Genomic DNA, 112,007 nt, shown 5'->3' on the forward strand with positions numbered 1-112,007 from the left:
CGACCCGCTGCATATCTCCCCCCGCGCCCGCTGGCCGCTGGACCCCGCGCCCGCCCCGGTGCGTGCCTGATCCCCATGGCGGCTTTCTCTTGTATCGGCGTGATCGGCGCCGGCTCCTGGGGCACGGCGCTGGCCAATGTGGCGGCGCGTGCCGGACGCGACGTGGTGCTATGGGCGCGCGATCCCGCCCAGGTGGCGGACATGACGGCGCGGCGCGAGAATGTGCGCGGCCTGCCGGGCATTGCTTTGGAAGCCGCCGTGCGCCCCACCGCCGATCTGGCCGATGCGGCGGCGGCGGATGCGCTGCTGCTGGTGGTGCCGGCGCAGGTGTGCCGGGCGGTGGTGGGCGATCTGGCGCCGCTGCTGGCGACGGGCATGCCGCTGATTTCCTGCGCCAAGGGCATTGAGCGCGGCACGGCGGCCTTCGTCACCGAGATCATCACCGCCGCCGCGCCCGGTGCGCGGGCCATGGTGCTGTCCGGTCCCAGTTTTGCCACCGACGTGGCGCGCGGCTTGCCCACCGCTGTGACACTGGCGGCGGCGGACGGGGATCTGGCCAAGGCGGTGGCGGAAGCGCTCGGCTCCTCGTCGTTCCGGCTCTATCACTCCACCGACGTGCGCGGGGTGGAGATCGGCGGCGCGGCCAAGAATGTGCTGGCCATTGCCGCCGGCATCGTCGCCGGGCGGCGGCTGGGAGCGAGCGCCGGGGCGGCACTGACCGCGCGCGGCTTTGCCGAACTGCTGCGGTTCGGCCGCGCGTTCGGCGCCTCGCCGGAGACGCTCACCGGCCTGTCCGGCCTGGGCGACCTGATCCTCACCGCCTCCGGCCCGCAATCGCGCAATTTCGCCTTCGGGCTGGCCCTGGGCGAAACCGGCACGCCGCCGGCGGGCGGCAAGCTGGCGGAAGGCGCCTTCACCGCCAGTGCTTTGGTGGCCATGGCGGGGGCGCGCGGCATCGAGATGCCCATCTGCGCTGCGGTGGATGCGGTGCTGGCCGGCCGCCTGTCGGTGGAAGGGGCGATTGAGGCGCTGATGGCCCGGCCGCAGCGGGCGGAAGTCTAGGGTTTTATCGGTTTTTGGGCTGTGACGGCGCGCCCGGTCGCAGCCGTTTCACCCCCCTCCCTGCCCTCCCCCGCAAGGGGGGAGGGTTTCCCGGCCCGAGGGCGGCGACCTCTCTCTCCACACCACCTGAACAAGAGCACCGCGCCCCCTCCCCCCTTGCGGGGGAGGGTTGGGGAGGGGGGTGAAATGGTTGGGGCCGCAGAGGCCGGAAAGATGGACGCTCCCCCGTCTCCTCCATCAACGCATCAACCACCCACCACCCCAGCCCCCCGGTTGTAGCCGCACGCCGGACGTGCATAGCTTGCTCAGAGGTATGCACGGGGGGATGCCGGCGTGATCGCGCGATTGATGACCAATTGGGTGTACGGCGGCTTTCTCGCCAGCTTTGTCATCCTGGCGCTGCTGCCGCTGATGGGCGCCAGCCTGCCGCTGCTGCTGGTGATGCTGCAATTGCCGGTCTACATGCTCCACCAGCTGGAAGAGCATGACGACGACCGCTTCCGCCGGTTCGTGAACACCAATATTGGCGGCGGGCGCAACGTGCTGCCGATCCCGGCGGTATTCGTGATCAATATCGGCGGGGTGTGGCTGTTCAACCTGGTGTCCATCTGGCTGGCGGCCACGGTGGATCTGGGGTTCGGCCTGATCGGCATCTATGGCGTGCTGGTGAACGGCGTGGTGCATGTGGTGGCCGCGGCGGTGAGCCGGCGCTACAATCCCGGCCTCGTCACGGCCATCGTGCTGCTGCTGCCCGCCGGCATGGTCGGGGTGTGGCTGATGGTGGCCAGCGGCCATGGCGGCGCGGCATTCCAGGCCATCGGCCTTGGGGCCGCCATCGCCTTGCACATCGCCATCATCGGCTATGTGCTCACCAACAAGCGTCGCCTGGGCGCCTGAAGCGGGCGCATGATGGAAGGCCGGCTCCGGGGACCGGAGCCGGGGAAAGCTCAGAAGCCGACGAACACGGTTTCCAGATGCTGGACTTCCGGCGGCGAGGCGAAGAATGGCCCCACCAGGGCGCGCCAGGCCTGGAAATCCTCCGACTCGCGGAAGTCCACGGTGTGGTTCTCCAGCGTCGCCCACTGCACGGTCAGGCGATATTGCGAGGGATGTTCCACCGAGCGGGTGAATGCCATGCCCGAGCAGCCCTTGGCGCGCTGGAACAGCGGCACCGCCTGGCGCGCGGCGGCTTCGAACGCGGCTTCCTCGCCGGGCTTCACATGGATCAGGGCGACTTCATAAACCATTTGGATGGCCTCCTTTTGGGCGGCGCGGACCCTATCATGTCCACCCGGGCGGGCAATGCGCCGCGCGGCGGGCCGCTTGCCAAATCCGGCGCGCCGCGGCTACAGCGGAGCTGTCGCGATCCGGCATTCCCCGCAACCTCGCCGCAGGAGATCCCCATGGCCCATTGGCTCTACAAGTCCGAGCCGTTCAAATGGTCGTGGGACCAGCAGGTGAAGGCCGGCGCCAAGGGCACCCATTGGGACGGGGTGCGCAACCATCTGGCCAAGCAGAAATTGCTGGCGATGAAGATCGGAGACCAGGGCTTCTTCTACCATTCCAACGAGGGCAAGGAGATCGTCGGCATCGTGGAAGTGATCCGCGAAGCCTATCCCGACCCCTCCGACCCCTCGGGCAAGTTCGTCATGGTGGACATCAAGGCGGTGAAGCCGCTGAAAAAGCCGGTGACCTTGGCCCAGGTGAAGGATGATCCGCGCCTGCAGGAGATGGCGCTGATCAAATTCTCCCGGCTCTCGGTGCAGCCGGTGACCGACGACGAATGGGATTTGCTCTGCGCTCTCGGCGGGCTCTGACCGTATCGAAGGACATGTTCCCCCCGTGCCGGATCACCGGCGCGGGGCGCACTTGCCGTTTTGCCCCGCCTATTTCGGCGCGGTGGGCTGCTGGGTGACGGGCGGAGCCGGCGAGCGGGTGAACAGGCTTTCCGCCCGGTTCTTGCCCACCGACTGCCAGAACATCAGCGCCAGAGCGACGATGGTGACCCCCAGCGCCATGTAGCGGATCCAGCGGGGAGCCGCGCCGCCCGGCGTGGTCTTGTGCTCCTCCACGTCGCGCTTGTGGGTGAGGGCGAGGGCATAGAACACCATGGTCGCCACCACGAAGATCAAGGACCAGCGGGTCTGGTTGCCGTCGGAGCCGACGATGGCCCACAGGCTGTAGACGGCGGCGATCAGGATGATGACCGTATAGAGCGCATATTCCTTATGCGGCATCTTCTTGTAGCCGATCACCTTCAGCGAGATCGCCGAATAGATGTAGGGCAGCAGGGTCATGATCACCGCGATGGAGGCGATCTTGCCGAACTGCTCGCTGGCGGTGGGCGACATGGTGGCGATGATCTGCACCGTCATGATGCCCGCCACCAGCACCAGCCCCATGGACGGCACCCCGGCCGCATTCACCCGCGCGAACAGATTGGGGAACAGGCCGTCATCGGCGGCGGCCTTGGCGGTCTGGCCCACCAGCAATGTCCAGCCGGCCAGCGAGCCCAGGCAGCCGATGGCGGCGCAGGCGGCGACCACATTCGCCGCCGTGTCGCCCAAGGCGAGGCGCGCCGCATCGGCGAACGGGGCGGAGGAGGCGATCAATTCCTTGTTGGGGATCATGCCCATGATCACCGAGGAGGAGAGCACGTAGCAGATGCCCGCCAGCACCACGCCGGTCAGCGTGGCGATGGGCACGTTGCGGCGCGGGTTCTCCACCACGCCGGCGGACACCGAGGCGGTTTCCACCCCGATGAAGGCCCACAAGGTGAAGTTGAGCGTGGCGCCCACGGCGCCGAAGGAATCCTTGCCGGAGACGTTCCAGCCGTCCGCATAGGTCTGCGGGCTGAACCAGTACCAGCCCAGCACCGCCATGCCGATGATCGGCACCAAGGCGAACAAGGTGGTGAAGGACTGCACCCGGCCGACGAACTTCGGCCCGAGGATGTTGGCATAAGTGAAGAACCAGACCACGGCGATCTGGGCCAGCACCATGATGAACGGGTCTTTGAGGGCCGGGAAGAAGTGGGAGAGATAGCCCAGGCCGGCCACCGCCAGCCCCACATTGCCCACCACATTGGCCAGCCAGTAGATCAGGTTGGTCTGGTAGCCCATATAGTCGCCGAACGCCTCGCGGGCATAGGCATAGGGCCCGCCGGCCAGGGGATCGATGGCCGCCAGCTTGGCGAACACCAAAGCCAGCGACAGCGCGCCCACCAAGGTGATCAACCAGCCATAGAGCGCGATGCCGCCGATGGCGGCGAGATTGGCCGGCAGCATGAACACGCCGGAGCCCATCATGTTGCCCGCCACCATCAAGGTGGCGGGGATCAGGCCGATCTTGCCGGCGGTGGAGACCACGTCGGCGGTGGACGGGCCGGTGCCCGATGCGGAAGTGTCGGAGGCGCTCATGCCTGCACCATCGTGTCGACGGTGGTGGGGGCGGGATATGCCGCGCCGTGGTGGGCGGCGGCCTCGGTCACGCACAGGATGCGATAGCGCCCGTCCTCCGCCTCCACCCCGTGGATGTCATGGGTGAAGCCGGGAAAGTCCCCATCGAAGGCTTCCAGCGATTTCAGATAGCCGATCACCGCGCCATCCGCCGCGCCGGCCAGTTCGCCCGGCATCAGCAAGGGAATGCCCGGCGGATAGGGCACGACGCCGGTGGCCACCATGCGGCCGGCGAGGCCATCGAGCGTCACATGCTCCACATGGCCCAGCACCAGTTGCTCATAGGCTTCCACCGGGCTCATTTCCGGCACCGGCAGGTCGGAGAAGGCCTGCGACAGCCATTGGGTGGTCTTCAGCCGACCCATGGCGGCGAACATCTCATCCGCCAGATCCTTCAGCCCCAGCGTGCCGTAGCGGGCGGGCTGCGCCGTCACCAGGGCCGGGATGGCCTGGGTGAGCGGCAGATTGGCGTCATAGTCCTTCTTGAAGTCCAGCAGGGCGTTGATCAGCGTGCCCCACTTGCCCTTGGTGATGCCCAGCGAGAACAGGAACAGGATGGTGAAGTCGGTGGTCTTCTCCACCACGATGCCGCGGCCATCCAGATAGGCGGTGAGGATGGTGGCGGGAATGCCGGTCTCCCCCAGCACGCCCTGCGCCGACATGCCCGGCGTCATCACCGAGACCTTGATCGGGTCCAGCATGCAGTAATCGTCTTCCAGATCCTCGAAGCCGTGCCAGGCATCGCCCGGATGCAGCACCCAATGGGTGGGCTCGGTGGCCAGGGTTTCCGGGTTGGCCGCATGGAAGGCGACCGGCGCGCCGCCCGCCACCGGGGTCACGGTGTCCGGCTGCCAGACGTTGAAGAACCAGTCATTACGCTCGGCGAAAGTGGCGCGGATGCGGGCCACGCTCTGGCGGAAGGCGATGGCCTCGCGGATGGATTCCCCCGTCAGCGCGGTGCCGCTGGGGCCGTCCATCATGGCGGCGGAGACGTCGTTGGAGGCGATGATGGCATATTGCGGCGAGGTGGAGGCGTGCATCATGAACGCCTCGTTGAACCGATTGTGCGGGATCGGCCGGCGCCCGTCGCGCACATGGATGAAGGAGGCCTGCGACAGCGCCGCCAGCAATTTGTGGGTGGACTGGGTGGCGAACACGGTGGGCCGGGAGGCATCGTGGGCGCCGGGGTCGCCATGCATGGCGAAGCGGTCGCGATAGAGCGGATTGAAGCGGGCGTAGCCGTACCAGGCTTCGTCGAAATGCAGCCGGTCGACGCTTTGGCCCAGCAATTCCTCCACGCGGGTGACGTTGTAGCACAGGCCATCGTATGTTGAGTTGGTGATCACCGCATGCACGGGGGTCCGATCGGCGATGCGCGCCGCCAGCGGGTTCTCCGCAATGGCCTGCGCCACCCCCTGGGCGGTGAGCCGGTCGGGATGGATCGGCCCGATCAATCCCAGGCCATTGCGCGAGGGCACCAGATAGGTCGGGATCGCCCCCGACAGGGTCATGGCGTGCTCCACCGACTTGTGGCAGTTGCGGTCGCACAGCGCGATCTGGTTGCGCGTCACGCTGGCCATGAGGATGACGCGGTTGGAGGTCGATGACCCGTTGGTCACGGTGTAGGAGCGATGCGCCCCGAACACCCGCGCCGCATAGCGCTCGCCCTCGCCGATGGGGCCGGAATGATCCAGCAGCGAGCCCAGCTCGCCCACCGAGATCGACAGGTCCGAGCGGAACAATTCCTCGCCGAAGAATTCAAAGAAGGCCCGCCCGGCCGGATGCTTCAGGAAGGCCGTGCCCCCCGTGTGCCCCGGCGTGTGCCAGCTATATTCATAGACCTGGGCAAACCGGGCCAGCGCCTTGAACATGGGCGGCAGCACCGCGCTGCGATAGCGCTGGATGGCGGCGACGATCCGCCCGGAGATGAATTCGGGCGTGTCTTCCAACAGCCAGATGTAATCGTCCGCTTCCTCCATCACCTCCAGCGGCAGGTCCGAGGCGGCGGAGCGCTCCGCCAGCAGGAACACCGGCACGGTGGCGTTGCGGGCGCGCAGGGCCTTCAACAGCGTCTTGGCGCCCGCATGATCCACATCTGAGTCCAGATCCCAATCCAGCATCACGCATTGGATGGCGGTGTCCGACACCAGCACGGCGCGGCCATCGGCGGCGGAGAGGGCCTCCACCACGTCTACCCCGCGCTGGACGAGATCGGCGATCAGCGCCCGTGCGGCGGCGCCGGCGGCGGACTTTTCCGCCAGGCTGTCGCTCACCAGGACGGCACGCATGCCGAGGCGCTCTTCGACGGTTGGGATCATGGGCAGGACTCCGGGCCTTAAAGGCAAGGCCGATGGCAGGGCGCCGGAGCGTGCGCGGTCGGGTTGAGGGCGTGAGGAAACAGCGCAAATCCCGGACGCGCGAACGTTAGGCCCCCGCGCCGGTGCAACCCTTGATTCAGCGCAACTCAGGCGCGCGGGCTGGCCCCGTGAGGCGCGGGGCCGGCTGTGCTAGCCTTTGGCCGCGTTGTTTCCCTCCCGCCATGAGCCCGCCCGTGCGATCCGCCTGCCGTCTTGTTGTTTTCGCCCTCCTTGCTGTGCTGGCGATCCAAGCCCCCGCCCGCGCCGCCGATGCCGCGTTCACCGCCTTCATCGCCTCGCTGTGGCCGGAGGCGCAGGCGGCCGGCGTCTCCCGCGCCACCTTCGAGCGCGAGACCCGCGGCCTGGAGCCGGACTACAAGCTCCCCGACCTCGCCTTGCCCGGTCGCCCCGCCACCGGCGCGCGCGGGCAGGCGGAATTCGTCCAGGTGCCGGCGGACTATGTGAAGGAGGCCCGCATCATCCAATTGGCCGCCGAGGGCCGGCGGCTGTGGCAGAAATACCGTCCGGCCCTGGACCAGATCGAACGGCAGTTCGGGGTGCCGGCGCCGGTGGTGCTGGCGCTGTGGGGCCGCGAGACCGATTTCGGCCGCTACACCTCGCCCTATGACACCCTGCGGGTGGTGGCGACCCAGGCCTATGTGGGCCGGCGCAAGGACCAGTATCGCGACGAATTCATCTATGCCCTGAAGATCCTCGACAGCGGCGTGGTGGCGCGAAAAGACTTCCGCGCCTCCTGGGCCGGCGCCACCGGCCTGACCCAGTTCCTGCCCTCGGACTATGTCCTGCACGGCGTCTCCCTCGACGGCACCAAGCCGGTGGACATCTGGCATTCGGTGCCCGATGCGCTCGCCTCCGCCGCCAAGCAACTGGCGGACAAGGGCTGGCAGAGCGGCCTGCGCTGGGCCTATGAGGTGCGCGCCCCGGCGGATTTCGATTGCACCAAGGCGGTGCCGGCGGTGCAGCAGCCCATCAGCGCCTGGCTGCGGGCGGATTTCACGCTGCTGTCCGGTCCGGCACCCACGGCGGGGGAACTGGCGCAGCCGGCCTCGCTGCTGCAGCCGGAGGGCATCTATGGCCCCGCCTTCCTCACCACCGCCAATTACTTCGTGCTGAAGCAATATAATATGTCGGACCTGTACGTGCTGTTCGTGGGCCATCTGGCCGACCGGATGGTGACGCCGCAGCCCTTCGCCACCCCCTGGTCCGCCTCCAGCCAGCTGCGCACGTCCTCCGTGGAGGCGATGCAGGCCTATCTCACCCGCGCCGGCCTCTACACCGACAAGATCGACGGCAAGGCCGGCATGCAGACCCGCGCGGCTTTGGGCGCCTACCAGAAATCCGCCGGCCTGAAGCTGGATTGCTGGCCGAGCGAAGCGGTGTTGCAGGCGATGCGGGGGCGGTGAGGGGGGAGCGCTTCGATGACGGCTCGCTGCTGATTCGGAGCGGCCCCCTCTCCGACTGTCGGCTTTCTGGCAGGTTGATCTCGGTCGCCTCTCCTCGACTTGTGGATTTTCTACAGCGGTGCTGTTCCACCCTTTTTCAATAGACGAGCAGCTACACGATAAAGATCAGGCATATCTACCCGCTCATCCTTTCGGACGAACATTACACCAATTTGTCGAAGGGCCGTGAGGAGCCCTTCTTCTTCATTATGAGTACTGTCAGGAATAGGAAATAGATAGCCGAGTTTTTTCGCGTCTTGTTTCAAAGAGGCGACCGTCTTTGCCGCCTTCCAGACCTTGAAAACAGCTTTGGGTTCTTGAGGTAAAAGAAGCCCATCGAGTGGTGCAAGGACGCCTTTGATCCATGGAAATTCTTGATGGAGTTGGTCAACGCGGTTTTGAGAGGCCGTGCGAAGGCCGTGGCGGATTCCTTCGGGAGTGATTACCCGATCATCTCCGATCCCAGCAGCCTTGGCTGCTCCAATAAGAAGTCCGAGGAAGCTTCGCGGTGTCACTTCGTCATGAGCGTCGGCAAGGTGCGAGAGTGGCCAATCGTATGTGCGGCCCTTCTTGTAGCCATATGTTCCTGAGCCCATAAACGGGCCAGCCAACTGCTCCATCAAATGGCGTTGGGTGAATTCATCCCATGCAGGTGCCCACGAGCCCTGGAGAACATCTTCTCTCGTAGGCATCGCAAGATTGACCTCACGCAATAATTTGGTCACTTCAGCGTTTGCCGCCGGATCCTTTGCAAGCCCAATGCGAGAGAAGAACAATCCGTATAAATCCGTTCCTGACCACAAGAGACGGATCGCGCCCGCCCGGAGCTTTGGCAATTCTACGAACCGCAGGCTGCTGTCGTCTATCTGATCCGGACGAACGAAAAGTTTCGGAGCGATTTCAGGATATCCCCGTAGCGCCCAAACGATTTCGAGGAGTGCTTCAGTTAGCAATCGCCGCCCCGACCACGATGTGGATATCGTATCTAGAGCATCATATACTATAAGAAGTTTTTTATCAGAATTCGCAAGCTCATTGTTGATCTTATCAAGAAATTCACCGCGCTCCTCCCAGTCATTGGCCATCGAAATGAGTTTAGAAAACTTCGGTGGTGGGGCTTCATTTTTATAAAAAAAGGCGGCTCGTAAAATTGTAGCCCACCAAAATGCACGCGCGCTTTCTTCTGTCTCGTCAGCTTTCAAATTATCGATGACGTCACGTGCGAGACCTTTGCCTCCAGGAACGCCAGTATATCCGAACTCGACCAGAACCTTTTCTAAGCCAAGTCGCGGATACGCCAAAGCTGCGGCCTCCTTGGTCGCCTCATTTCCCAGAACGCCAGACCAAAAGCTCTTCCCTGCACCTCGTGCGCCCACAACAATTGGATTGTCTGGATCAAGGGCTGCCGAATGTGCCTCGGGTGCGAACATGTCATCGATTTTTGGAGCTCGAGCGCCGATAGCATCGTTCGATACATCGCTCGGGATCGCGCCAATCAGCCTTCTCAAAGCTTGATTTCGGGTGACCGTCATGGGCGCTGAGTTCCCTCCTTGATCGCAAGTGCCGCATCGACATAGGCAATCAATTTACCAAATGCATTCTGATATGCCGATTCGGACAGTTGATCTCGTTTTCGCAGTGGATCGAAATTCGCGAAGATGGCGTCATATGCGACGGATAGAATTTCGGTCGTGCTGGCCCCTTCGGTAAGCCCAAGATCTGCGTCACTGACGCTATCGTCCCAGGACACGTCGCTGAAGCCATCGGGTAAGGGTACCGTACCCTGTGTTTCCTCAAGTGCGTGCCCTTGTAACATGCGCTCACACTTGCGGCGAAATTCCGCACGAAGCTCCGCATCAGGTGGCGCCTTCGCCTGAACCAGATTCACCCGACTGAACCACTCGCTCTCAATACTCTCGGTGCGCGAATAACGATCGACATGGCTAAATAGTGCGCGGTATCCTTGGAATGTCTGAGGTTCGTCAGCACCGAAACAAAGTATCTCAGCGCCAAGCCCGAAAAGAGCCGCGGCGGCAATCTCGTGAAGACCCGCGCGAGCATCGATTAAAATCAGATCGTATCTGCTATTCTCCTCCAAGTCATCGATGATTGCGGCCACCTGATCGAGTAAAGTCTCGACTGCGCCGTCCTCACGAACGACTTCTCCATAAGCTCGACCGATCTTGGCAAGCACATCCGCTGGGTTCGCTAGCGACCTCGCTCCGAAAGCAGGCACGACATCGACCCGACCGCGGCCTGAAAGCGTCGATGCCCCGACAAGGTCCCGGAGTAGTTCAGCGCTGAGCGGTGATAGCGCGCGTTCGACTAGGGCGTCGATCATTCCGAACTTGGGCGTCGTCGTTTCGTTCAACAGCATCGCCCCGAGTCCAGGCGCTTCCATGTCCAGGTCGACCGCAAGCACGCGCCGGCCGCGGGATGCCGCATGTGCGGCCACAACTGCGAGGGCCGTAGAACGCCCAACACCTCCTTTGAGGCTGGCAAAGACCAACCGAGGAGCGCGGTTGGCTTTGCGGCTGGTCGGGTTGCGGAGCCAGTCGGCTCCAACCAAGCGGCGGTCGATCAGTCGCACTCGCCTACCTGCTACGGACACGGGGACTATATCCCCACTATGCAAAAGGTCGGTAATGCCAAAATCGTTGGAGCCAGCGATAACCCGGTCGGTGCGTGCGTAGTATCCCAGCGCCTCAATTAAAGTCTTCGTCAATAATGCACGTTGCTCGTCATCAATCGAGGATGCGAGATAAAACGAAAGACGTCCCTTTGTATCCCGAAGCGCAACGCCCTGTTCTAGAGCATGCTCCCCACATGATTTTATGACGGCCTCCACCAATGCGGGCAGGCTGTCGTCAAAATAAATCGTCATTTTAAGTTCCTATGGAGGCGACGGCTTGCTTGGCTTGCCCCCTCCACCGCTCGACCTCTGTAGGTGTCACCGCACCCGTGGCAGCATAACGGATATCGGTACTCCAACCGCCCATGAAGCCCGATTGGTCAAGGAGCCGGCTCAGGGTGCCGCTGCGTCGACCCGCAGCGGCGTCTCGGGAGGCACTGAGCAGAACGGGAAAATGCAGATAATAGGGATCTGAGCGGCGATCCGCTGCCGCCGGTCGAATACCTAACTCCTCCATCATTGCCTTCACTGCGCACTCGGCTGCGAGGCCATAAAGATAGCCGGCAACATGATAGCCGGTCTCCGGAAGTGCGTCAGCGGCAGTGAGGTTTCTCCTTGCAGCGACGGGCATATTCGGCGCACGCGGCATCTAGCCCCCTCGGGAATCATAGCTTCTAAACACATCGTCGTTAGGATGCCAACGGATCTGATAATGACAATAGCTTCACGCTCTGGACAGCTAATTCCGCCGGATAAATTAGCCGATTGCGCTATTTGAGGCCGAAGCTGAGCGTCAGCCTCAAAGCTGTGAGCGAATGTCGGCTCATGCACCTACCCACTCTTTAACCGCTTGCAAAAGGCTTGAGCCCCCACGCCCCCGTGACTGGCGCCCCCGCCGTCCGCGCGCTAGCGTCCGGCCAACTCCCACATCCTCCCGAGCGTCCCCTTGAAACACATCGGCTTTCTCTCCTTCGGCCATTGGACCCCCTCGTCGCAGTCGCAGACCCGCTCGGCGGGGGATGCGCTGCTGCAATCCATCGAGCTGGCGGTGGCCGCCGAGGAATTGGGGGCCGATGGCGCCTATTTCCGGGTGCATCATTTCGCCCGGCAATTGGCCTCGCCCTTTCCGCTGCTGGCGGCGGTGGGCGCCCGCACACGCAAGATCGAGATCGGCACCGCCGTCATCGACATGCGCTATGAGAACCCGCTCTATATGGCCGAGGATGCAGGCTCGGCCGATCTCATCGCCGGCGGGCGGCTGCAACTGGGCCTCAGCCGCGGCTCGCCGGAGCAGGTGATCGACGGCTGGCGGCACTTCGGCTACCAGCCCGCCGAGGGCGAAACCGCCGCCGACATGGCCCGCCGCCACACCGAAGTGCTGCTGGAGACCTTGCGCGGCGAAGGCTTCGCCCAGCCCAATCCCCGGCCCATGTTCCCCAATCCCCCCGGCCTGCTGCGGCTGGAGCCGCACTCGGACGGCCTGCGCGAGCGCATCTGGTGGGGCGCCTCCTCCAATGCCACGGCGGTGTGGGCGGCGGAGCGCGGCATGCATCTGCAAAGCTCGACCCTGAAGGATGACGAGACCGGCGAGCCGTTCCACATCCAGCAGGCCGCCCAGATCCGCGCCTATCGCGCCGCCTGGGCGGCGGCGGGGCATCAGCGTGAGGCCCGCGTCTCGGTGAGCCGCAGCATCTTCCCCTTGGTGGATGAGCGCGACCGGGCCTATTTCGGCCGCGGCAATGAGAGCGAGGACCAGATCGGCTATATCGACGCCCGCACCCGCGCCATCTTCGGCCGCTCCTATGCCGCCGAGCCGGATGTACTGATCGAACAGCTGAAAGCCGACGAGGCCATCGCCGAGGCCGACACCTTGCTGCTCACGGTGCCGAACCAATTGGGCGTCGCCTATAATGCCCATGTGATCGAGGTGCTGCTCACCCACGTCGCCCCGGCGCTGGGCTGGCGCTGAGGCGGGCCTCGGGCGGGGCGCTCCGCGGGGCGGGACGGCGGGCCGCTTGCCCTGTACAGGGCACCCGGCCCGCGTCACTGTCCGGCCCCATGAGCGTTGTTCCCACCCCCGTCCTCGATCCCATCGCCTTCGTGAAGGCCGAGACGCGCCTGCGCCCGGTGCCGCTGGTGCCGGAGCTCTCTTTGTATGTGGCCGACGAGGCGGTGCCCATCTGGTACCGCACCGAGGAGGAACTGGGCGAGATGGGCCTGCCGCCGCCGTTCTGGGCTTTCGCCTGGGCCGGCGGGCAGGCGCTCGCCCGCCATGTGCTGGACCACCCGGAGGTTGTGGCCGGCAAGAGCGTCTTGGATTTCGCCTCCGGTTCCGGCCTCGTGGGGCTGGCCGCGCTGCGTGCGGGCGCGAGAAATGTCGTATGCGCGGATATTGACGTGTTTTCACACGCGGCCATCGCGGTGAATTGTGGGGCGAACGGGGTCGAGTTACACGGAAATTTACAGATCGCCACCGCCGATCTGATCGGACGCGACGACGGCTGGGACACCGTTCTGGCCGGCGACATCTGCTATGAGCGCGATCTGGCGGAACGGGTCATTTCCTGGCTGCTGGGGCTCTCGGCACGGGGCGCCTTGGTGCTGATCGGCGATCCGGGGCGGGCCTATCTGCCCAAGGAACGGCTTGAAAAGCTTGGCGAATATCAGGTTCCGGTGACCCGCGAGCTGGAAGACACCGAGCTCAAGCGCACCAGCGTCTGGCGCCCGCGCCCGCCGGCGTGAGGGAACTCTGGGCCGGATGGATCGTTCCCCTCGGGTAACGCCCTTCAGCCCCGAGGAAATCCATGGATATCAACGACATCTGGCAGGAAATGCGCGATCGCCGCTCCTGCATGCTGATCGACCGCGACGGCCCCCGCCTGCGCGCCCGGCCCATGGCGCCGGTGGCGCGGCAGGAGGATGGCGCGGTGTGGTTCGTCACCGACGCCCATGCGGCCAAGGACGACGAGATCCGCGCCAACCCTCAGGTCTGCCTGACCTTTTCGGATCCGGGCGACCATTTCTATCTCTCGGTCTCCGGCCATGCGGAGGTCATCCGCGATGCCGCCAAGCTGCATGAGATCTGGTCGCCGCCCATGGAAGCCTTCTTCCCCGGCGGCCCGGATGATCCCAATGCGGTGTTGCTGTGCGTGCGCCCCGAGCAGGCGGAATGCTGGAAGGGCGAGGGCACCTTGGTGACCGGCTTCAAGATCGCCGCCGCCATCCTGGGCGAGCGCCGCCCGCAGCTGGGCGAAACCGCCAAGGTCCGCATGTAAGCGCTGGAAAGAGCAGGGAAAAACGGCGGGTCGCCTTGGGCGGCCCCCGTCTCAGATGCGGCGGGGCGCCCGCGCCAGCAGGGCCGAGATGGCCACCACCAGCCAGCCGGCGATCATCATCGTGCCGCCGAACGGCGCGCTGCCGCCCAGAAGTTTGATTTCCATCAACGCCCGCAACCCCAGGTCGCCGGAAAAGAGAAGGGTGCCGAGGCCGATGGCCGAGGTGCCCACGAGAAGCGGGATCCGGCCTCGATCCAGCGTGGCTGCCAGGGTTGCCAGCGCAACCAAGGCGGCCGCGTGGATCATCAGGAAATCCGCCGCGATGGAGAGGGACGTGCCGCCGGCCAGATGCGCGGCAACCGCCGCAGCGGCGACGCCGCAGGCTCCGAACAGTCCGGCGCAGGCGATCAGCAGGCGAGGCCACAGGGTCATGGTTGGGTTCCTTCCACGCCTTTCTATAGCCGAGCCGGGCGGCGGCGGCACCGCCGCGCGGATGCGTCAAACCCGCCGGGCGGCGCCACTTGCCGCGATATGCGTCCAAAGTCTGGGGTGAGCTTGGCTTGTGGCGGCTAGGGCGCCTCACCATAATCCTGACAAAGCGCAGGCGGCGGATGGGCCGCAGCACAAGCGATAGCAAGCGGGCACCAGCCCGCGCAATGGGGAGGCACGAACCATGTCCGAGAGCGACTATTTCCACGTCCCGGCCGCCTGGGCGGAGCACGCCTTCGTGGATCAGGCCAAGTATGAGGCCATGTACAAGGCCTCGGTTGCCGATCCCGACGCCTTCTGGGGCGAGCACGGCCAGCGCATCCACTGGTTCCATCCCTATAGCAAGGTGAAGAACGCCTCGTTCCAGCCCGGTGAAGTCTCGATCAAATGGTTCGAGGACGGCATCACCAATGTCGCCTACAATTGCGTCGACCGGCATCTGGAGACCCGCGGCGACCAGGTGGCGATCATCTGGGAAGGGGACAACCCCGCCGAGAGCCGCCACATCACCTATCGCGAGCTGGCGTCGCAGGTGAACATCTTCGCCAATGTGCTGCGCAACCGCGGCGTGGAGAAGGGCGACCGGGTCACCATCTATTTGCCCATGATTCCTGAGGCCGCCTACGCCATGCTGGCCTGCGCGCGGCTCGGTGCGGTGCATTCTATCGTATTCGCGGGCTTTTCGCCGGACAGCCTGGCGGGGCGCATTTCCGATTGCGGCTCCAAGATCGTCATCACCGCCGACGAGGGCCTGCGCGGCGGCCGCAAGGTGCCGCTGAAGGCCAATGTGGACGCGGCCATCGCCCGTCTCGACGGCCATCTGGACCACGTGGTGGTGGTGCGCCGTACTGGCGGCACCGTGGACATGCTGCCGGGCCGGGACGTCTGGTATCACGAGGCGGCCGAGATGGTCACCGACGAGTGCCCGGTCGAACATGTGAATGCGGAAGACCCGCTGTTCATCCTCTATACCTCCGGCTCCACCGGCAAGCCCAAGGGTGTGCTGCACACCACCGGCGGCTATCTGGTCTATGCGGCCATGACGCACCAGTATGTCTTCGATTATCACGAAGGCGACGTCTATTGGTGCACGGCGGATGTGGGCTGGGTGACCGGCCACTCCTATATCGTCTATGGCCCGCTGGCGAACGGCGCCACCACCTTGATGTTCGAGGGCGTGCCCAACTATCCCACCGTCTCCCGCTTCTGGGAGGTGATCGACAAGCACAAGGTCAACATCTTCTACACCGCCCCCACCGCCATCCGCGCCCTGATGCAGGCGGGCGAGGAGCCGGTGAAGAAGACCAGCCGCGCCTCGCTGCGCCTGCTGGGCTCGGTGGGCGAGCCGATCAATCCGGAGGCCTGGCACTGGTATCATCGCGTGGTAGGCGAGGGCCGCTGCCCCATCGTCGATACCTGGTGGCAGACCGAGACCGGCGGCATCCTCATCACCCCGCTGCCCGGCGCCACGGCGCTGAAGCCCGGCTCCGCCACCCGCCCGTTCTTCGGCGTGGTGCCGGAACTGGTGGATGCGGAAGGCCGGGTGCTGGAGGGCGCGGCGGAAGGCAATCTGGTGATCGCCGAGAGCTGGCCGGGGCAGATGCGCACGGTCTATGGCGATCATGAGCGCTTCGAGCAGACCTATTTCTCCGCTTATCCCGGCAAGTATTTCACCGGCGACGGCTGCCGCCGCGATGCGGACGGCTATTACTGGATCACCGGCCGGGTGGACGATGTGATCAACGTCTCCGGCCACCGCATGGGCACCGCCGAAGTGGAAAGCGCGTTGGTGGCGCATCCCAAGGTGTCGGAAGCCGCCGTGGTGGGCTTCCCGCACGACATCAAGGGCCAGGGCATCTATGCCTATGTCACCTTGATGGACGGCGAAGTCCCTTCCGAGGAACTGCGCAAGGAACTGGTGAACTGGGTGCGCAAGGAGATCGGCCCGATCGCCTCGCCGGATCTGGTGCAGTTCGCGCCGGGCCTGCCCAAGACCCGCTCCGGCAAGATCATGCGCCGCATCCTGCGCAAGATCGCCGAGGATCAGTTCGAAAACCTCGGCGATACCTCCACTCTGGCCGATCCCGGCGTGGTGGATGATCTAGTGAGCAACCGCCAGAACAAGCGCGACGCTGCCTGATCTGTTCTGATCGACACGAACGCCCCTCCGCCCGCCGGCGGAGGGGCGTTTGCGTTTTGAGCGCCTGCGCCGGCGGCCGATCAGGCGTGCGTGAGATGGGGATCTCCCGAGTTCCCAATGGGAAATCTCTGTGCTACGTATTTATCAAGCGTGAATTATTATTTCACGGATTTAGAATGATAAATGCCCGGAGCGTTCCCATGTTGACCCGCCGTTCCCTGTTTCCGCTGGCGTTTGGCGCCCTGGCCACCGGCGTGAGCCTTGCCAGCATGGGTGCCGCTCTGGCGCAGCAGCCGGGGCCGAACACGCTGCTCAATGTCTCCTATGACATCTCCCGCGAGCTGTTCACGGCGGAGAATGTGGAGTTCGTGCCGTTCTGGAAGCAGAAGACCGGGCAGGAAATCACCGTCAACCAGAGCCACGCCGGCTCCTCCCGCCAGGCCCGCTCCATCATCGAGGGGCTGGAGGCGGACGTGGTGACCTTCAACCAGGTGCTGGATGTGCAGGCGCTGGTGAAGGCGGGCTTCGTGGCCAAGGACTGGCAGGCCAAATTCCCCAACAATGCTTCGCCTTATTATTCCTTCCCGGCCTTCCTGGTGCGCGCGGGAAACCCGAAGAACATCAAGGACTGGAACGATCTGGTCCGCGACGATGTGAAGGTGATCTTCCCCAATCCGAAGACCTCCGGCAACGCCCGCTACACCTATCTGGCGGCCTATGCCTATGCGCTGGAGCAGAACAAGGGCGACACCGCCAAGGCCGATGCCTTCGTGAAGAAATTGCTGGCCAATGTGCCGGTGTTCGACACCGGCGGGCGCGGCGCCACCACCACCTTCGTGGAGCGCGACACCGGCGACGTCCTGGTATCGTTCGAGGCCGAAACCCGCGGCATCGAGGAGGTCTATAAGGACAAGAAGCTCCAGACCATCGTGCCGTCCATGAGCTTGCTGGCGGAATTCCCGGTGGCGGTGGTGGACAAGGTGGTGGACAAGCGCGGCTCCCGCCCGGCGGCCACCGCCTATCTCGAGTTCCTGTATTCGCCCGCCGGCCAGACGGTTGCCGCCAAGGCGTTCCATCGCGTGGTGGACAAGGCGGTGGAAGAGAAGTTCAAGGCCCAGTTCCCGCCCATCCGACTGGTGAAGGTCGAGGACGTGTTCGGCGGCTGGGACAAGGCCAATGCCGACCATTTCGCCTCCGGTGCCAAGCTGGATCAGGTATTCGGCGCGCGCTGAGGCGAGCGGGTGTTCGATTGCATCGGGGCGCCTTCGGGCGCCCCGATGTGTATGCGGCAGGGGGAACGCCCCGTGTCGGCTTTCGGCCACACGGGCGGGATGAACCGCCGCCTTCGGACGAAAATCCTGTCCTTATAAGGCGTTGCGCCTTCTGATCCCCGCGGCACGATCTTTGAATGGGTGTCGGGCGTCGTCGCAATTGCGCAGAGCCTGTCCATGACCTCCCCAGCCAGCATCGATTTCAGCGAGATTCCGCAGGTCTATAAACGGCATGTGTTCGCCTGCTTCCAGCAGCGCCCGCCTACCCATCCGCGGGGCAGTTGCGGGGCGGCGGGGGCGCAGCCGCTGTGGGACCATCTGGGCAAGCAGATCGAAGCCACCGGACAGCGCGACATCGCCATGACGGCCACCGGCTGCATGGGCTTCTGCCAGGCCGGGCCGCTGATGGTGGTCTATCCCGAGGGCGTCTGGTACCAGCCGCGCACGCCGGGCGACATTGACGAAATCGTCGCCACCCATCTGGTGGCCGGCGCGCTGGTGGAGCGACTCGCGGTGGTGCCGCGGATCTGAGCGGGTAGGTCTCTCCAGGGCGGATGCGTTTGCCGCATCCGCCCTGCGGTGGCGATCAGTAGCCGTAGCCGGGCATCTTGGAGGCCGGCAGGAAGCCGACCTTGCCGGGATATGGCCCGCAATGGCAGTCCATCCCGCCGGTTCCGCGATACCAGGGGCAGGGCGGCGGCCCCTTCGCGCCCCAGGCGGGCGGGAACGGCACGCACACCTTCACCATGCCCCGCGGCGGAGGCGGGGGCGGCGGCGGGTAATAGGGGGCCGGTGCAGGCGGATAATAAGGCGGCGGGGGCGGTGGATAATAGGGCGGCGGTCCGCCGCGCCCCGGCACCATGACCATGGTCACCCGGCCATTGAAGCCGCCGCAATGGCAGTTCTGGCCGGGATTGCCCTTGTTCCACGGGCAGGGCGGGGGCACGTTCACGCCGGGCAGCGGCACCGGCGCGCACATCTTGATGGCCGTCTGCGCCTGTGCCGCCATCGGCAAAGCCAGAAACAGGCCGAGCACAAGCGCGCCCAGCAAACGTATCGCGAAAATACGCATCCCCAGCACGCGCACGACGGTTCTCCTCGCCGTTGAATCGATTCTGCGATTGGTATCACGGGACCGTGAGGGGAGGGCACAAAAAAGGCCGCCCAGAGGCGGCCTTTCGTGACGTGCGCGCAGCGCTGGGATCACACCTTGCCGAGCTGCTCGATGATCGCGGATCCCATGTCCGCAGTGCCGATGATGGCGCCGCCGGGCGCGCGGATGTCCGCGGTGCGCAGGCCCGCGGCCAGCACGCCGGCGATGGCCGCATCGATACGATCCGCCACCTCGCCGAGGCCGAAGGAATAGCGCAGCGCCATGCCCAGCGAGCCGATCATGGCGATGGGATTGGCAATGCCGCGACCGGCGATGTCCGGGGCCGAGCCGTGCACCGGCTCATACATGGCGGCGCGCTTGCCGGTGGCGGCATCCACCGCGCCCAGCGAGGCGGAGGGCAGCATGCCCAGCGAGCCGGTGAGCATGGAGGCGATGTCGGAGAGGATGTCGCCGAACAGATTGTCGGTGACGATCACGTCGAACTGCTTGGGCCAGCGCACCAATTGCATGGCCAGCGAATCCGCCAGCTGGTGCTCCAGCTCCACGTCCGCATAATCCTTGGCGTGGACGGCGGTGATGACTTCCTTCCACAGCACGCCCGAGCGCATCACATTGTGCTTCTCGCAGGACGTGACCTTGTTGCGGCGGGTGCGGGCCAGCTCGAATGCCACGCGGCCGATGCGGTCGATCTCGTAGGTCTCATAGACCTGGGTATCGATGGCGCGCTTCTGGCCGTTGCCGAGATCGGTGATGGTCTTGGGCTCGCCGAAATAGACCCCGCCGGTCAATTCGCGCACGATCAGGATGTCGAGGCCTTCCACCACTTCGCGCTTCAGCGACGAGGCATCCGCCAGCGCCGGATAGCACAGGGCCGGGCGCAGATTGGCGAACAGCTCCAGATCCTTGCGCAGGCGCAGCAGGCCGGCTTCCGGGCGGGCTTCGTAAGGCACGTTGGCCCACTTGGGGCCGCCCACGGCGCCCAGCAGGATGGCGTCGGCGGCCTTGGCCTTGGCCATGGCGGCATCGGAAATGGCAACGCCGTGCGCGTCATAGGCGCAGCCGCCCACCAGATCCTCTTCCACCGCGAAGGAGGCGATGCCCTCGGCTTCGAGCCAGCCGATGACCCGCTTCACTTCGGTCATGACTTCGGGGCCGATGCCGTCGCCGGCGAGGAGCAGGAGCTTGTGGGTTGCCATGGGGAAGGGATCCTTGGGTGGTTCGATCTTATTTGGCGCGGAGTGCTAAAGGCTCGGGCGGGGAATGACAAGCGCCGGGCGGCGTGCCGGGGTTTCGTGCCTCAGGTTTTCGCCCGCCCGGCGCGGGCCGCCAGGGCCGCGCCGCCGACGATGAGGGCGCAGGCCAGCGCCAGGGCCCAGGTGGCGGCGGCAAAGCCGGTGATCACCAGCAGCAGGGTGGACAGCACCGGGGCGGCATAGGAGGCCACCCCCAGCAGGCGCACGTCGCCGCGCTTCATGCCGATGTCCCAGGCGTAGAAGGCAATGCCCACCGGGCCGATGCCAAGCGCCAGGACGGCGCCCCACTGCATCGCGCCCACCGGCCAGATCGAGGGCTCGGTGAGGAGATGGCACAGGCCCGCCAGCAGCGCCGTCACCAGACAGAAGCCGCCCACCGCCTCCGTGGGCACATCGCCGAACCGGCGTGCCGTTACGGAATAGACCGACCAGATGACGGCGCAGGCCAGCGCTGCCAGATAGCCCGGCAGGAAGCGCATCTCAAAGCCCGAGAAGCCGCCCTTGCCCAGCAGCAGCACCACGGTGCCCGCAAGGCCCATGAGCGCGCCGACCACATGGGCCGGCCGCAGCCGGGCGCCGGGCAGGCGGGCGGATAGCAGCACGATCAGCAGCGGCCAGAGATAGGCGATCAGCCCGGCATCGGCGGGCGGGGCCAGCTTCAAGGCGGTGAAATAGACGAAATGATAGCCGAACAGCCCGCCGACCCCATGGATCCAGGCCGCCGGCCGCTGGCGGAAGACGCGCAGGCCCGGCCCGCGCACAGCCGCCACCAGCCCCACCAGTCCACCGACGAAAAAGGTCAGCGCAGTCAGCAGAAACGGCGGCACGGCGCCGGTGGCGGCGGTGGCGAGGGCCAGCGTCGCCCAGAGCAGGATGGCGATGAGGCCGATGCGGGTGGCGTTGGCGGAAGGGGCGCCGGAAGCGGCCGGGGAGGCGTCTGCCATGGTCTGTTCGAAGGTCCGCGTCCGCTTAACAGGTGAAGGCGAGCAATGCGGGCTGGGGCGGGATGGGTCAAGGCAGTTGGACGCCAAGATCGGCGCGCGGATGAAAAAGGCCGCCCCCGGCGATACCGAGGGCGGCCCTGTCGCGATCCGCAGCTGCGCCGAAGCTCAGGTGATGTACTGGCCGCCATTGGCGGTGAGGGTGGAGCCGGTGATGAAGCCGGCGTCATCCGCCACCAGGAAAGCCACGCAGCGGGCAATGTCTTCCGGCTCGCCGAGCCGGCCCACGGGAATATTGCCGATGATCTTCTTCAGCACGTCCTCGGGCACGGCGCGCACCATTTCGGTGGCCACATAGCCCGGCGCGATGGCGTTGACGGTGATGCCCAGCGCGGCGCTTTCCTGAGCCAGCGCCTTCACGAAGCCGATCTCGCCGGCCTTGGCGGCGGAGTAGTTGGTCTGGCCAAACTGGCCCTTCTGGCCGTTGATGGACGAGATGCAGACGATGCGCCCGAACTTGCGCGCCCGCATGCCCTCGATCACGTTTCGGCACATGTTGAAGGCCGAGTTCAGATTGGTGTTGATGACCGCAGTCCACTGCTCCAGCGTCATGCGATGCAGCGTGGTGTCGCGGGTGATACCGGCATTGTTGACCAGGATTTCCACCGGCCCCAGCTCGGCTTCCACCTTGGCAATGCCTTCCTTGCAGGCCTCGAAGTCGGACACGTCCCACTTGTAGGAGGCGATGCCGGTCTTCTCGGTGAAGGTCTGCGCGGCGGCATCATTGCCGGCATAGCTGGCGGCCACCTTGTAGCCCTTGTCCTTCAGCGCGATCGAAATGGCTTCGCCGATCCCCCGGGTTCCGCCCGTAACCAATGCAACACGCGACATATGTCCCTCCCTCTCCCCTGACAGGCCCCGGTGCGGCGGCAGCCGCCTGCTTTCGGGGCGAGGTTGATCCCCGCCCCCGGAGGCCTGTTAGCAAGCCGATGATGTCATGCGAGAAAACAAGGCCCGCGGCGGGATGAGACGCCGCGGGTGATGATCCGGATCAGTCGCGGGCGACGCACATGGCGATGCCCATGCCGCCGCCGATGCACAAGGTGGCGAGGCCCTTCTTGGCGTCGCGCTTCTGCATCTCGTGCAGCAGGGTCACCAGGATGCGGGTGCCGGAGGCGCCGATGGGGTGGCCGATGGCGATGGCGCCGCCGTTCACATTCACCTTGTCGATGTCCCAGCCCAGTTCCTTGTTCACCGCCAGTGCCTGGGCGGCGAAGGCTTCGTTGGCCTCGATGAGGTCGAGATCGTCCACGGTCCAGCCGGCCTTCTTCAGGGCCTCGCGGGAGGCGGGGATCGGGCCGGTGCCCATCACCGCCGGGTCCACGCCGGCCTGCGCCCAGGAGACGATGCGGGCCAGCGGGGTCTTGCCTTCCGCCTTGGCGCGGGCAGCGCTCATCAGCACCACGGCGGCGGCGCCGTCATTGATGCCGGATGCGTTGGCGGCGGTGACGGTGCCGTCCTTCTCGAAGGCGGGCTTCAGCTTGCCCATGGCTTCGATGGTGGCGCCGTGGCGGGGATATTCGTCCGTATCCACGATCACGTCGCCCTTGCGCGACGAGATGGTGACGGGGACGATCTCGTCCTTGAAGCGCCCGGCCTTCTGGGCGGCTTCCGCCTTGTTCTGGGAGGCCACCGCGAAGGCGTCCTGGTCGGCGCGGGTGATCTGGTACTGGCGCGCCACGTTCTCGGCGGTGTTGCCCATGTGGTAGCCGTTGAAGGCATCCCACAGGCCGTCCTTGATCATGGTGTCGGTGAGGTCGAGATTGCCCATGCGGGTGCCGTTGCGCATGTGCGCGGCATGGGTGGACTGGCTCATGGATTCCTGGCCGCCGGCCACCACCAGCGTGCTGTCGCCGGTCTTGATGGCCTGGAAGCCCAGCGCCACGGAGCGCAGGCCCGAGCCGCAGACCTGGTTGACTTCCCAGGCCGGGCTCTCGATGGGGACGCCGGCGGCGATGGAGGCCTGGCGGGCGGGGTTCTGGCCCTGGGCGGCGGTGAGCACCTGCCCGAGGATGACTTCGCTGACGTCCGCGGGGGCAACGCCCGCACGCTCAAGGGCGGCCTTGATGACGATGGCGCCCAGTTGATGCGCGGGGAGGGAGGACAGGGCACCGTTGAAGGACCCTACGGCGGTCCGGGCGGCGCTGACGATGACGACGTCGTCGGTCATGGGCTTCTCTCCTGGGGCGGCCTTAATGCGCCGCACTCGAATGCGGCGCATGGTGGTTGGGTGCCGGACCCGCTGTCAATGATCCAAATCATGGGGTGCACGGACGAGCGCGGCGCATCATGGAACGCGCGCGCCGCACACAAATTGGTAGCCGTGCTGCGGGAAAGGTTCTACCGTGACTACGCCCAAGGGAAGAACGGATGACCGGACAATGGCCAAGACGCAAGAGCCAGTCACCATCAAGAAGTACGCAAATAGACGCCTCTATAACACCGGCACGAGCACCTATGTGACGCTCGAAGACCTCGCCAATATGGTGAAAGAGGGTGAAGATTTCGTCGTCTATGATGCGAAGAATGGTGACGACATTACCCATTCCGTGCTGACGCAGATCATTTTTGAACAGGAAAATAAGGGGCAGAACCTTCTGCCCATCGCCTTCCTGCGGCAGATCATTCGCTTTTACGGCGATAGCATGCAGATGATGGTTCCGCGCTACCTGGAAATGTCCATCGAAAGCTTCACCAAGGAGCAGGGCAAGATGCGCGACCATGTGGCGAAAACCATCACGGGAACGCCATTCAGCGGCTTCGAGGAGCAGGTGCGGCGGAACATGGAAGTGTTCGGCAGCGCCTTCAACATCTTTCTCCCGTTCAAGGGGGAAGGTGAAGTCGCCGGCACCGAGACCCCAGCTCCCGCCGCGCCGGCTCCCACCGGCGCCGATGAGCTGGACGCTCTGAAGCGGCAGATGGCCGACATGCAGCAGAAGCTGGAAAAACTGGTGACCAAGCCCGAGGGCGGCAGCCAGTAGACCCAGCCACCACACCCAGCAGCGGGAGCGATCCTCGCGGTCGCTCCCGCGCTCCCGCGCTCCCGCGAGGCCTGCGTGGTCCTGGAGGCCTGCGGGGACGTCGGGTCCGGTGTGATGGATGACGTCTTGGGCGGTCAGTACCCGCCGGTATGCGGGGGAGCTTCCCGCAAGGGCTGCGCCAAGCCGCTGAGCGCGCCTTGAAAATAATCGCAGCCCCAGTCGAGCAGCATGGCCGCCGAGGTCTCATTCTGCACCCATTCGGCCACGGTCTGGATGCCCAGCTGGTGGGCCAGGGCAAGCAGGGCCTGCACGAACGCGCGGTCGTCCGCGGACTTGATCATGTGCAGCACAAAGCTGCCGTCGATCTTGACGATGTCCACGTCCAACTTGCGCAGATTGCGGAACGAGGTGGCGCCGGCGCCGAAGTCGTCGATGGCGATGCGCACACCGCGTTTGCGTACCATGCTGATGAATTGGCGTGCCGCCGGCAGGTCATCCACGGTAACCGATTCGGTCAGTTCGATGATCAGGCGCCTGCCGATGGTCTCGTCCACGTCGCGGTGGAACAGGCGCATCCAGGCCTCATCGGCAATGGATGACACCGACACATTGACCGACAGGGTCAAGGTGGGATCGCTCCGCATGGCGGCGGCCACTTTTTGCAGGACCGCGCGGTCAAGCCCGCCCATGAGGCCGAGCCGCTCCGCCGCGGCCACCAGGCGCTGGCCGCCGTAGGGATGATGTCCCGGTTCTGCCGGGATTCGCGCCAGGGCCTCGCTGAAGGCCAGGGCGCGGCTCGCCGCATGCACCACCGGCTGTAACGCCACGTGGACGCGGTTTTCATCCAGCGCGTGCACGATCTCGTCGGCCATGCGCAGATTGATGCGTCGCCGGCCCTCGTCATGGCTCGAGCGGTCGTCGAGAAAGAAGCGGCCCCGTCCGCGCTGCTTGGCCCGCTCGTGGGCCTCTTGGAGGCGCGAAACGATCTGATCCGGTTCGAGGCTCGCCTGGGGGGCGCAGATGGCACCGATGGTGACGCTGATCGGGATGGTCCCGGCGCCGGTGGACAGGGGCGTGCCCCGGATCTCCTCGATCAGCGCCTCGCCGAAGCTGGAGACCATGGCCGGCTCGACCGCAGTGACCAGGATGGCGAATTTGTTGCCGGAGAAGCGGACCAGCAGATCTGGCGCCTTCAGCCGCGACCGCAAATGGCCGGCCAGAGAGACGATCAACTGGTCCGCCGCTTCAAATCCAAACCGCTCATTGATGCGGCCCAGATCGTCGAGGCCCACCAGAAACAGCGCCCAGGAGGGATCGTCGGTGCGGCGGATAGCGGTGACTGCGTCCAGCAGGTGGCGGCGGGTGGCGATGCCGGTGAGGGCATCGACGCTCAGGCCTGAGTCCGGCCCAAGGGCGGCGGGCATCAGATGGACGGTGCCGATGGCCCGCGCCGGCTGGCCGTCCGCGCCGGCAAACCAGCGCCCCTGATCTATCGCCCGCATCTCGGCGGCGGAGTCCGTCAGCCGCAGGCGGCAGAGCGCCTCATAGGGAATGCCCGCCGCCTGCGCCGGCCCGGCAAGGGGCTGGAAGGCATGATAAGCCGCCGCGCGGGTCTCGATGCCGCAGGCCTTGAGAAAGTCGCGCCCTTTGGCCAGACGGTGCGCGGCGTCGGCACCGAACACGGCATCAATGTTGGGGCTCCACGTCATCTCATCGCTGGTGAGATCCCAGGCATAGGCCACGCAGCGGCCGGCGCTCAGCGCATCCCATGGGGCGCTCAGGGCCTCGCCGGGGCCTGCGGGAGTCCGTGGGGCCGCCAGCGCCGCCAGGGGCTTTGCATTGCGTCCGCTCACGGTCTCACCTCTGCCTGCCCCCGTGGGGGCGTGTCAGCACTGTCCATCCTACCGAACTTATGGCGCGCTCAAAGGGTTTCATCGGGCAGAGGTACAAGGTGCGGCTACTGGCCCGGGGGCACCACGGAAACATCGCGCTGGGCGACCCGGATCGAGACCGAGAAGCCGGTCAGCACATCCAGCAGCATCACGCAGATGAGCAGCATGAACACCGAGCTGCCCGCCTGCCGCACCATGAGAAATTCAACGATGGCGGCGATCAGCAGCAGCAGCGAGAGCATGTGGTCGATGATTGAGCGGGCCGAGATGCGGGTGGCCTTCATCAGCTCGAAGAACAGCACCAGCAGGCAGAAGGCGGTGAAGGCATCGCTGAGGCTTACCGCCCAGGTGGCGCCGGAGGGCAGCGCGAAGCTGGCCAGCGGGCTGGTCCATTCCAGGCCAGGGGTGATGAAGACGAGAATGTTGTAGATCGCGAGCGGGACGATCAACAGCGGAATCGGGGTCAGCATGGCGCGCTCCTCGGCCGGACGGGTGCAGCCCGCCATGGGGTGGCCCGTGCATATCAGAGCGCGATGGGTCGCACATGCCGGTTAAAAAGTCATGGCAGGCCGTGCCCGCAGAGGTGCGGCGTGAAGACGTCAGACCAGCGGACATGATGAAGGGGTCCGGACAAACGAAAAAAGCGACCGCGAGGGTCGCTTCGTCGTCCTGGAGTCATGTCGTCCTGGAGCCAGATGGCTCCGGCAGATCGGCGCGGACGGCTCAGCCGTCCGCGAACAGATCAGGCCTCGACCTTGGGCTTCAGGATCTGGCGACCGCGATACATGCCGGTCTTCAGGTCCAGGTGATGCGGACGACGCAGCTCACCGGAATCCTTGTCTTCCACATACGTGGGCTGCTTCAGCGCATCCGCCGAGCGGCGCATACCGCGACGCGACGGCGAGGTTTTTCTCTTCGGGACAGCCATTGTCCAAACTCCAGCAAACGTCCGAGTGCCAATGCCTGCCGCGGCGGTTCGCGCAGGCATGCGAAACCAGTTCTCAATTGAGAGGGGCGCCTTATACAGCGTCGCGCGTCGAAGCGGAAGGCCCCTGCCCAGGGAAATACGATATGAGGGCGGATGCGCTGAGCCTGGAACCGGTCTTCAAGGTTGCCAAGATTTTAGAATGCGTCCGCCTTAGATTGAAATCGCGGGGAAAACCGCGATTTCCGATGGGATCGGGCGCGCGAACCCGGTCTCTTCCGCCTCAAGAAAGCCCCCTTGTCAGCGGAGTCAAGCTGCGCGAGGGTGCCGGCCGCCAAGGCGACCCGTTCAACGCGAGGACATTGGATCCCATGATGCGTACCGCTCACACCGCCGCTTTGGCGGTCGCTCTCACCGCTTTTGCCTTCAGCGGCCAGGCGTCCGCCCAGACTCCGGCGCCGAGCGCCACGCCGCCCGCCGCCAGCGCGCCCGCCGCGGCCCCCGCATCCGGCGCCGCCGCCGATCCCGTGCTGGAGACGGTGAACGGCACGCCGATCAAGGCCAGCGAGCTGGCTCTGGCCGAGGAAGACATCGGCGCCGGGCTGCCGCAGGTGCAGGGCGAGGCCCGCAAGGAATATATCCTCTCCTTCCTCACCGACATGACCCTGCTCGCCCAGGCGGCGACCGCGCAGAAGCTCGACCAGACCCCGGAATTCACCAGCAAGATGAACTATCTGCGCACCAAGGCGCTGATGGAGACGCTGATGAGCGCCGAGGCCAAGAAGGCGGTCACCGACGCGGCCAAGCGCAAGACCTATGAAGAGTTCGTGGCCCAGTCCAAGCCCGAGACCGAAGTGCACGCCCGCCATATCCTGGTGGACAGCGAGGCCAAGGCCAAGGAAATCGCCGCCAAGGCCAAGGCCGGCGCCGATTTCGCCAAGCTGGCCAAGGAAAACTCCAAGGACAGCGCCGAGGACGGTGGCGATCTGGGTTACTTCACCAAGGACCAGATGGTGCCGGAATTCGCCGATGCGGCGTTCAAGCTGGACAAGGGCCAGGTGTCCGATCCGGTCAAGACCCAGTTCGGCTGGCACGTCATCAAGGTCGAGGACAAGCGCCAGAAGCCGGTTCCGAGCTTTGAGCAGGTCTCCGACCAGATCGACCAGTTCCTGATCCGCAAGTCGCAGTCGGATCTGGTGACCAAGCTGCGGGCCGACGCCAAGGTGGAAAAGGTGGCGGCTCCCGCTGCCGCGCCCGCCGCCGCCGCCCCCGCTGCTCCGGCGACCCCCGCCGCGCCGAAGTGAGCGTGCGGAACCCGGCGCGATCGCACTGATCCCGCCAATCAGGCCGATCTGGACGGCGCGGCAGCTAAGGCTGTCGCGCCGTCTTTCTGTTCAGAGCCTTCGCTGTGCCCGGCGCCGTAGAGGACGTGATGCACCAGGGCCGGCAGGTCCGCGTCGCGGTCGATCTGCCCGGTGAGCAGGCGCATCCAGCAGAAGCCGAAGATCAGTTCCACCACCGTCGCACAGTCGGCCTGTGACGGCAGCTCCCCGCGGGCGATGCCCCGCGTGATCAGCGCGTGCACATGCTGCTTGCGCTCGGCGAGGAAAGTGGTGAGCAGGGCCAGGGACTGCGGGTCCGACTGCGCCTCGGCGATGATGGAGCGAAAGGCGGGGCCGGCGGGCGTGTCCCGCCAGAAGGCGAACAGCCGCCGCATCACCGCCAGCAGATCACCCTCCAGCGACGCGGTGTCCACCTGAAGCACGGTTTCCTTCTGGCGGGCGTAGACCTCGATCAGGAGAGCTGTCCGGGTGGGCCACCAGCGGTAGACGGTGGGCTTGCCCGCGCCGGCGCGCCGGGCCACCGCCTCGATGGAAAAGCCCGCCAGCCCGCTCTCCGCCAGAATGTCGGCGGCGGCGTCCAGAATGGCGGTGGCGCTCTGCGGATTGCGGCGCCCGCCGATGGAGGTGCGCCGCTTTACGGGGGCTGGTGTGTCCGTGCTCATGGCGATCTCCCCCGGTCGTTGGATTGACATAACGAAACGGGCCGGATAGTTCAAATCCATAATTAGAACGATCCGTTTCGTTTCTTATGACGCGAGAGGTCTCCCATGTCCGGTCATGCTCCTGCCCCGCCGTCCGGTCCGCACGCGCAGCCCCCGGCCGATGGCCCTGCGAGCGGTCATCCGCATCACCGCCTGTCCGCGCCTTGCCGGTTCCGCATCACCCTGGCGGCCTCCCTGGGGGCCTATCCCGTCATCACCCTCATTCTCTATCTCCTCGGCCCGGCCACCGAGGGATGGGCGGTCTGGCAGAAGACCTTGGCCATCGTGCCGGTCATGGTGCCGGCTATGGTTTTCGGCATCATCCCCGCCGTCCACCGGTTCGCCGGTCCCTGGCTGCGGCCGCGGGTGCGGGCGTGACCATGGATGCCCTTGCCTAAGGCGGCGAGGTGCGGCACACCGCTCTCGCCATCACCTCTGGGGGCTATCATGTCCGCGTCCATCTCGCCGCTCGCGCCCAAGTTCATCCCTGAGGTTCCGCCCGTTCCGGGCGTGACGTTCGCCACGGCGGAAGCCGGCGTGCGCTACAAGAATCGCACCGACGTGCTGCTGGTCTCCCTGGCCAAGGGCACGACGGTCGCCGGCGTCACCACTCGCTCCCTATGCCCCTCCGCCCCGGTGGAATGGTGCCGCGAAGCCCTCAAGAAGGGCAAGGCGCGGGGCCTGGTGGTGAATTCCGGCAATGCCAATGCCTTCACCGGACAGAAGGGACGCGAGTCCACAGCGCTCACCGCGGACATTGCCGCGCAGGCCCTGGGCTGCAAGCCCTCCGAGATCTTCCTCGCCTCCACCGGCGTGATCGGCGAGCCGCTGGACGCCACCAAGTTCGTGGGCGTGCTGGATGAGGTGGCCGGCCGTCTGGCGCCGGGGCCGTGGGAAGGCCCGGCGCGGGCGATCATGACCACCGACACCTTTCCCAAGCTGGCCACCGCCCAGGTGCCGTTCGGCAACACCACCGTGACGCTCGCCGGCATCGCCAAGGGCGCCGGCATGATCGCCCCGGACATGGCGACCATGCTGTCGTTCGTATTCACCGATGCCCCGATCGCGGCGCCGGTGCTGCAGAAGCTGCTCTCCAAGCTGGTGGTCAACAGCTTCAACGCCGTCACCGTGGACGGCGACACCTCCACCTCCGATACCTTGCTGTTGTTCGCCACCGGTGCCGCCAGGGCCGCCGGCGCGCCGCTGGTGAAGGATGCTGCCGATCCGGTGCTGCGCGGCTTCCGCAAGGCCCTGAAGACGCTGCTGGGCGATCTGGCGGAGCAAGTGGCCCGCGACGGCGAGGGCGCGCGCAAGCTGGTGCGGGTCAATGTCACCGGCGCGGTGTCCAAGCGCTCGGCGCGGCGCATCGCCTTCTCCATCGCCAATTCGCCGCTGGTGAAGACCGCTGCGGCGGGCGAGGACGCCAATTGGGGTCGCGTGGTCATGGCGGTGGGCAAGGCCGGCGAGCCGGCGGACCGCGATCGCCTGGCCATCTCCTTCGGCCCCTACCGGGTGGCGGCCGATGGCGCCCGCGATCCCGATTATGACGAGGACACGGTGTCCGCCTACATGAAGGGCGACGTCATCGACATCACCGTGGATATCGGCCTCGGCAAGGGCAGCGATCGGGTGCTGACCTGCGATCTCACCAAGGAATATGTGGCCATCAACGGCGACTACCGTTCGTGAAGATCACCCTCGTCGCCGCCTGCGCCTTGGTGGATGCGGATGGCCGGGTGCTGGTTGCCCAGCGCCCGGAGGGCAAGGCGCTGGCCGGATTGTGGGAGTTTCCCGGCGGCAAGGTGGAAGCCGGCGAGCGCCCGGAACAGACCCTGATCCGAGAACTGCACGAGGAACTCGGCATCACCGTGAAGGAGGAGTGCCTGGCACCCCTGACCTTCGCCAGCTACGGCTATGCGGACTTCCACCTGTTGATGCCGCTGTGGATCTGCCGCCGCTGGGACGGGCCGGTCAGCGCGCTGGAGCACAGCGCGCTGAAATGGCTGCGTCCGTCAAAGCTGCGCGACATCCCCATGCCTCCCGCCGACGAGCCGCTGATTCCGGCGCTGATCGACCTACTCGGCCCCTGAGGCGGCGCGCCGTTCGGAACCGGGGGCTGCCGGGGGCCGTTGTGCTGAGGCATATCGGCACTCTGGAGGCTCACGCCATGTCCGTTCGGCTCCAAATCTCGGCGATGCTCTATTTGATGATCCAGGCGGTTCTGTTCGGCGTCGGCGTCATCGTCATTCTCTCCACGCCCCTGGCCTCGCACGCCTTCGCGCTCATTCCGCAGATGACCGTGCTCACAGCCCTGATTTCGCTGCCGCTGGCTTGGTTTCTGGCGCCCCGCGTCCGGTCCATCAGGCAAAACCAGCAGCCCGTCGCCGCCCGACTGTGATCTCGGGCTAAACCACCAGCGGTGCCAGTGCCGTCTTCAGGTGCTCCGGCAGCGGCACCGGGCGGCGCGTGTCGCGGTCCACATAGACGTGGACGAAATAGCCCTGCGCCGAGGCGGTCGCCTCGCCGGCCTTGAAGATCCCGATTTCATAGCGCACCGACGTGCCCCCCAGCCGCGTCACCCGCAGGCCGGCTTCCACCTGCTCGGGGAAGGTGAGGCTGGCGAAGTAGGAGCAGCGGGTTTCCACCACCAGGCCGATGGCGCGGCTCTCATGCGGATTGACACCGTTCGTGCGCATGAGGAACTCCGCGACCACCGTGTCGAAATACGCGTAATAGACCACGTTATTCACGTGTCCATACACGTCCATGTCCGACCAACGGGTGGTGATGGGCAGGAAATGGGGGAAGGACGCGCGGGTGGCGGGGGCCTCGCGCTCGGCCTTCGGCTGGCTCTCGGTGGTGGACATCTGGGGCCTTTGGGGTCGCGCTTCGGTGGGACCGCCCATGCTCACCATTGGCACGATCCGGTCAAGGGTGCTGCCCTATCCCGGCGTCTCGCCCGTGGGCAGCTCCGCGGTGCCCAGCGCATCCGCGAGCCGCATCCGGGCAGAGCCGGGGCGCAAAGGCTTCTGCTGGCTCTCGTGGGGCGCCCAGCCCGACAGCCAGACGATCTCGAACGTGGCCCGCACCCGCCCATCCGGGTCCGAGAAGCGCTCGGCATAGACTTCGGCGGCCCGCAGCAAGGTGGCGCGGCGCAGCGGGGTGCGGCGGCGCTCCACCAGGGCGTTGCTTGCTCCCATGCGCCGCAGGTCCGCCATCAAGGCGAAGGGCGAGCCATAGCGCACCACCACCCGGTCCACATCGGTGACCGGCAGGGCAAAGCCGGCCCGCTGCAACAGACCACCCATGTCCCGCACATCCGCGAACGGTGCCACCCGGGGCGAGACGCCACCGGTGGTCTCGCTCTCGGCGATGGCGAAGGCCTCCCGCAGCTCCGCCAGACTGCCGCCGCCGATGAGGGCGGCGAGGAATAGCCCGTCCGGTTTCAACGCCCGCCGGATCTGGGCGAAGCTGCCCGGCAGATCGTTGACCAGTTGCAGCGAAAGGGCCGAGACCACCAGATCCAGAGCGCCCTCGCCGAACGGCAAGGCTTCCTCGTCCACCACCACTGCCGGCCGGCGCTGATCGAGGCCGGCGAGGAGCGGGGCTGCGGCGACCAGGCTCGCGACGCCGGGATGGCCGGTGAGCGCGCGGGCGACCGCATCGGTGGCGGTGCCCAGATCCACCCCATGGATGAAGCGGCGCTTGATGGTTGAGAGGCGCTCGGCCATGTCCTCGGCGGCGCGTTCCAGCAGGAAATCCACTGGCCCCAGGCGATGGGCGCGGGCAAGGCGGCGGCGCAGCAAGGCGCGATCAAAGACGATCGGGTGACTCATGTCCCGCATATAAGCGGTCCTCCGGCCAAACGCATCCGGATTAGGGGCAGACCGACAGTTCCACCGGATCGGCACCGGGGGGCAGCAGGTCGCTCATGGGGCGGCAGGTGCCGTCCTGGCACACCTGCCAGTCCGCCGTGGCGCCGGAGCGGCGCAGCACCGCCCGCGGCAGCGGCGCCATCACCGGGTGGGAGACATAATGATCGCCCACCCGCATCGCGTCCGCCGGTGGCTCCATGCCGGCGCCCGAGCCCTGGATGCGCATTTCGGCGATGGTCAGCCCCTGCGGCGTGGCATGCCAGTCCTCGGCCCAGGAGGTTTTCTGGACCGAGTGGGTCCACATCAGGGTGATGGCCGCCGCCAGCTTGATGGTGACGCCCGCCCCCGACAGACAGATGAGGCTCACGGCGCAGAAGCCGGCGCCCGGCGCACCTGCATCAGATGCCAAGTGAGGAAGGCGGCGAGCAGCGCGAAGGCCGCCAGATCCGAACTCGGTAAAGCGGCCACGAACAGGAAGGCCGCCACCGCCGCCACCATGCGCTCCAGAATGCTCAGCGGCCCGAACAGCCAGCCGATGGCGATGGCGCCCAACAGGCCGATGACGATGCAGGCCTTGGTGGTCACGTAGGCCACTTCGACCCAGTAGCCATATTGCGCGGCGATCTCGCCGCCCTGCTGCAGCATCAAGGTGGGCTCGTACACGGCCATGACCGGAATGAGGAAGCCGGCCAAGGCGATGCGGCATGCCTGCCAGCCGATGGCATCGGGCGAGGCCTTGGCAATGGGGGCCGCCGCCAGGGCGGCGAGGGCCACTGGCGGTGTCAGATCGGCGATGATGCCGTAATAGAACACGAACATGTGGCTGACGATGAGCGGCACCCCCAGCGTCAGCAGGGCCGGCGCGGCCAGCGAAGCGGTGATAATGTAGGTGGGGATGGTGGGAATGCCGGTGCCCAGGATGATGCTGGTGACGATGGTCAGCAGCAGCGAGAGCGCCAGCGACTCCTTGCCGATGGATACCACCCAATTGCCGAAGATGGTGGCGGTGCCGGTAAGCGTCAGTACGCCGATGACCGTGCCGACGATGGCGCAGGCCATGCCCACTGGCAGGGCCTGACGGGCGCCTTCCGCGAGGCCGTCGCGGCATAGCGCCAGGGTGGCACGGCCGCCACGGCTGACGAGATTGCCGAGAATCAAGGCCAGCACCAGGGCGACCACCACCAGGACGCCCAGCTGAAAGAAGGTGGCGCAGACCAGCCCCACCACCACCCAGAAGCCGAGCCGCACCATGGGATGGCCCATGGCGGCCGCAAGGCTCTGGCCGAGGATCAGAACGACGGTGAGGGCGAGGCCCACGGCGCCAGCGAACAGCGGCGTGTAGCCGGCGAACAAGAGATAGACCAGCACCGCCAGCGGCAGCAGCAGGTACCAGCCGCGCCGCAGGGCCGGCAGCACCTTGGGCACCGCGTCCTTGGGGATGCCGGTGAGGCCGCGCTTGCCCGCCTCCAGATGCACCATCCAGAAGGCGGAGGCGAAATAGAGGATGGCGGGAATGATCGCCGCCTTGACGATGGCGGCATAGGGCACGCCGATGGTCTCGGCCATGATGAAGGCCACCGCCCCCATCACCGGCGGCATCAGCTGGCCGCCCATGGAGGCCGTTGCCTCCACCCCGCCGGCGAAGGAGGAGCTGTAGCCGAACCGTTTCATCAGCGGGATGGTGAACTGGCCCACGGTGACCACATTGGCGACGCCGGAGCCGGAAATGGTGCCCATGAGCGCGGACGAAAACACCGCCACCTTGGCCGGTCCGCCACGGGCGCGGCCAAACAGGCCGAGGGCAATGTCATTGAACAATTGGATCATGCCGGCCCGTTCCAGGAAGGTGCCGAACAGGACGAACAGGAAGATGTAGGTGGCGGAGACCGCGATTGGCACGCCGTAGATGCCTTCGGTGCCGAAGGACATCTGCTCGATGATCTGCTCCAGCGAGTAGCCGCGATGGTCGAACGGGGCGGGCAGATATTGGCCGAACAAGCCATAGGCCAGGAAGCCGCCGCAGATCAGCGGCAGGGCGGGGCCCATCATCTGCCAGGAGATTGCGAACACCACCACGATCAAAGCGATGCCGACCACGAAGTCCATCTGCGAGATGTCGCCGGCCCGCAGGATGAGGTCGTTATAGAAGATCCACTGGTAAAGGCCGGTGCCAAACCCAACCAGCCCCAGTGTCCAACCCACGGTCAGCGTCAGGGGATTGGTGGCGCGATGATTGGCGATCAAGGCTGAAGCGATCAGGCACAGGAAGCCCACATGCAGGGCGCGGATCACCTGGCTCGGCAGGATGGCGTAGGTGGAGACGAACAATTGATAGACCGAGAAGGCGATAGCGATCGCGAACAGGATCGTGCCCTTCATCCCGCTGCCGAAACCGGGCGGCAGGCCGTGCTCCATGTCGTCGATGGGCGCGAAGGCCTGGGGCGGGGCGATGACCTCACTGGCGGTTCCACTTGGCACGCTCATCGTTCGCTCGCTCCAGGCGATGAGGGGGGCGGACCCGCGTCCTGCGTCATCCCTCGCAATGCGATCCGGCACCGGGCCGGTTCAGGCGAATGCAAAAGGGGCCGGCGCGCGCCGGCCCCTGGCGACCCTCAGGGGGTCACGCCCTTTTCCTTGAAATAGCGCTCGGCGCCGGGGTGGAACGGCACCGGCGAGCCCTTCATGGCATCCTTGAGGCTGATGGACTTGGCGGCCACATGGGCGGCCTGGAGGTCGGACAGATTGTCGAAGATGGCCTTGGTCAAAGCGTAGACCTCCACCTCCTTCATATCCTCCCGCACCACCAGGAAGTTTGGCACCGCCGCGGTGGGGATTGCCGTGTCCTGGCCGGTATAGGTGCCGGCGGGGATCACGGCTTTCAGATAAGGTGTGCCCACCTTGTCCACGAGGGCATTGGGGATCTCCACCACGGTGATCTCCACGGCGGTGGCCAGGTCCTTGATGGACGACACGCCAAGGCCGGCGGACTGCAGCGTCGCATCCAGCTGGCGGTTCTTCATCAGCTCGACGGATTCGGCGAAGGGCAGATATTCCACCTTGCCGAGATCCTCATATTTGAGGCCGGCGGCATTGAGGATGGCCCGCGCGTTCAGCTCGGTGCCGGACTTGGGGGCGCCGACGGAAAGGCGCTTGCCCTTCAGATCGGCGATGGTCTTGATGCCGCTGTCCTTGGCGGCGACGATCTGAATGTAGTTGGGGTAGATGGCGGCCATGGCCCGCAGCTTCTTGAGCGGCGCCTTGAAGCCGGCGTCTTCCTTGCCGGCCCAGCCGTCCGCGAGGCTGTCCGCGAGCGTGAAGCCAATCTCGCCCTTGCCCTGTTGGATCAGGATCAGATTTTCCACCGACGCCTTTGTCGCCTGCACCGAGGGGCGGGCATCGGGCACCTTGTCGGAGATGATTTTGGCGATGGCGACGCCCAGCGGGTAATAAACGCCGGAGGTTCCTCCGGTCAGCACATTGACGAATTCCGCCTTGGCGGCGATTGGCGCAAACGCCAGGGTTGCTGCGAACGTGGCAAGGGCGAGCTTCTTCATGGGCGATCTCCCAGTGTCATTTTTCAGTTTTTTATTAGGACTGAGGCTATCGCCTGCGCGGCCAAAGGCTAGCGGGTTTTGTCGGCGCTTCGACTATTTTCCAATGGGGTTATCTTCCGCTGGGGGAGGTCTGAGGCGCATTGGGGCGTGCCGGACGAGAGGCACGCCCGCCGTTGCCCCCCACGCATGGGCGCGCTAGTGATGGCATAAAGTATACAAGAGGAAACGCCATGCCGTCCGATCGGGATCTCCTGCTTGCCCTGTTCGATGTCGCGTTGAACGCGGCGCTGCCTGAGGGCAAGTTCGAGGGCCGTTTGCCGCCGCCGCCGAAGGGGCGGACCATCGTGCTGGGTGCCGGCAAGGCCTCCGCGCGGATGGCGCGCGCGTTCGAGGCGGCCTGGGGCCGCCCGTGCGAGGGGCTGATCGTGACCCGCTACGGTCATGGCTGCGAAACTCAATATGTGGAGATCGTCGAGGCCGCCCATCCGGTGCCCGATCAGGCCGGCTTCGATGCCGCTGGGCGCATCCTGGAGCTGGCCCGCTCTGCCGGGCCAGACGATCTGGTGATCTGCCTGATGTCCGGGGGCGCCTCGGCCCTGCTCACCCAGCCCGCCGAGGGGCTCACGCTGGCGGACAAGCAGGCGCTGAACACCCAGTTGCTGAAGTCCGGCGCGCCCATCGGGGTGATGAACCGGGTGCGCAAGTCCATGTCGGCCATCAAGGGCGGACGGCTGGCGGCGGCCATCGCCCCGGCCCGGTGCGTGACCTATCTGATCTCCGATGTGCCGGGCGATGATCCCGGCGCGATCGGCTCCGGCCCCACCATTCCCGAGGCGTCGGATCCCGAGGAGGTGCTGCGCCTGATGGCCGCCTATGGCATCGCCGTGACCCCGCATCTGGAGCAGGTGATCCGCGGCAATCTTGTCTCCGGCGATCCCCTGCCGGGGCAGGAGGTGCATATGATCGCCACCCCACTGATGGCGCTGACGGCGGCGGAAACCCTTGCCCGCAGCCATGGCCTGACCCCGCTCATCCTTGGCGATGCCATCGAGGGCGAAGCGCGGGAGGCGGCCACCGTGTTCGCCGGCATCGCCCGTTCCGCGGCGGTGCACGGCCTGCCGGCGGGTGCGCCCTGCGTGCTGCTGTCCGGCGGCGAAACCACGGTGACGGTGCGCGGCAAGGGCCGGGGCGGCCGGAATGTGGAGTTTCTTCTGGCCCTGGCCATCGCGCTGAAGGGCGAGGCCGGCGTCAGTGCCATCGCCTGCGATACAGACGGGGTGGACGGCACCGAGGACAATGCCGGTGCCTGGTTCGACGCCAGCGTGCTGGAGACGGCGCGGGCGCAGGGCGTCTCGCCGGAGGCCTTCCTGGCCAATAATGACGGCTACAGTTTCTTCCAGGCGCTGGATCGGCTGGTGATCACCGGGCCCACCCTCACCAACGTCAACGATTTCCGCGCCATCCTCATCCGGCGTTAAGCCTGCGACGAATATGGACATGATGCTGCGGCGCAGCAGGGGCGCGAAAAGCGCATGGCAGTTGGTTTCAATTGCTGCATCAATGGCTTGCTATGTGGAAAGCAAATCTTTGCACGGCAAAGGGTCGTGGAGGTAAGGTCAGCACGCTTGACCTTTGCTGCATTGCAACTAGATAAGAGGAGAGATGCGAGGGGGATCTGGCGACGAATATACAGGAGTACCATCATGAATGAAGAGCGCGCCCCGGGCATCATCCGCAAGCTGTGGCCCGGCGAAGTTCAGATCTTTCGTGACCATCTCCTGCGTCTGGATGTGGAAACCCGTCGCAGCCGGTTCGGATCGGCCGTTGGCCCCGAATTCATCGAGCATTATGCCGGTCGCGTGTTCCGCTCCGGCGCCGTGATCCACGGGTGCTTCGTGGACGGCATTCTGCGCGCCGCCGCCGAACTGTATCCCTTCTCCGAAATCCTGCCCAGCGAGGCCGAGGCGGCCTTCAGCGTCGAGGCCGGTTTTCAGAATCTCGGTCTTGGCACTTTGCTGATGCGCCGCACGGTTCTGGCCGCCCGCAACCGCGGCATCCGCACCCTCTATATGAGCTGCCTGGCCCGCAATCGCCGCATGCAGCAGATCGCCCGCAAGTTCGACGCCGACCTCACCTTCCACACCGATGAAGTGGTGGCGGAACTGAAGGCGCCGTTCCCGTCCGCCTCGTCTTTGGCACGGGAAGCCATGGCCGACGCCCAGGGGGTGGCCGGGGCGCTGTTCCAGGCGCAATGGAGCGCCGGGCAACGCGTGCTGAACATGGTTCTGAGCCCCGCCAACGCCGCCTGATCAGCGCCGTTCGGACGGTCGATCCGTGCGCGCCGGTCTGCGCGCACGGCGCCGTTCAATGCACCGGCGTCTTCGACAGCAGATTGACGATGAGCACGCCGGCGATGATGAGGCCCATGCCGATCACGCCCGCCAGATCCAATACCTGTCCGTACATGGCCCAGGCGATGGCTGCTACCAGAACGATCCCGACACCCGACCAGGTGGCATAAGCGATGCCCACCGGAATGGTCTTCAGGGTGTAGGACAGGCACACGAAGGCGATCGCATAGCCCAGGATCACCAGCAGTGACGGCCAGAGCCGGGTGAAGTTTTCCGCCGACTTCAGCATGGTGGTGGCGAGCACTTCGGCGACGATGGCGATGCCAAGCAGGATATAGGTCATCGCGCACCTGACGCGTGCACGGGGCGCCACGTCAATCCCAATCCAGCAACAAGCGGTCCGGGAAATACCGGGGTTGCGCCACGGGCGTCGGTGGCGCCATACGCGGCGCCATGACGCTGGATCTGGCCTTCGTTCTTTCGGTCGCGGCGCTGCTGAGTGTTCCGGGACCGACCAATACGCTGCTCGCCGCTGCCGGGGCCGCGGGCGGGCCGCGGCATGCGGTGCGGCTGGTGCCGGCGGAATTGGCCGGCTATCTCGTTACCATCGGGCTGCTTTGCACCTTGGTCGGCCCGCTTGTGGCGGGCCACGCCACGGTCCTGATGGCGTTCCGGCTGGCGGCGGCGGTCTATATCGCGGTGTCTGCGGTCGGCCTCTGGCAACCGGCCGCGGGCGTTGCTGGGACTGCGCCCGCCGCCATCGGGCCGCACAAGGTATTCGTGGCCACGCTGCTCAATCCCAAGGGACTGATCTTCGCCTTCGTGATCTTCCCCAAGGGTGGGCTGGCGACGTTGCCGCCGGCTCTCGCGGTGTTCAGCGCGGTGCTGCTCGTCATCGGTACCGGCTGGGTATTGCTGGGCCATCTTATCGCCCGTTCCGCCGGGCGGTTCGCGACGCCGCGGGGCATTTCCCGCAGCGCCGCCGTGGCGCTGGGGGTTTTTGCGCTCATTCTGCTCGGCTCGGCGCTGGCGCCGGTGGCCGGCCCGCTGTTCAGCCCAGCGCCCTGAGGTGGCGCATGGGCCGCCCCGGTGCCACCGCCTGCGCGGCGGCGACCATGGCAGCGGTATCGATGCCGTGGTGGCGGTAGAGATCCTGCAGCGTTCCGGTCTGGCCGAAATGCTCCACGCCCAGCGCCCGCACCCGGTGGCCGTGCACCGAGCCCAGCCATCCCAGGGTGGCCGGGTGGCCGTCGATCACCGTCACCAGTCCGCAATGACGGGGCAGGGGCGCCAGTAGCCGTTCCACATGGCTCTGGGCATTGAGGACGCCATGCTCACGGGCGCGGGCGGCGGCGGTCCAGCCGGCATTGAGACGGTCGGCGGAGGTCACCGCCAACAGGCCCACATCACGGCGGTCCTCGGCAATCAGGCCCACCGCCTCGATGGCCTCCGGCGTCACCGCACCTTGGACCGCGATCACCACCTCGGCATTGGGGCCGGGCTCCCGCAGCCAATAGGCGCCATCCACCATGTGCCGCTTCTGGGTGTCGGTGAGCGTGCGCTGCGGCTGGGCCAGGGGGCGAGTGGACAGGCGGAAATAGACTGAGCCGCCGGTGGCATCCCGCAGCCAGTTGTGGTCCTCGTCCGGTCCCGCGCCTTCACGCTGCACATAGTCGAAGGCAAATCCCATCAGTACCGCCAGTTCATCGACGAACGCCGGCTCGAACGAGGCAAGCCCGTCCTGCGCCATGCCGATGAGCGGGGTGGAGATGGATTGATGCGCGCCGCCTTCGGGCGCCAGCGTGATGCCCGAGGGGGTCGCCACGACGATGAAGCGGGCGTCCTGGTAGCAGGCATAGTTCAGGGCATCGAGGCCGCGGCAGATGAACGGGTCGTAGAGCGTGCCGATGGGAATGAGACGCGCGCCGAACAAGGAATGCGAGAGGCCCAGCGCCGAGAGCATGAGGAACAGGTTCATCTCGGCGATGCCCAGTTCCAGATGCTGCCCCTTGGGGGAGAATTCCCAGTTGAAGGTGGAGGGAATGCGCTCGCGCTTGAACACGTCGATCAGCTCGCGCTGGGCGAACAAGCCGCGCCGGTTCACCCATGGGCCGAGATTGGTGGAGACCGTCACATCCGGCGAGGTGGTGACGATGCGTCCGGCCAAGGCGCTGTCGCCGCGGGCCATCTCCTGCAGGATCAGGCCGAAGCCCGCCTGGGTGGAGAGGCTGGGATTGGGCGGCGTCACCAGGGCCGGCACCGGCAGGGCCGGATCGGACAGGCGCCGGGTGCCCTCGCGCCGGAACGGCACCTTCGCCAGGAAATCGCGGAGCGTGGCCTGCGGCAGCGCCAACCCTTCGAACGGCTCCCATTCGTGGCCGGGGCGCACGTTCATGGCGGCGCGCAGGGTTTCCACCTGGGCCGGGGTCATGAGGCCGGCGTGGTTGTCCTTGTGTCCCGCCAGCGGCAGGCCGAAGCCTTTCACCGTGTAGCAGAGGAAGCAGACCGGGCGGTCGTGATCGATGGCGTCGAACGCTTCCATCACCGTGGGCAGGTCATGGCCGCCCAGATTGGTCATCAGCGCCGAGAGTTCCGCATCGGAGCGCCGCTCAATGAGCGCAGTCACATCGCCCTGGTCGCCGAGATCATCCAACAGGCGCTTGCGCCAGGCGGCGCCGCCCTGGAAGGTCAAAGCGGAATATTCGCCATTGGGGCAGGTGTCGATCCAGGCCTTCAGCCGGGCGCCGCCCTGCTCGCGGAAGGCCGCCTGCTGCAGCGAGCCGTATTTCAGCACCACCACCTGCCAGCCCATGGCTTCGAAAATGCCGACGAAGCGCTCGTACAGGCCCTCGCGCACCACCGCGTCGAGGCTCTGGCGGTTGTAGTCCACGATCCACCAAGTGTTGCGCACATCGTGCTTCCAGCCCTCCAGCAGGGCTTCGAACACATTGCCTTCGTCCAGTTCCGCATCGCCCACCAAGGCGATCATGCGGCCCTCGGGGCGCCCCTGCGGGCCGAGGCCATGGGCGCGCACATAGTCCTGCGCCAGGCTGGCGAACAGCGTCTGGGCCACGCCCAGTCCCACCGAGCCGGTGGAGAAATCCACGTCGTCGGTATCCTTGGTCCGGGAGGGGTAGGACTGCGCGCCCTTATAAGCGCGGAACGCCTCCAGCTTCTCGCGCGTTTGGGCGCCGAGGAGATATTGGATGGCGTGGAAGATCGGGCTGGCGTGGGGCTTGACCGCCACCCGGTCCTGCGGCCGCAGGGTGTGGAAATACAGCGCCGTCATGATGGTGGCGAGCGAGGCGGACGAGGCTTGGTGCCCGCCCACCTTCAGGCCGTCGGACGACGGACGCAGATGGTTCGCATTGTGGATGGTCCAACTGGCCAGCCACAGGACTTTGCGCTCCAATGCGCTGAGGATTTCCAGGTCCGACGATGCACGCAAGTCTGCCTCCCGAGGGTCGATCTCTTGGGTCGCTCGACCGGTGATGATCTTACCTGCGTTGGGGCGGGCATTTTTGCCGAATTGACCTTCAGTGCGCATGAATTTTAGGAAACGGTTCGAATTAATAGGTCTGAAGCAGATAAAAAATCCATTTCGCGGCAGGTGCTGTCATCCATCCCAAGCCCTGGACCAGCGCCGCCGCGCAAACCGGGTGGTCTTGGAAGCGCCCTCCGGCCTACGCTTGCCCCGCACAGGAGACCCATCCATGACCATTCGCGTCGGCATTGGCGGCTGGACCTTCGAGCCTTGGCGGGGGAGCTTTTTTCCCGCCGGCCTGCCCCATGCGCGCGAGCTGGATTATGCAAGCCGCCACGTCACCACCATCGAGGTCAACGGCACCTTCTACCGGACCCAGACGCCCAAGACCTTCGCGAGCTGGGCGGCGCAGGTGCCGGATGATTTTGTCTTCGCCCTCAAGGCCCCGCGCTATGCCACCAACCGCCGGGTGCTGGCGGAGGCGGGGGAGAGTATTACGCGCTTCGTGGACAGTGGGCTGGCGGAACTCGGCGACAAGCTGGGGCCGATCAACTGGCAGTTCGCGCCGACCAAGACGTTTGATCCCGATGACTTTGCCGCCTTCCTGGCCCTGCTCCCAGGCGGCGTGGCCGGGGTAAAGCTGCGCCATGCGGTGGAGGTCCGGCACGCCAGCTTCTGCACTGCGGAATTTGTGGCCCTGGCCCGCGCCCACGCCGTGGCCATTGTCTATGCCGATGATGACGACCACCCCGCGATCGCCGATGCCACGGCCGATTTTGCCTACGCCCGCTTGCAGCGCGCCCGGGAGGACGAGCCCAACGGCTATGACGACGCCACGTTGAAGGCGTGGCAGGGGCGGGCGCAGGTCTGGGCCGAGGGCCGGATTCCCGACGATCTGGCGGTCTATGGCGACCCGGGCCCCGGCACGCCCGCCAAGCGGAAAGGCGGCACGGGGCGGCGGGACGTGTTCCTCTACATGATCAATGGCGCCAAGGTGCGTGCGCCTGCGGCCGCACAGGCCCTACTTGCGCTTCTCGCCGACAGCGTGGATGCCCAGCGTGTCCGATAGGCGCGCCATGATGGCGAACATCAGGGCAGTGGACCAGCCGAACAGCAGCATGCCGTTCGCGGCTGTTATCGGCCCCAGCAGCCGCCAGCGGTGCGTGGGCAGCAGATCGCCATACCCCAGCGTGGTGAAATTCACGAAGGCCAGATAGTAGGAATCCAGATCATTGGTCACGCCGCCCACCAGCACGTAGGCGCTGGCCCAGACGGCCACTTCCAGCAGATGAGCAAAGGTCAGGATCGCCCCGGTCAGCATCATGCCGAGCAGCAGGCTGCGCATGGGGTGGCGTACCCGCACCCGCCGCGACAGCGCGAGCATGGCGCGCACCAGGAACACGCTGGCCAAGGCGTGCATCGCCACGGTGAGGAGGCTCACCATGATCCCGTATAGCAGCTCTCCCGACATGGTCTGGGCTCCGATCACGCTGCGCTGTCCCTGTCCTGTGGCGTCGGGCCGGTCATGGAACCCGATCAGGGGAACCGCAAGGCAGGAATGCGGCGGCATCGGTGCATTTTTTTCATTTGGTGCGGGAACCAACGGCGGGGGCCCGCGTTAAACCCCAATATTGCCGCGTCGACACCGCTCAACGGTTCCACGCAGGGGCGGTGGGCGCGACCTCGAAGGAGGATGCCATGCCCGAGCCGATGTCTCATCCGATCAAGCCGGTCAAACTGCAATACTGGTCCAGATCCCATGCGGTGGGCGCGCCGGAGGGGTGGCCCGAGCCCTATGGGTTCGATACGGTCGAAGATGCGGTTGCCTTCGCCATGACCCAATCGCCCGCTAATCGTGAGCTGGCTTGGCTCCGTACCGAGCGCGGCGAGGTGCTCAAGCCGGACCAGATCTATCGCCGCTGGGCGCTGCGACAGGGCTGAAATCCGATGGTGCGGCCCGTCCGCGGGGTGCCATTGGGGCGTATCGGCGGTCAAAACTGCGTGCGGCGTTGATCTTCCTGCGTCATCGTGTATTTTGCGCCGCAAAATTCCGGCAAGCGGGTCCGAGACATCGGGCCCGCGTTTTGGTGTTTAGGACCTCATGGAACTCCGCAATATCGCGATCATCGCCCACGTCGACCACGGCAAGACCACGCTGGTGGACAAGCTCCTCCAGCAATCGGGCTCGTTCCGTGACAACCAGCGCGTTGCCGAGCGCGTGATGGACTCCAACGACCTCGAAAAAGAACGGGGCATCACCATTCTCGCCAAGGCGACGTCGGTGGTTTGGAACGACATCCGCATCAATATCGTCGACACCCCGGGCCATGCCGACTTCGGCGGCGAGGTGGAGCGCATCCTGTCCATGGTGGACGGCGCCATCGTGCTGGTGGACGCCGCGGAAGGCCCCATGCCGCAGACCAAGTTCGTGGTCGGCAAGGCGCTGAAGATCGGCCTCAAGCCCATCGTCGCCATCAACAAGGTGGATCGTCCAGACGGTCGCCCGCAGGAAGTCATCAACGAGGTGTTCGACCTGTTCGCGGCGCTGGACGCCAATGACGAGCAGCTCGACTTTCCGATCCTGTACGGTTCCGGCCGCGACGGCTGGATGGCGCTGACCCCGGAAGGTCCGAAGGACCAGGGCCTGCGCCCGCTGTTCGAGACGGTGGTGAAGCATGTGCCCCCGGCCCATGTGGACGACGCGCCGTTCCGCATGCTCGGCACCCTCTTGGAAGCCAACCCCTTCCTCGGCCGCATCATCACCGGCCGCATCTCGTCCGGCTCGGTGCGTCCGAACCAATCCATCAAGGTCATCGACCGCGAGGGCAATCTGGTGGAGACCGGTCGTGTCTCCAAGATCCTGGCCTTCCGCGGCATCGAGCGTTCGCCCATCGACATCGGCGAGGCGGGCGACATCGTCTCCATCGCCGGTCTGGTGAAGGGCTCCGTGGCCGATACCTTCTGCGATACGTCGGTGGATACGCCGATCCAGGCGCAGCCCATCGATCCCCCCACCGTGACCATGTCGTTCCTGGTGAATGACAGCCCGCTGGCCGGCACCGAAGGCGACAAGGTGACCAGCCGCATGATCCGCGACCGCCTGTTCAAGGAGGCCGAGGGTAACGTCACGCTGAAGATCGAAGAGTCTGCTGACAAGGATTCGTTCTTCGTCTCCGGCCGCGGCGAACTGCAGCTGGCGATCCTGATCGAGACCATGCGCCGGGAAGGCTTCGAACTGGCCGTGTCGCGTCCTCGCGTGGTGTTCTCGCAGGGCGAAAACGGCGAGATGCTCGAGCCCATCGAAGAAGTCGTCATCGACGTGGACGAGGAATATTCCGGCACCGTGGTGCAGAAGATGTCCGAGCGCCGCGCCGAGATGGTGGAGATGCGGCCCTCCGGCGGCAATCGCCAGCGCCTCCTGTTCCACGCCCCCACCCGCGGGCTCATCGGCTATCAGTCGGAACTGCTGACCGACACCCGCGGCACCGCGATCATGAACCGCCTGTTCCATTCCTATCAGGCGTTCAAGGGCGAGATCCCGGGCCGGGTCAACGGCGTGCTGATCTCCAACGAATCCGGCGAAGCGGTGGCTTATGCCCTGTGGAACCTGGAAGATCGTGGTCCGATGATCATCGAGCCCGGCTGGAAGGTCTACCAGGGCATGCTGATCGGCATCCACAACCGGGATAACGACCTGGAAGTGAACGTGCTGAAGGGCAAGAAGCTCACCAACATCCGCACCACCTCCAAGGACGAGGCGGTGCGCCTGACCCCGCCGATCCGCATGACGCTGGAGCGGTCGCTGGCCTGGATTCAGGACGACGAGCTGGTGGAAGTCACCCCCAAGTCCATCCGCCTGCGCAAGCGCTGGCTGGACCCGAACGAGCGCAAGCGCAATGAGCGCAAGCGCGAGAGCGAAGTGGCCTGATCGGCCAGCGCTTTCCCTCCCGTCCATAGAAAAGCCCCGGCGCCTTGCGCCGGGGCTTTTTCATTTGGGCCGGATGGTGGATCGGGCGCGGACCCTCGCGGCGTCTCAGGGGGCCAGGGAGGCCCGCTGGGCCACCGCAGCCTGACCGTGCAGGGCGAGCCGCTCCTGGGTCATGCGCGCGCGCAGCATTGCCCGCTTGTCCCGCGCCATGCCCGGAATGAGGAAAGCGTCCACCAGCAGCCAGATCAGCCCGATGGCGATGAAATAGCTGAGGATTTGCAGGATCGCGCTGACCGGGCGCCCCAGATAGAAGCGGTGGGCGGAGACAATGCCCAGGAAGAACCAGAACAGATAGGCCAGCACCAGGCTCGGCCCCTCATTGGTCACCCGCGTCTCGATCAGGATCTGCTCGTTGATGTCGAGCGCACTGGGGTCGTTGGTCATACATCTGTTCTCCCGCCGCGACCCCCGCCGGGATCCATCTGCCGCTTCTCGCGTGCGGCGGCCATGTTGGCAAGGGTGCGGCGCGGGGAAGGTCCGCGGCTCCGGCCACAACGGATGCGAATCACGGCGGCTGCCCCTAGGTGAGAAACGCACTGCGGTCTGTCGCCGGCGGAGGCTGCCATTTTGGAACGACTTGGCACCGCATCCGTTTCGTGCACAGGGGCCGTCTGCGCGCGCGCCCTCTTGCCGCCACAGGGCTTCTCTCCTGTGGCCCCCTTGCGCTTGTGCTGAGCCGCCTCATCAACCTCTGTCAGTTCGGAACGAGGGTCCGTTGACAGTGACCCAAAGCCCTCCTACCACTGATAGGCCGGCCGGTTTGCAAGAACAGAGGCGCGGGTGGAGGCACTCCCTTCGCCCCGCCCAACGAGGATCAAATCGCATGGCTCTTCGTGTCTCGGGTAAGAACATCGATGTCGGTGACGCCCTTCGGCAGCGACTGTCGGACCGTGTTTCCGAGATGGTCGGCAAATATTTCGATGGCGGATGGTCAGGCCACGCCACCGTTTGCCGCGAAGGCTCCGGATATCGCTCGGAGCTGCTTCTCCATCTGGATTCCGGCGCCAATCTCCAAGCTCAGGGCAATGCACAGGACCCCAGTGCCTGCGCCGACGCGGCCATGGACAAGGTCGAAAAGCGCCTGCGCCGCTACAAGCAGCGGCTGAAGGATCGCCACGGCCACGGCAACAACGGCCACAGTGCCGAGAGCTATGCGGCGCAAAGCTACGTGCTGGACGCGGCGCCGCTGGTTGAAACCGAAGACGAACTGGAAGGCTGGAGCCCCACCGTGGTGGCCGAGCAGGTCACCCGGCTGAACTCGCTTTCGGTGCGCGACGCGGTGGTGGAGCTGGAGGTCACCGGCGCCTCGGTGGTGGTGTTCCGCCACGCTGGCCATGGTCGCGTCAGCGTGGTCTATCGCCGGGCCGACGGTCATGTGGGCTGGATCGACCCATCCGCTCCCGCCGTGGAAAGCCATTGACCGAAGATAGGGCTTGGGACTAGAGCATGGTGCCGAATAGGGGATACTGCCTTTCGGGCGACACCATGCTCTCGTTTCCAGAGTAGAGACGGTCTAAGAGTTTAGGTTGAATGAACCTGAAATCATCCGGCTCTCGCGTCCGCCGCCATCCTTTGTCCGTCTTGGCCAGCTTTCGCCAGGGATTTTACTGAATGCCCCTTGCCGATCTCGTGGCCCGCGATGCGGTCTTCCCCTCTTTGAGGGCAAGCAGCAAGAAGCAGGCGCTCCAGGAACTGGCGCAGCACGCCGCAGCGCTTATCGGTCGCGACCAGCGCGAAATCTTCGAGACGCTCCTTCAGCGGGAGCGCCTCGGCTCGACCGGCGTGGGGAATGGCATTGCCATCCCCCACGGCAAGCTGCCGCGCCTCGACAAGCTGTTCGGCGCCTTCGCCCGGCTGGAAAAGCCGATCGATTTCGAGGCCTTGGACGGCGAGCCGGTGGATCTGGTGTTCCTGCTGCTGGCGCCCGAAGCGGCCGGAGCCGATCATCTCAAGGCGTTGGCGCGGGTGGCCCGCATGTTGCGGGATCCCACCATTGCGGACAAATTGCGCGGCACCCGGGATGCGGGCGCCATCCATGCGCTGCTGACCACCACGCCGGCTTCCGACGCCGCCTGAGCCTGCAAGGGCCTTTCTGGCCGCGGGAGTGTGCGCGTCGATCTCGGCGCGTCGCCTGTTCCCTTCACCTGCGAGGCGGCAGGGATGGGCCTCAAGGCGTCCATTGCTCAAGGCATCCGCGATCAGACAGAGACAGCTGTGATGCCTTCGCAGGCGGCCTCTGACGTCGCGCGAGGTATTTAAATACCTCACGCTCGACGCGAACAGAATCGATCCGGTCCATCGCCCTGGCGTACACGCATCAGGCGCCGCGCCCGCCCTCCGAAGAGGTCGCGCGCCGCCTGTGCGGGAGATCAGTGAAGGCTGACGGTAATCAGTTCATGCTCGGATGCATTGGCCAACGCCGCTTCTCGGCTGTCGGTGAGCATAATGGGCGTGCCATCGGCCGCGTGGAGCGTGAACAGCGTCAGCCCCGGCGCGATCTCAGGGGCCTGGGGAAACAGCCGCTGCACGTCCTCGGAGCGGATGGTCCGCACATAGGCCAGCTCGCCGCCGCCAAGTGCCGCCAATCCCTCGGGGCTGATGTTCTGAATGGTCTCGTTGAACTTTTCCGTATTCATGTGGGCAACCCTCTCTTCCCGCTTCGTCGCTCTGCTCGCCTGTCAGGATCGGGAAATGATATCGATCCGTTTCGCCAGCCTGGTGGGTTCAGGTCTCACGAGGTCGATGGACAGGAGGCCATTGCGCAATTCGGCGCCGAGCACATTCATGCCCTCGGCCAACACGAACGTGCGCTGGAACTGTCGGGCCGCGATCCCCCTGTGGAGGAAGATCCGGGGCTCCGCATCCTCGGACTGACGGCCGCGGATGGTCAGTTCCTTCTCTTCGAGCGCCACCTCCAGCTCATCCGAAGCAAAACCCGCTACGGCCAGCGTGATGCGCAGGCGCAGGGGAGCGTCCGGAGCGGCGTCGATCCTCTCCACATTATAGGGAGGATATCCGTCCGCGCTTTTGGCGACCCGGTCGAGCGTGCGCTCGACTTCGTCGAACCCCAACAGAAACGGGCTCGACAGCGAAGAGATTCGCGACATGTGCCAAAGTCCTCATCAAGCGACTTTGCGGTTACACGGCGCGATCCGATCCGGATCCCGCCCATCGGGGCCCTGCAAGGCACCCCGACGTTTGCGATATGGGGAGCATTCCCCCACCGTGCAAGACTGCCACGGGAGGGTTGCGCGAGGATGGGGCCGCGCGGGATGGGGTGTTCGACCTTAGGTGGAGCCTCAGGCGGCGCGGCGCGGGCCCACGTCCATGCGCGGCGTAAAGCTGTCGGCGGACGCCGCAAGCCACTCCATGGCATAGGGTGTCTCGTCGGGGGCTTCCACCAAAGAGAACGGCGCCACAAAGGGATAGAGCCGATCCAGCGGCCGCACCTCGATGGGGCTGACCCGGTGCCACACATGGTGCGGCAGCAGGTCCGAGGGGTGGACGAGGCCGGCGGCGGCCACCAGTTCGGACAGCGCCTCCACCGTCTGGCGCTGGAAATGGGCCACGCGATGGGCCTTGTCCGGCACCACCAGCCCGCGCTGGAGGTGAGGATCGTTGGTGGTCACGCCGGTGGGGCAATGGCCGGTGTGGCAGCGCAGGGATTGCACGCAGCCCAGCGAGAACATGAAGGCGCGCGCCGCGTTGCACCAGTCGGCGCCGATGGCCATGTTGGCGGCCATGGAGAAGCCGGAGGTGACCTTGCCGCTGGCGGCGAGGCGCACTTCCCCGCGCAAACCCGCGCCCACCAAGGCGTTGCGCATCAGCACCAGGCCCTCGCGCAGCGGCATGCCCACATGGTCGGCCAACTCGCGGGGGGCGGCGCCGGTGCCGCCTTCGGAGCCGTCCACCACCACGAAGTCCGGGCGGATGCCGGTGGCCAGCATGGCCTTGACGATGGCGAAGGTCTCGCTGGGATGGCCCACGCACAGCTTGAGCCCCACCGGCTTGCCGCCGGAGAGTTCGCGCAGGCGGCCGACGAATTCCATCATCTCCACCGGGGTGTTGAAGGCCGGGTGGCGGGAGGGGGAAATGCAGTCCTCGCCCATGGCGATGCCGCGGGTCTCGGCGATCTCCGGGGTGACCTTGGCGGCGGGCAGCACGCCGCCGTGACCGGGCTTGGCGCCTTGACTCAGCTTGATTTCGATCATCTTCACCTGGTCGTCCGCGGCGCGCTCGGCGAAGCGTTCGGGGGAGAAGGAGCCGTCGCGGTTGCGGCAGCCGAAATAGCCCGAGCCCAGTTCCCACACGATGTCGCCGCCATGGATGCGGTGATAGGGCGAGAGGCCGCCCTCGCCGGTGTCGTGATAGAAGCCGCCCTGCTTGGCGCCGAGATTGAGCGCCTCGATGGCGTTGCGGCCGAGGGAGCCGAAGCTCATGGCGGAGATGTTGAGCACCGCCGCGGAATAGGGCTTGGCGCACTGCGGGCCGCCCACCGTGACCCGGAACGGTTCCTTGGCCACCGGCATCGGCGCCAAGGAATGGGTCATCCATTCGTATTCGCTGGAATAGGTGTTCAGTTCGGTGCCGAACGGCTGGCGATCTTCCTCACCCTTGGACCGGGCATAGATCAGGCTGCGATCGCTGCGGGGATAAGGCCGGCCTTCCTGGTCGCCCTCGACGATATACTGGCGCAGATAGGGGCGCAGGGCCTCGAATAGCCAGCGCACCGAGCCGATCAACGGATAGTTGCGCAGCAAGGAGTGGTGCGACTGCACCATGTCGAACACGCCGATCACCACCAGAGGCACCATGGCGCAGAACAGCCAGAGCCAGGCCTGGTGGCTGGTGAAGGACAGGATGAGGCCGAGCAGGGCCAAGGCCGCCACGGCGAAGAAGGCGCTGTAGCGCCGCAGCCACAGCACCGTGCCGGGTTCGAGTGCACCGGACATTGTTGTTTCCCCCGCAGGATTTAACTGCGCCGGAGGTTAGGCGGGCGCGTTCTGGGGCACAAGGGCGCCCCGGCGTCGTTGATGCGACACGCTGTGTGTCTGAGAGAGAAGTTCCCCGCTATTCCGGGGGCTGTTCCCCGTTGTTCCGGCCCATGGACACGGATGCAACAGTCACACGACCTGTCGCAGTACATGGCACACGCTTGTGTCGTGTGACATGTCCTCATGGTGCTCGGATACTCGGGTGCTCGGATACTCGGGTGCTCGGATACGCGGGCGCTGTCGCGTGGAGGCCGGCCTCAGGCCACCGTCGCCGCGGCGTGGGCGGTGAAACCGTCCGCGAGGCGGCGCAGCACCGGGATCTGCTCCGGCAGTTCGCTCCAATAGCGGCGGTGCAATTCCAGATTGACCACCGCCCCCGGCGCCAGGGTGCACTGGCGGGTGACCTCGCTCCAGGGGATGTCGCCCCAGCCCAGCGGCAGATGCAGATCGCCTTCGCCCAGGCCCAGGCGCTCGGCATCGTCGATGGCCCAGCTCTCCAGCGCCCGGCCGAAGCTGTCATGCACATGCACATGCTTGGCGAACGGGGCCAGCGCCATCAGTTCCGGCAGCAGCGGCACCCGGGCGTCGGTGCAGCGCAGATAAGCGTGGCTCACATCCAGGGTGGCGCGCACATGCGGATGGTCGAGGGAATCCAGTTCGGCGGCGAGGCGCGAGGGCAGCGGGGTCTCGCGCATGCGCTCGAAGCGGAACACGTTTTCCACGCACAAGGTGACGTCGTTGCGGGCGGCCACATCGCCCGCATGGCTCAGGGCGTCGCGCTGGCGTTTGTAGGCGACCGCGATGTCGTCGTCCTGCTCGCGCACGCAGCCGGCGTGCATCACCATGTTCACCGCGCCCAGGGCGCCGGCGATCTCCAGCGCGGCGTCCAGCAGCGCCACATGGCGCGGCAGGCGCGCCGGCTGGTCCATGAGGTTGATGGCCAGCGGCCCATGCACGGTGTAGCGGAGCGGGCGGTCGCGGGTGGCGGCGACCAGTTTCTGCAAGCGGTCGCTGAGGATGCGGCCGTTGGCCACCAGGGTCCAGGCGAACACCGGCAGCTCGACGAACTCCACGCCGAGGCGCTCGGCTTCATCCAGCTTGGGGCCGAGATCGTCGAAGTCGGGGGAGGTGGCCCGAATGGAGTAGCCGACGCCGAGAACGGCGGGCGAGGGCGCGAGCGCGTCCATCTTCTGTTCCTTAACGCTGAGAGGAGACCCGAACGCTGAGCGGAAACCAGGCCTGGGCGGCACACGAGATGTTTACCATAAAGCTTGAGTGTGACGGTTGCACGTATCTTTTGCGGCGCAGCATCGGGTGACGCCGGGACGGCCGGAGGCGGGTCTGTGGCCCCCACACCCGCCGTCCGGTTTCGGCCCGAGGGCAAGGCGGACCGGTGGTTGTGCCCCCCGGCCCGACTGATGCCGCAATCTGCCTGTTGATGTCGCGGACGACGCGCCGTGAGGCCTCAAACCGCACAGCTCGAGCTTGAAACGCGCACCGCCTGACGGCAATGTGCGCGGAACCAGACGCTCAGCGGGTGGATGCCGAGGCATATCTCGCCGGGCAACAGGACACGGGACACGGCCACATCATGATCATCGACGCGCGCAATGCCACGGTTGGCGAAAGTGACGAGGCCGCTCTGCGGGGGCTTCGGTCGGGAGCACTCTCCCGCCGGTCGTTTCTGGTCGGCTCGGCCGTGAGTGTCGGCGCGCTGGGTCTTGCCGGCTGCGCGTCACCGGACGGCATGAGCCTGGCCGAGGCGCAGAAGGTCTACGGGCCGGTGCCGGACAAGAAAGTCGAGATTCCGGCGGTGGACGTCACCAAGGTGCCGCCGAAGTTCTTCCGCAAGACCGTGCCCTACGAGACCAAGGAAGCGGTCGGCACCATCATCGTCGATCCCAGCGCGTATTACGTCTACCGCGTCGAGGACGACGGCAAGGCCACCCGCTATGGCGCCAATGTGGGCCGCGACGGCTTCCGCTGGAGCGGTGACGCTTATGTGGGCCGCAAGAGCGAGTGGCCCACCTGGACTCCGCCCCGGGAGATGATCAAGCGCCAGCCCGAGGTGGCCAAATGGGCCGGCGGCATGCCCGGTGGCCTCGAGAACCCGCTCGGCGCCCGCACGCTGCATCTCTACCAGAACGGCAGCTACACGCTCTACACCATCTATGCCACCATCGACCCGGAGACCATCGGCTCCGGCATCACCAGCGGCTGCGTCGGCCTGCTGACCCAGGACATGATCGACCTCTACGACCGCACCCCGGTCAAGACCAAGGTGGTCGTGCTGCCGGCGTAGTCCTGCCGGCCTAGCACCGATCGACATTCAGCGGCTGCCCTCACCGCTCGTCATGCCCGGGCTTGTCCCGGGCATCCACGCCGGGCCGTCAGTGCGCGGTTTGAAACGCAAGGACAGGCCTCGCCGCGTGGATGGCCGGGACAAGCCCGGCCATGACGAACCACCAGGCAAAGGCGAGCGACGCTTCCTTCAAAAAGAACGACACGCCAACCGTTTGCGCTCGACAGCCCCTATCGACGTCTTTCCTCTCTCAATGTCGATCCGTTCGAGCACCGCCCGTTCCAGGCGGGGCCGGTGCGGGCAGCATCGGGCCGTCAGACGCCGTTGCACCCTTGGGCGCAACTCGCCATGGTGCCCGGCTGTTACCGGAGAGAGCCAATGACCATCGAGAGCGAGGATCAGCTCGACAAGCTGCGGACCGTCGGCCGGCTGGTGGCGCGCACCCTGGCCGCCATGGGCAAGGCGCTGGAGCCGGGCATGACGACCAAGGAGCTGGATGACCTTGGCCGCGCGCTCCTGGAGCAGGACGGTGCCCGCTCTGCCCCCCATCTGACCTATGATTTTCCTGGCGCGACCTGCATTTCCGTCGGCCCCGACTGCGCCCATGGCATCCCGGACGGCACGGTGGTGCAGGCGGGCGACCTGATCAATATCGACGTTTCGGCAGAACTGGACGGCTATTTCGGCGATACCGGCGCCAGCTTCGCCGTGCCGCCCACACGCCCGCGCATCGACCGCCTCTGTCGCGATGGGCGTCGGGCCATGTGGGCGGGTATCCGGGCGGTGAAGCCCGGCCGTCCGTTGAACGACGTCGGCCGCTCCATCGAGACCTTTGCCCGAACCCACGGATACAGCCTCGTGCGCAATCTTTCGAGCCACGGGGTCGGGCGGTCCCTGCATGACGAGCCGACCGAAATCCCCACCTGGTTCGAGCCGCAGGACCGGCGCACCATCTCCGAAGGCCTGGTCTTCACCATCGAGCCGTTCTTGTCGCTGGGGGCGGATTGGGTGGAGGAAGGGGCGGACGGCTGGTCGCTGCGCCCCGCCGGTCAGGAGCCGACGGTGCAGTACGAGCACACCCTCGTCGCCACCCGGCAGGGACCGTTGATCCTGACGCTCGCCTGATCGCGAGCCCTGAACGGGCCGCACGGAGGGCGACATCCGCCCTCCGCCGCCATGGCGTGACGCCCACGCGTCAAGTCTCACGCGCCAAGGCCCCCGCGTCGAGGACCCGGCGCGAGGCTAAACCGGCGCATCGGCGGCAAAATCCATCCGCTGGAGATCGGCGATCAGCCCGGGCTGGGTCGGGTGCCATCCAAGGCGCGCGCGGGTCCAGGCGCTGGACGCCGGCATGTGGAGGCGGACGAACATGGCCATCCAGCCGAAGTGCGCCGCAGCCTCCTCGGGCGACAGCGCGACCACCGGCACCTGGAGGCCCGCCCCGATCACCGTGGCGATGTCGCGGGCGCTGACACCCGCTTCATCCACCGCATGGAAGCGCTCGCCCGCCTGGCCCTGCTCGACCGCCAGTTTGTAAAGCCGCGCCACGTCCAGAACGTGGCCCGCCGGCCAGCAATTGCCGCCGTCGCCCACATAGGCCGATACCCCCGTGCGGCGGGCGATGTCGATGATGGGGGTGACGAGGCCCTGCTTGCGGGTGTCGTGCACCTGCGGCAGGCGCACCACCACCACCTTGACGCCCGCCGCCGCCATCTCCTGGCCCGCCAGTTCGGACGCCACGCGCGGGTTGGGATGATGGAGGTCGAACACCGCCTCGGTGGCCGGCTGCCCCGGCGTGCCCCCGCCCATGCCGGTGCCCGAGGTGATCACCAGCGGCCGGTCCGAGCCGGCCAGGGCTTCGCCCAGCGCCCGGATCACCCGCTGGTCCTTGGCGCAGTTGGCGACGAAGTGGGAGAAGTCGTGGTCGAAGGCGGTGTGGATCACCGCGTCGGCCTGCGCCGCGCCGGCCTTGAGGCTCTCCAGGTCCTCCAGCGTGCCGCGATGGGGCGTAACCCCCGCTTGCACCAGCGCCGCCGCGCCGGCGTCCGAGCGCGTCATGCCCAGCACCTGATGCCCGGCGCCCAGCAGTTCGGGGATGATGTGCGCGCCGATGAAGCCGGTGGCGCCGGTGAGAAAGATGCGCATGGGAGACCTCCTGTGATCGTCAGGAGGCCCATGTAGTCCCATCGATCCTCATGTTATAGTAGTGACCTTATCAGGGTATAATCATTACCTGGACCGCTATGCCCGGGACCGCCATGCCCGTCGAGACCACCACCAGCCTTGGGGCGTTTCTCAAGGACCGCCGCACCCGGATGGATCCGGTCGCCCTGGGCTTTCCCGCCGGGCGCCGGCGCACGCCGGGGCTGCGCCGGGAGGAGGTGGCGCAGCGCGCCAACATCAGCCCCACCTGGTACACCTGGCTGGAGCAGGGCCGCGGCGGGGCGCCCTCCGCCGATGTGCTCGACCGCATCGCCGCCGGCCTGATGCTGACCGAGCCGGAGCGGGAGCATCTCTATATGCTGGGGCTGGGGCGGCCGCCCGAGATCCGGTATCAGGCCGTGCATGGGGTTTCGCCCCGGCTGCAGCGGGTGCTGGACGCGTTCGAGGTCAGCCCGGTGATCATCAAGAACGCCACCTGGGACGTCATCGCCTGGAACCGCGCCGCCGCGACGGTCCTGACCGACTATGCCCAGCTGCCGCCGGACGGGCGCAACATCCTGCGCCTGATCTTTGCCGATGGGCGCGTCCGGGCCGCCCAGGAGGATTGGGCCCGCGTGGCCCGCTATGTGGTGGGCACGTTCCGGGCGGATGCGGTGCGCGCGGGGGCGTCGAAGGAGATGGAGCGGCTGGTGGCCGAGCTGCGCCAGCTCAGTCCCGAGTTCGAGGCCATGTGGCTGGACAATGACGTGCGCGCCACGATGGACGGGGTCAAGCGTCTGCACCATCCGCATCTGGGCGTGCTGGAGCTGGAGTTTTCCACCTTCGCCGTGGAGGGGCGTCCGGAACTGGCGATGGTGGTCTACAACCCCGCCACGCCGGCCGATGCCGACCGCATCCGCGCATTCATCGCCGCCCAATCCCCCTGACCGCGCCGGCGGCGCGGCCGCGGGAAGGGGCGATGCGAGAGGCCGGGCCGATCAGGGACTGAGCTGAGGCCCACCCGGAGGATCTGCGCCATCGCCAGCGACAGGGCGGGCCTCAGGCCCCCGCCAGCGCGTGCAGGGCCCGCACGTCCTGGGCCAGGGTCATGGGGTCGAACGGCTTGGCCACCACCCCAACCGCGCCCAGGGTGCGGAAATGCTCCACCTCATGGGCCTGGGTGCGGGCGGTGACGAAGGCCACCGGAATGGCGTGGGTGGCGGGGTCCGCCCGCAGCCGCGCCAGGGTGGTGGGGCCGTCCATGTCCGGCATCATCACATCCAGCAGGATCAGGTCGAGGCCTCCCGCCGCCGCCCGCTCCAGCGCCTTGGCGCCGGAGGCGGCGGTCTCGGCCGCAAGGTCGGGGTCGAGGGAGAGCGACAGGGCGACGATCTCGCGGATGTCCGGCTCGTCGTCCACATAGAGCACGCGCAGCGTCACCTTGGGCCTCCTTGGGCAGTGGGGGCGGGAACGGGGTCTCGCGCGGGGGCGATGATCCCTCACATGCGCCGGGGCGGTTCAGCCCTCGGTCTTCGGCGCCACCAGCCGCAGCACCGTCGCCGCCAGCAGGTCGAGCGAGACATGGGATGTGCTCAGCAGGGCCTTCACCTGCCGCGCCAACTCCGGATCGCCGTCACGGGGAGAGATGATCACCAGGGGCATCTTCTCCCCGTCGTGGCGGCGCAGATGCGGCAGCAGCGCCAGCCCGGCGCCGGAGGGCGGCGCCAGATCCAGGATGACGGCATCGAAATCCCGCTCCGACAAAGCGGCGCGGGCCTGTGCCAGGTCGGCGGCGGAGCAGAGGTCCACCGTGGGCGCCAGCATCTGCAGCACCTGCTCGCGCACGGTGGCATCTTGCTCCAGATGCAGCACGGCGGGGCGGCCGGCGCGACCATCCCGCCATATGACCGGGTCCAAGGCGTTGAGCAGGTGGGCGGGCGCCACGGGCTTTTCGAGCCAGTCCAGGATTTGCAGCGCCTCGGCTTCCCCCGGCGCCAGGGCGCCGCCGCGCGCCCGGGCGGATACCACCATCAGCGGCACCGTCTCGGTCGCGTGCGCCTGCCGCAAGGTGCGGATCAGGCTGATGCCGTCGCCATCGGGCAGCACCAGATCCACCAGGATCGCCTTGTAGGCGGTGCCGCGGGCGTGCGCCGCCGCCGCCGCCGCGCTGCCGGCCACATGGAGCGACAGGCCGGCCTGGGACAGCAGGGCGGACAGCACCGCGGCACTGTCCAGATCGTCCTCCACCAGCAGCACGTCGGCAGCTGCCCGCGCCGGCACCGATGCCGATGCCGGCGCGGGCGGGGGGCTCGCCGGCGGCGGGTCGGCCGGGCGCACGGGGGCGGCCGGCGGGCTGGCCGGGGCCATGGTCGGGAGCGGGTGGGAACCGTCGCCCGCCGGCAAGTCCAGGTGGAAGACCGTGCCCACGTCCAGCTCGGTCTCGAACGCCAGGGTGCCCCCGTGCCGGTCGACGATCTCCTTGGCGATGGCGAGGCCAAGGCCGGTGCCGCCGCGCTGGCGGGTGTCGGAATTGTCCGCCTGGGCGAAGCGGGTGAACATGGCCGGGCGGAAGCTCTCCGGAATGCCGGTGCCGTGGTCGCGCACGGACACCCGCACCGTGCGCTCCCGGCGGGCCACGCTCACCTCCACCGCACTGCCGGCGGGCGAGAATTTCACCGCATTGGAAATCAGATTGGTCAGCACCTGGATCAGGCGGTCGCCGTCGCCGATCACCCCGGTGTCGCCCGGCCCCACGTCGAGGGAGAGGGTGACCCCGTGTTCCAGCGCAAAGCCGCTGGTCTGGTCCAAAGCGCGCTGGGCCACCTCCGCCAGCACCAGCGGCTCGCGGGCGAAGGTCACGGAGGAGGACTGCATCTTCTCGATGTCGAGAATGTCGTTGATCAGCCGCACCAGCCGGCGGCTGTTCTGCGAGGCGATGGTGACGAGGCGCTGGGCGGCCTCCGGCAGCGGGCCGGTGGCGCCCCCCGCCAGCAGGCCCAGCGAGCCGGCGATGGAGGTCAAAGGCGTGCGCAGTTCGTGGCTGACGGTGGAGACGAACTCGTTCTTCATCACCTCGGCGCGCTTGCGCTCGGTGATGTCGTGCAGCACCGCCACCAAAGCGTGGCCGTCGCTGGAGCGCATCTCGCCGATGGCCACGTCCACCGGCACGGTGGTGCCGTCCTTGCGCAGCCCCACCAGTTCGCGCACCTCGCCGCCGTCGCGGGCGGCGGCGTCCAGGGTGGCCAGGAACTCCGGCTCGCTGGTGCCCTCGGGAATCTGGAACAACAGGCCCAGGTGCCGGTCCACCAATTCCTCCGGCGTCCATCCCAGCAAGCGGGAGGTGGCGGGATTGGCGGTCTCGATGCAGCCGGCGGCATTGACGGTGATGATGGAATCCATGGCGCTGGCCAGGATGGCGCGGTGGCGCGACAGGGTATCGCCCAGCGCCTGCTCGGCGCGGCGGCGGCCGATGAGATGGGCGATCACGATCAGGGTGGAGGCGGCCACCACGGCGATGGCGGCGGCGAGCAGGGTGATCAGGGTCTGCTTGGTGCGCTGGCCGACGATGCGCACCTCGCGGGTGCGGGCGGCGATGGCGGCGATCTCTGCGTCCGAGACGCTCTGCACCGTGGCGGCGATCTGGTCCATGATCTCCTTGCCGCGGCGGACCTGCAGCACGGTGGCCGCATAGGCGCCCAGCTTGGTGCGGGCCTCCACCATGGCCTGGAGCAGGCGCATTTCCTCGTCGGTGAGCCGGGCGAGGGCGGCCAGAAGGGCGGTGTGCTCGGGCCGTTCCACGGCGAAGGCGGCCACCTGCTGAATCTTCTGGAGAATGCTGGCGCGGGTTTCCTGCAGCGGCGGCAGGAATTCCGGCTCGCCGGTGATGACGAAGCCGCGGGCGGCGCTCTCGGCGGTCAGGATCTCTTCATAGATGAATTGCAGGTCCGCCCGGATGGTGGACGAATAGATCAGATCCTCGCGGGCATGCTGGCTGGCGGCGAACTCGCGGAAGCTGGCAAATCCCACCGCGAACACGATCAGGATGGAGGCCAAAGCGGCGAGCACCGCGATGATGGAGACCCCGCGAATGCCGCGCCGGTGGCGTCGGCGTTCCTGGCGTGCGATGGCCCGCGCGTTCATGGGCGAGGCCCCAGGGCGCTGGCGGCCCCGTGGGTGCGCGCCTGCCGCCCGACGCAAGGGAAGCCGGCCAGCGGGCGGACGAGGGGAACGGACATCGGAACTCCGCGCGCGGATGGCCCAGGGCATCCGGCAGCCCGGCACCTGGGATCCATACTGGCGGCCAAACGGTAAAAGGCGAGGAAATTTTCCAATGCCCCCCTGGTGCAGGCGACCGGCCGCAGCCGGATCGCGGCGCTCAGAGCGTGGTGTCTTCCACCGTCAGGTCCAGCCAGGCATCCAGGAACCGCTCCAGCCAGTGGCAGACGGCGGGGTCATGGCGATACCAGCCGTCGAAATGCGCATCGCTGGGCTGGGCGCCGGGCTGGGAGAGCTTGGCGGCGCCCTTGGAGGTCCAGCGGCACATCATCTCGTGGGTGACTTCGGGATGGAACTGCACCGCAAATCCGTGCCGCCCGTGGCGGAAGGCCTGGTTGGGGAACACCTCGCCGGTGGCCAGCAGCTCGGTGCCCCGGGGCAGATCGAAGCCCTCGGAATGCCAGTGATAGACATGGCTGGGCCAGGGCAGCAGCTCGGCGCCGGCGGGGGTGGGGGTCAGGGGGTAATAGCCGATCTCGCTGAGGCCATCCGCATGGCGCCCGACGGTGGCGCCCAAGTGCTTGGCCATGAGCTGTGCCCCCAGGCACACCCCCAGCAGCGGCGTATCGGCGGCCATGGCCTTGCCGACGAACTCCATCTCGGTGCGCAGCCAGGGCAGGGGATCGTTGACGCTCATGGGGCCGCCGAACACCATCACGCCCACATGGTCGTCGAGATGGTCCGGCAGGTCTTCGCCCAGGGCCGGGCGGCGCACGTCGAGCGTATAGCCGCGCAGCTCGATCAGCCGGCCGATCCGCCCCGGCGTGGAATGCGCCTGGTGCAGGATGGTGAGGATGCGTCCATGCGGCTCCTGCGCGCCCGCGTCGCGGGCGTGGCCCGGAGGCCGTGCGTCAACTCTTGTGTCCACCGTCCGCTTCTGCCTCCTTGCGCACCTCGCGCCGAATGCGCACCCGGTCACGCGAGCCGATGTTCAGCAGTTCGGCCGCGCGCCACACCAGATTGTCCTCGAACTCGGTCAGGCCGCCGTCCGCATAGGCGACCTCGAACATCATCTCCACCACCCGCAGCCGGCCCTCGTCGTCGAGGGCGCGGTTGAGGATGCTGGTGAAGGCGTAAAGATCCACCGCTTCCGCATCGCGGGCGATGGCCAGTTCCACCAGGGCCTCCGTTTCGGCGGCGCTCAGGTCGAAGCGGGCCGAGAGGATGGCGGAGAGCACGCTGCGCTCTTCCTCCGTGACGGCGCCGTCGATGGCCATGACGTGAACCAGCAGCACCGCGGCGGCGAGACGATAGTCATTCTCTTCAAACGCGCTGGTATCGCGCCGTCCGCCGGAGATGTCGGAGATGAACTCGGAGAGCGCGCGGAACATGAAGCCCCTCTGAACATGGCCTGTCAAAGAGGAGACATGAAAGCGCGGGCCGGAGCAAGGTGTCGCGGCCCCCGCCGCCTTTCGGGAAAAGGGCTTGCGATGCATTTTTGCCCACTGTGGCCGCATTCACACGCCCAGGGCACAATTCCCGTTGTCATTGCCCCTGCTGGGGCGACGGCAGCGGCATGCGACGGGTGCTGCCGCCCTGGATACGGGTGGAGGAATCCCCCTCGGACGGCCGCGTGGTGGGGGGCGGCGGCGGCGTGAGATTCTGCCGCGGCGCCGGCGGCGACAGGTTCTGCCCGGGGACCGGGGCGATATAGGCCGGATTGGTATAGGGCTGAAGCTGCGCCGCATGGGCGGCGCTGGTCCCGGTCCCGGTCACGGCCAGCGCGCCCAGCAGCGCCATCACGGCCACGCGCCGACGGCTGGGTCGCGGCTGGTGGGTGAAACTCTGGCGCATGCGGGCCTCCCGGTGTCCGTTTCCTTGCAGATGGGGTCAAGCGCGCCGCGCCGCAAGCGGTTCACCCGCGCCCCAGGCCGGGCCGCGGCTGCTTCGCAGCCCGCGACACGCGGTCAGTAGGGCGTGGGCGCGGAGGTTTCCGGCCGCGGCCGCGGCATCAGGCGCACCGTGGCGGCGGGAGCGGAGATATGGGTGCCGCCGTCCTCGGCGTGGATCACCACCAGTCCCTCCGCCCATTGCGGGCTGGTGTCCACGAGGCGGCTGATCCCCAGGCCGACGGTCATCGCCACCACCGCGGTCAACAGGGCCAGCGATCCTTCCTTCAACATGAACATCGGCATCCTCGGATCTCGGCCGTGTCCCGGCGGGACAGGGGCCGTTCTGGGCGATGGCGTGGCAAAATCGTGTCCACCAGTAACGCCAACGGGGCGGCCGGGGTTCCCGGCCGGTACGTTGCTGTGCCGCGTGCGGAAAAACATCTTCGCGAAAGACGTTTTACGCCCGTCCACAGCACAGCTTGCGGGCGAACATGACCCCAGCATGATTTCAAAACGTTAAGATCCCCGGCGCGGGCGCGGGATTGTGAACAGCGGGGATAGAAGGGCAAAGGAAGGTGTGCCTCACCGGCGCCGTTGCTTCGGCGTGGGCCGGAACAGCTGTCATCCAGGCCGCGACATGGCGGCCATGGCGGCAAGAGGGGGACATGCGGAGGGGAAGCCTGCGGGCGGTCACGATGGGACGGCATGAGCGCAGGGCGGCGCGGGCTGGGGGATGTCCGGTCACAGCGACCGCATCCTCTCCGGGGCCTCGCGGGAGGAGGCGAGCGGCCACCCCGCCGGATATCGAGAGGGGGGAGGGGGATCCGGCGCGGCGGCCGCTCAGTCCTATAAGCGTGCGGAAGGCGTGATGTTCCGGCGCCGGATCACACTCTTTCGGATGATCCGCGCACCGCGATCAGCGGCGGCTTGCGCTCACCGCCGCCGGCCCATGATCACCGCCTGCAGCACCCCCACGCCCGCGGCCATGGCCACGGTGGCGAAGGGGTGGCGTTCGGCAAAGCGGGTGACCGTGGACAAGGTGCCCAGCCCGAGGGCCGAGGCGCCGAAGGCAGGGCTGGACCGCCGCCGCCACAGCGCGATCATGGCGAACAGGCCGGTGAGGACCAGGGCGGCGGCCGCGGTGAGCAGGGCCGCCACCGGGGTGTGGAAATGCCGCTCCAGAAGAGCAAAGAGGCCGATCGCGAGAAAGGCCTCCGTGATCCAGAGAAATCCCGCGGCGAGGATGAGAAGCAGGGCGCGGGCGGCCATGGCGCGCCGCTCAGCGACGCAGCATGATGTGGCCGAGCAGGGCACCCACGCCCGCGGCGATCGCCACGGCCGCGAACGGCTGGGTCTGGATGCGCTCGCGCAGGGTTTCGGCCTGGGTTTCCGCCCAATCCTTCACTTCGCCCGCCGCCGCTTCCGCGTCATAGGCAGCGCCCTTGACGCCGTCCCGGGCGGTGATGCCGAGGGTTTCCACCAGCTTGGCGAAATCCACCCGCAGCTGCTCGAGGTCCGCCCGCACATCCGAGAGGCTGGGTTCAGTGGCCGCGATGTCCGGCTGTTCGACCATGGTCGTTCTCCGCATTGTCAAAAGGTGGCCCGGCCCGAAGATCGGACGCACCTCATTAACGTTGCCCGCAGCGGTAAAGTTCCAGCTTGGCCGGAGGCTTTACGGCGCTGCGTTCAGGCGATGCGGGTCGCGGGCGCAGAGGCGGCGTGCGCCGCCGCCTTGTCCTGATGGAAGAACAGCGCCTGGGCGATGGTCGCCTTCACGGTCTCGCTCAGGAACGGCTTGGTGATGAGATAGGTGGGCTCCGGCCGCTCGCCGGTGAGCAGGCGATCGGGGAAGGCGGTGATGAAGATCACCGGCACATCGAAGGTCTGGAGGATGTCGGTGACCGCATCGATGCCGGACGAGCCGTCCGCCAGCTGAATATCCGCCAGAACCAGGCCGAAGTCCCCGTGCTGCGCCAGTTCCACCGCCTTGCTGTGGGTGGGCGCGACGCCGACGATCTCGTGGCCGAGTTCGGACACCAGGGTCTTGAGATCCAGTGCGATGACCCATTCATCCTCGATGATGAGAACGCGGGTGGCGAGCTGGTGGTCGATTTCCGCCTGGGCGGCGATCACCTGGGCTTCGATCTCTTCCACCGAGACGCACAGGATCGAGGCGGTTTCGGCGAAGGAGAAACCCTCCATGGCGGTGAGCAGCAAAGCGACCCGCGAGCCCACGTTCAGCGACTGCAGCCGCTGGTCGGTGTGCGTGCCGGTACCGGCGGCGCTGTTGGGGCGAATGCCGAACACCTGGTGGAAGGCGCGATAGAGCGAGACCCGCGGCGAGATCGCCGGATCAATGCTCACGCGGCCGTCAAGCACCGCCTGAAGCGTGTCACGGACCAGACCGTCGCCGGCCTTCTGAGAGCCGAGCAGCGCGCGGGCATAGCGACGCAGAAACGGAAGCTGCTTGATAAGCTGTTGCTGTGGCATGGGGGTGTTTTCGCCTCGAACAAGTCGCTTATAACGCACCCGGCCGGAGAAAGTTCCCGCAGGCGCGGAAAACCTTCGCCCGTGCGAGGAACAGAAAGCCGGGATCCGCATTGTACTCCAGGTGCTCCACAGATGCAGCCCACCCGATGCGTGACGCGATGGATCGCCGGGTGCGCGCCGCTGCGACGCAGGTGAGCCCGTGGTAGGTGAGTTGCCCGGCAGACGCGTTCCATCTGCCGGAACCGAACGGGAGCAATAGATGTCGGTGCGGCAGAGAGAGACGCGGGATGTGCGCCGCAGGGAACGCGCCACCATCTTCGCGTCGGCTCTGGGGAATCCGCGCAGCCTCCTGGATAGCGTTCGGCGCCGGCTGATCCTGGTGATCCTGGTGGCGATCATGCCCATCGCCTCGGCCTGCATGCTCCAGGGCGTGCTGCAGATGCGCCGCGCCACCGAAGAGGCGCAGCACCGCCTGTCCCAGTCCGCCATCACCGCCGCCGGCAGCGTGCAGAATGTGTTCGCCTCCGCCGAGAATGTGCTTCAGGCGCTGAAGAATTCCAGCGACGTGCGCACCGCCGATCCCGATTGCGGCCCGACCCTGGCCGGGGCCAACATCAGCGTCCAGTTCAGCGCCAACATCACCCTGGTCGGCGCCGATGGCCGCGTGCGCTGCTCGGCTTTGGCGGAGACCGACATGGATGTCTCCGGCCGGACCTGGTGGCGGGAGGCGATCCAGAACAAGGACTTCAGCATCAGCCCGCGTCTGGTGAGCTCCGTCACCCGCATCGAGGTGCTGGCCGGGGTGCTGCCGCTGTTCAACGCCAATGCGGATTTCGAGGGGGCGCTGGTCATCGCCATCACCGCCAGCTGGCTGGATACGCTGCTGAAGCGCGACATGTCGCCGGACACGGCGGTGATCTCCCTGCTGGATGCGAACGGGGCGGAGGTGGCCTCCAATGCCGGGACCGCCGGCCGCCGCCTGTTCGCCGGCCGCGATCTGGCGGCGGCGCAGGATCAATTGGGGGAAACGGTGGATGATGCGGGCGTCGCCTGGAGCTTCGCCGTGGCGCCGCTGGATCGCCATGGCCTGCTGGTGGCCATCGCCCGGCCCACCGCCGACCTGTTCCAATGGACCCTGGTGCATGTGCTGATCAGCTTCGTGCTGCCGGTGGTGATGGTGATATTCACCCTGGTGGCGATCTGGCTGGCCACCGACCGCATCGTGCTGCAATGGCTGCTGTATCTGCGCCGGGTGACCGCGGTCTATGCCCAGGGGCACTATGGCTTCCGCCCCACCCGCATGAGCCAGGCCCCCAGCGAGTTCCGGGTGCTGGGCGCGGCCATCGAGGACATGGCGCTGGCGGTGCGCGAGCGCGACGCCAAGCTGCGCGACGGCCTGGCGGAGAAAACTGCTTTGGTGCGGGAGATCCACCACCGCATCAAGAACAGCCTGCAGGTGGTGGTGAGCCTGCTCAGCCTCTATGGCGGCGGCGTGGCGCCGGGCAAGGACCGCCGGCGCTTCGAGCAATTGCGGGTGCGGATCAATACGCTCGCCGTGGTCCATCGCATCTTCTACGAGGCCAGCGAAGGCTCGGAAGTGCGGGTGCGCGAGCTGCTGCGGGAAATGGCGGTGCTGCTGGAAGGCGCGGCCGATCGCAACGTGCTGGTGGCGGTGGAGGCCCAGGACACCACCTTGCCTACGGATTTCGCCGTCCCGCTGGCCCTGATGGTCAGCGAGATCATCATGTCCATGGCGCGCCCCGAGGCGCCCCAGCCGGTACGGATCCAATTGTCGTGCGCGGTGGAGGGGGCGAATTTCATCATCGCCATCCTGTCGTCGGAGCCCACCGAGGGCCGGCTCGATGAAGGCCAGGCGGATCTGGCGCATGGCTTCGCCCGCCAGCTGGGCGCCACCATCGAGGCCGAGGACCTGCCGGGCGGCGCCAGCGTGCGGGTGTCGTTCTCGCCGCGCCGGGCGTGTTGAGGCGTTCGGTCTCTCTGTTGACGCCCGGATTGTCCTGTAAAAGGTAATCGAGGGCGTAGGAACAGCTTGCGCTGTCCTCTGATCGGTAGAAACGCCGCGCTCAATTCATCACGGATAGATGACCGATTCCCTTGTATCAAATTGATGGGATCGTCTGGACCGAGGCTTTCGGTTTTACACCGGAACCGGAGCGGGCGCGCTTCGTTGTGCTCAGGAAGCCGCAGACGGCTAACCTTGCAGAGGAGCGAAGCAATGGCACAGACGCGCGAAAAGGGTCCCTCCAATCGGGGCTTCGCGGCCATGGACGCCGAGAAGCAGCGCGCCATTGCGCGCAAGGGCGGCGAGAGCGTGCCGGCCGAGAAGCGCAGTTTCTCTCAGAACCGGGCCTTGGCCTCCGCCGCCGGCCGCAAGGGCGGCCAGAGCGTGGCCGACGAGGACCGCAGCTTTTCCAAGGATCGCTCGCTGGCCTCCCAGGCCGGCCAGAAGGGTGGCCAGGCCTCCCATTCCGGCGGCGGCGAACGGAGCTGAGGCGCCGCGCCCCGGCCGCCGCGCCCGGTTCCGCGCCGCGGAACCGATCCGGCCCCGCCGGTAAAAAAGCGAAATCCGCCTGCAACAGCGAAGTTCCTAAGGAACCCAAACGGCAGCGCTGACGTTGGACTCGTCACGGAAGGGATGTTGTGGCTGTCCCGCACGCGGCCTTCGGGTGCCATGCTATGGTGCCTGGGGGAGAGGCGCCCGCTTCGGCGGGCGGCCTTCGCGGACGGGGACGGGCTCTTCACCCAGAGGAAGCGGATATCGGACGCCCCATGGAATTGCCTCAAGAGACCGACGTCGCACGCACTGCCGACATGCGCACGCATGTGCTGGAGTTCATGCCGGCGCTCCGCGCCTTCGCGAGGTCCTTGACGCGCAACCGGACCGAAGCCGACGATCTGGTCCAGGAAACCCTGCTCAAAGCGCTGTCGAACATCGACAAGTTCGATCCCGGCACCAATCTGCGGGCCTGGCTGTTCACCATCCTGCGCAACACCTATTACACCGAGATCCGCAAGCGCCGCCGCGAGAATGACGGCATGGCCACCCTGGCCCAGCAGGATTCCAATGTCGGCCCGGCCCAGGAATGGGCGGTGACGCTGACCAGCCTCAAGGAAGCGCTCGAACTGCTGCCCAGCGATCAGCGCGAGGCGCTGGTGCTGGTGGGCGCGGCGGGCCTCTCCTATGAGGAAGCCGCCGACGTGTGCGGCTGCGCCCTCGGCACCATCAAGAGCCGCGTCAATCGCGCCCGTGCCAAGCTGCTGGTGCTCATGGGGGCGGAAGAGACCTCCGACGTGGTCGAACCCGACGCCCTGTCCATGTCCGCCGCCCGCAGCGTCGGCTAGGGCATTTCCCGTTTCGTCGCTGGGGTGAAGATCTCGCTCGCCCGGTTTGATCGCGCGGCGCCTTCACGTCCGCCGGCATGTCCTTCGCTCGACCGGCATCGGCGCGTCCTGGCGCGGCTGTCGGCCCTGCGGGCATCGGCGTGTGATGTCAGGCGGGCGATCCGGCGGCAGCCTTCAGGGCGCTTCGGCCGGTCGATGACAGGGCGCCGCTGCGCAGGCACGCCTGAAGGCGCCACGAGACGCGGTGGCCGGCCCGCGCCATCGCTCCACACCATCGCGCATCATGGCATCCCGTCTCGCGCACCTGGTGTTAGATCCAGGCGGCATAAGCTGTCCCGTCCGCTCTGCGGCTGGCGATGGCGTGAGATCTGGGAGGCGCAGCCAGCTCCGGCGCATTGCTGAGCGGGCGGATGGAAATGGGGTGCGCGGGAGTGTGGGAAGGGCAATGCGCCCCCTCCCATCCGCGCACCGTACCCCCTCCCCCGCAAGGGGGGAGGGAGAGCGAGCGGCGCGGGTGCGCTGAGCCGTGGGTACGCCGGAAGGCGCTCACAGAAGACGCAAAAGCGGCGAGAACAAACGGGCGTAGCGTCACCACCCACGCGCGGATCGTGTGGCGCGCGCCTTCGTGTCGCCTGCGCCGAAGTCGTCGCGCGATGGCCGCACGGGAAGGCCATGGGGCGGGCGCGCTGAGCGTACAGGCGGCGGGGAGGGGTCATCGAACCGGGCGCTCGGTTCTGCCGACGCAATAAAAAAGCCGCAGGCCCTTTCGGGCACGCGGCATCTCATTCGGTCTCACGCCGGAAAGGCGCCGGAACGCGCGCTAGCGGGTTTCCGGCACGGGCGGCGTATCCGCCGCATCGTCCGCGACGGGTTTGGACGCGTCAGCATCCGGTGTTGCCGCTGGCGTTCCACCTTCGAACGCCCCCTGCAACTGGGCCGCCAGCTTCATCAGTTCGTCGGGCATGTCTTCGTGCGTATAATCATCGAACAGCTGGCGCAGCTCTTTCCCAAGCAGATCCTGCCGCGCCGAAATATCCCGGCGATGAGGCGCTCTCATGCCGCCTCCCTCTCTCTGCACTTGCGTCATGGGACGATCCGGGCGCTGACTGCGCATGATGACTGCTCGCCTGCTTCTGAAAAGCTGCCGTGTGGAAAACCGGTGAAGGGCCCCGCCTCAAGCTCTGCCACGACGGGGTGCCGCAGCGCAAGACATCTTGGCTGCCGCCGGACTGGTCCATCCCGTTCGTGTCTCAAGCGCTCAATCCTTGTAAAGCCGCGATGAGCCGTCGATGACGCGGGAGTCATCGCCGTCCCAGTCGCCGTGCGTCGCCGGCATGTCGTGCGCGTCCTGGCCGGTACGCTTGCCGATGGCGGCATCCGCAAGGCGCAACAGGCGGCGTTCTTCGTCTGCTTCCCGCGGCCTGCGGGGCCGCGCGAAATCTCGGGTGCACTGTTCCGGAGCGAATTCACACTGGTCGTAGCCGTGAGGGATTGCTCCCTCCGGCCAAGCGACCCGTTCGCCCGGCGTTGTCCCAGTGGGGGGCAGTCGCTGTGCGGCCATGGTTGCTCTCCTTCGAACGTGACGTCTTCGGGACGTGCAGTTGTGAGGAAACGCCACACCTTGAACTTTGTTCCGAACCTGCAAACGGATTCTTGCGGCGGAGTTTCCGGCGCGAAGGTGGAACCGTCAGGCGTGCGGATGGTTCCCCCAGCACAGGTTCAGCATGGGTCGTCCATGCCGGTTCATGGAGGCGAGCGATGTCCGCTTTACCCAATGGCGCGCGCCCGGTGCCCGCGGCTGAAGACCTCGACGCGGACCAGCAGGAGCGCGCCGATCCCGGCCATTTCGCCCGGCAGGGGGACTATGACGATCCCCAGGCCTCACTGGTGCATGACGATGCCATCCCGCCCGGCGCGCTGGAGATGATGGCGGCTGCCCCGCCCGCCGACGAGGCCGTGCGCGATCCGCACTATCGGGCCTGGCGGGAGATGCAGCTCAGCGCCCTCGACAGCGCCTATCAGCACTGGCGGGACGCGCAGGCACGGGCCTTTGATGCCTCCTTCCTCACCTGGCGCACCAGCGCCGGCGAGACCTCGTTCGCGCAATGGCGCGAAACGGCGGCCTCCGCCCAGCTCCCGTCCGATCTGGACGAACTTTTTGCCCGGGTTCCGCGGCCCTGAGCGGCCGCGTCCTGCGGGCGTTCCCTTTCCATCGTCCTGATACATCCAAAGAAGGAGCTTTCCGATGCTGAGCTGGGCCCTGACATTCCTCGTGGTTGCGCTGGTGGCGGCGGTGCTTGGCTTCACCGCCATTGCCGGCACGGCCATCGAAATCGCCAAGATCATCTTCTATGTGGCGATCGTGCTGTTCCTGATCTCGGCGGTCATGGGCTTCCTGCGGCGCGGCCGCGGCTCCATGCGCTGACCGCCGGCGGCGCCGCACCGGCGATTGCATCCGTGCTGAGAAACACGGCATATGGCTCCGGCACGTCCGGGGCCATCGGCTCGACTTGTCCTGACCCGGCCAGGCGCGCGCCGGACCGGAAGCAGGGGCGACATGAGACGTCTGACCGTCGAGCACAGGACGCATTATCGCTACGCCGAGCCGGTGTCGTTCGGCCCCCATCGGCTGATGCTGCGGCCCCGCGACAGCCATCGGCTGCGCCTGCTGGAAGCGCATCTGACGCTGTTTCCCATTGCCGACGTGAACTATGTCTATGACGTGTTCGGCAATTCCATCGCCCTGGTGAATTTCCAGGAAAGCGCAGGCGAATTGCGCATCGACAGCGTGCTGGAACTGGAGATCTATCCGGTGCCGCCGCTGGAGGACCTGATCGCCCCCGAAGCCAGCACCTATCCGTTCGTCTATTCCAGCGATGATCGCCTCGATATCTCGCTGACCTCAGCCCGGCACTATACCGACAGCGGCGCCGTGGAGGCGTTCGCGCGCTCGTTCCTGCCGGGCGCGGGGCCGATGCCCACCATCGACCTCTTGTTGAACATCAACCTGGCCATCAAGGAGCGCTTCGCCTATGCGGCGCGCTATGAGGAAGGCACCCAGACCCCCGCCGAGACCCTGACGCTCGCCAGCGGCACCTGCCGCGATTTCGCGCTGCTGTTCATGGAGACGGTGCGGGAACTGGGCTTCGCGGCACGGTTCGTGACCGGCTATCTCTATACGCCGCAACTGGACCCGCTGGCTGAGGACGAATTCAACGGCGCCGGCGCGACCCATGCCTGGGCCGAGGTCTATCTGCCCGGCGCCGGCTGGATCGATTTCGATCCCACCAATGGCCTGGTGGGCACCGACCATCTGGTACGGGTGGCGGTGGTGCGTGATCCGCGCCAGGCCATTCCGGTCAACGGCAGTTTCAGCGGTTCGGCGGGCGCGTTCCTGGGCATGGACGTGGAAGTGTTCGTCTCCGCCCATGAGGCGCCTTTGGTGCTGCCGGTGATGTCGGTGCCGCCGCCCCAGCTCACCGCCCGCGAGCGCCATCGCCGCGAAGTGGTGGTGGAGACCCTGGAGGCCGCGGCGGAAGCGGCCAGCGTCAGCGCTGTGGTCGATGCGGTGGACGGCGCCCAGCCCGATGCGCGTGAGCGGGAGATGTCCGAGCTGGAGATGTCCGAGCTGGACGTTTCGGAGCAGGACAGTTCGGACATCGAGGCTGAACCCTCTCCTTCCCAGTCCCCCGATGACGCGGGCGTGGAAGCGGCGGTTTCGCCCGACGACGGATCGCCTGCGGCAGAAGCGGATGAAGCCGGCGCGGATGCGGCTCTCCCAGAGGGCGAAGGCGCGGAACCCAAGGCGCCCCTGGTCGCTGCCGTCTGAGGCCTGCGCGTCCGCCTGTTCAGGTTTTACGACTCGTAGGCACAAAAAAAAACGGGGCGCTGATGCGCCCCGTCGTGGATCCTCGCTGAGAATCCCACCAGCCTCAGGGGCAGGGGACGGCGAAGGCGTTGCCATAGGCATCGCGCGCCCAGCAGTTCTTCGGGGTGGTGGCCGCGCCAACCACGGCGCCGGTGGCGCCGCCCAGCAGGCCGCCCACAACCGCGCCGCCAGCGGTGCCGGTCGCGGCGCCGCCGATCAGGGCGCCGGCACCGGCACCCAGGAGACCGCCGCCGACCGCGCGGTCGGATTCGGAATATTGGCTGCAGCCGGCAAGGGCCAACGCGACAGCGACCACGATCACAGCACTCTTCATGTCCACTCTCCCTTCAACGCAGTCGCTGGCCTGATGCCAGCTTCCCGCCCCATATCATCAGTCTAAGCCTTAACCGTGGTCACACGCCACGCGCAAGCGCTGGTTGTCAGCGCCGCGTGGAGCGCTCGCCCATGGCGATGGCATACAGGACACAGCCGACGGTCAAGCCCACCGCCACTGCGGCCATGACCGCGGTACCGGGATTGGCGCTGACCAGGTGCTCGGCGCGATCCACCGTCTGGCCCACGGAGCGGGCCGCCGTGCGGCGCCCCTCGCGGGCCATGGACAGGCCGCTGGAGGCCAGCGTCTGGGCGCCGTCTTCCACCACCTGCAGGGCGCGATTGGCATAGCGGGCCGCCTCGTGGCGCGGGCCGCGGGAATTTTCTTCAGCGGCGTCCGCCAGGGCTTCCCCCAGCCGTCCCATTTCCGCCTTGAGTGCGTCGAGACGACGCGAAATATCGTGGGTCGAAGACCGTGAACCATAGCCAAGCATGAGCCTATCTCCATTGATATCGAGAGAACGTCTGCGTATGCTTCCGGTTCCGCTTGAGCACGTTTCCGCATAATGTCCTAAAATCCATACGGAAAAAATCGTCTGTTTTCTAGCGTTTAGATATTATCCGCTCAGATTGTTTTAACTTGATCGGATAAGACCCAAATATCTCAGTCGATACGCGATGGTATTTTCGTATCGGTGTTTTGCGTGGTGAAAATGTGGTGCCCCTTTGGGGGAACCGTGGCTGCGCAGTGACGTTTTCCCATCATGACGATGCCAGGGGAATTGCCAATTTTAGGGAACTACATGAACACCATTGAAGCACCCTCGCCAGGGCCTGCCCGTACCGCAATGCCGTTACAGGATGTGCTGGACCCCCGTCGGTGCGCGTTCTTTTTCGACGTGGACGGAACGCTCATCGACATCGCCATCCATCCCGATGCGGTCACGGTGCCGCAGCCGCTGCTGGACGACCTGCGGATCTTGGATCGGGAGACCGGCGGCGCTCTGGCGCTGGTCAGCGGCCGGTCGGTGGCGAGCCTCGATTCCCTGTTCTCGCCGCAGCGCTTTGCGGCCTCGGGCGTCCATGGCGCGGAGGTGCGGCTGTCGTCGGACGCGGAGGTGGAACTCCATAGCCCCGCGCTCAGCGAATCCGTGCGTGCCGCTCTGGCGGACCTCGGTCGCGATCTGGATGGCGTGTTGGTGGAGGACAAGGGCACCAGCGTTGCCTTGCATTACCGCATGAACCCGGCCATCGGCCCCCAGCTGCACGCGGCGCTGGCCGCGTTCGTGGACCGGGTGAACGACGGCCTCGCCATCCTGCCGGGCCGGCTGGTGTTCGAGATGAAGCATCAGTCGCATGACAAGGGCAGCGCCGTGCGCCAGTTCATGGCCACCCGCGCCTTTGCCGGGCGCCGGCCGGTGTTCATGGGCGACGATGTGACCGACGAGGCGGCGTTTGCCGTCATCGCCGAGATGGGCGGCCTGGTGATTTCGGTCGGCCGCGATCTGCCGGTGGCGGACGCGGTGTTGCCGGAGGCCGCCGATGTGCGCGCCTTGCTGTCCGCCATTGCCGCCAACACCCGGAGGGACTGATTGTGTCGCGCTTGATCATCGTGTCGAACCGCGTTGCGGTCCCCGAGGCCGGCAAGACCGCGGCCGGTGGCCTCGCCGTGGCGGTCAATGCGGCTTTGAAAGGCCGGTCCGGCGTGTGGTTCGGCTGGAGCGGCAAGATCACCGATGCCCCGTCCGAGCGGCCGGAGGTGTCCGACCACGGCGGCATCCAATATGCCGTGGTGGATCTGAAAGAAGACGACCATCAGGAATATTACAACGGCTTCGCCAACCGGGTGCTGTGGCCGATCCTGCATTATCGCGTGGATCTGGCGGAGTTTCACCGTGCGGATCTGTCCGGATATATTCGGGTCAACCGCAATTTCGCCGAGCATGTGTCGAAGATCATCGAGGATGACGACATCCTGTGGGTGCATGACTATCACATGATGCCCATGGCCCGGTATCTGCGCGAGCTGGGCCACAAGAATCGCATCGGCTTCTTCCTGCATATTCCCATGCCGCCGCCCGAATTGATCCAGACCTTGCCCCGGCATGGCGAGATCATCGGCGCACTGGCCGATTACGACCTGCTGGGGTTCCAGACCGAGGGCGATCGCGACAATTTCGGCCGCTATCTGGAAAGCCGCGGCGGCCAGCCCACCGCCGATGGCAAGGCCTATGACATCGGTGGCCGACGGGTGCGGGTCGCGGCCTTCCCGGTGGCGATCGAGACCGAATCCTTTGCCCGGCGCGCCCGCCACGCGACCCGCACCCATTTCGTGCAGGACTTCAAGGCCAGCCTCGGCGACTGCAAGATGGTGCTGGGGGTGGATCGCCTGGACTATTCCAAGGGCATACCCAACCGGCTGGAGGCGTTCGAGACCCTGCTGCGCACGGCGCCCGAGTGGCACAAGAAGGTCGCCTTCGTGCAGATCACCCCCAAGAGCCGCACCGACGTGCCGGAATATGGCGAGATGGACCGCTTCATCTCCACCAAGGCCGGGCAGATCAACGGCGACTTTGGCGATGTGTCCTGGACCCCGCTGCGCTATGTGAACCGCACCTATTCCCGCTCGGCCCTGGCCGGCCTCTATCGCAGCGCCCAGGTGGCCATGGTCACGCCGCTGCGCGACGGCATGAACCTGGTGGCCAAGGAATTCGTCGCCGCGCAGGATCCCGAGGATCCCGGCGTGCTGCTGCTGTCGCAATTTGCCGGCGCGGCGGCGGAATTGGGCGGCGGCGCCCTGATGGTCAATCCGCACGAGATCGAGGGCATGGCCGCCAGCCTGCGCCGGGCGCTGGAAATGCCCCTGGATGAACGCAAGGAGCGCTATCAGCGCATGATGGAAGTGCTCCTGGCCAATACCATCGACCATTGGGCCCAGTCCTTCATCGATGCGCTCACCGCGCCCAGCCGGCCGGACCTGCCCAAGAGCGCCAGCCGGACCGTGCCGGTACGCAGCACGCCCATGCCGCAGGTGATGGGCTGGCACGGGTTGCAACGCTCGCAGGACATCTGATCGTCCGACCGATGCCGGCTGGACGCCTGTGGGCCGTCCGTTGCCACCAGGGCCTTTCGCACCAGGCCCTTTGACAGCACGTCGTTTGACAACGCCCGGCCGCAAGGTCGGGCGTTTTGCGTTTGCCTGCCCGCCGGGACGCGGCTGGGGGGCGGCGGCCCCGTGCGCCGGAGGGCGGGACGCGGGGGACCGCTTGCGTTCCTGGCGCGGAGGCGTGAAATCCGCCTGAAATTTCAGCTTGACCGCAAAGGCAAGGTAGCTTTGTTTGTTACCTAGTTTAGTTGTCTTTCTTGTCGTCGACCCGCTGCCATGTCCCGCCCGGACCTGGACGAAAGGTGCGAAACGCCGCTCATGCTGTCCCAGCAGATCATCAACGGCCTCATGCTCGGCGCCATCTACATGCTGGTGGCGGTGGCCTTCACCCTGGCCATCGGGGTGCTGAACTTCCTCAATTTCTCCCTGCCCGGCCTGTTCATGCTGGGCGGCATGCTGGCCTTCGGCTTCGTGAAGCTGGGCTTCCCCTTCCTGCTGGCCGCCGGCGGCGCGCTGTTCGTGGCGGCCGTGGTGTCGCTGCTGGTGGAGCGCCTCGCCTATCGGCGCATGCGCGAGGGCGATGCGGAGGTGCCGCTGGTGTCCTCGCTCGGCTTCCTGGTGCTGATGGAAAACCTGATGCTGGTGCGCTACGGCTCCGACCAGCAGTCGTTTCCAGCCCTGTTTGCGGACATGAACCTGCGCATCGGCGGCCTGGTCATCGGCATCGCGCAATTGGTGTCGCTGGCGATCTCGCTGGGGCTGGTGGCGTGGCTGTCCTGGTTCCTGCGCGCCACCAATGCCGGACGCCGCATCCGCACCGTGGCGGAGAACCGCGAGACCGCCATGCTCATGGGCATCAATATCGAGCGGCTGGTGCCGCAATTGTTCGTGGCCAGCGCCTTGCTGGCGGCGCTGGGCGGCATCCTGTTCGCGGTGAATTATCAGCAGGTCTCCCCCTTCATGGGCGAGGGCATCGGCTTCAAGGGCGTGGCCGCCATGATCATCGGCGGCATGGGCTCCATCTGGGGCGCGGTGATCGGCGGCCTGTTGATCGGCCTGGCCGAAGTGCTGTCCATCTCGCTGATCGGCGCCGACGTGGTGAACATCACCGTCTATGGCCTGCTGCTGGTGATCCTGATCCTACGCCCGCAGGGCCTTCTGGGCCGCGCCCCGAGCCGGGAGAAACTGTGATGAGCGGCTATCTCACCGGCGTCCTGGTCGTCCTCGCCTTCAATGTCATGGCCGCCTATGCGGTCTATCTGCCGCTGGCGGCGGGCCAGCTCAATCTGGGCATCGCCGGCTTCATGGCCATCGGCGCCTATGCGGCCGCCTATCTCACCAATGAGCTGGGCTGGAGCATGTGGACCGCCATTCCCGCCGGCAGCGCCCTGGCGGGGTTGGTGGGCCTGCTCATCGGCATTCCGGTGCTGCGCACCCATGGCATCTATCTGGCGCTGGCCACCTTCGCGCTCGGCCAGGTGATCGCCGCCATCTTCCTCAATCTCGACGTGGTGGGCGCCGCCGCCGGCTATCCGGTGGCGGACTATGCCCCGCCGGTTGCGGTGTTTGCCGCGGCCATCGGCGTGGTGCTGGTGATGGCGCTGCTCTCGCGCACAAGGTTCGCGCTGTACCTGACGGCGGTCAAAAGCGATCCCACCGTGGCCAATCTCATGGGGATTTCGGTGCGCGGCATCCAGGTGGCGGCGTTCGCGCTGGGGGCGGCGGTGGCCGGCTTTGGCGGGGCGTTCTATGCCCACCATTACAGCTTCATCGAAGCCCAGCATTTCAACGTGCTGCTCTCCGTGTTCACGGTGCTCTACGTGCTGTTCGGCGGCACCCAGACCGTGTGGGGGCCCTTGGTGGGGGCGGTGTTCTTCACCTTGGTGCCCGAGGCGCTGCGGGCCAGCGCGGAATGGCGCTATGCGCTGTTCGCGGTGTTCATCATCCTGTTCATGGCGCTGCGTCCGCAGGGGCTGGTGACGGCCTCGCTGTTCCGCCGCATCCGCCGCCGCGCGCCGGAGGCCTCCTCATGAGCATGCGCGCAATAAGCGATACCCCGCCGGCCGCCACCTCTCCGGCCGCCACCTCTCCTGCTCTTGCCATCTCCGGCCTGCAAAAATCCTTCGCCGGGGTGCGGGCGATCCGCGATCTCTCCTTCACCGTGCCCAAGGGCTGCGCCACCGCGCTGATCGGCCCCAATGGCGCGGGGAAGACCACGGTGTTCAATCTGGTGAGCGGCGTCTATGGCGTGGATGCCGGCACCATCCATGTGAATGGCGTGGATGTCACCCAGATGCCCTCGCGCCGCCGCATCCGCACCGGTGTGGCGCGCTCGTTCCAGAACATCCGTCTGATGCCGCACCTCTCGGTGCTGGAAAACCTGCTGGTGGGCCAGCATGTGCGCGCCTCTTCGCTCGCCGCCTTGCTCACCCCCTATCGGCTGATCCCCAACCACCGCTGGAAGCGCGAGGCCCGCGCCGCCCTGGCGGACAGCGGCCTGGGGCGCTATGCGGACGAGACCGTGGGCGCGCTGCCCTATGGCGTGCGCAAGCGCATCGATCTGGTGCGCGCCACCCTGGCGGGCGCCAATGTGCTGATGCTGGACGAGCCCGCCGCCGGCCTCAATCCCAGCGAGACCAATGCGCTGCGCGACCATCTCAAGGCGCTGATCGCCAGTGGCCTCACGCTGCTGGTGGTGGAACATGACATGCACTTCGTGGATAGCATCTGCCCCAATGTGGTGGTGCTGAATTTCGGCGAGAAGATCGCCGAAGGCCCGCTCTCGTTGGTGCGGCGCGATGCCAAGGTGCGCGAAGCCTATATCGGCACGGATGAGGAGGCCTGAGCCATGGCGCTGCTCGAAGTCTCCGCTCTGCAGGTCAATTATGGTCGGGTCGCCGCGCTGAGCGGGGTGGACCTCACGATCAACGACGGCGAGATCGTCACCGTCCTGGGCGCCAATGGCGCCGGCAAGAGCACCTTGCTGCGCGCCATCCTCGGTGCCGAGCCGGCGCGGGCCGGCGGCATCGCCTTTGACGGCGTGGACATCACCCGCATGCCCGCCCATGCCCGCATCGCCCGCGGCATCGTGCTGGTGCCGGAGGGCCGGCGCATCCTCATCTCGCTGTCGGTGGAAGAGAACCTTCTCCTCGGCGCCCATATGCGCACCGACACCCGCGCCGTGCGGGCCGAGATCGACGCCATCTACCAGCGCTTCTCCAATCTGGCCGAGCGCCGCCACATGCTGGCCTCCTGCCTCTCGGGCGGCGAGCAGCAGATGCTGGCCATCGGCCGCGCCATGCTGGCGAAACCCCGGCTGATGATGCTGGACGAGCCCTCGCTCGGCCTCTCGCCTTTGTTCGTCTCCAAATTGTTTGATCTGATCCGCGAACTGAACCGCGGCGGCCTCTCGGTGCTGCTGGTGGAGCAGAACACCGGCAAGGCACTGGCGGTGGCGCACCGCGCCACCGTGCTGGAATTGGGCAAGGTGGTGATGGCGGGCGACCCCAAGGCGCTCGCCGCCGATCCGCGCCTGCAACAAGCCTATCTCGGCGATGGCGCGCCCGCGCCCGTCCTTTCCGCTTGACCCAAGTCCGCTTAAGTCCAGTCCGCTTAACCCCAGTCCGCTCAACCCCAGAAGGAGCTTTCCATGAACAGGTCGCTTGTGTTCGGTGCAACCCTGCTCGCGGCCGTGTCCGCCAGCGCCATGGCGCGGGCCGATGGAGACCTCGTGCTCGGCTATATGATGGCCAAGAGCGGCCCCTATGTGAGCCTCGCCGGCACCAATGAGATCGCCGTCGATCTGGCGGTGGAAGAGATCAATGCCAAGGGCGGCATCAATGGCAAGAAGATCAAGGTGGTGAAGTTCGACACCGCCGGTGATCCCAAGCAGGCCACCACCGCCCTGCGCCGCTTTGCCGAGGACGATGCGGCCCTGGCGGTGATCGGGCCGTTCTCGTCCTCCGAGGTGCGCACCACCTTCCCGGTGGGCGAGCGTGCCGGCATTCCGCAGATGTCCATGGCCTCCTCCGCCCCCGGCCTGACCAAGGGCTTCAGCTACGGCTTCCGCAACACCACCGACGAGGGCAAGGTCATCGACCAGGTGCTCGGCGCCATCAAGGACAAGAAGCTGCCCGCCGCCTCCGGCGCCGCCGCTTACGCCACCGACGACGTGGTGTCGAAGTCCATCGGCACCAATGTGGTGCCCAAGATGTTCGAGAAATACGCCATCCCGCTCAAGGGCTCGGTGGACTTCCAGCTGGCGGCGTTCGACCTGTCGCCGCAGGTGTCCAAGCTGAAGGAACTGGCCCCCGACATCGTCGGCCTCGGCTCGCCCCCGGAAGGCGCGGTCAATCTCGCCAAGGAACTGAAGCGCCAGGGCGTGAACACCCGCGTCATCGGCGGCACCACCATCGCCGATCCCGAGCTGCCCAAGCGCATGGACGGCGCCGGTGAGAACCTCACCATCGGCACCACCTTCTTCCCCGATGTGAACGCCACCACCAAGGCGTTCGCCGCGGAATTCGCCAAGCGCACCAAGGCCGCCGGCCAGACCCGCACCGAGCCGAACCAGATGGACGCGGCGGTCTATGACATCGTCTATCTCTATGCCGAGGCCATGAAGCGCGCCGGCGTCACCGGCGAGGCCGGCAAGCTGGTGGCCGAGCGCACCGCCATCCGCGACCAGCTGGCCAAGCTGAAGGATTACGATGCCGTGGAAGGCAAGATCTCCTTCGTGGACGGTGATGCGGTGAAGCCGGTCTATGTGCTGGAAGTGAAAAGCGGCAAGTGGAGCCTGCTCGACACGCGCATGCCGGACTGAGGCCCCCTCCTCAGCCGCATGCGCGGGGACCGGCATCGCTTCCCCGATGCCGGTCCCATTTTCAATTTGGGCCCAATGCGTAAGATCCGAGGATATTCCATGACCGGTACGGCGCTTCATTTCACCATCCACGCGGACGGGCGCAGCTTCGAGGAGACGCTGCTGATCCGCACCGCGGTCATCGCCGGCTGGACCGGGCGGGACAAGGTGGCGCTGGAAAAGCATATCGTCGAACTGGAGGAACTGGGCGTGGCCCGGCCGGCCTCCACCCCGATCTATTATCGGGTGTCCGCCGCGCGCCTCACCACCGCCGCCACCATCGAGAACACCGGGCCCGACTCCAGCGGCGAAGTGGAATTCCTGATCGTGAATGCGGGCGGCCGGCGCTATCTGGGCATCGGCTCGGACCACACCGATCGCAAGGTGGAGACCTACAATATCACCGTCTCCAAGCAGATGTGCGACAAGCCGGTGGCCCCGGAACTGTGGGCGCTGGACGACGTGCTGCCCCATTGGGACAGCCTGATCCTGCGCTCATTTGCGGTGATCGAGGGCGCGCGGGTGCTCTATCAGGAGGGGTCGGTCAACGCCATGCTGCCGCCGGAGCAGATCCTTAACGGCTTCGAGGGTGAGGCGCTCAGCGGCGGCTCGGTGATGTTCTGCGGCACGCTGGCGGCCAAGGGCGGCATCCGCCCGGCGGCGCGGTTCGAGTTCGAGATCGAAGACCCGATCCTCAAGCGCACCATCCGCCACGGCTATGACGTGGCCATCCTTCCCGTGGTGGGGTGAGCATGTTTGCCCTCGGCGCCGCCATCATCCCGTTCGGGGCGGAGGCGGCGCCGCGCTCGCTGCGCGAGGAAGCCTACGAGATTATCAAGCAGCGGATCATCACCGGGCTGTTCCGGCCCGGTGAGGCCCTGAGCGAGGCGGCGGTGTCCTCGGCCCTGAGCCTCGGGCGCACGCCGGTGCGCCAGGCGTTCGACCGGCTGATGCATGACGGCCTGGTGGAAGTGCTCCCGCGCAAGGGCATCATGGTCTGCCCCATCACCCGCGACGAGGTGCGGGACATGGTGGCTGTGCGCCTGCTCAACGAGGGGTTTTGCGCCCGCCTCGCCGCCGAGCGGGCGGACGCTTCCGTCATCGACACGCTCAATGACGCGGTGGCGCGCGGCCGCATCGCCGCCCAGGCGAGCGATGCGGATGCGCTGATGGCGCTGGACCGGCGCTTCCACGGCGCCATCTCCACCGCCGCGCGCAATCTGGTGCTGAGCGACATCCTGCGCAACCTGCACGACCGCTCGCAGCGGGTGTGGTTCCTGTCCCTGCGCGAGCACGAGCACCACCACCGCGTTGTGGAAGAACACGCCGCCATCGTCGACGCCATTGCGGGGCGCGATGGGGATGCGGCGGAAGCGGCGATGCGGGCGCACATCCTGTCGTTCGCGGAGAATCTGGCGCGGCAGTTGTGAGGGGCGTGCGCGATGTGGCCGAGCCGTCGCCTCGCTTAGGATACCTCAGAACGCAAACGTCTGCCGGCTGATATCTCCTGTCCCGCTCCGCGATGGCTGTGTCAGTGTGCGGGCTGCGAATCGCGGAAGGTGCCATGTCCGATCAGCCGACGCTCACACAAACGCAGATCATCCGGGCGCTCGCCGATGCGCTGAGCTGGTTCGAACGCGAAATCTCGTGGGGGGTGCCTCCGGCGGAGTTGCGTGCTCTCACCGGACGTATCGGTGAACTCTACGCTGCGATGATTACGCGTGGGCAGATGGCTCTCGCCACAAATCAGCGCGGCTATGATGTTGTTTCGGCTGAGAGTGAACGCATTTCAGTGAAAACAATCACTTCCTCAAACCATGTCGATTTTAAGCTTTCAACTTTCAGTGAAGTCGATCGTGTGATTGTTCTGCGTGTGAATGTCGATCCTGAAGTAGGGATATCGATAGAAGAGCTATTAGATAAATCTGCGATTGAAGCGCGTGCGCATTTTCGCGAAGTTGACGGAATACTTCGCTATAGACCCTCACGGCAGGAACTTCCCCTTGAGGAGGGCGCCGATCCTGGGACGCTCAGGATCACCTCTCGGGCAACTTACGGTGCGGACGAGATCGTTCGATATGAGAATGGAGCGATCCGTGTTCTGCGCGAAGGTGAGTTGCAGCAGATAAACGTGAAAGGCTTCCTCCGCCCAATCGCAGCCGAATTCGGCGTCTCCACGGAGAGCGAGGCAGGAATTAAGCTCAATACGCAGCAGCTGGGGGCGAATGTGATCCGTGTTCTCAATGAGCGTCAACGAAGTTGAGCCATCGTAGCGACGCGGGAAAACAGGTGATGAATTTTTGCTGATCCGACGCACGCTGCCAAAACAAAAAAAAGCCGGCCCCGAAGGGCCGGCTTCTGATCGTCACAGCGTGCTGCGGCAGGTTCAGCCGACGATGGCGGCGACGCCGGCGCGTTCGTCCAGCAGTTCCTTCAGGGTGATGTCCAGCATCGACTGCGCATAAGCGTCGATCTCCAGGCCCTTCACCACGGTGTAGGTGCCGCCGGCGCAGATGGCCGGGACGCCGAACACGATGCCTTCGGGAACGCCGTAGGAGCCGTCCGAGGCGATGCCCATGGACACCCAGCGGCCATCGGTGCCGTGGATCCAGTCATGCATGTGGTCCACCGCCGCATTGGCGGCGGAGGCCGCGGACGACAGGCCGCGGGCTTCGATGATCGCCGCGCCGCGCTTGCCGACGGTGGGGATCAGGGTCTCGCGGTACCAGGACTCATCATTGATGAGCTTGGGCAGGGCTTCGCCCTTCACGGTGGCGAAGCGATAGTCGGCGAACATGCTGGGGGAGTGATTGCCCCAGATCACCAGCTTCTCGATGTCGGCGCTGGAAATGCCCGCCTTGGCGGCGAACTGCGACAGCGCGCGATTGTGATCGAGCCGCAGCATGGCGGTGATGTTGCCGGCCGGCAGATCCGGAGCGGACTTGGCGGTGATGTAGGCATTGGTGTTGGCCGGGTTGCCCACCACCAGCACCTTCACGTCGCGCTTGGCCACTTCGTTCAGCGCCGCGCCCTGGACCTTGAAGATCTCGGCATTGGCGAGCAGCAGGTCGGCGCGCTCCATTCCCTTGGAGCGGGGGCGCGCGCCCACCAGGAAGGCGGCGTCCACATCCTTGAAGGCCACCTTCGGCTCATCGGTGATGACCACGCCGGCCAGCAGCGGGAAGGCGCAGTCTTCCAGCTCCATCACCACGCCCTTCACGGCGTTCTGCGCCTGGGGCAGGTCCAGCAGCTGGAGGATGACCGGCTGGTCCTTGCCATAGACGTCGCCATTGGCGATGCGGAACAGCAGCGAATAACAGATCTGGCCGGCGGCGCCGGTGACAGCTACGCGGACGGCGGGCTTCGTCATGATGAATCCTTCCCCGGAAAAGTCCGAATTGGCTCACGTCGGCACTCTATGGCCGCGTCCGCGCCGAATTGGAAGCGCCTGTTTGCTCCGATCAGGCGGTCAATTCGGCTTCCACCCCCGCGGCAATGGCGAACAGGCGGGCGTCATTGCCCCCGGTGGCGGCGATCATCAGCCCCACCGGGGCGTTCTCTGGGGCTTGGATGGGCAGGGAAATGGCGCAGCCGTCGATCATGTTGATGAGGGTGGCATTGCGCAGGGAGAGGATGTTGGCGGCCGCATAGGCCGCGTCATCGTGCTCCAGCGGGGCAATGGCCGGGGGCAGGATGGCCACCGTGGGCAGCAGCAGCGCGTCATAGGCGGCCAGGCGCGCATTGGTGCGGGCGATCAGCGAGCGGCGGGCGGCCAGCGCATCCAGATAGTCCGCCGCCTCCTGCTCGTGGCCGCGCTTGATGCGCACCGAGACGCGGGGATCATAGAGCGCCTCGCTCTTGGCCAGCAGCGGGCGATGCCAGGCATAGCTCTCGGCGGCGGTGAAGCCGCCCTTGGCATTGATGCCGGCGATCTCGCCGAATTCCGGCACCGGCGCGTTCACCACCGAGGCGCCGGCCTGGGCGAGGTGCGCCACCGCCGTGGCAAACGCCTGGGCGACGATGGGGTCGAGGCCGTCCAGCGCCACGGTGGCGGGCACCAGGAAGCGCAGGCCGATGAGGCTGGCCGGTTCCAGCGGCGCCAGCGGCTCGCCGGCCAGGATCGCATCCAGCGCCGCGCAGCAGGCCACCGAGCGGGCCAGCGGGCCGATGGAATCCAGGCTCTGGGACAAAGGAATGGCGCCATCCTGCGGCACCCGGCGAGCGGTGGGCTTGTAGCCGGTGATGCCGCAGAAGGCGGCCGGGATGCGGCAGGAGCCGCCGGTATCGGTGCCCAGCGCGGCATGGGCCATGCCGTCCGCCACCGCCACCGCGCCGCCGGAGGTGGAGCCGCCGGGCACATGGCCCGCGGCGCGCTGCCACGGGCTCTTGGGCGTGCCGTAATGGGGATTGAGGCCGAGGCCGGAATAGGCGAACTCCACCATGTTGGAGCGGCCGATGACCACGAAGCCCGCCGCCCGCAGGCGCGCAACGGCGGTTGCGTCCGTGGTGGCGGGCGGGGCATCTGCCAGGGCCTTGGAGCCGGCGGTGGTGACCTCGCCGGTGATGTCGAACAGATCCTTGATGGCCACCGGGATGCCGGCAAAAGGCGAGGGCGCCGCGCCCGCCCGGCGCAGCGCATCCTGCCCATCGGCGGCGGCGAGCGCCTGGTCGCGGGCCACATGGATGAAGGCGCGGGCGCCTTCGCCGGCGGTGTCCGCGATGCGCGCCAGGCATGCCTCCACCAGCGCCCGCGACGTGGTGCGCCCGGCGGCAAGATCGGCGGCGAGGCTGGCGAGGGTGGGAGCGGTCGCGGTCATGGGGGGTATCCGGGCAGGGCTGTGAGGGGCGGATAAGAGGCCGGTTCGGGGGCGGATGTCCAGCGGGGCATCCGGTTGAGGTGTCGGTTCCGTGCGCCACTCCGGGGCGGGCGCAGGGGAGGGCGTTTCACCCCCCACCCCAACCCTCCCCCGCAAGGGGGGAGGGGGTACGGCGTGTGGGGTGGCGGGCGTTGCGCGTTGCTCTGGGATGCCGTCGCCATCCGACCGGGCACACCCAATGACATCCGGGTGCGGTTCCTCCCCCCTTGCGGGGGAGGGCAGGGAGGGGGGTGAAACGGCCGGGGCCGTGCACAACCTCCCCAACGTGCCCCCGCATCCGCCGCCGAAACGCACCGCGCCCTCGCCCCGCGTCAGCGGAGGAGGGCGCAAGCCGTGTGCGAAACGGCGATCAGACCGGATCGAAGTAATGGATTTCCATCAGGATGCAGCCGTTCTCGGACTTGAACGGGCCATGGAAGGCGCCGGGCGGGCGGCAGGCATAGGTGAAGGGCGGGAAGGCTTCGCCGCCTTCGCCCTTGTCGTCATTGCCCACCGTGAGGTCGCCGGTGACCAGGAACACTTCTTCCCAATAGTCATGGACGAAAGGCGCGGTGGTGAACACGCCGGGGTCGAAGCGCAGCAGCCGGGTGCGCGAGCCGCGCTTGGCCGTCTCGTCCAGGCCGCCGGAAATGATCTTCTGCTGGATGCCCTTGGGATAGCCGGGGGGCACTTCCCAGCCGCTGGTCAGGTCCAGCGTGTAGAACTCGTCATGGGCTTTGTTGATGGCCATTGGGCAGACCTTGGGTTGGGCGGAAAAAAAGCGTGAGGTCGGGTCGGGGCTTACTCGGCCGCCTGGGCCGGCGCCGCGCCGCGCTCGTCGGCCAGATCGTAGGAGGCGAGCATGCGGTCCAGCAGGGAGGCGGCGCCCGCCCAGTCATAGCTGCGGAAGGCATGGCCCTTCACCACGAAGCCGGCGCCGGCATAGAACATCTCATACTGGGCATGGCGGGAGGCGAATTCCGAGCCCACCGCGTCCCAGGCCAGCTTGTAGAACTTGACCTTGTCTTCCGCATTGGCGGCGGGTGACTGCTGGGTCTTGCCGATGAGCTGCGCCAGTTCGGGATTGTCGAAATCCCGCACCGAGGACGGCAGCATGATCATGCCGCCGCCGGCCAGCTCGCGCAGGGTGTTGAGCACCTTGCCATAGAGCTGCTGGGAGAGGGTCTGGGCGGCATAGAGGGTGTGGCGGTCGGGCACGAAATAGGCGCCGCGCTGCGCGCCCTTGGCCTCCATGGCCACCACGAAGGCGTCGATCATGGCCACTTCCGCCGAGAGCTGGCCCAAGGTCTCGCGCACCTGCGGGAAGTTGGTGGTGCCGTTGATCTCTGTGGTGCGGCGGGCGATGCCGAGCAGGAACTTCAGCTTCACCGACAGGCGGATCTGCGCCTGGTAGTTCTGGTAGACATGGGCCGGCGTGGCGTGGAACTGCTTGGCCACCATCTCGATATTGTCGACGATGAACACCCGGTCCCACGGCACCTTCACGTCGTCGAAAAACAGCACCGCGTCATTTTCGTCGAAGCGGCTGGCGAGGGGATTGTCGAACACCGACGGGGCGGAGGCCTCGTAGGATTTGCGCGACAGGATCTTCAGGCCCTTGGTGTTCATGGGAATGGCGAAGGAGACGGCGTAATTTTCGTCGCCCGGCTGCAGCGGCTGGATGCAGGTGACGAACACCTCATTGGCCATGATGCCGCCGGTGGCCAGCATCTTGGCGCCGCGCACGGTGATACCTTCCGCATCGCGATCCACCACCCCGGCGGACAGGAACGGATCCTGCTGCGCCGCCGCACTCTTGGAGCGGTCGGCCTGGGGATTGATGATGACGTAGGTCAGATAGAGATCGTTGTCGCGGGCATAGCGATAGTAATCGGCCAAGGCCTTGCCGCGGGCGGGATCATAGGCGTCGAACACCTCGCGGCCCATATACATGCCGGCGATGCAGGAGGCGACGTGATCCGGCGCGCGGCCCAGGAAACCCGCATGCAGTTCGGTCCAGGCTTCGAGGCCCTTGCGGCGGGTCTTCAGCGCCTCATAGCTGGTGGGCAGTTCCCAGATGCGGTTGGCGCGGGTGCCGGTCTCGGTCTCGAACGACATCAGCTCGCGGTTTTCCGGCGCGCTCTGGAAGTCGAACATCCTGGCCACGGAGGCGATGGCGCCGCGGAAGGCGGGATGGGTCACCGGGTCTTTCACCAGGGCGCCGTCGAGGAAGATCTGGCGCCCGTCACGCAGGCTTTCGGTATGCTGTTGGCCGGTTTTCATCATGGGTCGGTCCTCGCGGCGCGGGGCGCGTATCAGAAGGAAGAGGTCAGGAGCCAGTGGTCTCGCCGGAGGCGAGGCCGTGGTAGCGTCCGCGGTAGAAGATCAAAGGCGCGCCCGAGTCCGCATGGGCGAAGCGCAGCACGCGGGCCAGAAAGATGACGTGGTCGCCGCCGTCGTGATGGGCGTAGGGCACGCACTGGAAATGGGCGAGGGCGCCGGTGAGAAGCGGCGTCTCGCCGTGGCCCAGGGTGTGGTCCACATTGGCCCACTTATCCTGCAGCGCCTTGGAGAAGCGGTTGGACAGATGTTCCTGATCCCGGCCCAGCACGTTGACGCCATAGGCGCGCGCCGCCAGCATGGCGGGCAGGCTGTGGGCGCTGCGGGCGACGCTGAACAGGACCAGGGGAGGATCGAGCGAGACGGAGTTGAACGAGCTCATGGTCATGCCCACCACGGCGTCGTCTTCGGCGCGGGCGGTGATCACGGCGACGCCGGTGGCGAAATGGCCCAGCGCCTGGCGGAAGGCGCGGGCATCGAACACACCGTCTTCGGCGAACTCTGGAGTGGCGGCCTCGCTCATGCTCACCTGCGGCTTGGGCGCCCCGCGCCCGCTGGATGCGATGCCCGAGGCTGGGGACCTGGGGCCGGTGTCAGTTCGGTGGGTGTCATTTACCTTTGTATCAAAGCTAATATAATAATCGAACGAACGTCAAGGCGGTTTTCGTGGACGGACAGGGCAAAGCAACGGGCAAGACGGACAGTGACGGGACCGGGCCGGGGACTGAGCCGGCGGGCGTCCGGCCCAAGCGGGCGCGGCGCCGGAACGGGGGCGAGTCCGAAGCGCTGCCGGCCATGAGCGAGGGCACGCGCGGGCGCGTCGTCTCCGAGGCCGGACAGAGGCGACAATTGACCGTATCGAGGGCGGAACTGTTGGTGGATGGGTCGGATCGGGATTTTCGCCAGTTGGTGCACGACACCCTGGCGTTCGCGGCGCGGATCCAGGAGGTGCGCAGCCGCCTCGGGGCGCTGATTGGCCTGTCCGGCGCGCAATATACCATCCTGGTGGCGGTGGCGCATTTGCAGGGCCGCGACGGCGGCGTGGGCGTCAATCTGCTGGCGGAGCATCTCCACCTCTCCGGCGCCTTCGTGACCATCGAGGTCAACAAGCTGGTGGCGGCGGATCTGGTGATCAAGGAAGTCAATCCGGAGGACCGTCGCCGGGTGCTGCTGACCATCACCGCCAAGGCCAACCAATTGCTGGATGACCTCACCGCCGTGCAGCGCCCGGCCAATGACGCCCTGTTCGGCTGCCTGTCCGCGTCCGACTTCCACGCCTTCCGCGACGTGGTGGCGCAACTGGTGCTCACCGGCGATCGCACGCTGAAGCTGCTGGACTACCTGGCCCCGGACGGCACGCTCACCGGCGCCGCCGCGCGGCTTCCGGCGGATCCCGACGCGGCCTGAGCGGCCGCGCTTCGGGCGTGCGGCTCAGCGCGGGCGCAGCATGCGGCCATAGAAGGCGGCCACGTCCCGCTCGAAGCGCGCCTGGCCAAAGCGCTCCTGGGCCATCTTGCGCCCCGCACCGCCCATGGCATCCCGCAAGGCGGCATCGTCCGCCAGCCGGAGCATGGCCTGGGCCAAGGCCGGCGCATCCTCATGGGGCACCAATATGCCGGTGTCGCCGTCCGCCACCGCCTCGGGAATGCCGCCGATGCGGGTGGCGATCACCGGCAGCGCCGCGCTCATGGCTTCCAGCAGCACCAGCGGGAAGCCCTCGGTATGGGTGGACAGGACCAGAGCGTCGATGGCGGCGTAGAAGCGCGGCATGTCGCCCTCGAACCCGGCGAAATGCACGAAAGCGCCGGTGCCGGTGTCCGCGACCAAGGCCGAGAGTTTGGCGAACTGCGCCCGATGGCCCTCATCCCCGCCGGTATCGCCCACCAAAAGCAGATGCACATCGCTGCGCGCCCGCTGCACCAGCGCCATGGCGCGAATGAGCGTGGCATGGTCCTTCTGCGCGCTGATGCGGGCCGGCATGCCGAACACCACGGCGGCTTCCGGCAGGCCGTAATGGGCGCGGGCGACGGCCCGGTCCAGAACCGGGGGCGGGGGCGGCACCGCGTCGTACAGGACCGCGCCGCGCCCGGGTGCCACTGGAAAATCCTGCTGCGCGGCGGTGGAGGCGGAGACGTAGAGATACTGCTCCACCGGCTTCAGCAGCAGGCGTTCCAGATCGGTGAGCCGGGGGTGGTCGGCGCGCACATGGCTCACCACCCGCGCCCCGGCGAGGCGGCCGGCGAGGGCGGTGAAATAGGCGCCCATCACCTCGCCATTGTGCACCAGCTTCACGCCACGGCGGCGGAAGTCGGCGGCGAGCCGCACCGTATTGGCCAGATAGGGCAGGGGCCTGGAGCGCCGCACCTCCGGCTGCTGGTAGCGCGTGGTTGCCAGGCCATGGCTGTGGCACAGCGCCTCCAGCGCCGCGGCGCCGGGAAGATCCGGCACATAGAGGATATTGTCATAGCCCTCCGCCCGCGCCGCTTCCGCCAGCCGGATGGTCGCCAGCTCGGTGCCGGCGATATTGGTCCAGGGAATGATGTGGGCGATGAGCGCGCGCTGCATCCTTGGAGCTAGGCGGACCGGGGTGTGCCCGTCAAGCGGCGCGCGGAAGTGGGGGCACCGGGGTATCTGCAACCGGCATTTCCACCGTCTTCGGCCGCGTCATGCACAGGGGGGCTTGCTCCGGCGCGCGCCGACGATATGATCCGGCCCGCCGCACTTGAGCGCGCGCCGATCCACCTGCTTCGTACGGGGATCGGGTTACGCGGGCCTCTTGTGGGAATTTGAACCGGAGTGCCGATCAGGTCGCTGACCCGATCCGGTTTCGCTTCAACGGCGCGGGCGTGGTGGAACTGGTAGACGCGCCGGACTCAAAATCCGGTTCCGAGAGGAGTGTCGGTTCGATTCCGACCGCCCGCACCACCTTTCTGGATCTGCCTTCTGGATCTAGCCGTCTCAAGCCGGCTGCTCATCCCTTCAGATCACGACGCGGGCTGGCCCGGATCGCCTGTCGCAAGGCGCCACGGTGCCGCTCACGCAATGGCGCATGGATGCAGGCACGGCGCGCGTTGCGGCTCCCATTGCCTGCATCCCCCCTGATGCAGGCGCCTCCGCTGCAAAGCGCGCGCCCTCGATCTTGAAATGCTGGGCTTCGGCTTCTACGCGGCAGGGGCGGTTCCAAAGGCGCAGCGCACCGCGTGGTTGATGCTGGCCGGAAGCACCGACATGTGGGTCTCGCAGCGCAGGAGTTCGTAAGCTGTCGCCAGTCCCGGCACCGCCGCCAGCCGCTCAGCCATCTCGCGCGTGTTGTCGACGATGCGGCTCTCCGCAAAGCTGGCGAGGCGCGTCTGCGCATCCGCCGCGCCGATCTGGAACGGGGCCAGTTGCTGCTCATATTCGCCGACCAGCAGCAGGAGTTGTCCGCCACCGCCCTGGCGGCCGGCGATGAAGGCGTCCGCTTGCGTGATGATGCCCGCCCCCTCCCACCAGATCGCGGGACTGGCGGAAATCCAGGCCGTGAACGCATCCGGCGCCCGGAACAGGGCGTGCAGCACGAACAGCCCGCCGAAGGAGTGACCGAAGATCGCTTGACGCCGTGCATCCACCGGCACGCGGCGGGCGATCTCCGGCTTCAGATCATCGCCGATGAAGGCGAGGAATGCATCGGCGCCGCCGGTGCGCACCTGCGGACCGGTCTCGGTATGCGGCGGATAGGTGGCTCCGGGCGGCGGCCCCATGTCCCAGGAGCGGCGCACGCTGTCATAGGGACCGTCGGTGGGGTAGCCGATGGCGACGATGACGCCGAACCCCACGCCGGTGCCAAGCGGATACGGCGCCTGCACCCGCACCACGTCCACCGCCGTGGCGATGACCGCATTGCCATCGAGCAGATACAGGACCGGCCAGCCGCCCGCCGGCGGTTCACCGGGCGGCGTGTAGAGATAGATGCGGTAGGGCGCGCCGCCGCCCTGGGGGGCGAGGTCGAACTGCACCGTGTCCGGGAGGGATGCCTGGAGGGTCATACGCTGTGTCTCCGTGCCAAAAGCCACATGAGGGCGGGGCAGCCGATGAAGGTGGCCGCCAGTCCCGCCGGAATCTGCCAGGGGAAGGCCACGATCCGCCCGAGCCAGTCGGCGGCGACCATGATGACGCCGCCGATGAGGGCGGCGCCCACCAGTTGCGGCAACGCCCGCTGCAGCCCGAGGAACCGCGCCAGATGCGGGGCCATGAGCCCCACGAAGGTGAGCGGCCCGATCAGCAGCGTCGAGACCGCGGTCAGTGCGGCGGTCACCAGCAGCAGGAGGCCGTGGCTGCGGCGCGGGTGCAGCCCGATCGCGCTGGACGTCAGTGCGCCGAGCGGCACGATGTCGAGCCAGCGGGCGAGCAGAGGCAGCGATCCCAAGGCGAGGGCTGCGGCCGCCGTCGCCACGCGCGCGTCGGTGGCGTCCACCGCATAGGTCGAGCCGGTCATCCAATTGAGCAATTGCGCCGCGCGCGGATCGCCGCCGGCCATCAGCGCGGTGACGAGCGCATCGAACATGGCGCCCAGCGCGACGCCGGCCAGGAGAACCCGCTCCGGCGTCGCCGCGCCGCCGCGGCCGAATGCGAGAATGGCCAGCAGGGCCAGGAATGCACCCAGTGTTGCCGCACCAAATTGCGCGCCTCTGCCGACCTCGGCCAAGGTGAACATCGCGACGATGAGCCCGAAGGCCGCACCGGCGCTGACGCCGAGCACTTCGGGGCTGGCCATGGGGTTGCCGGTCAGGCGCTGGAGCACGCCCCCGGCGCAGGCCAGCATGATGCCGGCCGAAAGTGCGGCGAGGGCGCGGGGCCAGCGCCACTCCAGCAGATCGGCGCTGAGGCTCCAGCCCTCCAGTCCACGCCCGACGCTGACGGACAGCGTGAGCAGCACGACCAGCCCCAGCCCCAGCCCGACGATCAGCAGCAGCGGACGATTGGCCCGGCTGATGCTCCCGCCCAGCCCCGAAGGGAGGTGGAGCGACAGGCGCAGGCGCGGCAGCAGCCACAGCAGCAGCGGCGAGCCGAACACCGCGGTGATCGCCCCGGTGGGCAGCATCTCGCCCGCATCGCCGGCCAGCCGCTGCACGCACTGGTCGGTGAACCACAGCAGGACCGCGCCGAGCAGGGCCGACCAGATGAGACGCGGTGCCACGCGGCGGGCGCCGGCGACGGTCACCAGCGCCGGCGCCGCCAGCCCGATGAAGCCGATGACCCCCACTGTGCCGACCACCGCCCCGGTCAGTGCCACGGCGAGCGCGAGCGCCGCCAGCCGCACCAGGGGCACACGCAGCCCAAGGCTGCGGGCGTGGTCGTCATCCAGCGTCAGCAGCGTCAGGGGGCGGACCAGCAGGGCTGCGGCGCCCAGGGCGAGCGCAAGCCGAGGCCAAAGGAAAGCGGCGATGGTCCAGTCCTGCTGGCTTAGCGAGCCGCCGCCCCAGATGAACAGGCCGGCGAGATAGTGCGTGTTGAACAGCACCAGCAGTGCGGCCAGCGCGCCGCAATAGAGGCTCACCACCATGCCGGCCAGCACCACGGTGAGGGGCGACAGCCGCTTGTGCCAGGACAGGGCGAGCACGATGAGCACGGTGACCAATCCGCCCGCCATCGCGATCCATTCGCGCCCGAACTCCAGCAGCCCCGGCGCCCACAGCATGGCGAGGGCGAGGGCGAGATTGGCGCCGGCGGAAATGCCGAGCGTGGTGGGAGAGGCCAGCGGATTGCGCAGCGCCAGTTGCAGCAGCGCGCCCGCCAACCCGAGCGCGGCGCCGCACAGCAGGCTGGTGGCCAGGCGTGGCGCGAAGCTGTAGCGCACCAGCATCTGGCGGACATCGCCGCTATCGGGCGCAAACAGCGCATCCGGCCAGAGCGTGACGGGCAGCCGGAGCGCCAGCGTCGATAGGGTGATGGCGGCGGCAGCCAGCGCCAGCAGCGCGACGATGGCCGCCGGCCCCAGCCTTTGGCGCTCACCCATGGGAAGGGGCCTTCGGCAGCGTCTCGCCCAGGAGCCGGGCGAAGCGCATGGCGGAGGGCAGCATGCCGAACATCAGGACGGCCGGGAGGCGCTGCACCTGCCCCGCCCGCACGAAGCCGAGGCTGTTCCACAAGGGCGAGCGGTGCAGGCTCGCCAGCACGTCGGCGGCGATGGGCTCCAGATAGATCAGCCGCGCCTGCGGGGCATGGGCCAGTTGCTCGATGCCGACGGTGGCGAATCCCCAATAATTGGTGTCGCCGCGCCAGGCATTGCTCAGGCCGCACAGCCCGATCACGTCGTCGAACAGGCTTTTTGCGCCATAGACCCGGACGTGGCGGGTATCCATGAAGTTCACGATGAACAGCGGGGTGTCGGCATAAGGCGCGAGGGTCGCCCGCGTCGTCGCCATGAGGGCTGCGGCGCTGCTGATCAGCGCCTCGGCCTGAAGGTCCCGCCCGAGCAGCCCGCCCAGCCGCCGGGTGGCGGCGATGCTGAGCCCATAGGGGGTGCCGCCGCCGGGCGTGTAGATGGCGAAGGTTTCGGTGCGGGCGATGCGCTCCAGCATCGGACGCAGGCGGGCAAGATAGGGCGTGGTCAGGATCAGGTCGGGCCTGAGCGCCTGCAACAGCTCCATATTGGCTTCCAGCGCGGTGCCGAGATTGATCACGCCCTCTGGCAGCGCGGGGTCGACGACCCAGCTCGACCACGCGTCCGCTTGCGCCAGCGCAACAGGCGTCACGCCCAGCGCCAGCAGGGTTTCGGCGAGGCCGTAATCCAGCGAGACGATCCGCGCCGGCACGCCGGCCGCGTGCAGCGGGCCGGGTGCGAAGAGGGCGCATGACGCGGCGCCGGCCAGAAAGCCGCGTCGCGTCATGGTGCAGAACCCCGGCAAGGCAGAGGCCTACCAGCGATACTTCAGCCCCGCGATCACGGTGCGTGGCATGCCCTTGTAGCAATAGCCGGCGTCGCAGGTGATGTAGTCTTCGTCCAGCAGGTTCTGGGCATTGACCTGCATGCTCCAGCCCTTCAGCTGCGCCCCAAGGTTGACGAGGTCATAGCTCAGCTTGGCATCCACCAGCGTGTAGGCGCTGTTCTGGAAGGTGTTGAGCGAATTGCCCCAGGTGGCGCCGGTGTAGCGCACGCCCGCGCCCACCCCAAGGCCCGCCAGCGCGGTGCCCGGCTGGAACTGGTAGTCCGCCCATATGGCGAAGGTGTGCTGCGGCTGGCCGGAGGGGGTGAGGCCGAGGGTCTGCGAATCGCCCGCCACATTGGTGAGGTCGAGATAGGTGTAGGCGCCGCGCACCTTCAGCCCGGCGCCGAGATTGGCCACCCCTTCCAGCTCGAAGCCGCGCGCGCGCACCTCCCCGGTCTGGATCTGGTACAGCGGGTTGGTCTCGTCGGTGACGAGCCCGTTGTCCTGGTTGATCTGGAACACCGAGGCGGCGACAAATCCGTCGAAGCCGGTGGGCGCATACTTCACGCCGCCCTCGATCTGTCGTGCGGTGGTGGGCGAGAAGCTGTTGCCGGAGATATCCGCGCCAAGGGTGGGCGCGAACGAGGTGGAATAGCTGACATATGGCGCGATGCCATTGTCGAACAGATAGGTGAGTCCGGCGCGACCGGTGAAGGCCTGATCGTCCGTATTCTGGGTGGTGGAGGTCAGAAGGTTGTCATTGGTGGTCTCGACCCAGTCCTGTCGCCCGGTCAGGGTCAGGAGGAAGCCGCCGAATTTCGCCTGCTCCTGCACATAGACACCGAGCTGGCTCTGGTTCTGGCGATAGCGCGACGCGTTCAGCTCCGGGTCGGAGACCGGACCCAGGGCCTGGTTGAGCGTGTAGTTGAAATCCGACGCCGTGCCGTAGCCGATGCCGCCATCGAGGTTGAGATAGGAATAGTCCACGCCCACCAGCAGCGTGTGCTCCACGGCGCCGGTGATGAACTTTGCCTGGATCTGGTTGTCGATCACGAACGAATCCAGCGTATCATGCACATAGGCGCTGTAGCGGCTGGCGGTGTTGGTCGCGGTGTTGAGCGAGGACAGGCCGGTGTAGCGCACCGAGGTATCGGCGTTGCCGTAGCGTACCTTCTGCCGCACGGTGAAGATGTCGTTGACATCATGCTCAGCCAGATAGCCGAGCCGGTACTGCGTCTGCTTCTGGCTGTTGTAGTCGCCGGGCGTCTTGCTGAAGGCATCGGAGCTGGAGCCGGTCCAGGCGTAGAAGGGCAGCGAGGCCGGGGTCTCGGAATCCTGATACTCGCCGAGGAAGGTGATGCGCGTGCTGTCGTTCGGCTTATAGGTGAAGGCCGGGGCGATATAGGTCATGTCATTGACGCCGCCGCCCAGCGTGTTCGGAGACCCCGCGTCGCGCACCAGGCCGGTGAGGCGGTAGAGCAGCGTGCCATCCTTATCCGCCGGCCCGCCGACGTCGAACTGGCCCTGCCAGAGATCGTAATTGCCGCCCTGGACCTCGACCTCGCCGAACGCCGTCTCGGTGGGGCGCTTGGAGGTGATGTCCACCAGGCCGCCGGGCGAGCCGAGGCCATAGAGCGCGGAGCTGGGGCCGCGCAGCACCGTCACATTCTGCACGCCATAGGGCTCGACCTTGAATACCGACATATTGGCGCCCGGCAGGCGCAGCCCGTCGCGATAGATGCCGTTATAGGTGGTGTCGAAGCCGCGAATGGTGAAGACATCGAAGCGCGGATCAAAGCCGCTCTGCCCTGTGCGCACCCCCGGCGTGTAGGCGACCGCGGCGGTGAGCGTCTGCACATTGCGGTCGTCGAGCTCCTGCCGGGTGACGACCGAGACCGACTGCGGCGTTTCGATCAGCGGGGTATCGGTCTTGGTGCCGACCGTGGTGGTGCTGGCGACATAGCCGACCGTGCTGCTCCCCTGCACGTCGATGGCGCCAAGCTCGATCGCCCCGGCGGCGCCGCTGCCGTTCGGGCCTGCGCTCGCGGCATTGGGATCGATGATCGTCACCTGATTGCGACCGTTGAAGCGATAGACGAGGCCCGTGCCAGCCAGCATGCGGGCCAGCGCTTGCTCCGGGGTCATCGTGCCGGAGACCGCCGCGGAGCGGCGCCCGCCCAGCTTGGCGGTGTCGTAGAACACCTGCACGCCCGCCCGCTGGGCGAATTTCAGCACCCCCCGGTTGAGATCCTGTGCCGGGATGTCGAAGGCGATGGGGGCGATGGCCGCAGTGCCGGCGCTCGGCTGCTGGGCCAGCGCATAGCCGGCCGGCGCGACCGAGGCCAGAAGCCCGGACACCACGCCGATGGCCAGGCCACGCCGCCGGGCGTGAGTGTCCGTCACATGCTTCATTCCAGCCATGTCTCGCTTCGCCTCTTTTGCATGGGCGTCGCGCGCGACGCTCCCGTTGCCGATGAAGACAACCGAGGGGGCCGCAGGCCGTAAAAATAAGTGAGAGGGTCGATGACGGTGCTCAGTAGAGCACCGTCACCAGGGGCGGCAGCGAGGAGGCGCTGGCGCCGAGTTCCGTGGTGATGGTGCGAATGACATCGTCCAGATCTTTCGTCGCAAACACGCCGCTGACCCGCCGCTGCGCCAGTTGGGCGTTGGCGACGATGATGCGCCCGCGCCGGTAGCGGTTGAGTTTGCGCACCACCTCCTCCAGCGGCACGGAATCGAAGACCAGCAGGCCCGAGCGCCATGCGGTGACGCCGGCGACATCGACCGAGTGGACCTGGCCGATCCCCCGCATCACGTCGTATTGCACCGTCTCGCCGGGCGAGAGCACGACGCGGTCCGGGGCGTGCGCGGGCATCTGGAGCGCCACCGCGATGTCGTGCTCGACGGCGGTGATGCCGGCGCCGTCCGACCGTTGCTCGACGAGGAACTGCGTGCCGAGCGCCGTTGTGGTGCCGTGGGCGGCATCGACCACGAACGGCCGCCGCTCAGCGCCTCCACGCGGCGTGGCGTGAAAGAAGGCTTCGCCCGAGAGCAGGATCACACGGCGCTCCTCGCGATTGAACCGCAAGGCGATGGCGCTGTCCGGGCCGAGATCGACAATTGTGCCGTCATCCAGGGTCACCTGCCGGATCTCGGCAGGCGCGGTGCGCCAGTCGGCGGCAAGGGCGATCCATGGGTCGCCGATCTGGTAGCGCAGGCCAAGCACGCCGATGGACAGGACGGCCAGGACGGCGAGGATGCCGGCGCCACTGACGGGTTTCTTGGCTTTGGGGCGGGGCAGCGCCCGCAGCAGGCCGGGATCGTGCCGCAGCAGATCAAGGCTGCGCCATGCGCTCTGCGCCTCCTCGAAGGCCGGGCGATGATCAGGGTCGGCTTCCAGCCAGAGCCGAAATGCTGCGCGCTCGCCATCGTCGAGCGGGCGGCCGTCGAGGCGGGCAACCCATTGCGCGGCGTGCCGGTCCGCGTCCGACGATCGATCCTCGTTCACGCCATCATCCATGCAGCAGCGCCCTCGGCTCCGGCCCCCTCTGAGGGGAAGACAACCGAGGCCGCCAAACCCCGTAATGGGCCGGGTCTAGCGCGATCTGAGCCGTTCCGTAATGTGCTGGATGGCCATGGCGAGATGTTTCTGCACCGAACTCTCCGAGATCGACAGTGCACGGGCGACCTCGATCTGGGTGAGCCCGTCGATGCGGTTGAGGACGAAGATCTGCTGCGTGCGCATCGGCAACTCGCCGACAAAGCGCTGCAGCCGCTCAAGCTGGAGCTTTGCATCGGCGGCATCCTCGGGCGTCGGCGCGTCGGCGGCGACATCGCCGAACCATTCATGCGGCACGCTGTCGGTGCGGCGGCGGGCTTCCTGCTTCTGGTGGTTCAGCAGCAGATGGCGGGCAATGGTGTAGAGATAGGCCCGGACATCCAGCACCCGGGTTTCAGGCCGCTCGATGACCCGCAAGAACGTATCCTGCACCAGATCGGACGCCAGATGCGCGTCGCCGAGCCTGCGCCTGAGATAGCTTCTCAGCTCGGGCCCATGGGCGTTGAACGCAATCTTCAGGTCGCCGGTCACGGTCGCGATGCCTCATCCGCGCTGCGGGGAGATGGAAAGATGTCGGATCATCCGTACCTAAAGTTAAATTGCGCTACAATATCAATATATTAGAAGAAATCTAAGGTGATCGTGTTCCCGTTGCCATCGCCGGAGAGGTCAATTCCGAAAATGCACTTATGGGCTTGAGGTTAGCGCCTCTTGCGCCTCTGATGACGAAGAGGGCGCGGCGAGATTTCATCGCACAATGACAAAGAGGGAGCGGTTCGCTGACATCACGGGGCACCGTCCCGCGGTGGATCCGCCCGTGCCGCCCTGTTCTTTGGCCAGGAGCGGATGGAGCGGGTTGCATGGCGACCCCTTGCCTCCTGCCCCCCGGGAGGGCGGGAGGACGCCTCAGGAGGACGACCGGCGCGCCTTCGAGGGTGTCATGCCGAAACGCTGGCGGAAGCAGCGGTTGAAATAGGACAGGTCACCAAAGCCCGCATCGAAGGCGATGGCGCTGATGGAACGCTCCGCGGGCTCCGGCACGCATAAGGCGGCATGGGCCGCATCGAGCCGATGGCCGAGCAGGAAGCGGGTGAAGGTGCTCCCCTCCGCCTCGAACAGCTTTTGCACATAGCGCGGGGTCACATCCTGCGCCCGCGCCACCGCATCGATGGAAAAATCCTGGCGTCCGAATTCGCGCGCGATCTGATCCTTGATCGCGGCAAGCCGGGCCGCGGGGCTGGGCACGGGGGTGGATGGCTCATCCAGCCCGAACAGCGTGCCGGCCAGTTCCCGCAGATGGGTGCCGGATAGGCGGGCGTGACGCTCGCTCTCCAGGGAGATGGCGCCCTGGAGCAAGGCCCCGGCATAATGGGTCAGCAAGATCAGCCGGTTGTCGGCAGCGGGCGCCGAGCGCAGCCCGCCCGATCCGCCCGCGGCGCCCTGGGCCACCGCGGGTGCGGCAATGCGCAGGAAATCGAACCGCTTGGTCTGGGTCGCGTCGAACTCGAACGGGGTTCCCAGGGCGATCAGCATGGCATCGCGCTCGGCCAGCACCACATCGCGCGGCCCTTGGCGCACGCGCAGGGACCCGCCCACCGGGCGCATGACCATCACGTCGCTGGCGTTGGACGCCCCGCCGAACCGGAAGTGCGCGCGGCCTTCAAAGCAGGTGGAAATCAACACCCCCGGCAAGGCGCAATGCACCATGCGCACTGCGATCCGCGTGCGCGGCGCAAACGCCACATCCACTGTGCCTACCAGAGCGGAAAATGCCCGCGCGAACACCTCGGAGCGGCGCTCGGGCGGCGCATCCGAAGCTTCGAACCAGGTGGGATGGTAATATTCAGCCAATGTAGAGTGGTTCCAAAGTGTTGCCGTAAAGCGACATGGTTTTGTTCGCGGCGGAAGTTCGTTTTAGGCCATTATCGGGTTCGCGTCTCCCCAAGCGATCAAGCTATCATCGTACATAGAAATAGAGATGGTGGAACCATAGCCGGACGAGGCTGCAATTCCTGATCGCTGTTGAGAAGAGTTATAAAAATGGTCATCCTGTCCCGCGGCTTTATTCTGACCTCACTGAGTGTGCTTGCAGTCGGCACCGCGCTCCCTGCCCTTGCGCAGCAGGAGCCCAGCGGCGGCGAGACCATCAGCCTCGATACGGTCACGGTCACGGCCGCCCGTGCCGATCGACCGGTCAGCGACGTGCCGCAGACCGTCCGGGTGATTGAGAGCGCCGAACTCCAGCAACAGCTGCAATTGACCAACAATGCCGCCGCGGTGCTCGCCAAGCTGATTCCCGGCTACACACTGCCGACACAGGGTGTCTCCAGCGCCTCGGAGACCTTCCGCGGCCGCGATCTGCTGGTGATGATCGACGGGGTGCCCATGAACACGCCGCTGCGCAATGTCTCGCGCATTCTCTCCATGATCGATCTCAATTCGGTGGAGCGCATCGAAGTGGTGGCCGGTGCCTCCAGCCTCTACGGCTCCGGCGCCACCGGCGGCACGGTGAATTTCATCACCAAGCGGGCGACCGACGGCAAGCCCACCGCCACCATCAACACGGCCCTGCGCGGCTTCACCGCCAATCCCGGCGCCTCGCTGGCGCCCGAACTGTCCGCCACCGTCTCCGGCAAGGTGCCCAATAGCGTGGACTATCTGGTGAGCGGCTCCGGCTCCTTCACCCGCAACACCTATGATGGCGACGGGCGCCTGCTGCCCTCGGACGCCATGCTGGGGCAGGGGGGCAGCGACAACTATGGGCGCGGCAACCTGCTGGCGAAGCTGGGCTACAATATCGACCCCACCAAGCGCATCGAGGTGTCCGCCAACTGGATCTATATGAACCAGGATCCCAAATGGCTCACCAGCTATGCGGGGCCCTACGCCGCGCCGGCGATCGGCACGCCCTATGCGGGGCAGAGCATCCTGGAGGATACCAAGTCCTACGCCATCCGCTATACGGACAGCGCCTTCGCTTTGGGTGATCTGAGCACGCAAGCCTATTTCAACGATATCAAGAAGCGCTTCAATTACAGTGAGTTCGATCTCAGAAACAACTATCTGGTCTATTATTCCGGTAATCTCAGCAGCCCCACCGCCAGCTTCAATCAGACCGTGCTTTACTCCCAGCGGGCGGGATGGAACCTGACCATCGATACCCCCATTTCCTGGGTCGAGGGTGCCAAGCTCACCTGGGGCACGGACATCGTCCATGACAACACCTGGCAGACCCTGACCAACGGCCAGGATGTGTTCACTCCGTTGTCGCAAATGACCTATGCCGGCTTCGGCCAGCTGCAGGTCCCCATTGGCGAGCGTTTCGTGGTCCGCGGCGGCATGCGCTATGAATATCTGGACGTCACCGTGAATGACTTCACCCGCCCGGCGGCATTCCTGGGATTTACGGGCCTGGGCTATGCCGTACTGCCGGCGCTTCCCGTCACCGGCGGGGTCTATGACTATTCCGCCCCCACCTTCAATCTCGGCGCGACCTATAAATTGACCAATACGGTGGATGTCTACGGCGGTTTCAGCCAGGGCTTTTCCCTGCCGGACATCGGCGCCTTCACCCGGCGCGCCGGTGCGCAGGGCACGGCGCAGATCCTGAGCTATGGCTGTTTCCTCGGCACCAGCCTGCGCGCGGGGGCCTATAGCTGCAACAAGTCGCGAACCCTCAGCTATGACCAGCTCGGCATCGAAGCCCAGATCGTCAACAATTATGAAGTAGGCATCCGCGGCAAGATCGGGGACTTCAAGGGCAGCCTCGCGGGTTATTACGCCACCTCCGATCAGGGCGTGAACTTCATCGCGTCCACCAACGCCATGTCGCAGACCAAGGAAGTCACCTACGGCGTCGAATTCACCGGCGAATATGCCGTAACGCAGCAATTGGCCATCGGCACCAATCTGGCCTGGCGCGAGGGCGAATGGGATTCCAATGGCGACGGCACCATCGATGCCTATTTGCCCAACAACCGCATCTCGACGCCGTTCCGCGGCACCGCCTATGGCAATTATCGCTTCGACACCGGCACCGTGGCCCGCATGGAAGTGGAGTTCTGGAGCGGTCGCGACCGCTTCGATGGCACCACCCAATTCGCCCTTGATGGCGGCGCCACCATCAATGCGTCGCTGGCCCACCCCTTGGGCGGCGGGACGGTCTATCTCTCCGTCGATAATCTGCTGGACAGCGCCTACATCAACAACACGGCCACCGCCACGCGCAATTATGACGTCTATGCCTGGGGGCGCACCATCACCCTCGGCTTCAGCAAGACCTTTTGATCCGATGATCAGTCTCAGCCTTGAAGCGCAGGACGTGGTGGTGCTGCGCTTTCACCAGCCTTATGGGCCGGACGACGAAGCGGCCTATCTGGATGCCCTGGAGCACCTCGCGCGGATCGAGCAGCCTTATGTGCTACTGGCCATTTTCGGCGGCGGGCCGCATCTGTCCCAGGCGGGGGAGAAGGGGCAGGCGCTGTGGTTCAAGCGCACCCGGGCGCAGATGGAGGCGCGCTGCCGCGCCTGCGCCATGGTGCGTCCCGGCGCTTCGGACGTGAGCGCGCAGGTGTTCCGCCGCCTGTGGTCGTTTCCCTTTTTCGCCTCCCCCTCGGAGGCGGAGGCGCGCGCCTTCCTGACGGCGTATCGCCCCTCCCTCGGCAGCCCCAAGGCCAACTCATGAGCCCGCACTCCACCGCCACCCCCGCCCTGCCAGAGAGCCGCGCCGTCCCGCAGATCGGTCGGACGCGTCTCTTTCTGGTGCTGGCAGGCCTCTATCTGGCGCAATCGATCCCGAGCTATCTGCTGGTGGCGGCCATTCCCCCGATCATGCGCGAACAGGGCGTCTCGCGCACCACCATCGGACTGTTGTCGGTGCTGATGCTGCCGCTGGTGCTGAAATTCCTCTGGGCATCCCGGGTGGACGCGCTGCGCCCCATCGCGCGGGCGCATCGGGCGGGCTGGATCCTCATCACCCAGAGCGCCACGGTGGTGGCGCTGGCGCTCCTGGCCTTCATCACGCCCACCGACACCACCGCCTTCCTGGTGATCGGCTTTGTGGTCTCCGCCTTGGTCTCCACCCAGGACATCGCCACCGACGGCTATGCTACGCAGCAGCTGGCGGTGCGGGACCGGCCGTTCGGCAATGCCATCCAGGGCGGCGCGGTGGCCTTCGGCGTGGTGATCGGCGGCACATTAAGCCTGATCATCTATCACCATTTCGGCTGGCAGCCGATGATCTGGACCATGGTGGTGCTCTCCGTGCTGCCGCTGGGCGCGGCCTTCGCCATGCGCGAAAGCGATGACACCGGGCCGGCGGTGCCGAAGGCGCGGCCGTCGCTCAAGGCCTTCTGGGCGCGGACGGAGGCGCGCGAGATCCTGGTGATCGCATTGGTCTATCGCGCCAGCGAGGGGCTGGTGAAGGCCATGGAGGGGCCGTATCTGGTGGATCGCGGCGTGCCGCTGGATATTCTGGGCTATCTCTCCGGCGGGGCCGCCGCCACCGCGGGCCTGATCGGCTCCGGCGTCGCGGCGGTGCTGATGCTGCGCATGGGCACGTCCGGCGTGCTGACCTTGCTGGGTGGCTTGCGCACCTTGTGCTTCGCCATCTTCGCCCTGCATGCGTTCGACGTGATCTCGGGCTGGCCGCTGCTGTTCGGCGCGGCGGCGTTCCAGACCCTGATCCGCTATATGGAGATCGTCGCGCTCTACAGCCTGTTCATGGCGGTGGCCTCCAAGGCGCAGCCGGGCACCGATTTTACCGTGCTCGCCTGCGCGCAACTGGTGGTCTATCTAGCCGGCTCCAGCATGGCCGGCCTGATCGCGGATCAACTGGGCTACGGCGCCTTGTTCGCGGTGTCGGCGGCGCTCTCGCTCCTGGCGGTGATCTTCACCACCTCCCGTCTGGCCCGCAGCAACGTGGCGTGACGAGAATGGCGGGTGATGCGCTCAGGCGTCACCCGCCACCAGACGGGCGGCCACCAGATCTTCCAGCGCCGCGCCCACCGACTTGAACAAAGTCACGCTGGCCGCATCCGTGCGCCCCGGCACCAGGCCGGCGCACAATTGGTGCAGCTCGCCGCGCATAAGGTCCTTGGACCACAGGCCTGCGGCGAGGGGCTGGAGCAGGTCGCCGGCTTCCGCGAGCGTCCCGGCGGCGGTGTCCACATAGACCTCGGCCTTGGCCACCAGCGCCGCATCGCTTTCGCGCATGGCGGGGGTGAAGGCGCCGACCAGGTCCACATGGGTGCCCGGCTTCACGTCCGCCCCCAGCACCAGCGGCACAGTGGAGGTGGTGGCGGCGCTGACGATATCCGCCGCACCCACCGCCGCCGCCAGATCCGGGGCGGCCTCCGCATTCAGCCCCTGCGCTTGCAGCCGGGCGGCGGTGGCCTGCGCCTTCTCCAGCGTGCGACCCCAGACCAGGACGCGGGTGATGGGCCGCACTGCCGCATGGGCGGCGGCCAGATGCGGCGCCAGATGGCCCGTCCCCACCAGGGTCAAGGTGGCGCTGTCTTCCCGCGACAGAAAGCGCGAGGCGAGCGCCGAGGCGGCGGCGGTGCGCCGGTTGGTCAGGGCTTCGCCATCGATGATGGCGCGGGGCGCGCCGGTCTGCCCGTCGAACAGGACATAGAGAGAACTCACCGAGCCCAGGCCCTTGGCCGCATTGCCGGGGAAGACATTGACCAGCTTGACGCCGATGGCCTCGCCCCGCCGCCACGCGGGCATGGTCAGCAGATGGGCGGGAGCGCCGGGCAGGCCCACCTCGAAGGCGGCACGCACCGGGGCTTCCTCCTGGTTCGCCGCGAAAGCGGCGGCCAAAGCGTCGATCAGGCGGGGGAAGGGCAAAGCCCCGTGGACGTCTTCCGCCGAATAGATGCGCATGCGCTGATTCCTTGAGATGCGTTCGCCGTGGAACCGGCTTAGAACGCCCGCCGCCGCGAGGAAATCCTCTTGTGCGCACCGGGGGATAAAACCCGCGCCGGGAGGGTTCAGCGCGGCGCGGCGGCATGGGCGGTGGCGACGATCCAGCGCACGAAGGCATTCACCGCCCCGGCTCCGGCCTTGGCTTCGGGATAGACCACATAATAGGCCTTGTCGCTGGTGAGCGGGCAGTCGAACAATTCCAGCAGCCGGCCGTCGGCGATCTCGTCGCGGGCCAAGAACCGCGGCACCAGGCCGACGCCCAATCCGGCGGCGGCGGCCTCGGCGATCATGGTGAACTGCTCGAAGCGCGGCCCCCGGAACGGGCCGGGATGGCTGGTGCGGGCGGCCGCGAACCACTCGCTCCACAAATGCGGCCGGGTGGTCTGCTGCAGCAGCGTCACTCCGGCCAGGTCTGCCGGTCCGTTCAGGTGATGGCGGGCGCGGAAGGCCGGGCTGCATACCGGCACCACTTCCTCATCCATCAGATGCTCGCAAATGGCGCCGGGCCAGACCGGATCACCATAATGGATGGCCACATCCAGCGGCTCGGCGGAAAAGTCGAACGGGGCGATGCGGGTGACGAAATGGATGGTGGTGTCGGGAAAGCGTTCGAGAAAATCCGGCAGGCGCGGCATCAGCCAGCGGGTGGCGAAGGTGGGCAGTACCGCCAGATGCAGGTTGCCTGCCCCGCCGGCGAAGGTCATGGCCCGCTGGGTGGCGTCCGAGAGTGCCTGCAGGATGGGGCGCACGTCCGCCAGATAGAGCCGCCCACCATCGGTGAGCACCACCCGCTGGCGCACCCGCTCGAACAATTCCAGCCCCACCTGCTCCTCCAGATGACGGATCTGGCGGCTCACCGCACCTTGGGTCAGGTGCAGCTCGGCGGCGGCGCGGGAGAAGGATTGATGCCGCGCGGCCGCTTCAAAAGCGGTGAGGGTGGGGATGGACGGCAGGAAGCGGTGACGCACGACTTCATTCCAAATGCTCATGACCTGCTGATAACTTATCGCTTGGCTTTGGCGCTCGCGAAGGAAATTCTCCCCCCTCTTGCAAGCCGCCAGAATTCTGGCCATGCAATCGCGCCATGACATCGGCCCACCACCCCTTTTTGAACGGGAGCTCCGCGTGACCTCATTTCCGCGCTCCGGCGCCATTGCCGCGGAGACGAAAGCCCTCCTCACCCGCCTCGGCGTGCCCGCCGCAGCCCTCTCGGGCGACCTCGTGGTGCGTTCGCCTTTGACCGGCGAGACCATCGCCTCCATCGCCCAGACCGATGCCGCCGGCGCCACGGCGGCCATCGCCACGGCCCAGGCCGCCTTCCTGGCCTGGCGCGCGGTGCCGGCGCCCCGGCGCGGCGAACTGGTGCGCCTGCTGGGCGAAGAACTGCGCACCGCCAAGGCCGATCTCGGCCGGCTGGTGACGCTGGAAGTGGGCAAGGTCACTTCCGAGGGCCTGGGCGAAGTCCAGGAGATGATCGACATCTGCGACTATGCCACCGGCCTGTCGCGCCAGCTCCAGGGCCTGACCATCGCCACCGAGCGCCCCGACCACCGCATGATGGAGACCTGGCACCCGGCCGGCGTCATCGGCGTGATCTCGGCCTTCAATTTCCCGGTGGCGGTGTGGTCGTGGAATGCGGCCCTCGCCTTCGTCTGCGGCGATGCCGTGGTGTGGAAGCCCTCGGAGAAGACGCCGCTCACCGCCTTAGCGGTGCAGGCCATCTTCGAGAAGGCCGCCGCCCGCTTTGGCGGCGTGCCCGCCGGTCTCTCCACCTTGCTGATCGGCGGCAAGGCGGTGGGCGAGGCCCTGGTGGATGACGTGCGCGTCCCCGTGGTCTCCGCCACCGGCTCCACCGCCATGGGCCGCGCCGTGGCGCCGCGTCTGGCGGGGCGCTTCGCCAAGGCCATTCTGGAACTGGGCGGCAACAATGCCGCCATCGTCTGCCCCTCGGCGGATCTGGATCTGGCGGTGCGGGCGATCGCCTTTGCCGCCATGGGCACGGCGGGCCAGCGCTGCACGTCGCTGCGGCGGCTGATCGTGCATGAGAGCGTCTATGACGCGCTGGTGGCCCGTCTGAAGCCGGCCTATGGCTCGGTGAAGGTGGGCGATCCCGGCGTGGAGGGCACGCTGATCGGCCCGCTGATCGACGGCGGCGCCTTCGCCGGCATGCAGCGGGCGCTGGAGGCGGCCCGCGCCCAGGGCGGCACGGTCACCGGCGGCGAGCGGGTGGCGGCCGATGTCCTGCCGGATGCGCATTATGTGCGCCCCGCTTTGGTGGAAATGCCCGGCCAGACCGCCGTGGTGTGCGAGGAGACCTTCGCGCCCATCCTCTATGTGATGCGCTACACCGATTTCGACGCGGCGCTGAAGCTGCACAATGACGTGCCGCAGGGCCTGTCGTCCTCCATCTTCACCACCGATCTGCGCGAGGCAGAGCGCTTCCTCTCCGTGAGCGGTTCGGACTGCGGCATCGCCAACGTCAATATCGGCCCGTCCGGGGCGGAGATCGGCGGCGCGTTTGGCGGCGAGAAGGAGACCGGCGGCGGCCGCGAGGCCGGGTCGGACGCCTGGAAGAGCTACATGCGCCGGGCCACCAACACCATCAACTACGGCACCAGCCTGCCGCTGGCGCAGGGCGTCACCTTCGACGTCGGCTGAACGCCGCCCATCCTGCCCGCATCCACTCTTCAGGACGACACCCATGAGCGAGCTTGTTTCCCGCACCGGCGGCCAGTTGATTGTGGATCAGTTGCGGGCCCAGGGCACGGAGCGCATCAGCTGCGTGCCCGGCGAGAGCTATCTGGCGGTGCTGGATGCGCTCCATGACGCCTCCATCGACGTGCTGGTGTGCCGCAACGAGGGCGGCGCCGCCATGATGGCGGAAGCCTATGGCAAGCTCACCGGCCGGCCCGGCTTGTGCATGGTTACTCGCGGGCCGGGCGCCACCAACGCCTCGCATGGCCTGCACATCGCGGCGCAGGATTCCACGCCCCTCATCCTGTTCGTAGGGCAGGTGGAGCGCGGCATGCGCGAGCGCGAAGCCTTCCAGGAGCTCGACTACAAGGCGGTGTTTGGCTCCATCGCCAAATGGGTGGTGGAGATCGACAGCGCCGCGCGCATTCCCGAACTGGTGGCCCGCGCCTTCCGCGTCGCCATGCAGGGCCGTCCCGGCCCGGTGGTGATCTCGCTGCCCGAGGACGTGCTGGTGGAAATGGCCAGCGTCCCCGATGCGCCTTATGTGGTGCCGGCGGAAGCCTATCCCCATCCGGACGCCATGGCGCAGTTCGCCAGCCTGCTGGAAGGCGCCGAGCGCCCGCTGGTGATCCTGGGCGGCACCCGCTGGACCGATGAGGCCTATGCCCAGATGGTCGCCTTCTCCGAGCGCTACGCGCTGCCGGTAGCCACCTCCTTCCGGCGCGGCGATCGCTTTCCCGCCGACCATCCGAACTATGCCGGCGACGTGGGCATCGGCGCCAATCCCAAGCTGGCGGCGCGGGTGAAGAACGCCGACCTGCTGCTGCTGGTGGGCGCCCGCATGTCAGAGATGCCGTCCGCCTCCTACACGCTGCTGGAGATCCCGAATCCCCGCCAGAAGGTGGTGCATGTGCATCCCGGCTCCGAGGAACTGGGCCGGGTCTATCAGCCGGCCTTGGCCATCGAGGCGACGCCCGCCAGCTTCGCCGCCGCGCTCGCCCCGCTCTCGCCCGGCCAGACCCCGCGCTGGGCCGAGGACACCAAGGTCGCCCACGCCGATTATCTGGCCTATACCGAGGAGCCCGGCGTGCTGCCCGGCGTGTTCCAATATGGCGCGGTGATGCGCGATCTGCGCCAGAGCCTGCCGGCGGACACCATCGTCTGCAACGGCGCCGGCAATTATGCCGGTTGGCTGCATCGCTATTATCGCCTACGCCGGCCCCACACCCAATTGGCACCCACCTCCGGCTCCATGGGCTATGGGGTGCCGGCGGCGGTGATGGCCAAGCGCCAGCATCCCGACCGCACGGTGATCGCCTTTGCCGGCGACGGATGCTTCCTCATGAACGGCCAGGAGTTCGCCACCGCCGTGCAGTATGACATCCCCATCATCGTGGTGGTGATCGACAACGGCATGTACGGCACCATCCGCATGCATCAGGAGCGGGAATATCCCGGCCGCATCTCTGCCACCCGGTTGAAGAACCCCAACTTCGCCGACTATGCCCGCGCCTTCGGCGGCCATGGCGAGACGGTGGTGCGCACGGAAGAGTTCGCCCCGGCGATGGAGCGGGCGTTGGCCAGCGGCCTGCCGTCCATCCTGCATTGCAAGCTGGACCCGGAGGCGATCAACCCCGCCACCACGCTCACCGCGATCCGCGAGGCTGCCCTCGCCCGCCAGGGGCACTGATCCCATGGCTGCAGAGCACTTCGATGTGGTGATCGTCGGCGGCGCGGCGGTAGGCTCCTCGGTGGCCTATCATCTGGCCGCCGACCCGGCGTTCTCAGGCTCCATCCTGGTGCTGGAGAAGGACCCCAGCTACCAGCGCTGTGCTTCGGCTCTCTCGGCGGCCTCGATCCGGCAGCAATATTCCACCGCCATCAATGTGCAGATCTCGCTCTATGGCATCGCCTTCCTGCGCGACATCGGCGGCCATTTGAGTGTGGACGGGGATGCCCCCGCCATCGGCCTGCATGAGGGCGGCTATCTCTTCCTCGCCACCCCCGAGGGCAAAGGCGCGCTAGAGGCCGGGCACGCCATCCAGGAGCGGCTGGGGGCGGACATCGCCCTGCTGAGCCCGGCGCAATTGCACAGCGAATTCCCCTGGCTGGAAACCAGCGATCTGGCCGCCGGCTGCTATGGCCGCTCGGGCGAGGGCTGGTTCGACGGCTATGGCCTGATGCAGGCGTTTCGCCGCAAGGCCCGCTCTTTGGGCGTGACCTATCGCGCCGATGAAGCCGTGGGCATCGAGCGTCAGGGCGATCGGGTGACGGCGGTGACGATCGCGGACGGCAGCCGCATCGCCTGCGGTGCCGTGGTCAATGCGGCCGGGGCCGGTGGGCCGGCGCTGGCGCGGGCGGCGGGGATCGAGATCCCGGTGCACAACAAGAAGCGGATGATCTTCACCTTCCGCTGCGCCGATCCGGTGGCGCGCTGCCCGCTGGTGATCGATCCCACCGGCGTCTACTGGCGCCCGGAAGGGGAGGGCTTCCTGTGCGGGCTGGCGCCGCCGGAGGCGGAGGATCCCGACAGTTTCGAGTTCGAGGTGGATCACACCTTCTTCGACGAGCGGATCTGGCCGGTGCTGGCCGCCCGCGTGCCCGCCTTCGAGCGCATCCGCCCCGGTCGGGCCTGGGCTGGGCATTACGACATGAATGCCTTCGACCATAACGCCCTGGTCGGGCCGTCGCCGGAGCTGGCGAACTTCCACTTCGCCAATGGCTTCAGCGGCCATGGCCTGCAGCAATCCCCCGCCATCGGGCGCGGGATTGCCGAACTGATCGCCCATGGCCGCTTCGTCAGCCTGGATCTGTCGCCGCTGCGGTTTTCCCGCATGGCCGAAAATGATCCGGTCAGGGAACTGAAGGTGGTGTGACCCGCGCTGGCGGACCCAGCATGCGACCATAGAACCCCGCCACCGCTTGGGTGAAACTCTGGGCGCTGAAATGCAGGGCGGCACGTTGGCGTCCGGCTTCGCCCATATGGTGGGCGAGCGCCGGATCATCGGCGAGCCGCAGCATGGCCTGCGCCAGTAAATCCGGTCGCCCGGGCGGGATCAGAAGTCCGGTCTCGCTGTCCGCGACCACTTCCGGTATGCCGCTGACCGCCGTGGCGATCACCGGCTTGCCGGCGGCCATGGCCTCGATGATGACCAGCGGCAGACCCTCGTAATGGGTCGAGAGCACCTTGGCGTCGATGGCCGCATAGAAGCGGTTCATCTCCGGCTCGAAACCGGCGAAATGAACACGGGCGCGGGTGTCTGCGTCCATGAGGCCTTCCAGCCCTCGGCGGATGTCCGCCGCTGCCGCGCTGTCATGCTCGCCGACCAGCAGCACATGGAGATCGGCGCGGCGGACCGCCGCCAGCGCGACCGCGCGAATGAGAGTGGCGTGGTCTTTCTGGGCATTGAACCGCGCCGCCATGCCCACCACGAAGGCGTTCGCGGGCAGGCCGTAGAAGGCCCGTGCCACTGCGGCATCGGTGACCAGGCGGGGCGGGTCGATGCCGTCATAGAGCACTTCGGCACGAGCCGGGTCGAAGGGAAAGTCCTGGTGCGCCATGGTGTTCCGCGAGACAAAGACGTAGCGCTGCACCGGCTTCAGCAACAGGCGCTCCAACGCGGTGAGGCGGAGGGAGTCGCATCGCACATGGCAGACCACCTTGGCTCCGGCCAGGCGCCCGGCCAGGGCCGCGAAATAGGCGCCGTCCAGGTCGCCGCAATGCACCAGCCCGACGCGGCGCCGCCGGAAACCGGCGGCCATGCGGGCCACATTGGCCAGATAGGGCCAAGGCCGCCGCCGCTCCGGTGTCACCTGCCGATAGCGTACGGTGGGTAGGCCGCGGGCCGACGCGTAGGCTTCGATCACCGGCGCCCCCGGCAATTCGGGCACATAGATCAGATTGTCATAGCCGCTGGCCCGTGCTGCCTCGGCGAGGCGGATGGTGGCCACCTCGGTTCCGGCCACATTGGCCCAGGGCAGAATATGCGCAATCGTCCGTCGGGGCATGAAACCGATCAACCGGATACCGGTCGATCGGTCAATGGCATCTTGGGCCGGCAGCCGAAAGAGCTGCGTCAGCCGCGGCCGACGAACGGCATCTTGGTGGCCATCACGGTCAGGAACTGCACATTGGCATCCAGCGGCAGGCTGGCCATGAACACCACCGCATCGGCCACATTCTGCGGGTCCATCACCGGCTCCGGCTTGAGGGTGCCGTCCGCCTGGATGATGCCCTGCTTGATGCGCGCGGCCATCTCCGTATCCGCATTGCCGATGTCGATCTGGCCGCAGGCGATGTCATAGGCGCGCCCGTCCAGGGAGGTGGACTTGGTCAGGCCGGAGATGGCGTGCTTGGTGGCGGTGTAGGGTGCCGAATAGGGGCGCGGCGCGCTGGCGGAAATGGAGCCGTTATTGATGATCCGGCCACCGCGCGGGGCCTGGTCCTTCATGATGCGGATGGCTTCCTGGGTGCACAGGAATGGGCCGGTGAGATTGGTGTCCACCACATTGCGCCATTCCGCCAGGGTCAGATCCTCCATGGGGATG

Annotated in this window: 110 protein-coding genes and 1 tRNA gene (2 of these 111 running past the window's edge); 52 read left to right on the forward strand and 59 right to left on the reverse strand. The window is 66.8% G+C overall.

Features of this window, described 5'->3' with window-relative positions:
• The 3 genes from tsaD to AAG816_RS04105 form a co-directional block, all read left to right on the forward strand.
• Nucleotides 1–70: the end of a tRNA (adenosine(37)-N6)-threonylcarbamoyltransferase complex transferase subunit TsaD gene (tsaD, locus tag AAG816_RS04095; protein ID WP_341988243.1), read on the forward strand. It extends 992 nt beyond the left edge of the window; only the last 70 of its 1,062 coding nucleotides appear in the window; its start codon lies off the left edge, out of view; its stop codon occupies nt 68–70.
• Nucleotides 71–75: 5 nt separating this feature from the next.
• A complete protein-coding gene (locus AAG816_RS04100) occupies nt 76–1,062 on the forward strand; it encodes an NAD(P)H-dependent glycerol-3-phosphate dehydrogenase (protein ID WP_341988244.1) in 987 nt (328 codons plus the stop codon).
• Nucleotides 1,063–1,395: 333 nt separating this feature from the next.
• Nucleotides 1,396–1,959 (forward strand): HXXEE domain-containing protein, encoded by a 564-nt coding sequence (locus AAG816_RS04105; RefSeq protein WP_341988245.1) that lies wholly within the window; start codon nt 1,396–1,398, stop codon nt 1,957–1,959.
• Nucleotides 1,960–2,009: 50 nt separating this feature from the next.
• Here AAG816_RS04105 and AAG816_RS04110 read toward each other — a convergent pair whose 3' ends face one another.
• The gene (locus tag AAG816_RS04110) at nt 2,010–2,309 is read right to left on the reverse strand and encodes an antibiotic biosynthesis monooxygenase (RefSeq protein ID WP_341988247.1); all 300 of its coding nucleotides are present in this window, start codon (nt 2,307–2,309) and stop codon (nt 2,010–2,012) included.
• Between the two features lie 156 nt (nt 2,310–2,465).
• Here AAG816_RS04110 and AAG816_RS04115 point away from each other — a divergent pair, with 156 nt between their 5' ends.
• Entirely contained in the window at nt 2,466–2,879 is a 414-nt protein-coding gene (locus tag AAG816_RS04115) for an EVE domain-containing protein (RefSeq protein WP_341988248.1), read from the forward strand.
• A 69-nt stretch (nt 2,880–2,948) separates the two neighbouring features.
• Here AAG816_RS04115 and adiC read toward each other — a convergent pair whose 3' ends face one another.
• Together adiC and AAG816_RS04125 are read right to left on the reverse strand one after the other, a co-directional pair.
• Nucleotides 2,949–4,481: an arginine/agmatine antiporter gene (adiC, locus tag AAG816_RS04120; protein WP_341988249.1), complete on the reverse strand. Its 1,533-nt coding sequence runs from the start codon at nt 4,479–4,481 to the stop codon at nt 2,949–2,951.
• On the reverse strand, nt 4,478–6,838 hold the full coding sequence (locus tag AAG816_RS04125; protein WP_341988250.1) for an Orn/Lys/Arg decarboxylase N-terminal domain-containing protein: 2,361 nt from the start codon (nt 6,836–6,838) through the stop codon (nt 4,478–4,480). The genes adiC and AAG816_RS04125 overlap by 4 nt, the downstream gene beginning before the upstream one ends.
• A gap of 221 nt (nt 6,839–7,059) precedes the next feature.
• Here AAG816_RS04125 and AAG816_RS04130 point away from each other — a divergent pair, with 221 nt between their 5' ends.
• Nucleotides 7,060–8,301 (forward strand): lytic murein transglycosylase, encoded by a 1,242-nt coding sequence (locus tag AAG816_RS04130; protein ID WP_341988251.1) that lies wholly within the window; start codon nt 7,060–7,062, stop codon nt 8,299–8,301.
• Between the two features lie 110 nt (nt 8,302–8,411).
• Here the strand turns inward: AAG816_RS04130 and AAG816_RS04135 are convergent, their stop codons facing one another.
• Nucleotides 8,412–9,872, reverse strand: a complete 1,461-nt coding sequence (locus tag AAG816_RS04135) for a hypothetical protein (RefSeq protein WP_341988252.1) — start codon at nt 9,870–9,872, stop codon at nt 8,412–8,414.
• On the reverse strand, nt 9,869–11,224 hold the full coding sequence (locus AAG816_RS04140) for an AAA family ATPase (protein WP_341988253.1): 1,356 nt from the start codon (nt 11,222–11,224) through the stop codon (nt 9,869–9,871). Before AAG816_RS04140 ends, AAG816_RS04135 begins: the two co-directional genes overlap by 4 nt.
• Nucleotides 11,225–11,918: 694 nt before the next feature.
• Between AAG816_RS04140 and AAG816_RS04145 the strand changes: the two genes are divergently transcribed.
• From AAG816_RS04145 to AAG816_RS04155, 3 genes are all read left to right on the forward strand, one after another.
• Nucleotides 11,919–12,941: an LLM class flavin-dependent oxidoreductase gene (locus AAG816_RS04145; RefSeq protein WP_341988254.1), complete on the forward strand. Its 1,023-nt coding sequence runs from the start codon at nt 11,919–11,921 to the stop codon at nt 12,939–12,941.
• Nucleotides 12,942–13,030: 89 nt separating this feature from the next.
• Nucleotides 13,031–13,714, forward strand: coding sequence for a methyltransferase (locus AAG816_RS04150; RefSeq protein WP_341988256.1), 684 nt, complete (start codon nt 13,031–13,033; stop codon nt 13,712–13,714).
• A 62-nt stretch (nt 13,715–13,776) separates the two neighbouring features.
• Nucleotides 13,777–14,247 (forward strand): pyridoxamine 5'-phosphate oxidase family protein, encoded by a 471-nt coding sequence (locus AAG816_RS04155; RefSeq protein WP_341988258.1) that lies wholly within the window; start codon nt 13,777–13,779, stop codon nt 14,245–14,247.
• Nucleotides 14,248–14,298: 51 nt separating this feature from the next.
• On the opposite strand, the gene AAG816_RS04160 is transcribed toward AAG816_RS04155, so the two are convergent.
• A complete protein-coding gene (locus AAG816_RS04160; RefSeq protein WP_341988259.1) occupies nt 14,299–14,679 on the reverse strand; it encodes a DUF423 domain-containing protein in 381 nt (126 codons plus the stop codon).
• Nucleotides 14,680–14,920: 241 nt separating this feature from the next.
• Between AAG816_RS04160 and acs the strand changes: the two genes are divergently transcribed.
• The 3 genes from acs (at nt 14,921) to AAG816_RS04175 (ending at nt 18,678) form a co-directional block, all read left to right on the forward strand.
• Nucleotides 14,921–16,876, forward strand: coding sequence for an acetate--CoA ligase (gene acs, locus AAG816_RS04165; RefSeq protein ID WP_341988260.1), 1,956 nt, complete (start codon nt 14,921–14,923; stop codon nt 16,874–16,876).
• Nucleotides 16,877–17,145: 269 nt separating this feature from the next.
• Nucleotides 17,146–18,108, forward strand: a complete 963-nt coding sequence (locus AAG816_RS04170) for a sulfate ABC transporter substrate-binding protein (protein WP_341988373.1) — start codon at nt 17,146–17,148, stop codon at nt 18,106–18,108.
• Between the two features lie 216 nt (nt 18,109–18,324).
• Nucleotides 18,325–18,678 carry a (2Fe-2S) ferredoxin domain-containing protein gene (locus AAG816_RS04175; RefSeq protein ID WP_341988262.1) on the forward strand — a complete coding sequence of 118 codons (354 nt, stop codon included), beginning with the start codon at nt 18,325–18,327 and terminating at the stop codon, nt 18,676–18,678.
• Nucleotides 18,679–18,733: 55 nt separating this feature from the next.
• On the opposite strand, the gene AAG816_RS04180 is transcribed toward AAG816_RS04175, so the two are convergent.
• From AAG816_RS04180 to AAG816_RS04200, 5 genes are all read right to left on the reverse strand, one after another.
• Nucleotides 18,734–19,234, reverse strand: a complete 501-nt coding sequence (locus tag AAG816_RS04180; RefSeq protein ID WP_341988263.1) for a hypothetical protein — start codon at nt 19,232–19,234, stop codon at nt 18,734–18,736.
• A gap of 116 nt (nt 19,235–19,350) precedes the next feature.
• Nucleotides 19,351–20,457 carry a 3-isopropylmalate dehydrogenase gene (leuB, locus tag AAG816_RS04185; protein ID WP_341988264.1) on the reverse strand — a complete coding sequence of 369 codons (1,107 nt, stop codon included), beginning with the start codon at nt 20,455–20,457 and terminating at the stop codon, nt 19,351–19,353.
• A gap of 101 nt (nt 20,458–20,558) precedes the next feature.
• The gene (locus tag AAG816_RS04190; protein WP_341988265.1) at nt 20,559–21,458 is read right to left on the reverse strand and encodes an EamA family transporter; all 900 of its coding nucleotides are present in this window, start codon (nt 21,456–21,458) and stop codon (nt 20,559–20,561) included.
• A gap of 165 nt (nt 21,459–21,623) precedes the next feature.
• Nucleotides 21,624–22,346 carry an acetoacetyl-CoA reductase gene (gene phbB / locus AAG816_RS04195; protein WP_341988266.1) on the reverse strand — a complete coding sequence of 241 codons (723 nt, stop codon included), beginning with the start codon at nt 22,344–22,346 and terminating at the stop codon, nt 21,624–21,626.
• Between the two features lie 160 nt (nt 22,347–22,506).
• A complete protein-coding gene (locus AAG816_RS04200; protein ID WP_341988267.1) occupies nt 22,507–23,685 on the reverse strand; it encodes an acetyl-CoA C-acetyltransferase in 1,179 nt (392 codons plus the stop codon).
• Nucleotides 23,686–23,896: 211 nt separating this feature from the next.
• On the opposite strand from AAG816_RS04200, the gene phaR reads away from it, so the two are divergent.
• Nucleotides 23,897–24,496 (forward strand): polyhydroxyalkanoate synthesis repressor PhaR, encoded by a 600-nt coding sequence (gene phaR / locus AAG816_RS04205; protein ID WP_341988268.1) that lies wholly within the window; start codon nt 23,897–23,899, stop codon nt 24,494–24,496.
• Nucleotides 24,497–24,630: 134 nt separating this feature from the next.
• Here phaR and AAG816_RS04210 read toward each other — a convergent pair whose 3' ends face one another.
• The 3 genes from AAG816_RS04210 to rpmF all read right to left on the reverse strand — a co-directional run bounded on the left by AAG816_RS04210 (nt 24,631) and on the right by rpmF (nt 27,316).
• Complete coding sequence (locus AAG816_RS04210; RefSeq protein ID WP_341988269.1) at nt 24,631–26,349, reverse strand: GGDEF and EAL domain-containing protein; 1,719 nt, start codon at nt 26,347–26,349, stop codon at nt 24,631–24,633.
• Nucleotides 26,350–26,453: 104 nt separating this feature from the next.
• Nucleotides 26,454–26,858, reverse strand: coding sequence for a hypothetical protein (locus AAG816_RS04215; RefSeq protein ID WP_341988270.1), 405 nt, complete (start codon nt 26,856–26,858; stop codon nt 26,454–26,456).
• 272 nt (nt 26,859–27,130) lie between these two features.
• Nucleotides 27,131–27,316, reverse strand: coding sequence for a 50S ribosomal protein L32 (gene rpmF / locus AAG816_RS04220; protein WP_274776185.1), 186 nt, complete (start codon nt 27,314–27,316; stop codon nt 27,131–27,133).
• Nucleotides 27,317–27,684: 368 nt separating this feature from the next.
• Between rpmF and AAG816_RS04225 the strand changes: the two genes are divergently transcribed.
• A complete protein-coding gene (locus AAG816_RS04225) occupies nt 27,685–28,617 on the forward strand; it encodes a peptidylprolyl isomerase (protein ID WP_341988271.1) in 933 nt (310 codons plus the stop codon).
• A 38-nt stretch (nt 28,618–28,655) separates the two neighbouring features.
• On the opposite strand, the gene AAG816_RS04230 is transcribed toward AAG816_RS04225, so the two are convergent.
• Nucleotides 28,656–29,318, reverse strand: coding sequence for a TetR/AcrR family transcriptional regulator (locus tag AAG816_RS04230; RefSeq protein ID WP_341988272.1), 663 nt, complete (start codon nt 29,316–29,318; stop codon nt 28,656–28,658).
• Nucleotides 29,319–29,423: 105 nt separating this feature from the next.
• Here AAG816_RS04230 and AAG816_RS04235 point away from each other — a divergent pair, with 105 nt between their 5' ends.
• The 4 genes from AAG816_RS04235 to AAG816_RS04250 all read left to right on the forward strand — a co-directional run bounded on the left by AAG816_RS04235 (nt 29,424) and on the right by AAG816_RS04250 (nt 31,755).
• Nucleotides 29,424–29,735, forward strand: coding sequence for a hypothetical protein (locus AAG816_RS04235; protein ID WP_341988274.1), 312 nt, complete (start codon nt 29,424–29,426; stop codon nt 29,733–29,735).
• Between the two features lie 69 nt (nt 29,736–29,804).
• The gene (argJ, locus tag AAG816_RS04240) at nt 29,805–31,046 is read left to right on the forward strand and encodes a bifunctional glutamate N-acetyltransferase/amino-acid acetyltransferase ArgJ (RefSeq protein WP_341988276.1); all 1,242 of its coding nucleotides are present in this window, start codon (nt 29,805–29,807) and stop codon (nt 31,044–31,046) included.
• Nucleotides 31,043–31,447 carry a (deoxy)nucleoside triphosphate pyrophosphohydrolase gene (locus tag AAG816_RS04245; RefSeq protein WP_341988277.1) on the forward strand — a complete coding sequence of 135 codons (405 nt, stop codon included), beginning with the start codon at nt 31,043–31,045 and terminating at the stop codon, nt 31,445–31,447. Before argJ ends, AAG816_RS04245 begins: the two co-directional genes overlap by 4 nt.
• Before the next feature lie 77 nt (nt 31,448–31,524).
• Nucleotides 31,525–31,755 carry a hypothetical protein gene (locus tag AAG816_RS04250; protein ID WP_341988278.1) on the forward strand — a complete coding sequence of 77 codons (231 nt, stop codon included), beginning with the start codon at nt 31,525–31,527 and terminating at the stop codon, nt 31,753–31,755.
• 7 nt (nt 31,756–31,762) lie between these two features.
• Here the strand turns inward: AAG816_RS04250 and AAG816_RS04255 are convergent, their stop codons facing one another.
• From AAG816_RS04255 to AAG816_RS04275, 5 genes are all read right to left on the reverse strand, one after another.
• A complete protein-coding gene (locus AAG816_RS04255) occupies nt 31,763–32,224 on the reverse strand; it encodes a thioesterase family protein (protein WP_341988279.1) in 462 nt (153 codons plus the stop codon).
• Between the two features lie 75 nt (nt 32,225–32,299).
• Nucleotides 32,300–33,202 carry a methyltransferase domain-containing protein gene (locus AAG816_RS04260; protein ID WP_341988280.1) on the reverse strand — a complete coding sequence of 301 codons (903 nt, stop codon included), beginning with the start codon at nt 33,200–33,202 and terminating at the stop codon, nt 32,300–32,302.
• Nucleotides 33,203–33,233: 31 nt separating this feature from the next.
• Complete coding sequence (locus AAG816_RS04265; protein WP_341988281.1) at nt 33,234–33,599, reverse strand: DUF1850 domain-containing protein; 366 nt, start codon at nt 33,597–33,599, stop codon at nt 33,234–33,236.
• Nucleotides 33,596–35,647, reverse strand: coding sequence for a TRAP transporter permease (locus tag AAG816_RS04270; protein ID WP_341988374.1), 2,052 nt, complete (start codon nt 35,645–35,647; stop codon nt 33,596–33,598). The genes AAG816_RS04265 and AAG816_RS04270 overlap by 4 nt, the downstream gene beginning before the upstream one ends.
• Nucleotides 35,648–35,844: 197 nt before the next feature.
• The gene (locus tag AAG816_RS04275) at nt 35,845–36,786 is read right to left on the reverse strand and encodes a TAXI family TRAP transporter solute-binding subunit (RefSeq protein WP_341988282.1); all 942 of its coding nucleotides are present in this window, start codon (nt 36,784–36,786) and stop codon (nt 35,845–35,847) included.
• Between the two features lie 230 nt (nt 36,787–37,016).
• On the opposite strand from AAG816_RS04275, the gene AAG816_RS04280 reads away from it, so the two are divergent.
• Together AAG816_RS04280 and AAG816_RS04285 are read left to right on the forward strand one after the other, a co-directional pair.
• Nucleotides 37,017–38,264, forward strand: a complete 1,248-nt coding sequence (locus AAG816_RS04280; protein ID WP_341988283.1) for a glycerate kinase — start codon at nt 37,017–37,019, stop codon at nt 38,262–38,264.
• Between the two features lie 225 nt (nt 38,265–38,489).
• Nucleotides 38,490–39,095, forward strand: coding sequence for a GNAT family N-acetyltransferase (locus AAG816_RS04285; protein WP_341988284.1), 606 nt, complete (start codon nt 38,490–38,492; stop codon nt 39,093–39,095).
• A gap of 55 nt (nt 39,096–39,150) precedes the next feature.
• Here AAG816_RS04285 and AAG816_RS04290 read toward each other — a convergent pair whose 3' ends face one another.
• Nucleotides 39,151–39,480 (reverse strand): SMR family transporter, encoded by a 330-nt coding sequence (locus tag AAG816_RS04290; RefSeq protein WP_341988285.1) that lies wholly within the window; start codon nt 39,478–39,480, stop codon nt 39,151–39,153.
• A 110-nt stretch (nt 39,481–39,590) separates the two neighbouring features.
• On the opposite strand from AAG816_RS04290, the gene AAG816_RS04295 reads away from it, so the two are divergent.
• Entirely contained in the window at nt 39,591–40,205 is a 615-nt protein-coding gene (locus tag AAG816_RS04295) for a hypothetical protein (RefSeq protein WP_341988286.1), read from the forward strand.
• Here AAG816_RS04295 and AAG816_RS04300 read toward each other — a convergent pair.
• Nucleotides 40,189–42,585 carry a transketolase gene (locus AAG816_RS04300; RefSeq protein WP_341988287.1) on the reverse strand — a complete coding sequence of 799 codons (2,397 nt, stop codon included), beginning with the start codon at nt 42,583–42,585 and terminating at the stop codon, nt 40,189–40,191. The genes AAG816_RS04295 and AAG816_RS04300 overlap by 17 nt on opposite strands.
• Nucleotides 42,586–42,850: 265 nt before the next feature.
• On the opposite strand from AAG816_RS04300, the gene AAG816_RS04305 reads away from it, so the two are divergent.
• On the forward strand, nt 42,851–43,690 hold the full coding sequence (locus AAG816_RS04305) for a DUF72 domain-containing protein (protein WP_341988288.1): 840 nt from the start codon (nt 42,851–42,853) through the stop codon (nt 43,688–43,690).
• Here the strand turns inward: AAG816_RS04305 and AAG816_RS04310 are convergent.
• Complete coding sequence (locus AAG816_RS04310) at nt 43,643–44,110, reverse strand: potassium channel family protein (protein ID WP_341988289.1); 468 nt, start codon at nt 44,108–44,110, stop codon at nt 43,643–43,645. The two genes, AAG816_RS04305 and AAG816_RS04310, sit on opposite strands and share 48 nt — an antisense overlap.
• Nucleotides 44,111–44,319: 209 nt before the next feature.
• Here AAG816_RS04310 and AAG816_RS04315 point away from each other — a divergent pair, with 209 nt between their 5' ends.
• Together AAG816_RS04315 and typA are read left to right on the forward strand one after the other, a co-directional pair.
• Complete coding sequence (locus AAG816_RS04315; protein ID WP_341988290.1) at nt 44,320–44,562, forward strand: hypothetical protein; 243 nt, start codon at nt 44,320–44,322, stop codon at nt 44,560–44,562.
• Nucleotides 44,563–44,722: 160 nt separating this feature from the next.
• Complete coding sequence (typA, locus tag AAG816_RS04320) at nt 44,723–46,549, forward strand: translational GTPase TypA (RefSeq protein ID WP_341988292.1); 1,827 nt, start codon at nt 44,723–44,725, stop codon at nt 46,547–46,549.
• Nucleotides 46,550–46,654: 105 nt separating this feature from the next.
• On the opposite strand, the gene AAG816_RS04325 is transcribed toward typA, so the two are convergent.
• Nucleotides 46,655–46,993 carry a TM2 domain-containing protein gene (locus AAG816_RS04325; RefSeq protein ID WP_341988293.1) on the reverse strand — a complete coding sequence of 113 codons (339 nt, stop codon included), beginning with the start codon at nt 46,991–46,993 and terminating at the stop codon, nt 46,655–46,657.
• A gap of 439 nt (nt 46,994–47,432) precedes the next feature.
• Between AAG816_RS04325 and raiA the strand changes: the two genes are divergently transcribed.
• Both raiA and ptsN read left to right on the forward strand, forming a co-directional pair.
• On the forward strand, nt 47,433–48,029 hold the full coding sequence (raiA, locus tag AAG816_RS04330) for a ribosome-associated translation inhibitor RaiA (protein WP_341988294.1): 597 nt from the start codon (nt 47,433–47,435) through the stop codon (nt 48,027–48,029).
• 191 nt (nt 48,030–48,220) lie between these two features.
• The gene (gene ptsN, locus AAG816_RS04335; protein ID WP_341988295.1) at nt 48,221–48,685 is read left to right on the forward strand and encodes a PTS IIA-like nitrogen regulatory protein PtsN; all 465 of its coding nucleotides are present in this window, start codon (nt 48,221–48,223) and stop codon (nt 48,683–48,685) included.
• A gap of 293 nt (nt 48,686–48,978) precedes the next feature.
• Here ptsN and AAG816_RS04340 read toward each other — a convergent pair whose 3' ends face one another.
• The 4 genes from AAG816_RS04340 to AAG816_RS04355 all read right to left on the reverse strand — a co-directional run bounded on the left by AAG816_RS04340 (nt 48,979) and on the right by AAG816_RS04355 (nt 52,790).
• Nucleotides 48,979–49,245, reverse strand: a complete 267-nt coding sequence (locus AAG816_RS04340; protein ID WP_341988296.1) for a DUF1150 domain-containing protein — start codon at nt 49,243–49,245, stop codon at nt 48,979–48,981.
• A gap of 42 nt (nt 49,246–49,287) precedes the next feature.
• Nucleotides 49,288–49,716, reverse strand: a complete 429-nt coding sequence (locus AAG816_RS04345) for an Hsp20 family protein (RefSeq protein ID WP_341988297.1) — start codon at nt 49,714–49,716, stop codon at nt 49,288–49,290.
• Nucleotides 49,717–49,908: 192 nt separating this feature from the next.
• Nucleotides 49,909–51,561, reverse strand: coding sequence for an FMN-binding glutamate synthase family protein (locus AAG816_RS04350; RefSeq protein WP_341988298.1), 1,653 nt, complete (start codon nt 51,559–51,561; stop codon nt 49,909–49,911).
• 299 nt (nt 51,562–51,860) lie between these two features.
• Entirely contained in the window at nt 51,861–52,790 is a 930-nt protein-coding gene (locus AAG816_RS04355; protein ID WP_341988299.1) for a sugar phosphate isomerase/epimerase family protein, read from the reverse strand.
• A 404-nt stretch (nt 52,791–53,194) separates the two neighbouring features.
• On the opposite strand from AAG816_RS04355, the gene AAG816_RS04360 reads away from it, so the two are divergent.
• Entirely contained in the window at nt 53,195–53,905 is a 711-nt protein-coding gene (locus AAG816_RS04360) for a L,D-transpeptidase (RefSeq protein ID WP_341988300.1), read from the forward strand.
• Nucleotides 53,906–54,283: 378 nt separating this feature from the next.
• Nucleotides 54,284–55,030 (forward strand): type I methionyl aminopeptidase, encoded by a 747-nt coding sequence (map, locus tag AAG816_RS04365; RefSeq protein ID WP_341988301.1) that lies wholly within the window; start codon nt 54,284–54,286, stop codon nt 55,028–55,030.
• Between the two features lie 117 nt (nt 55,031–55,147).
• Here map and AAG816_RS04370 read toward each other — a convergent pair whose 3' ends face one another.
• Complete coding sequence (locus tag AAG816_RS04370) at nt 55,148–56,050, reverse strand: SDR family oxidoreductase (RefSeq protein ID WP_341988302.1); 903 nt, start codon at nt 56,048–56,050, stop codon at nt 55,148–55,150.
• 113 nt (nt 56,051–56,163) lie between these two features.
• On the opposite strand from AAG816_RS04370, the gene AAG816_RS04375 reads away from it, so the two are divergent.
• Complete coding sequence (locus AAG816_RS04375) at nt 56,164–56,994, forward strand: helix-turn-helix transcriptional regulator (RefSeq protein ID WP_341988303.1); 831 nt, start codon at nt 56,164–56,166, stop codon at nt 56,992–56,994.
• Nucleotides 56,995–57,106: 112 nt separating this feature from the next.
• On the opposite strand, the gene AAG816_RS04380 is transcribed toward AAG816_RS04375, so the two are convergent.
• The 9 genes from AAG816_RS04380 to AAG816_RS04420 all read right to left on the reverse strand — a co-directional run bounded on the left by AAG816_RS04380 (nt 57,107) and on the right by AAG816_RS04420 (nt 64,644).
• On the reverse strand, nt 57,107–57,487 hold the full coding sequence (locus AAG816_RS04380) for a response regulator (RefSeq protein ID WP_341988304.1): 381 nt from the start codon (nt 57,485–57,487) through the stop codon (nt 57,107–57,109).
• 78 nt (nt 57,488–57,565) lie between these two features.
• Entirely contained in the window at nt 57,566–60,187 is a 2,622-nt protein-coding gene (locus AAG816_RS04385; protein ID WP_341988305.1) for an ATP-binding protein, read from the reverse strand.
• Nucleotides 60,188–60,422: 235 nt separating this feature from the next.
• A complete protein-coding gene (locus AAG816_RS04390) occupies nt 60,423–61,190 on the reverse strand; it encodes a glutamine amidotransferase (RefSeq protein WP_341988306.1) in 768 nt (255 codons plus the stop codon).
• A complete protein-coding gene (locus tag AAG816_RS04395; RefSeq protein ID WP_341988307.1) occupies nt 61,174–61,653 on the reverse strand; it encodes a TerB family tellurite resistance protein in 480 nt (159 codons plus the stop codon). Before AAG816_RS04395 ends, AAG816_RS04390 begins: the two co-directional genes overlap by 17 nt.
• Before the next feature lie 154 nt (nt 61,654–61,807).
• Nucleotides 61,808–62,116: a hypothetical protein gene (locus AAG816_RS04400; RefSeq protein WP_341988308.1), complete on the reverse strand. Its 309-nt coding sequence runs from the start codon at nt 62,114–62,116 to the stop codon at nt 61,808–61,810.
• Nucleotides 62,117–62,229: 113 nt separating this feature from the next.
• A complete protein-coding gene (locus AAG816_RS04405; protein WP_341988309.1) occupies nt 62,230–62,445 on the reverse strand; it encodes a hypothetical protein in 216 nt (71 codons plus the stop codon).
• Between the two features lie 642 nt (nt 62,446–63,087).
• A complete protein-coding gene (locus AAG816_RS04410; protein ID WP_341988310.1) occupies nt 63,088–63,423 on the reverse strand; it encodes a hypothetical protein in 336 nt (111 codons plus the stop codon).
• A gap of 10 nt (nt 63,424–63,433) precedes the next feature.
• A complete protein-coding gene (locus AAG816_RS04415; protein ID WP_341988311.1) occupies nt 63,434–63,727 on the reverse strand; it encodes a hypothetical protein in 294 nt (97 codons plus the stop codon).
• A 113-nt stretch (nt 63,728–63,840) separates the two neighbouring features.
• Complete coding sequence (locus AAG816_RS04420) at nt 63,841–64,644, reverse strand: response regulator (RefSeq protein ID WP_341988312.1); 804 nt, start codon at nt 64,642–64,644, stop codon at nt 63,841–63,843.
• A gap of 259 nt (nt 64,645–64,903) precedes the next feature.
• Here AAG816_RS04420 and AAG816_RS04425 point away from each other — a divergent pair, with 259 nt between their 5' ends.
• The 3 genes from AAG816_RS04425 (at nt 64,904) to AAG816_RS04435 (ending at nt 68,007) form a co-directional block, all read left to right on the forward strand.
• Nucleotides 64,904–66,628, forward strand: coding sequence for a sensor histidine kinase (locus AAG816_RS04425; RefSeq protein WP_341988313.1), 1,725 nt, complete (start codon nt 64,904–64,906; stop codon nt 66,626–66,628).
• Nucleotides 66,629–66,880: 252 nt separating this feature from the next.
• Nucleotides 66,881–67,156, forward strand: coding sequence for a KGG domain-containing protein (locus tag AAG816_RS04430; RefSeq protein WP_341988314.1), 276 nt, complete (start codon nt 66,881–66,883; stop codon nt 67,154–67,156).
• Between the two features lie 278 nt (nt 67,157–67,434).
• Nucleotides 67,435–68,007, forward strand: a complete 573-nt coding sequence (locus tag AAG816_RS04435) for a sigma-70 family RNA polymerase sigma factor (protein WP_341988315.1) — start codon at nt 67,435–67,437, stop codon at nt 68,005–68,007.
• A gap of 820 nt (nt 68,008–68,827) precedes the next feature.
• On the opposite strand, the gene AAG816_RS04440 is transcribed toward AAG816_RS04435, so the two are convergent.
• Nucleotides 68,828–69,094: a hypothetical protein gene (locus AAG816_RS04440; RefSeq protein ID WP_341988317.1), complete on the reverse strand. Its 267-nt coding sequence runs from the start codon at nt 69,092–69,094 to the stop codon at nt 68,828–68,830.
• A 171-nt stretch (nt 69,095–69,265) separates the two neighbouring features.
• Nucleotides 69,266–69,568 (reverse strand): hypothetical protein, encoded by a 303-nt coding sequence (locus AAG816_RS04445; protein ID WP_341988318.1) that lies wholly within the window; start codon nt 69,566–69,568, stop codon nt 69,266–69,268.
• A 197-nt stretch (nt 69,569–69,765) separates the two neighbouring features.
• Here AAG816_RS04445 and AAG816_RS04450 point away from each other — a divergent pair, with 197 nt between their 5' ends.
• The 3 genes from AAG816_RS04450 (at nt 69,766) to AAG816_RS04460 (ending at nt 71,836) form a co-directional block, all read left to right on the forward strand.
• Complete coding sequence (locus AAG816_RS04450) at nt 69,766–70,188, forward strand: hypothetical protein (RefSeq protein WP_341988319.1); 423 nt, start codon at nt 69,766–69,768, stop codon at nt 70,186–70,188.
• Between the two features lie 64 nt (nt 70,189–70,252).
• Complete coding sequence (locus AAG816_RS04455) at nt 70,253–70,432, forward strand: DUF1328 domain-containing protein (RefSeq protein ID WP_341988320.1); 180 nt, start codon at nt 70,253–70,255, stop codon at nt 70,430–70,432.
• Nucleotides 70,433–70,564: 132 nt separating this feature from the next.
• Complete coding sequence (locus AAG816_RS04460; RefSeq protein WP_341988321.1) at nt 70,565–71,836, forward strand: transglutaminase family protein; 1,272 nt, start codon at nt 70,565–70,567, stop codon at nt 71,834–71,836.
• 103 nt (nt 71,837–71,939) lie between these two features.
• Here the strand turns inward: AAG816_RS04460 and AAG816_RS04465 are convergent, their stop codons facing one another.
• Together AAG816_RS04465 and AAG816_RS04470 are read right to left on the reverse strand one after the other, a co-directional pair.
• A complete protein-coding gene (locus AAG816_RS04465; protein WP_341988322.1) occupies nt 71,940–72,209 on the reverse strand; it encodes a bacteriocin in 270 nt (89 codons plus the stop codon).
• A 106-nt stretch (nt 72,210–72,315) separates the two neighbouring features.
• Entirely contained in the window at nt 72,316–72,702 is a 387-nt protein-coding gene (locus tag AAG816_RS04470; RefSeq protein WP_341988323.1) for a hypothetical protein, read from the reverse strand.
• A gap of 354 nt (nt 72,703–73,056) precedes the next feature.
• On the opposite strand from AAG816_RS04470, the gene otsB reads away from it, so the two are divergent.
• From otsB to AAG816_RS04520, 10 genes are all read left to right on the forward strand, one after another.
• On the forward strand, nt 73,057–73,800 hold the full coding sequence (gene otsB / locus AAG816_RS04475; protein ID WP_341988324.1) for a trehalose-phosphatase: 744 nt from the start codon (nt 73,057–73,059) through the stop codon (nt 73,798–73,800).
• A gap of 2 nt (nt 73,801–73,802) precedes the next feature.
• The gene (otsA, locus tag AAG816_RS04480) at nt 73,803–75,281 is read left to right on the forward strand and encodes an alpha,alpha-trehalose-phosphate synthase (UDP-forming) (protein ID WP_341988325.1); all 1,479 of its coding nucleotides are present in this window, start codon (nt 73,803–73,805) and stop codon (nt 75,279–75,281) included.
• Between the two features lie 309 nt (nt 75,282–75,590).
• Complete coding sequence (locus tag AAG816_RS04485) at nt 75,591–76,505, forward strand: branched-chain amino acid ABC transporter permease (RefSeq protein WP_341988326.1); 915 nt, start codon at nt 75,591–75,593, stop codon at nt 76,503–76,505.
• Nucleotides 76,505–77,347, forward strand: a complete 843-nt coding sequence (locus tag AAG816_RS04490) for a branched-chain amino acid ABC transporter permease (protein ID WP_341988327.1) — start codon at nt 76,505–76,507, stop codon at nt 77,345–77,347. Before AAG816_RS04485 ends, AAG816_RS04490 begins: the two co-directional genes overlap by 1 nt.
• Nucleotides 77,344–78,159 carry an ABC transporter ATP-binding protein gene (locus AAG816_RS04495; RefSeq protein ID WP_341988328.1) on the forward strand — a complete coding sequence of 272 codons (816 nt, stop codon included), beginning with the start codon at nt 77,344–77,346 and terminating at the stop codon, nt 78,157–78,159. The genes AAG816_RS04490 and AAG816_RS04495 overlap by 4 nt, the downstream gene beginning before the upstream one ends.
• Before the next feature lie 9 nt (nt 78,160–78,168).
• The gene (locus AAG816_RS04500; protein ID WP_341988375.1) at nt 78,169–78,900 is read left to right on the forward strand and encodes an ABC transporter ATP-binding protein; all 732 of its coding nucleotides are present in this window, start codon (nt 78,169–78,171) and stop codon (nt 78,898–78,900) included.
• Nucleotides 78,901–78,963: 63 nt separating this feature from the next.
• A complete protein-coding gene (locus tag AAG816_RS04505; protein WP_341988329.1) occupies nt 78,964–80,136 on the forward strand; it encodes an ABC transporter substrate-binding protein in 1,173 nt (390 codons plus the stop codon).
• A 99-nt stretch (nt 80,137–80,235) separates the two neighbouring features.
• On the forward strand, nt 80,236–80,925 hold the full coding sequence (locus AAG816_RS04510; RefSeq protein ID WP_341988330.1) for a DUF2848 domain-containing protein: 690 nt from the start codon (nt 80,236–80,238) through the stop codon (nt 80,923–80,925).
• A gap of 2 nt (nt 80,926–80,927) precedes the next feature.
• Nucleotides 80,928–81,605 (forward strand): GntR family transcriptional regulator, encoded by a 678-nt coding sequence (locus AAG816_RS04515; protein WP_341988331.1) that lies wholly within the window; start codon nt 80,928–80,930, stop codon nt 81,603–81,605.
• 134 nt (nt 81,606–81,739) lie between these two features.
• Nucleotides 81,740–82,438 (forward strand): hypothetical protein, encoded by a 699-nt coding sequence (locus AAG816_RS04520; protein ID WP_341988332.1) that lies wholly within the window; start codon nt 81,740–81,742, stop codon nt 82,436–82,438.
• A gap of 123 nt (nt 82,439–82,561) precedes the next feature.
• Here AAG816_RS04520 and AAG816_RS04525 read toward each other — a convergent pair whose 3' ends face one another.
• The 5 genes from AAG816_RS04525 to AAG816_RS04545 form a co-directional block, all read right to left on the reverse strand.
• Nucleotides 82,562–83,545, reverse strand: a complete 984-nt coding sequence (locus AAG816_RS04525) for a malate dehydrogenase (RefSeq protein WP_341988333.1) — start codon at nt 83,543–83,545, stop codon at nt 82,562–82,564.
• Nucleotides 83,546–83,636: 91 nt separating this feature from the next.
• Nucleotides 83,637–84,992: an amidase gene (locus AAG816_RS04530; RefSeq protein WP_341988334.1), complete on the reverse strand. Its 1,356-nt coding sequence runs from the start codon at nt 84,990–84,992 to the stop codon at nt 83,637–83,639.
• A 409-nt stretch (nt 84,993–85,401) separates the two neighbouring features.
• Nucleotides 85,402–85,782, reverse strand: a complete 381-nt coding sequence (locus AAG816_RS04535; protein ID WP_341988335.1) for a cupin — start codon at nt 85,780–85,782, stop codon at nt 85,402–85,404.
• Nucleotides 85,783–85,832: 50 nt separating this feature from the next.
• Nucleotides 85,833–87,317 (reverse strand): 4-hydroxyphenylacetate 3-hydroxylase N-terminal domain-containing protein, encoded by a 1,485-nt coding sequence (locus tag AAG816_RS04540; RefSeq protein WP_341988336.1) that lies wholly within the window; start codon nt 87,315–87,317, stop codon nt 85,833–85,835.
• 43 nt (nt 87,318–87,360) lie between these two features.
• A complete protein-coding gene (locus tag AAG816_RS04545; protein ID WP_341988337.1) occupies nt 87,361–87,894 on the reverse strand; it encodes a flavin reductase family protein in 534 nt (177 codons plus the stop codon).
• Between the two features lie 326 nt (nt 87,895–88,220).
• Between AAG816_RS04545 and AAG816_RS04550 the strand changes: the two genes are divergently transcribed.
• Nucleotides 88,221–88,778: a MarR family winged helix-turn-helix transcriptional regulator gene (locus AAG816_RS04550; protein WP_341988338.1), complete on the forward strand. Its 558-nt coding sequence runs from the start codon at nt 88,221–88,223 to the stop codon at nt 88,776–88,778.
• Nucleotides 88,779–88,802: 24 nt separating this feature from the next.
• On the opposite strand, the gene AAG816_RS04555 is transcribed toward AAG816_RS04550, so the two are convergent.
• Nucleotides 88,803–89,936 (reverse strand): glycosyltransferase, encoded by a 1,134-nt coding sequence (locus AAG816_RS04555; protein WP_341988339.1) that lies wholly within the window; start codon nt 89,934–89,936, stop codon nt 88,803–88,805.
• A 275-nt stretch (nt 89,937–90,211) separates the two neighbouring features.
• Between AAG816_RS04555 and AAG816_RS04560 the strand changes: the two genes are divergently transcribed.
• Nucleotides 90,212–90,296, forward strand: a tRNA-Leu gene (locus AAG816_RS04560).
• Between the two features lie 236 nt (nt 90,297–90,532).
• On the opposite strand, the gene AAG816_RS04565 is transcribed toward AAG816_RS04560, so the two are convergent.
• The 7 genes from AAG816_RS04565 to AAG816_RS04595 form a co-directional block, all read right to left on the reverse strand.
• On the reverse strand, nt 90,533–91,396 hold the full coding sequence (locus tag AAG816_RS04565; protein ID WP_341988340.1) for an alpha/beta hydrolase-fold protein: 864 nt from the start codon (nt 91,394–91,396) through the stop codon (nt 90,533–90,535).
• Nucleotides 91,393–93,366, reverse strand: coding sequence for a Fe(3+)-hydroxamate ABC transporter permease FhuB (gene fhuB / locus AAG816_RS04570; RefSeq protein ID WP_341988341.1), 1,974 nt, complete (start codon nt 93,364–93,366; stop codon nt 91,393–91,395). The genes AAG816_RS04565 and fhuB overlap by 4 nt, the downstream gene beginning before the upstream one ends.
• On the reverse strand, nt 93,359–94,240 hold the full coding sequence (locus AAG816_RS04575; protein ID WP_341988343.1) for an ABC transporter substrate-binding protein: 882 nt from the start codon (nt 94,238–94,240) through the stop codon (nt 93,359–93,361). Before AAG816_RS04575 ends, fhuB begins: the two co-directional genes overlap by 8 nt.
• Before the next feature lie 27 nt (nt 94,241–94,267).
• Nucleotides 94,268–96,700: a TonB-dependent siderophore receptor gene (locus tag AAG816_RS04580; RefSeq protein WP_341988344.1), complete on the reverse strand. Its 2,433-nt coding sequence runs from the start codon at nt 96,698–96,700 to the stop codon at nt 94,268–94,270.
• A gap of 112 nt (nt 96,701–96,812) precedes the next feature.
• Nucleotides 96,813–97,787: a FecR domain-containing protein gene (locus AAG816_RS04585; RefSeq protein WP_341988345.1), complete on the reverse strand. Its 975-nt coding sequence runs from the start codon at nt 97,785–97,787 to the stop codon at nt 96,813–96,815.
• A gap of 87 nt (nt 97,788–97,874) precedes the next feature.
• Nucleotides 97,875–98,369 carry an RNA polymerase sigma factor gene (locus AAG816_RS04590; protein ID WP_341988346.1) on the reverse strand — a complete coding sequence of 165 codons (495 nt, stop codon included), beginning with the start codon at nt 98,367–98,369 and terminating at the stop codon, nt 97,875–97,877.
• Between the two features lie 375 nt (nt 98,370–98,744).
• Complete coding sequence (locus AAG816_RS04595; protein WP_341988347.1) at nt 98,745–99,689, reverse strand: AraC family transcriptional regulator; 945 nt, start codon at nt 99,687–99,689, stop codon at nt 98,745–98,747.
• A gap of 189 nt (nt 99,690–99,878) precedes the next feature.
• On the opposite strand from AAG816_RS04595, the gene AAG816_RS04600 reads away from it, so the two are divergent.
• Genes AAG816_RS04600 through AAG816_RS04610 form a run of 3 tightly spaced genes read left to right on the forward strand, consistent with a single transcriptional unit; the run spans nt 99,879 to nt 103,766 of the window.
• The gene (locus AAG816_RS04600; RefSeq protein ID WP_341988348.1) at nt 99,879–102,125 is read left to right on the forward strand and encodes a TonB-dependent receptor; all 2,247 of its coding nucleotides are present in this window, start codon (nt 99,879–99,881) and stop codon (nt 102,123–102,125) included.
• A gap of 4 nt (nt 102,126–102,129) precedes the next feature.
• Complete coding sequence (locus AAG816_RS04605) at nt 102,130–102,522, forward strand: hypothetical protein (protein WP_341988349.1); 393 nt, start codon at nt 102,130–102,132, stop codon at nt 102,520–102,522.
• Nucleotides 102,519–103,766 (forward strand): MFS transporter, encoded by a 1,248-nt coding sequence (locus AAG816_RS04610; RefSeq protein WP_341988350.1) that lies wholly within the window; start codon nt 102,519–102,521, stop codon nt 103,764–103,766. The genes AAG816_RS04605 and AAG816_RS04610 overlap by 4 nt, the downstream gene beginning before the upstream one ends.
• A 21-nt stretch (nt 103,767–103,787) precedes the next feature.
• On the opposite strand, the gene AAG816_RS04615 is transcribed toward AAG816_RS04610, so the two are convergent.
• Nucleotides 103,788–104,723: an ornithine cyclodeaminase family protein gene (locus tag AAG816_RS04615; RefSeq protein WP_341988351.1), complete on the reverse strand. Its 936-nt coding sequence runs from the start codon at nt 104,721–104,723 to the stop codon at nt 103,788–103,790.
• Nucleotides 104,724–104,830: 107 nt separating this feature from the next.
• Entirely contained in the window at nt 104,831–105,754 is a 924-nt protein-coding gene (locus tag AAG816_RS04620) for a LysR family transcriptional regulator (protein WP_341988352.1), read from the reverse strand.
• A gap of 136 nt (nt 105,755–105,890) precedes the next feature.
• Here AAG816_RS04620 and AAG816_RS04625 point away from each other — a divergent pair, with 136 nt between their 5' ends.
• Genes AAG816_RS04625 through AAG816_RS04635 form a run of 3 tightly spaced genes read left to right on the forward strand, consistent with a single transcriptional unit; the run spans nt 105,891 to nt 110,335 of the window.
• Nucleotides 105,891–107,423, forward strand: a complete 1,533-nt coding sequence (locus AAG816_RS04625) for an aldehyde dehydrogenase family protein (RefSeq protein ID WP_341988353.1) — start codon at nt 105,891–105,893, stop codon at nt 107,421–107,423.
• Nucleotides 107,424–107,466: 43 nt separating this feature from the next.
• On the forward strand, nt 107,467–109,149 hold the full coding sequence (locus tag AAG816_RS04630) for a thiamine pyrophosphate-binding protein (protein ID WP_341988354.1): 1,683 nt from the start codon (nt 107,467–107,469) through the stop codon (nt 109,147–109,149).
• A 4-nt stretch (nt 109,150–109,153) separates the two neighbouring features.
• Nucleotides 109,154–110,335, forward strand: coding sequence for an FAD-binding oxidoreductase (locus tag AAG816_RS04635; protein WP_341988355.1), 1,182 nt, complete (start codon nt 109,154–109,156; stop codon nt 110,333–110,335).
• On the opposite strand, the gene AAG816_RS04640 is transcribed toward AAG816_RS04635, so the two are convergent.
• Both AAG816_RS04640 and AAG816_RS04645 read right to left on the reverse strand, forming a co-directional pair.
• Nucleotides 110,313–111,467, reverse strand: coding sequence for a glycosyltransferase family 4 protein (locus AAG816_RS04640; RefSeq protein ID WP_341988356.1), 1,155 nt, complete (start codon nt 111,465–111,467; stop codon nt 110,313–110,315). The two genes, AAG816_RS04635 and AAG816_RS04640, sit on opposite strands and share 23 nt — an antisense overlap.
• A gap of 68 nt (nt 111,468–111,535) precedes the next feature.
• Nucleotides 111,536–112,007: the 3' portion of an SDR family oxidoreductase gene (locus AAG816_RS04645; RefSeq protein ID WP_341988357.1), read on the reverse strand. 272 nt of this gene lie beyond the right edge of the window; the window shows 472 of its 744 coding nt (coding positions 273–744); its start codon lies off the right edge, out of view — the gene reads right to left on this strand; the stop codon is at nt 111,536–111,538.

This window comes from Azorhizobium sp. AG788 (assembly GCF_943371865.1).
Lineage (GTDB): Bacteria > Pseudomonadota > Alphaproteobacteria > Rhizobiales > Xanthobacteraceae > Azorhizobium.

Coding starts and splice junctions, on each gene's coding strand:
- AAG816_RS04200 (WP_341988267.1), bottom strand. CDS start 23,685: ATGACCGACGACGTCGTCATCGTCAGCGCCGCCCGGACCGCCGTAGGG.
- AAG816_RS04405 (WP_341988309.1), bottom strand. CDS start 62,445: ATGTTGAAGGAAGGATCGCTGGCCCTGTTGACCGCGGTGGTGGCGATG.
- AAG816_RS04440 (WP_341988317.1), bottom strand. CDS start 69,094: ATGACGCAAGTGCAGAGAGAGGGAGGCGGCATGAGAGCGCCTCATCGC.
- AAG816_RS04615 (WP_341988351.1), bottom strand. CDS start 104,723: ATGCGCATCTATTCGGCGGAAGACGTCCACGGGGCTTTGCCCTTCCCC.
- AAG816_RS04545 (WP_341988337.1), bottom strand. CDS start 87,894: ATGAGCGAGGCCGCCACTCCAGAGTTCGCCGAAGACGGTGTGTTCGAT.
- AAG816_RS04230 (WP_341988272.1), bottom strand. CDS start 29,318: ATGAGCACGGACACACCAGCCCCCGTAAAGCGGCGCACCTCCATCGGC.
- AAG816_RS04565 (WP_341988340.1), bottom strand. CDS start 91,396: ATGACCCTCCAGGCATCCCTCCCGGACACGGTGCAGTTCGACCTCGCC.
- AAG816_RS04540 (WP_341988336.1), bottom strand. CDS start 87,317: ATGATGAAAACCGGCCAACAGCATACCGAAAGCCTGCGTGACGGGCGC.
- AAG816_RS04215 (WP_341988270.1), bottom strand. CDS start 26,858: ATGCTGACCCCGATTCCGCTGTTGATCGTCCCGCTCGCGATCTACAAC.
- AAG816_RS04235 (WP_341988274.1), top strand. CDS start 29,424: ATGTCCGGTCATGCTCCTGCCCCGCCGTCCGGTCCGCACGCGCAGCCC.
- AAG816_RS04115 (WP_341988248.1), top strand. CDS start 2,466: ATGGCCCATTGGCTCTACAAGTCCGAGCCGTTCAAATGGTCGTGGGAC.
- AAG816_RS04315 (WP_341988290.1), top strand. CDS start 44,320: ATGCCCGAGCCGATGTCTCATCCGATCAAGCCGGTCAAACTGCAATAC.
- AAG816_RS04510 (WP_341988330.1), top strand. CDS start 80,236: ATGACCGGTACGGCGCTTCATTTCACCATCCACGCGGACGGGCGCAGC.
- AAG816_RS04385 (WP_341988305.1), bottom strand. CDS start 60,187: ATGAACGCGCGGGCCATCGCACGCCAGGAACGCCGACGCCACCGGCGC.
- AAG816_RS04225 (WP_341988271.1), top strand. CDS start 27,685: ATGATGCGTACCGCTCACACCGCCGCTTTGGCGGTCGCTCTCACCGCT.
- AAG816_RS04445 (WP_341988318.1), bottom strand. CDS start 69,568: ATGGCCGCACAGCGACTGCCCCCCACTGGGACAACGCCGGGCGAACGG.
- AAG816_RS04250 (WP_341988278.1), top strand. CDS start 31,525: ATGTCCGTTCGGCTCCAAATCTCGGCGATGCTCTATTTGATGATCCAG.
- adiC (WP_341988249.1), bottom strand. CDS start 4,481: ATGAGCGCCTCCGACACTTCCGCATCGGGCACCGGCCCGTCCACCGCC.
- AAG816_RS04635 (WP_341988355.1), top strand. CDS start 109,154: ATGGCTGCAGAGCACTTCGATGTGGTGATCGTCGGCGGCGCGGCGGTA.
- leuB (WP_341988264.1), bottom strand. CDS start 20,457: ATGGCAACCCACAAGCTCCTGCTCCTCGCCGGCGACGGCATCGGCCCC.
- AAG816_RS04520 (WP_341988332.1), top strand. CDS start 81,740: ATGTCCGATCAGCCGACGCTCACACAAACGCAGATCATCCGGGCGCTC.
- AAG816_RS04400 (WP_341988308.1), bottom strand. CDS start 62,116: ATGCGCCAGAGTTTCACCCACCAGCCGCGACCCAGCCGTCGGCGCGTG.
- ptsN (WP_341988295.1), top strand. CDS start 48,221: ATGCCCCTTGCCGATCTCGTGGCCCGCGATGCGGTCTTCCCCTCTTTG.
- AAG816_RS04525 (WP_341988333.1), bottom strand. CDS start 83,545: ATGACGAAGCCCGCCGTCCGCGTAGCTGTCACCGGCGCCGCCGGCCAG.
- AAG816_RS04640 (WP_341988356.1), bottom strand. CDS start 111,467: ATGCCCCGACGGACGATTGCGCATATTCTGCCCTGGGCCAATGTGGCC.
- AAG816_RS04290 (WP_341988285.1), bottom strand. CDS start 39,480: ATGACCTATATCCTGCTTGGCATCGCCATCGTCGCCGAAGTGCTCGCC.
- map (WP_341988301.1), top strand. CDS start 54,284: ATGACCATCGAGAGCGAGGATCAGCTCGACAAGCTGCGGACCGTCGGC.
- AAG816_RS04280 (WP_341988283.1), top strand. CDS start 37,017: ATGCCGTCCGATCGGGATCTCCTGCTTGCCCTGTTCGATGTCGCGTTG.
- AAG816_RS04160 (WP_341988259.1), bottom strand. CDS start 14,679: ATGACCCTGTGGCCTCGCCTGCTGATCGCCTGCGCCGGACTGTTCGGA.
- AAG816_RS04530 (WP_341988334.1), bottom strand. CDS start 84,992: ATGACCGCGACCGCTCCCACCCTCGCCAGCCTCGCCGCCGATCTTGCC.
- AAG816_RS04345 (WP_341988297.1), bottom strand. CDS start 49,716: ATGTCGCGAATCTCTTCGCTGTCGAGCCCGTTTCTGTTGGGGTTCGAC.
- AAG816_RS04425 (WP_341988313.1), top strand. CDS start 64,904: ATGTCGGTGCGGCAGAGAGAGACGCGGGATGTGCGCCGCAGGGAACGC.
- AAG816_RS04605 (WP_341988349.1), top strand. CDS start 102,130: ATGATCAGTCTCAGCCTTGAAGCGCAGGACGTGGTGGTGCTGCGCTTT.
- AAG816_RS04485 (WP_341988326.1), top strand. CDS start 75,591: ATGTCCCGCCCGGACCTGGACGAAAGGTGCGAAACGCCGCTCATGCTG.
- AAG816_RS04450 (WP_341988319.1), top strand. CDS start 69,766: ATGTCCGCTTTACCCAATGGCGCGCGCCCGGTGCCCGCGGCTGAAGAC.
- AAG816_RS04110 (WP_341988247.1), bottom strand. CDS start 2,309: ATGGTTTATGAAGTCGCCCTGATCCATGTGAAGCCCGGCGAGGAAGCC.
- AAG816_RS04140 (WP_341988253.1), bottom strand. CDS start 11,224: ATGACGATTTATTTTGACGACAGCCTGCCCGCATTGGTGGAGGCCGTC.
- AAG816_RS04470 (WP_341988323.1), bottom strand. CDS start 72,702: ATGCTTGGCTATGGTTCACGGTCTTCGACCCACGATATTTCGCGTCGT.
- typA (WP_341988292.1), top strand. CDS start 44,723: ATGGAACTCCGCAATATCGCGATCATCGCCCACGTCGACCACGGCAAG.
- AAG816_RS04610 (WP_341988350.1), top strand. CDS start 102,519: ATGAGCCCGCACTCCACCGCCACCCCCGCCCTGCCAGAGAGCCGCGCC.
- AAG816_RS04495 (WP_341988328.1), top strand. CDS start 77,344: ATGAGCATGCGCGCAATAAGCGATACCCCGCCGGCCGCCACCTCTCCG.
- AAG816_RS04190 (WP_341988265.1), bottom strand. CDS start 21,458: ATGGCAGACGCCTCCCCGGCCGCTTCCGGCGCCCCTTCCGCCAACGCC.
- AAG816_RS04555 (WP_341988339.1), bottom strand. CDS start 89,936: ATGCAGCGCGCGCTCATCGCCCACATCATTCCCTGGACCAATATCGCC.
- AAG816_RS04375 (WP_341988303.1), top strand. CDS start 56,164: ATGCCCGTCGAGACCACCACCAGCCTTGGGGCGTTTCTCAAGGACCGC.
- AAG816_RS04260 (WP_341988280.1), bottom strand. CDS start 33,202: ATGCGGGACATGAGTCACCCGATCGTCTTTGATCGCGCCTTGCTGCGC.
- AAG816_RS04535 (WP_341988335.1), bottom strand. CDS start 85,782: ATGGCCATCAACAAAGCCCATGACGAGTTCTACACGCTGGACCTGACC.
- AAG816_RS04150 (WP_341988256.1), top strand. CDS start 13,031: ATGAGCGTTGTTCCCACCCCCGTCCTCGATCCCATCGCCTTCGTGAAG.
- AAG816_RS04355 (WP_341988299.1), bottom strand. CDS start 52,790: ATGGACGCGCTCGCGCCCTCGCCCGCCGTTCTCGGCGTCGGCTACTCC.
- AAG816_RS04350 (WP_341988298.1), bottom strand. CDS start 51,561: ATGTCCGGTGCACTCGAACCCGGCACGGTGCTGTGGCTGCGGCGCTAC.
- AAG816_RS04135 (WP_341988252.1), bottom strand. CDS start 9,872: ATGACGGTCACCCGAAATCAAGCTTTGAGAAGGCTGATTGGCGCGATC.
- AAG816_RS04460 (WP_341988321.1), top strand. CDS start 70,565: ATGAGACGTCTGACCGTCGAGCACAGGACGCATTATCGCTACGCCGAG.
- AAG816_RS04415 (WP_341988311.1), bottom strand. CDS start 63,727: ATGGTCGAACAGCCGGACATCGCGGCCACTGAACCCAGCCTCTCGGAT.
- AAG816_RS04275 (WP_341988282.1), bottom strand. CDS start 36,786: ATGAAGAAGCTCGCCCTTGCCACGTTCGCAGCAACCCTGGCGTTTGCG.
- AAG816_RS04505 (WP_341988329.1), top strand. CDS start 78,964: ATGAACAGGTCGCTTGTGTTCGGTGCAACCCTGCTCGCGGCCGTGTCC.
- argJ (WP_341988276.1), top strand. CDS start 29,805: ATGTCCGCGTCCATCTCGCCGCTCGCGCCCAAGTTCATCCCTGAGGTT.
- acs (WP_341988260.1), top strand. CDS start 14,921: ATGTCCGAGAGCGACTATTTCCACGTCCCGGCCGCCTGGGCGGAGCAC.
- AAG816_RS04360 (WP_341988300.1), top strand. CDS start 53,195: ATGATCATCGACGCGCGCAATGCCACGGTTGGCGAAAGTGACGAGGCC.
- otsB (WP_341988324.1), top strand. CDS start 73,057: ATGCCGTTACAGGATGTGCTGGACCCCCGTCGGTGCGCGTTCTTTTTC.
- AAG816_RS04515 (WP_341988331.1), top strand. CDS start 80,928: ATGTTTGCCCTCGGCGCCGCCATCATCCCGTTCGGGGCGGAGGCGGCG.
- AAG816_RS04620 (WP_341988352.1), bottom strand. CDS start 105,754: ATGAGCATTTGGAATGAAGTCGTGCGTCACCGCTTCCTGCCGTCCATC.
- AAG816_RS04410 (WP_341988310.1), bottom strand. CDS start 63,423: ATGGCCGCCCGCGCCCTGCTTCTCATCCTCGCCGCGGGATTTCTCTGG.
- AAG816_RS04455 (WP_341988320.1), top strand. CDS start 70,253: ATGCTGAGCTGGGCCCTGACATTCCTCGTGGTTGCGCTGGTGGCGGCG.
- AAG816_RS04255 (WP_341988279.1), bottom strand. CDS start 32,224: ATGTCCACCACCGAGAGCCAGCCGAAGGCCGAGCGCGAGGCCCCCGCC.
- AAG816_RS04340 (WP_341988296.1), bottom strand. CDS start 49,245: ATGAATACGGAAAAGTTCAACGAGACCATTCAGAACATCAGCCCCGAG.
- AAG816_RS04370 (WP_341988302.1), bottom strand. CDS start 56,050: ATGCGCATCTTTCTCACCGGCGCCACCGGCTTCATCGGCGCGCACATC.
- AAG816_RS04270 (WP_341988374.1), bottom strand. CDS start 35,647: ATGGAGCACGGCCTGCCGCCCGGTTTCGGCAGCGGGATGAAGGGCACG.
- AAG816_RS04175 (WP_341988262.1), top strand. CDS start 18,325: ATGACCTCCCCAGCCAGCATCGATTTCAGCGAGATTCCGCAGGTCTAT.
- AAG816_RS04395 (WP_341988307.1), bottom strand. CDS start 61,653: ATGTTCCGCGCGCTCTCCGAGTTCATCTCCGACATCTCCGGCGGACGG.
- phaR (WP_341988268.1), top strand. CDS start 23,897: ATGGCCAAGACGCAAGAGCCAGTCACCATCAAGAAGTACGCAAATAGA.
- AAG816_RS04600 (WP_341988348.1), top strand. CDS start 99,879: ATGGTCATCCTGTCCCGCGGCTTTATTCTGACCTCACTGAGTGTGCTT.
- phbB (WP_341988266.1), bottom strand. CDS start 22,346: ATGTCGCGTGTTGCATTGGTTACGGGCGGAACCCGGGGGATCGGCGAA.
- AAG816_RS04420 (WP_341988312.1), bottom strand. CDS start 64,644: ATGCCACAGCAACAGCTTATCAAGCAGCTTCCGTTTCTGCGTCGCTAT.
- AAG816_RS04465 (WP_341988322.1), bottom strand. CDS start 72,209: ATGAAGAGTGCTGTGATCGTGGTCGCTGTCGCGTTGGCCCTTGCCGGC.
- AAG816_RS04125 (WP_341988250.1), bottom strand. CDS start 6,838: ATGATCCCAACCGTCGAAGAGCGCCTCGGCATGCGTGCCGTCCTGGTG.
- AAG816_RS04155 (WP_341988258.1), top strand. CDS start 13,777: ATGGATATCAACGACATCTGGCAGGAAATGCGCGATCGCCGCTCCTGC.
- AAG816_RS04630 (WP_341988354.1), top strand. CDS start 107,467: ATGAGCGAGCTTGTTTCCCGCACCGGCGGCCAGTTGATTGTGGATCAG.
- AAG816_RS04575 (WP_341988343.1), bottom strand. CDS start 94,240: ATGACGCGACGCGGCTTTCTGGCCGGCGCCGCGTCATGCGCCCTCTTC.
- AAG816_RS04325 (WP_341988293.1), bottom strand. CDS start 46,993: ATGACCAACGACCCCAGTGCGCTCGACATCAACGAGCAGATCCTGATC.
- fhuB (WP_341988341.1), bottom strand. CDS start 93,366: ATGGGTGAGCGCCAAAGGCTGGGGCCGGCGGCCATCGTCGCGCTGCTG.
- AAG816_RS04285 (WP_341988284.1), top strand. CDS start 38,490: ATGAATGAAGAGCGCGCCCCGGGCATCATCCGCAAGCTGTGGCCCGGC.
- AAG816_RS04305 (WP_341988288.1), top strand. CDS start 42,851: ATGACCATTCGCGTCGGCATTGGCGGCTGGACCTTCGAGCCTTGGCGG.
- AAG816_RS04580 (WP_341988344.1), bottom strand. CDS start 96,700: ATGGCTGGAATGAAGCATGTGACGGACACTCACGCCCGGCGGCGTGGC.
- AAG816_RS04100 (WP_341988244.1), top strand. CDS start 76: ATGGCGGCTTTCTCTTGTATCGGCGTGATCGGCGCCGGCTCCTGGGGC.
- rpmF (WP_274776185.1), bottom strand. CDS start 27,316: ATGGCTGTCCCGAAGAGAAAAACCTCGCCGTCGCGTCGCGGTATGCGC.
- raiA (WP_341988294.1), top strand. CDS start 47,433: ATGGCTCTTCGTGTCTCGGGTAAGAACATCGATGTCGGTGACGCCCTT.
- AAG816_RS04490 (WP_341988327.1), top strand. CDS start 76,505: ATGAGCGGCTATCTCACCGGCGTCCTGGTCGTCCTCGCCTTCAATGTC.
- AAG816_RS04130 (WP_341988251.1), top strand. CDS start 7,060: ATGAGCCCGCCCGTGCGATCCGCCTGCCGTCTTGTTGTTTTCGCCCTC.
- AAG816_RS04430 (WP_341988314.1), top strand. CDS start 66,881: ATGGCACAGACGCGCGAAAAGGGTCCCTCCAATCGGGGCTTCGCGGCC.
- AAG816_RS04435 (WP_341988315.1), top strand. CDS start 67,435: ATGGAATTGCCTCAAGAGACCGACGTCGCACGCACTGCCGACATGCGC.
- AAG816_RS04170 (WP_341988373.1), top strand. CDS start 17,146: ATGGGTGCCGCTCTGGCGCAGCAGCCGGGGCCGAACACGCTGCTCAAT.
- AAG816_RS04295 (WP_341988286.1), top strand. CDS start 39,591: ATGACGCTGGATCTGGCCTTCGTTCTTTCGGTCGCGGCGCTGCTGAGT.